Origin of the sequence: Aeromonas sp. L_1B5_3 (assembly GCF_963866575.1) — a bacterium.
GTDB lineage: Bacteria > Pseudomonadota > Gammaproteobacteria > Enterobacterales > Aeromonadaceae > Aeromonas > Aeromonas jandaei.
In genome coordinates this window covers 57,672-171,565 of sequence record NZ_CAWMDN010000079.1, presented here as the reverse complement: position 1 = coordinate 171,565, position 113,894 = coordinate 57,672, and the positions used below count along the sequence as shown (strand labels likewise).

The following is a 113,894-nucleotide window of genomic DNA, read 5'->3' as shown; positions in this document are numbered from 1 at the left end:
CCACTCGGTCAATAGCCACTGGTCAGGGGCAAACAGCAGCGACTGTTGGGCCGAGGCATCCGCCCCTTGCGTTGGCGCCAGTGTGAGAGCGATCTGCCAGCCAACCTCTTTGCAGGAGAAGGGTTGGTTGAGGGCAACCGGCTGGTTGTCTGCAAGGCAGACCAGCGCGAGAGTCGGCTCGGCACTGCCCGGCAACTGACGGGCGGGGAGCAGGGTAAAAGGGGGCTCGCCCTGCATGGTGAGGCGCACTTGCAGCACATTGGCGCTGGCGCCCTGCTCGACAAGGTAGCGGGGGCCGCTCGCGTTATCGCTGGCGCAGGCCCACAGCGGCAGCAGCCACAGGGCAAACAGGGTGATATGACGACTCATAAGGGATTAGCGCTCCTGTTCGTAGCCCAGCAGATCGCCGGGCTGGCACTGGAGTTCACGGCAGATGGCCTCCAGAGTGGAGAAGCGCACCGCCTTGGCGTGGCCATTCTTGAGGATCGAGAGGTTGGCTTCGGTGATGTCGATGCGCTGGGCCAGTTCACGGGCGGTCATTTTGCGTTCGGCAAGCAGGGCATCGAGCCGGATGATGATGGGCATGGGATCCTCACACCGTCAGTTGCTGTTCATCGGCCAGCAGTTTGGCCTCGCGCATGACCAGTGCCAGCGCCAGCACGATGAGTCCCGCCAGCAGTACCCGGAAATCGGAGGTACTCAGCGCTATGGTACCGAGTACTTCCGGACCTCTCATGGTGAGCACCGTATCCAGCAGGGGCAGGTGGATCAACTCGACCACGAAGGTTGCACAGAGCAGCAGCCCGATCTGCCGGTAGCGGCGGATCTGCTCGAAGGTGAAGAGCAGGCCGTGGCGGTAGCCGCGAAACAGCTGGCGCAGTTGCCAGAGCATCATCATAAAGACCAGATCCGGCAACAGTTGTACCAGAGTGCCGAGCAGCCGGGTGGAGAAGTGCAGCGGATAGTCAGCCGGGTTGATGCCGGGACGGCTCAGAATGGTGTTGAGCTTCTCCTGCAGCAAATCGGCGCCCCCGAAGGGGGTCCACACCTCCAGCAAGGTGATCAAAGGGGTCGCCAGCAGAGCCAGTAGCAGCAGCCATTCGATCAGCATGCTCGAGCGTTCGAGTTTGTTGGATATCATCTCATTCCTCACCGTGATGGGTTTTGTCTGAAAGGTAAAGTTTATCGTTTATCAATATTCATGGCGGCAATGTTTATTGTTTTGCGATATACAGTCAAGGCAAAATTTATTGAAAAACGATAATTTCTATCTGTCTGAAGGTGATGACTTTTAGCGGCCACCTCTCTAGACTGGCCGAACCTGCATACAAATTCTCAACATGGACAAGGGGTTGCAGATGCACCAGGGATGGTTGCTGATCGGATTGTCGCTCTCCTATCTGGGGCTGCTGTTTCTGATTGCCTTCGTGGCGGACAAGCACAAGCGGCATCGCATGAAGGGGCAGCCGCTGCTCTACAGCCTGTCGCTGGCGGTCTACTGTACCTCCTGGACCTTCTTCGGCACCGTGGGGCAGGCGAGTGAATCGCCCTGGTCGCCGGTGCCCATCTACCTCGGCCCCATGCTGGTCTTTCTGTTTGGCTGGCGGCTGCTGGCGCGCCTCATTCTGGTGGCCAAGCGGGAACACATCACCTCCATCGCCGACTTCATCGCCGCCCGTTACGGCAAATCCCAGCGCCTCGCCATGCTCATCGCCCTTATCGCCATCATGGGGATCCTTCCCTACCTGGTGCTGCAGCTCAAAGCGATCGTGACTGGGCTCGATCTGCTGATGGCCAACAGCGCTGGGACGGGGCACGCCAGCGCCATATCGGGCAATACCGCCGAACTGGCGCTCGGGGTCGCCATGCTGCTGGCGCTGTTCAGCATCCTGTTTGGCACCCGCCATCTCGATGCCACCGAGCACCACAGAGGAATGGTGGTAGCCATCGCTTTCGAGTCGGTGGTGAAGCTGCTCGCCTTTATCTCGGTGGGGGGCTTTGCCCTCTGGCTCATTCTGAGCAAGCCGAGCCCGGCACGCAGCGAGGTGGCGGGGCACTTCTTCGATGCGGTGATGGCGGTGACGCCCGGCAGTCTGCTGGAGCTGGCCATCTACACGGTACTGGCGATGTGCGCGGTCATCTGCCTGCCGCGTCAGTTCCATGTGACTGTGGTGGAGAACAATCAGGGGCAGGATCTACACTGGGCGCGCTGGATCTTCCCGCTCTACCTGTTCGTGATGGGGCTCTTTATCTGGCCGCTGGCGCTGGCGGGTAAGCAGTGGGTGGGGGCGGACATGGCCTCCGACACCTATGTGATCAGTCTGCCGATGGCCCTTGGCTTTGACGGGGTCGCCATGCTCGCCTTCCTTGGCGGTACCTCGGCAGCGACCGGCATGGTAATCGTCTGCACCATCGCGCTGGCCATCATGGTGAGCAACGATCTGGTGCTGCCGGTGCTGCTGCGCCGTTTCTGGCAGCAGGGGCGCGATGAGCGGCTGGTGCGGTTGCTGCTGCAGGTACGTCGTGGCGCCATCCTGTTGATCCTGCTGGCGGCCTGGTTGCTCTACCTCTGGCTTGGCGATCTCACCAGCTTGTCGCGCATCGGTTACCTCTCCTTTGGCGCCGTGGCCCAGTTTGCGCCCGCCCTGCTGCTCGGTCTCTATTGGCGACACGGCAATCGCAAGGGGGTTTATCTCGGCCTGATCCTCGGCGTGAGCCTCTGGTTCATCACCCTGCTGGCGGAGAGCGGTCTGTTGGCCGGCTCGCCGCTGGAGGCGTTGCTGGCGCCGCCCGACTGGCCCGCTTTTCGCGATCTCAGCCTCGGGGCCTGGTGCATCTTCCTGAGCCTGCTGTTCAACCTGCTTGGCTATGTGGCGGGCTCGCTGCTCTCCCGTCCGGCGGTGAGCGAGCGGCTGCAGGCGGCCAACTTCGTCGGCAAGCCGAGTCGCGATACCACGGCGCTCTATCAGGCGCGGGTCTCGGTGAAGGAGCTGGAGATGCTGGCCGCCCGCTTCGTCGGGTCGAGCCGGGTCAAGCGTGCCTTTGGCCGCTTTGCCGGTGAGCATGGCGGCACGCTGGCACCGCAGATGCAGGCGTCGGCCGAGCTGATTGCTCACACCGAGCGGTTGCTGGCCGGGGTGTTTGGCACTTCGTCGGCGCGGCTGGTGCTCGCCTCTGCCCTGCAGGGGCGCAACATGCAGCTCGAGGAGATCGCCACCATAGTGGACGAGGCCTCCGACGTATTCCGCTTCAACCGTGGTCTGCTGCAAGGGGCGATCGAGCATATCGGGCAGGGGATCTCGGTGGTGGACCGAGAGCTCAAGCTGGTGGCGTGGAACCGGCGCTACATCGAGCTGTTCCACTATCCGCCCGGGCTTATCCAGGCGGGCCGCCCCATTGAGGAGATCATCCGCTACAACGCACTGCAGGGGCTGTGCGGCCCCGGCGATATCGAGGAGCATGTGGCACGCCGGGTCGCGTTTATGAAACGGGGCAGTGCCCACATCTCGGCGCGGGAGCGCCCCGATGGGCGGGTGATCGAGATGCAGGGCAATCCCATGCCGGCAGGCGGTTTCGTCATGACCTTTACCGATATCACCCCGTTTCGTGATGCCGAACGGGTGCTGCGCGAAGCCAACGAACATCTGGAGGCGCGGGTGGCCGAGCGTACCCGCGAGCTCTCCGAACTCAACCGCCAGCTGCTGCTGGTCAACCAGCAGGTGGAGCGGGCCAATCAATCCAAGAGCCGTTTTCTGGCGGCGGTCAGCCACGATCTGACCCAGCCCCTCAACGCGGCCAAGCTCTTTACCTCCTCCCTGCTGGAGATGCTGCCGGCCGAAGAGGAGCCTGCCCGCATCGCCCGTCATATCGACGATGCGCTGGGGGCGACCGAGGATCTCATCAGCGATCTGCTCGATATCTCGCGCCTTGAGGCGGGCAAGTTCAAAGCCAAGAAACTCGACTTCGCCCTGCACGATCTGTTCGACAACCTGAAGGCGGAGTTCGGGGTGCTGGCGCAGGCGGGGGGGATCCACTTCTCGGTGGTGGAGAGCAAGCGGGCGGTGCACAGCGATGTGCGCCTGCTGCGGCGGGTGCTGCAAAACTTCCTCACCAACGCGTTTCGCTACAACCCGGGCGGTAGGGTGCTACTTGGCTGTCGCAGGTTGGGGAGCAAGATCCGCATCGAGGTGTGGGACAACGGCCCCGGCATTCCGCCAGACAAGCAGGAGGCGATCTTCGACGAGTTCTCCCGTCTCGATCACTCCCGTACCGCCAGGGAGCAGGGGCTGGGTCTGGGGCTTGCCATTGCCCGCGGCATCTCGCTGGTGCTGGGCCATCAGCTCACATTGCAGAGCTGGCCGGGCAAGGGATCGGTCTTTGCGGTGACCCTCAATCTGGCCACCCGGCCGGTGGCTGCCCATCCGGTCGCCGCGCCTGCTCTGCGTGACAGCCAGCTGGAGGGGGTCAGGGTGCTCTGCATCGACAACGAGCGGGATATTCTGGCGGCGATGAGTTCGTTGCTTGGCCGCTGGGGCTGCGAGGTGCGTTGCGCCGTCGATCTGGCCGAGGCCGAGGCGCTGTTGGCAGAGGGGTTTGTGCCGAGACTTGTGCTCTCTGACTATCACCTCGACGACGGCAAGACCGGGCTGGAGGCCATTGCCGCGCTGCAGCAGGCTTGTGGTGACGAGCCGGGGGGGATCATCATCAGCGCCGATCGCAAGAGCGAGCTGCAGGCGCAGATCCGCGAGCGAGGATACGGCTACATCAGCAAGCCGGTCAAACCGCTCAAACTGCGCGCCCTGATGAACAGCTTGTTGTTGCCGGTGCAGTGAGCCAGCTCACAAAATTAATCAAATGATGGAGGGAGGGGTGCAGCGCGAAAGGGGGAAGGATAGAGGCTGATGTCGGAATAATCCTCACCATATCGAGCCAGTTCCCCTGAAATGAGTCCCATCACCTGTCATTTTTACTAGGTAGCACTTCGCAAATCGCCCCCCTATAGTCGGGGGGCGATTTTTCTTGTCGCGAATGAAGTGTGTTAAGGGCAAACCGGTCGAAAGGCCGGGACGCAAAGCTTCCGGTCTAAGGGTCAGCAGTACCTAAGATAGCGGGGCCACCACAGGTTGTTGCGCTCCTTTTGCCAAGGAGGAGCACTGCTGTCTGCGTTACCTGTCAGGCGCGTCGCCCTTTTCGTTGCAAACAATAACGAAATAGGGAAATACAACAAATGCCAAGTCCAAAACCTACCTTGCTGGCCCTTGCGGTCGGTCTTTTCTGTACCTCCGCCGCTTACGCGGCTGCGCCCGGCAAACCCACCATCGGCTGGGGCCCCACCAAGTTCGCCATTGTCGAAGTCGATCAGGCGGCAACCTCCTACAACAATCTGGTCAAGGTGAAAGATGCCGCCGATGTGGAGGTGAGCTGGAACCTCTGGAGCGGTGACGTTGGCCAGACTGCCAAAGTGCTGCTCGATGGCAAGGAGGTGTGGTCAGGCCCCTCCGCCGCCGCAGGCACCGCCAAATTCAAGGTGAACAAGGGGGGCCGCTACCAGATGCAGGTGGCCCTCTGCAATGCCGACGGCTGCACCCTCTCCGACAAGAAGGAGATAGTGGTCGCCGATACCGACGGCAGCCACCTGGCGCCGCTCAAGGCTGCGCTGCAGGAGAACAACAAGCCCTACGCCAACAAGTCCGGCAAGGTGGTCGGCACCTACTACGTGGAGTGGGGCGTCTACGGGCGCAAGTTCACCGTGGACAAGATCCCGGCCCAGAACCTGACCCACATCCTCTACGGTTTTACCCCCATCTGCGGCGGGGATGGTATCAATGACAGTCTCAAGGAGATCGAGAACGGCAACAGCTTCCAGGCCCTGCAGCGTGCCTGTGCCGGCCGGGCTGACTTCAAGGTGGCGATCCACGATCCCTGGGCTGCCGTCCAGATGCCACAAAGCGGCCTGACCGCCTATGACGAGCCCTACAAGGGTAACTTCGGCGCCCTGATGGCGCTCAAGCAGGCCTACCCCGATCTCAAGATCCTCCCCTCCGTCGGCGGCTGGACCCTCTCCGACCCCTTCTACTTCCTCGGCGACAAGAGCAAGCGCGATACCTTCGTCGCCTCGGTCAAAGAGTTCCTGCAGACCTGGAAATTCTTCGATGGCGTGGATATCGACTGGGAATATCCGGGTGGACAGGGCGCCAACCCGAAACTGGGCAGCCCGAGCGATGGCGCAACCTATGTGACCCTGATGAAGGAGCTGCGCGCCATGCTCGATGAGCTGGAGTCGCAGACTGGTCGCAAGTATGAGCTCACCTCCGCTGTCGGCGCCGGTTACGACAAGATTGAAGATGTCGATTACCGCGCGGCCCAGCAGTACATGAGCCACATCTTCATGATGACCTATGACTACAACGGCGCCTGGAGCAACACCGAGCTGGGTCACCAGACCAACCTTTACGCGGCGAGCTGGGATCCCAACACCAAGTACACCACCGACAAGGCGGTCAACCTGATGCTGGCGCAGGGGGTTGACCCCGGCAAGCTGGTGGTCGGTGCCGCCATGTATGGCCGTGGCTGGACTGGCGTGAGTGGCTATCAGGGAAACAACCCCTTCACCGGCAAGGCGACCGGCAAGGTGAAAGGTACCTGGGAAGATGGCGTGGTCGATTACCGTGACATCGTCAACAACCGCATGGGCAGTGGCTGGGAGAAGAGCTACGACGAGGTGGCCGAGGCTCCCTATCTGTTCAAGGCGTCGACCGGCGATCTCATCACCTATGACAACGACCGCTCGGTCAAGGCCAAGGGGCAGTATGTGCTGGCCAACAAGCTGGGTGGCCTCTTCTCCTGGGAGATTGATGCCGACAACGGCGACATCCTCAATGCCATGCACGAGGGGCTGGGTCATGGCGAGGGAACCACTCCGCCAGCCAACAAGCCGCCGGTGGCCAACGCGGGCAGCGATCTGAGTGTCACCGGCCCGACCGAGGTGACGCTGAACGGCTCCGCGTCCCACGACCCGGAAAATGGCGCCCTCACCTATAGCTGGAAGCAGGTCTCCGGCCCGCAGGCAGCCCTGCTGGATGCCACTCAGGCCAAGGCCCGGGTTGTACTAGATGCTGTGTCTGCCGACATCAATCTGGTGTTCGAGCTGGCCGTGACTGACGACCATAACCTCACCGCCCGCGATCAGGTGGTGGTCACCAACAAGGCGCCGCAGCCCAACCTGCCGCCACTGGTGAGCCTGCCGGCTATCGCCTCCGTGGAATCCGGCAAGCAGGTGACCCTCAAGGCGACCGCGTCTGACCCGAATGGTGATCCGCTCACCTATCAGTGGACGGTACCTGCCGGCCTCACCGCCAGCGGTCAGAACAGTGCCACTCTGGTGGTCACCGGCCCGAACGTTACCAGCGATACCGCCTATGACCTGAGCCTCACCGTCTCCGACGGCGCGCTGGATGCCAGTGCAGCCACCCGTCTGACGGTCAAGCCGGTCAGTGGTGGTGGCGGTTGCTCGGCCACCGATCCGGATGCCGCCAACTGGCCTGCCTGGCAGGCGAGCAAGGTCTACAACGGTGGTGACAAGGTGAGCAACAACCAGCTGGTGTGGCAGGCCAAGTACTGGACTCAGGGCAACGAACCGAGCCGTACTGCCGATCAGTGGACGCTGGTGAGCAAGGTGCAACTGGGGTGGGATGCCAATGTCGCCTACAACAGCGGTGACCTGACCAACCACAATGGTCGCCAGTGGAAGGCCCAGTACTGGACTCGCGGTGATGAGCCCGGCAAGGCTGCGGTCTGGCAGGATGTCGGCGCCGCCAGCTGCAAGTAATACCTCCCGATTGATGACAGGGGCATGGCGACATGCCCCTCCTTCCCGGTAGCCATCAACACGAGAAAATAAATGACTACATACATGACCCCGATAGCCGGCCTCATTATGGCAACGCTGGCGGCAGCCCCTTTGTCTGCTGGCAGCGCGCCCCTGATATTCAATGACACGACCCCGCAAAGCGATCTGGCGGGCAGCTTGGCTGCCAGAGTACAGTTTGCCCAGAGCCAGATCCTGCCATCCCATCCCAAGGAGGGGGATCGCCAACCCATCCTGACCAGCCTGCGCAAGAGCTTGCTGCTGGTGCAACCGCTCCAGGCCGACGGGGTGACCCCGATGATGGTGGAGGCCCGTGACGGCAGCGGCACGCTGCTTGGCACCCTGACCTTGTCGCCGCCATCGGCGCAGCCAGAGACGGTCTACCATCTCGCGGGGGTTCCCGAAGGTGGAGTGAGCTTCGTCCCGGAGAGCGGCAGCACTGCCGTCATCAGCAGCAGTGCTGATTTGGCCAAACTGAGCGACAAGAGCGGCGCCTTCCTCAAGGATCGGCTGACTGGTCGTGCGCTGGTGGAGATCCAGACCGCCGACGGCCGCTGGGTTCGGGATATCTACCTGCCCGTGAGCCCGGAGCTGGAGGGCAAGATGGTGCGGATCCGCTCCAGTGCAGGCTACAACTCGACGATTTTCTATGGCGAGCGACAGGTGACGATCTCCCGTGGCCAGACCTTGCAGTTCAAGTTTGCCAAGGGGCAGTGGTTCCGTGAGGGGGAGCTGGAGAACAACCGCATCACCTATGCCCCGGATACCTGGAGCGGTGAGCTGCCCGCAGAGTGGATCCAGCCCGGACTGAGCCTCTCCGTTCGACAGGGCAATCTCAGTGGTGAACTGCGTGATATCAAAGTCGGCGCCCCCGGTGAGCTGCTGCTGCACACCATCGACATCGGCATGCTCACCACGCCACGGGATCGCTTTGCCTTTGCCAATGACAAGGAGGCTCATCGCGAATACTTCCAGACCATCCCGGCCAGCCGGTTGATCGTCAGTCAGTATGCGCCGCTCTCCCTGCCTGAGGTGATGCTGCCCAATGGCACCTTGCTGACCGATTTTGACCCGAGCGAGGGGGGTTGGCATGGCGGCACCATGCGACAGCGTATCGGCAAGGAGCTTATCTCCCACGGTATCGACAATGCCAACTACGGCATCAATAGCAGTGCCGGTGAAGGGGAGGGGAGCCATCCCTTTGTGGTGGCCCAGCTGACGGCGCACAACAGCCGCGGCAAATATGCCAATGGGGTTCAGGTGCACGGTGGCTCCGGTGGCGGTGGTATCGTCACGCTGGATGATTCGCTGGGCAACGAGTTCAGCCACGAAGTGGGCCATAACTTCGGCCTTGGCCACTATGTGGATGGCTTCCGTGGCTCGGTTCACCGCAGTGCCGATCAGCTCAACTCCAGCTGGGGCTGGGACAGTGACAAACACCGTTTCATCCCCAACTTCTCGCCGACCCGCACCAATGAGGATGCCTGTCTGGATGGCCAGTGCCAGCCGCCGTTCGATGGCCGCAAGTTTGGCTACGATGCGATGGCGGGCGGCAGCCCTCTCTCCGGCGCCAACCGTTTCACCCTCTATACCCCCAATTCCGCCGCCATCATCCAGCGTTTTCTGGAGAGCAAGGCGGTGTTCGATGCCAACTCGGCCACCGGCTTTAGCAAGTGGAACAGTGCGACGGCCAGGATGGAGCCCTATCAGCACACAATCGAGGGGATCGAGAAGGTCGATGCCCCCATGGATGCCCTGAGCGAGGCCGGACTGAGTGCCCTGCTGGCGGATTACGGCTTGGTCAGGGTCGCCATGTGGGATGGACGCTGGACTCGTGATATCCGGGTGCCGGTTGCCTCTGCGGAGAACCGGGGGCGCAGCCTGACCATCGATCACGGGGCCGGTTACAACAGTCGCCTCTTTATCAACGGCAAGGAAATTGTGGTGAACCGGGGCTTCAAGAAGAGCTTCACCTCGGATGGCCAGAGCTGGGTGGAGGTCTCCCTCATCGATACCAAGGTTGCGCGCAAGCCCGAGCAATTCGGCGTGCCGGTGACCACTCTGGTGGGCTATTACGACCCGCAGGGGAGTCTGCCCAGCTACATCTATCCGGCGCTGCACGGCGCCTACGGCTTCACCTATCCGGATGACAGCAACACCCTGTCCGGCAGTGACTGCCAGTTGCAGGTGGAGACCCGCGATGGTCTGCAGCGCTTCAGGCTGGCCAATCACCGAGCGGCCAGCAGCGTCATGAACAAGTTCCACATCAACCTGCCCACCGCCAGCGAGCCCGGCCGCGCCACCATCCAGTGCCGTGGTCAGACACTGGTACAGCAGAGCTTGCTGCCACCGCAGCAGTCACTCTCCTTTACCGTCAACGGGCGGCCGCTGGAGCAGGGCGTGGTTGAGAACCAGCCTCCGGTGGTGACCGTACCGGCGCAGCTCGGTGGCATCGGCGGTGAGTGGCTGACCATCACTGCCGAGGCGAGGGATCCCGAGGGCGATGCGCTCAGCTACCGCTGGCTCTTCCCGGCGGGCTGGCAGGCGGAAGGTGAGACCAGCGCCAACCTGCGTCTGCTGCCGCCGGCAGTCACTACCAGCGAGCAGCATGAGCTGAGTGTGAGCGTCTCGGACGGGGTGCATCAGAGCGAAGGGCGCGTCGTGCTGACGCTGGAGCCCGTGGTCGACGGCTCTTGCAACACCACAGATCCGGAAGCGGCCAACGTTCCCGCATGGCAGGCCAGCAAGGTCTACAACGGCGGTGACAAGGTGAGCCACAACCAGCTGGTATGGCGTGCCAAGTACTGGACTCAGGGCAATGCGCCGAGCAGCAGTGCCGATCAGTGGGCGCTGGCGAGTCAGGTTGATCTGGGGTGGAGCGCCGCCGTTGCCTACAACGGCGGGGAGCTGACCAACCACAACGGCCGTCGGTGGCAGGCCAGGTGGTGGACTCAGGGTAACGAGCCGGGCAAGCACGGCGTCTGGCTGGATGTCGGGGCGGCAAGCTGCCGTTAAGCCGGGATCCCTATGATGGTGGCGGGGTCTTATGAGGCCCCACTTTTTCTGCTGAAAACCTAGACAGAGAGCAACAATAATGAAAAAAAATCGCATATCCCTTCTGCTTGCCGGCTTGATGCTGAGCGGCCACCTGTGGGCGGCCGAGGCATACGACATCAACAAATCCTACCCGGGCGGCAGCCAGGTCAATTACAACGGCCAGGTTTTCGAGGCCAAGTGGTGGGTCAACCCGGGTCAGACTCCGGGCATGACGGCCGCCAATGAGTGGGATACCCCGTGGAAGCTTGTCGGCGAAGGGGAAGTGACCCCGCCGGATACCGGCGGCGATGACAAGCCCAATCCGCCGACGCCAACCCCGCCGGATGGCAGCACCACCCCCGTCTATATGAGCCAGGCCGAGCTGGATGCCAAAGAGAAGGCGCTGACCGACTTCCCGGCGATGGAAGCGGTCAAGGCTTCCATCGCTACCCGGGACAATCTGGTGGTCGAGGCGGTGCAGCCGGGTCGTGCCGACAACCCGGGCAACGTCAAGCGGGTCGAAAGCCTGCTGAGCGAGGGTCAGTTCAACTACCTCTTCCCGCTGCGCGCCCCCGAGTACACCTATCGCGGCCTGCTGCAGGCGGCGGCCAAGTTCCCGGCCCTGTGCAGCGACTACAGCGACGGCCGCGATGCCGATGCCATCTGCCGCAAGACCCTGGCGACCATGTTCGCCCACTTCGCCCAAGAGACCGGCGGCCATGAAAACTGGCGCCCGGAAGCCGAGTGGCGTCAGGCGCTGGTCTACGTGCGCGAGATGGGATGGAATGAGACCATGCGCGGCGGTTACAACGCCGAGTGCCGTCCCGATGTGTGGCAGGGTCAGCAGTGGCCGTGCGGTACGTTCGACAATGGCGAGTTCAAGAGCTACTTTGGCCGTGGCGCCAAACAGCTCTCCTATAACTACAACTACGGCCCCTTCTCCGAGGCGATGTTCGGTACGGTACGCACCCTGCTCGACCGTCCCGATCTGGTGGCCGACACCTGGCTGAACCTGGCCAGCGCGGTGTTCTTCTATACCTATCCGCAGCCGCCCAAGCCCTCCATGCTCCATGTCATCGATGGCACCTGGCAGCCGAATGACCATGACAAGCAGAACGGTCTGGTGCCGGGCTTCGGGGTCACCACCCAGATCATCAACGGTGGGGTGGAGTGCGGTGGCCCGGTCGAGCACGCCCAGTCCCAGAACCGCATCAACTACTACCGCGAGTTTGCCAACTACCTCGGGGTGGCGGTGCCATCCGACGAGGTACTGGGTTGCAAGAACATGAAGGTGTTTGACGACAAGGGCGCCGGTGCCCTGCCCATCTACTGGGAGCAGGACTGGAGCTATGTGGCAGAGAACCCCAACGGCGGCAAGAGTTACGCGTGCAAGCTGGTGGGTTACCAGACCCGTTTCAGCGCCTTCAAGGAGGGGGATTACAGCCGCTGCGTTCAGCACTTCTATCCCGAAGTGGTGATCGAGGATAACGGCGGTGGCACCAACCTGCCGCCGGTGGCCAATATCACCGGCCCGGCGCAGGCGGAAGGTGGCAGCAAGGTGACCCTCTCCGGCCAGCACTCCAGCGATCCGGAAGGCAAGCCGCTCACTTATACCTGGACTATTCCGGCAGGTGCCTCTGCGCCTGCGCTGGATCAGGTGACGCTGGAGTTGACTCTGCCAAAGCCAGCCAGTGATACCAAGATGGAGATCAAACTGACGGTCACAGATGAAGGTAATCTGAGCCGCAGCACCACCCATAGCCTGCTGGTGAAAGGAGAGGAGGGGGGCGTAACGCCGCCTGACTATCCGGCCTATAAAGAGGGGACTCCCTACAAGGTGGGCGAGCGGGTCAGCAACGGCGGTGCCAGCTACGAGTGCAAACCGCACCCCTACACCGGCTGGTGCGCCGGTGCGGCCTGGGCTTACGAGCCGGGCAAGGGAACCGCGTGGAGTGATGCCTGGATCAAGCTGTGATCCGGCATTAAGCCGAAGCAATAAAAGATGGGGCCTGCGGGCCCCATTCTTGTTTGGTGGAGTTCAGGTTTGGCCGTGGAACATCTGGCCCGGACAGGACAGCGCCTCGAGAGGGCTGTGTGATGATGTGTGTATTGTAGTTTTATTACGTTTTCCGTGAAAGGCTTTCAGCAATTACTTGCCGTAGCGGAAGTAGTATTCACGGGTGGACGGAGCGTAGGTATCTTTCTCGACTACGCCGCTTTTTCTGGTTGCACCGCGCAGGTGGAACAGAACTGCCAGATTCTCGAACATGGTTTCACCTCATATCTCTGTTGGTTTGTTGCTTTGTGTGACCTGGGTCACGGTTTGATCCTATGGCCATTTGTGAGCCAGATCAACTTTGTGTGTTGTAAATTTACATAAATCATGGAAAGGGTTTTCAAATTCAATCCTCTTTATGGAAAGGCTTTCGTGAACCGCCTCCTGCTGGGCGCTTCGCCCTTGCCTATCTCGTAGAGCGCCCTCTCCTGCTCCTGCAGTGATGACTGGGTGAGTGGTGGCAGAGGCTGTGGTGTTGCGACCAGCACGCCAAAGTGCCGGTTAAACGGCCGGATTGTGACATTTAGTCGATAAAAACAACGACTTGCTGCAATTTTGATTAAACGCGCCAATCGGGGTGATTTTAGGGTTGACACTGAAGCGGGTGATGCCTATCATGCGCCTCCGTTGCCGGAGATAACTTCGTCAGCGCCGAGGTGAGTTGGGGTTATAGCTCAGCTGGGAGAGCGCTTGCATGGCATGCAAGAGGTCCGCGGTTCGATCCCGCGTAGCTCCACCAAATTCTCCTCGAACAATCTGGAATCAAAGGGGTTATAGCTCAGCTGGGAGAGCGCTTGCATGGCATGCAAGAGGTCCGCGGTTCGATCCCGCGTAGCTCCACCAGGTTCCTGATTGAAATGAAGTACCCAGGGCAGTGCGGTGTGTATCACCCAGGCCGACCTTTGTGGGGTTATAGCTCAGCTGGGAGAGCGCTTGCATGGCATGCAAGAGGTCCGCGGTTCGATCCCGCGTAGCTCCACCATTATTGAGGATGAATGGCCGCCAGAACCATTCATTCAGTGCCGAATTTGGGGTTATAGCTCAGCTGGGAGAGCGCTTGCATGGCATGCAAGAGGTCCGCGGTTCGATCCCGCGTAGCTCCACCAAATTCAGAGTGACGTCAGTCATTCACACACATCGGGGTTATAGCTCAGCTGGGAGAGCGCTTGCATGGCATGCAAGAGGTCCGCGGTTCGATCCCGCGTAGCTCCACCATATTTCGTAAAGAAAGTAGAAAAGGCCACCGCATTGCGGTGGCCTTTTTGTTTTCTCAGGTATTTATTTTCCCCATACTTTCCAGCCTTTCATTTGCAAATCAAATGGCCAAAACTGAAAAGCCCGCGGGTATCGCGGGCTTTTGGCTACTTTCAAGCGGGTTGCCGGTTAGCGCCGACGGCGCCAGGCCAGCGGCAGCAGGGCCAGCAGGCCGAGTCCCAGCGCACCACCGCCACTTGAGCCGTGGTCCGGTTTGACGGCATCACCCTTCATTTTCAGATCGACGATGATGGGGTCGTGGTCGGAGGCGCTGAACGGATTATCCGATTTCAGCAGGGTGCCGGTGTACTGGTTGCCGTACTCGAACAGGCTGCTCTCGAAGGAGTTGATGTGCCAGTCGGCCACGTTCGCCACCTTGCTGGCCAGCGCCGGATTGGCAAGGGCATAGTCGAGGGTACCGAGTTCGCTGTCATAGCTGTAGGAGATGGCTTTTTCCTTGTTGAACTTGACGTTGAGATCGATCAGGCCATAGCTGCGAGTCACCTCGCGACCGAGCTGTTCATAGGACTGGTCACCGATAAAGGTATGGGAGGCCGAAACGATCTTGCGTTCGCTGGTGGCTGGATTGTAATCGGTCAGCACCCGGATCGGGTCCTCCTTGGCGTAGGAGTTGAAGTCGCCCACCAGCAGCACCTGGCCCGGCAGCTTGCTGACGGCTTCACCCAGCACCTTGGCCGCGCTCACCCGGAACTCGGTACACTTGCCCTGCAGGTCGGCCGGTTCTGTCTTGCCATCGCCATTTTCATAGCAGCCAGAGCCCTTGGACTTGAGGTGGTTGACCACCAGCGTCAGCGGATCCTTGCTGCCCGCGACGGTAAAGCTCTGCACCAGCGAATCGCGTTGGCCGGCGGTTTTGGCCACGCCCCCCGTGGTATAGCGCTGCTCCGGCATGCGGATGACGTTTGCCTCGCTGGCCGGGGTAAGCAGGGCAGGGCGATAGATCATGGCTACCATGATGGCGTCGCCACCGAAGAATTTCTCGCTGGTGAGCAGGCTGGCTGGCAGGCGGACATAGGCGTAGCGCTTGCTCGCATCCTTCTGTTGCTCGTTGAGGCGGGTCACCAGATTGTTGATGGCGGAGTTGTCGCCAAAGCCATTGTTCTCCATCTCCATCAGGCCGAGCAGGTCGGCATCCATCTCGGTGATGGCGTTGACGATCTTGGTGCGCTGCTTCTCGAAGTCGGCCTGACTCTTGGCGCCGCGGTTGCACCCTTTGGCGTTGTCGGCATCCGCCTGATCTTTGCACAGCACGTTGAGTGCGCCGCCAATGCTGGAGTGGCTGGTGAAGTAGTTGAGCACGTTGAAGCTGCCAATCCGCAGATCGCTGCCAGTGGCCCGGGCGGGGGCCGGCTGGCGGTCATCTTCCGGTGTACGCAGCAGGGCGCCGGCGCTCAGGGTGACATCGCTGGGCACTACCAGACGGAAGGCATCCTTGTTGTAGACAATGACCCCCTCCAGCCCGGTCAGTTGATCACCGATACGCAGATAGCCCTGATCGGCATCCCAGCCCGGGAACCAGGGCAGTACGCCATCCGGTGCCTTGTAATCAGACTCGACCACCAGCCGGTTGCTGCCATTTTTGGCGGCCAGAGCGACCGCTTCCGGGCTGCTGGCAACATGGAGCTGGGTTGGCTTGAGCAGCGGCGCCTTGTGGGAGAGCTCGACGTTGTTGCGATAAACCTTGTAGTCGAAGCTGAAGTTGCGGGTCAGGCGGAGATCGCTGCTGCTGTCGAGCCGTACCCGCATCCCTTCGTGGCGATTGAGCGCCTGCGCCAGCGTCTCCCCTTCATTGACCTGCAATACGCTGGTTGGCACTGTCAGCCCCTGCGCTGTGACCTGCAGGCGGGCTTTGTTGGCCTCGAAGGTGGGTTTGAGCTGGGTGCCGCCGTAGTACTCCTCGACCCTGGCCTCGAGGCAGACCTCTGCCCCCGGTTTGAGAGCCGGGTAGTTGGTCGCAAGTTTGCTGTCATTGAGATAGACGAAGATGCCATCCGAAGTGGCCGGGTTGCCATCTCCCGCCGGATCAGTCAGATAGAAGCCTTTGGTCAGGCTCTGGCCGAGGGTGGTGACGACACCGCGCACCATGAAGGTACCCGGACTGATTTTTCCCGTGATGTTGCCGTTTTTATCGGTCACGGTGTCGGTCGCGAACTGGCTCCCTGAGCCTGTTCCCTGAATGGTCGGAATGGGGGTGAGTTGCGCCGGATCGGAGGGGCAGACGAAGGCGGCGTGGGCGCCGGGGGCAGCGAGGGCCAGCCCCACGGCCAGCGACAGTAGGGTGCGAGTACCTTTCATAAGTGTTCCTTTTTTATTTTTGCCAGTGTTTCCATAGCCTTGGTCGTTGACCAGGGGCGCGCATTGTCACATTTCCGGCATGTCGTACCAGTGAGCCAACGCACATTACCGGGATGCAAATGAGCGCAGGTTGGCGTTTTTTGATCTGGCTAACACTCTGAAATTACTGATAAAGAACTTATCAAATGGTGGGCGGGAAAGTGTGATCCCGCTGGCAACCACATATTTTTCTTCGAGAATGAAGATTGAGACTCGGGTGTCTGCTTCCTATACTCGACTTGTTCCTCACGGAACCCAGGTAAAGGGCAAACCGGTTGAAATGCCGGGACGCAATACCTCCGGTCTTCCGATCAGACGATGATCCAGATAGCGGGGTTTCCCCGGGTGAAGAGGCAGTGTGCGGCGAGTCCATGGCCGGTAGTCTCCCTCCCTTCACGCAGGTTGCGCTTGTGCTTTGCCTTGGTCACCAATGCCAAGACAAAACAAGGAAGATAACAATATGCAACAGTTCCTGAGGCCCAGCCGGCTTGCCGTGCTGGTGGCCATCGCTGCCATGCCCGCCTGGGCGCAGGCAGCCTATCCCGCCTACAAGGCCGGTACTGCCTACAAAGCCGGTGACATCGTCAGCAATGCCGGTGCCCTCTATGAATGCAAAGAGTTCCCCTACTCGGGTTGGTGCGGGGCATCACCCTATCACTATGAACCCGGTGTCGGGGTGGTCTGGGCGGATGCCTGGAAGCTCTACGGCGGCGAAGTGCCGCCACCGGCGCTCGGCGTGGCCGTCAGCTCTCCGGCTGCCGGTGCCAGCTTCAACGAAGGTGCCAGCGTGGCGCTGGCGGTGACCCTGAGTGGTCCGGTGACGGCGCTGGTTCGGGTGGAATACCTTATCGACGGCAAGCTTGCTGCCACGGCCAGCGCCTCGCCCTGGGGCGCCAGCTGGAGTGCTGCGGGCGTTGGGGCGCACGCCCTGAAAGCGCGGGCGCTGGATAAGGATGGCAAGGTACTGAGCGAGGCGGATTCGAGCTTCAACGTTGCTGCCGTGGTGGCGCCAGAGGCGCCCAAGGTGAGCATCAGCAGCCCGGCCAGCGGTGCCAAGGTGACGCTGGGTCGTAGCGTGGCGGTGAACGGCAACGTCACCGATGCCAACAACGATGTGGCCAAAGTCGAGCTGTTTGTCGATGGCAAGAAGGTAGGGGAAGACAATGCCGCCCCCTGGCAGGTCAACTGGACGCCGGATGCCAAGGGCAGTGCCGCCCTCAAGCTGGTGGCCACTGACAAGACCAATCTGGTTGGCGAGTCGGCGGCAGTGAACGTCACTGTCGAGGAGGCCGCGCTGCCACCGTCCGGTGGCAACCTCTCCTGCGATATCCGCCAGATCTATCGTCCTGATGGCTACGAGTGCATGGGGGATGACCATGCCCGCCGGGTCATCGGCTACTTCACCTCCTGGCGCACCGGCAAGAATGGCCTGCCCGCCTATCTGGTGAGCGACATTCCGTGGAGCAAGATCACCCACATCAACTACGCCTTCGCGGCGGTGGACGAGCAGAGTCACACCATCAAGGTGGATGACTCGGCGACCAAGATGACCTGGGATGGCGTGCCGGGTGCCGAGATGGATCCGGAGTTCGCCTACAAGGGGCACTTCAACCTGCTGTCGAAGTTCAAGAAGCAGTATCCGGACGTGAAAACCCTGATCTCGGTCGGGGGCTGGGCCGATACGCGCGGTTTCTACACCGCTACCACCAAGGGCGACTGCTCGGTCAACACCGATGGCATCAATGCGCTTGCCACGTCGGCGGTGAGTTTTATCCGTCAGTACGGTTTTGACGGGGTCGATATCGACTATGAATATCCCACCTCCATGAAGGATGCGGGCAACCCCAACGACTTCCCGCTCTCCAACCAGTGCCGCAGCAAGCTCTTTGCCAACTACAAGGTGATGATGCAGACCCTGCGCAGCAAGCTGGATACGGCGGGCAGCGAGGATGGCCGCATGTACATGCTGACCATCGCCTCGCCAGCTTCCGCATATCTGCTGCGCGGCATGGAGAACTTCCAGGTCACCCAGTACCTCGACTATGTCAACCTGATGACCTACGACTTCCACGGTGCCTGGAACCACTTTGTCGGCCACAACGCCGCCCTGTTTGACAACAAGGCTGACGCCGAGCTGGCGCAGTGGGGCGTCTACACCCAGAAAGAGTTTGGTGGCATCGGTTACCTCAACGCCGCCTGGTCTGCTCACTACTTCCGTGGTGCGCTGGCTGCCGGCAAGATCAACGTGGGTGTGCCCTATTACACCCGCGGTTGGCAGGGTGTCAGCGGTGGCACGCACGGTCTGGGCGGCAAGGCAGCACTGCCGAGCCAGAGCAATTGTCAGCCGGGTACCGGTGGCGGCACCATTCCGTGCGGCAACGGTGCGGTCGGCATCGACAACATCTGGCACGATCTGGACAAGAACGGCAAGGAGATTGGCGGGGGCGCCGTCCCCATGTGGCATGCCAAGAACTTGGAGCACGCAGCCGATTTGGGGATCACCACCATGCCGAGCTACGGTCAGGCCTGGGGTCTGGATCCCAACAACCCGGCCCATGTGATGCAGGGCAAGTATGTCCGTTACTACGACGACAAGGCTCATGCACCTTGGCTGTGGAACGAGGAGAAAAAGGTGTTCCTCTCCACCGAGGATGAGGAGTCCATGGGTCACAAGCTCGACTACATCGTCAATCGTGGTCTGGGTGGCGTGATGTTCTGGGAGATGGCGGGTGACTACGCCTACGATCCGGTGAAAAAAGAGTACGGCATGGGGGATACCCTGACCACGCTCGCCTACGACAAGTTTGCCAAGGCGACCAAGTACAACACCAAGCAGAACGATCTGGCAGCTCCGGCGGCCCAGCTCGACATCGCGGTGAGCCTCTCCGGCTTCAAGGAGGGTGATTCCAACTATCCGATCAACCCGACCCTGAAGCTCACCAACAACTCGACCCAGACCATTCCGGGCGGTGCCCGCATCGAGTTCCTGGTGCCCACCTCTACCTCTGACACCATCACCGACCAGAGCGGGATGGGGCTAAAAGTGGTGGAGAGCGGCGGCAACCAGAACTCCGACGGGATTGCCAACGAGAAGGACTTCCACAAGGTGGCTCTGACGCTGCCGACCTGGAAAGCCTGGACGCCGGGCAGCGATGTGGAAGTGGCGATGACCTACTATCTGCCGGCCGCTGGCGTGCCGAGTGGAATCCGCATCATCAGCGGCAGCCAGACCGCGGGTCTCAAGGCCGAGTTCCCGACCTTGCCGGAGGCCGTACTGGGCTCGGGCGGTGGTGAGGGCGGTGCGACCTGCAGCAGCCAGAATATCAACCCGGCAGCCTACAAGGCTTACCCGACCTGGCCGCAAGGGGATCATGCCAATGCGGGCGATCGCATCACCCACAACAAGGTGGTGTGGCAGGCCAACTGGTGGACCAGCAGTGAACCCAAGACCACCGATGGCAGCTGGAAGTCTGTCTGTAGTTATTGATTTTTAAATCAAGGAGATAAGTGAGGCTTAGGCCTCACTTTTTTTATCTGCATGGTCGATCTGGTTGAAAATGCGTCTGCCTTTCCTGGCAGGCAGCCTCTATAATAGAAGTCGATTAATAATCAGATGGATGTCAGCATATGGCGAGTATATTGGATTCAGTTGATCAACGAACCCAGCTGGTAGGGGAAAACCGCCTGGAGTTGTTGATGTTCCGTCTCGGCACCCGCCAGATGTTTGCCATCAACGTCTTCAAGGTGCGAGAGGTGGTCAAGCTGCCGCACCTCAACAAGATGCCGGGCTCTCACCACAATATCAGCGGGGTGGCCAATATCCGCGGCACCTCGATCCCGGTGATCAATCTGCGCAGCGCCATCGGCATGCGTCCCATGCCGGTCGACAGCGAATCCAACCTCATCATCACCGAATACAACCGCACCATTCAGGGCTTTCTGGTGGGGCAGGTAGCCAACATCGTCAACATGACCTGGAAGGATATTCTGCCGCCGCCGCGCTCGGCCGGGCGTGCCAACTACCTCACCGCCATTACCCGCATCCCGGAAGACGGGGTGGATCAGATTGTCGAGATCATCGACGTGGAGAAGGTGCTGGCGGAGATCATCACCTACGACATCAGCATCTCCGAAGAGGTGCTGGATCGGGATATTCTGCCCGAGATGCACGGCCGCAAGGTGCTTATCGTCGATGACTCCAGCACTGCCCGCAATCAGGTGCGCGAGACGCTGGGGCAGCTGGGGCTCGAGGTTATCGAGTGTCAGGACGGCTTGCAGGCGCTGACCCTGCTCAAGGGATGGTGCGATGCCGGCAAGAAGGTGACCAACGAAATCCTGTTGATGATTACCGATGCGGAGATGCCTGAAATGGATGGCTACCGCCTGACCCACGAAGTGCGCAGCGATCCGCGCATGGCCGATCTCTTCATCACCCTCAACACCTCCCTGAGCGGCAACTTCAACGAAGCCATGGTCAAGAAGGTGGGGTGTGACCGTTTTATCTCCAAATTCCAGCCCGACCTGCTGGTTGGCGTGGCGCAGGAGCGGCTGCGTCAGGTACTGGAAAAGTAACCCGCCATACAGTCTGCAATAAAAAACATCCCGCCTTGGCGGGATGTTTGCTTATCTGCTGTCGTATAGACAGAGCCCGTTACCAAGGCGTTAGCGGCTCATCAGTGGTTCCATGAAGCGGGCCACCTTGTCGCGGATCTGCGGCTGCGCCGCCGGGGCAGGGTGAATGCCATCGTTCATCATAAGTTCAGGGCGCAGCGCAATATCATCCATGAAGAAGGGGAGCAGGGGCAGCTTGTTGGTCTCGGCGAGTTCCGGGAAGATCTGCTCGAACTGGCGCAGATAGCGGGCTCCGTAGTTGCGGGGTAGCTGGATCTGGGTCAGCGCGACCTGAATCTGCTTCTCCTTGGCAAGGGCAATCATGCTGGCCAGATTCTGGCGGGTAATGGCAGGGGCAAAGCCGCGCAGGCCATCGTTGCCCCCCAGTTCAATCAGCAGCCAGTCTGGCTGATGCTGCTCCAGCAGGGCGGGCAGGCGAGCCAGCCCTCCCTGGGTGGTCTCACCGCTGACGCTGGCATTGATGAGGGTGTGCTCGCCCCCCTCGTTCTGCCATTTTTGTTCAAGCAGGGCTGGCCAGCTCTGCTTCTCCTGCATCTGATAGCCGGCACTCAGGCTGTCACCGAGCACCAGCAGGGTTTGCGCCTGAGCGGATGAGAGCAGGCTGCCGAGGCCAACCAGCAAGGCAAACAGAATACGCACCATCAATTCAACTCCCGCTATGGATTGCCATCAAGGGATTGGGACAAAGGATATCGAGCATGAGTTCAACCCCCATTATTGTCGTCAAGGGCCTCGGCAAATCGGTCAGCCTCGGCCAGGAAAGCCTCACCATCCTTGAAGGGATCGATCTGCAAGTCAATAGTGGCGAGACGGTGGCACTGGTCGGCGCCTCCGGGTCAGGCAAGTCTACTTTGCTCGGATTACTGGCCGGGCTCGATCTGCCAAGTCTTGGCTCCATCGAAATTCTCGGCAAGTCACTCGGCGAGCTGGATGAGGAGGGGCGGGCCAGATTGCGCGCCGAGCAGATCGGCTTTGTCTTCCAGTCATTCCTGCTGCTCCCGACCATGACGGCGCTCGAGAACGTGATGCTCCCCGCCGAGCTGCGCGGTGAGCGGGATTGTGAGCCAAGAGCCCGTGAACTGCTGGCGGCAGTAGGGCTTGGCGAACGTCTGCACCATATGCCGCCACGGCTCTCCGGTGGCGAGCAGCAGCGGGTGGCCATTGCCCGCGCCTTCATGACCCGGCCCAGCCTGCTGCTGGCAGACGAGCCGACCGGCAACCTCGACAGCAAGACCGGAGACAAGGTGATTGAGCTGCTGTTTGAGCTCAACCGCAAGCACGGCACCACTCTGGTGGTGGTGACCCATGACCAAGAGCTGGCCAGCCGGTGCCAGCGTCAGCTGGTGATGGCGGCAGGCAGGCTGGAGCGCGAGGTGAGTCATGCAGTGGTGTAACGCAGGGGGCAGGCGAGTGAGCGGAGGTGGTCAGGGATGATGCAGTGGCGATTGGGATGGCGACTGCTGCGCCGGGAAGGATGGAGCGGCGAGCTGCGCTGGTTTGTGTTGGCGCTGGCCCTGAGTGTGGCCTGTGTGCTCAGCGTGGCGCTGGTGGCAGATCGGCTGGAGGCGGGACTCAAGGCATCGGGCCGCGACTTTATCGGGGCGGATCGGGTGCTGCGCACTGCCACTGCGGTTCCGGATGGCTGGTTGCTGCAGGCACAAAAAGATGGTCTGGCGTTGCAGACCACGGTCAGTTTCAACAGCATGCTGTTTCACGGCGATGCGCTGCAGCTCGCCTCCATCCGGGCGGTGCCCGACGGTTTTCCCTTCTACGGCAAGCTGGAACTGACCCCGGCCCGGACTCCTGCCCCCGGTGAAATCTGGCTCTCCGCCCGGGTAATGCAGTTGCTGACGGCCAAGGTGGGGGATGAGCTGGAGGTGGGCAATACGGTGCTCAAGGTGGCAGGTCTGCTTGGCGAGGAGCCCGATCAGGGCTTCAGCCCCTTCCTGCTGGCGCCGCGGGCGCTCATCCACAGCGCCGACATCGAGGCGACCGGCGCCCTGCTGCCGGGCAGTCGTCAGCAGTGGCGCTATCTCTTCAAAGGGTCGCGAGAGGCGCTGGCCCGCTATGAGCGCTGGCTGGTTCCTCAGCTGCAGGCCGGGCAGAAGTGGATCACGCCCGATGACAGCGAATCCCAGGTGGGCCGCTCGCTGGTCAATGCCGAGCGCTTCTTCCGGCTGGCGTCCCTTTGCGGCGTGCTGCTGGGAGCGCTGGCAATGGGCATAGCGGTACGTCACTTTGCCGAACGCCAGACCAATATGGTGGCCCTGCTCAAGACGCTGGGGGCATCGCGCACCAGTCTGTGGCAACTGATGAGCGGACTGTTGCTGTCGCTGACTCTGCTCGGCGCCCTGCTGGGGCTGGTGGCGGGTACCGTCATGCAGTGGTTCACCCTGCAACTGCTGGGGGAGTTGCTGCCACCGGATCTGCCGCCCCCCTCCTGGCGCCCCTTTGCGCTGGGTGTGGCGGTAGCCCTCTTCATCACCCTGCTGCTCGCCTTTATCCCCTTCTTGCGGCTGCTGAAAGTGCCGCCGCTGCGGGTGTTGCGTCGCGAGCTGGAGGCGGGGATCCCCCCCTGGCTGGCGCTGCCGGTCGGTCTGCTCGGCCTGTTTGCGCTGGTGTGGGGCTTCACCGCCGATGTTCGATTGGCCTTTGGTCTGGTGGGTGGCATGGGCCTGCTGATGGGGCTGCTGGCTCTGCTGGCCTCCCTGATGTTGAGGCTGGGAGCGCGGGTGAGCGGTCCGCACGCCTTGCGGCTGGCGCTGGCCCATCTGTCGCGCGAGCGGCGCAGCGGTCTGTTCCAGCTGGCCGGTTTTGCGCTGGCGCTGATGTTGTTTGGCTTGCTCTGGGCGGTTCGCATCGATCTGCTGGAGGAGTTCTCCGCCCGTTTGCCCGCCGATGCCCCCAACCGTTTTCTGGTCAATGTGGCCGAGAACGAGCGGGAAGGGATCCTGAGCGAACTGGCGGGAGCTGGCGCCGTTACCTCCGACTTCTATCCCATGGTGCGCGGGCGCCTGACTCATATCGCCGGTGATGCGGTGGGGGAAGGGGCTCGCAGTGGTCGCGAGGGGGTCGATCGGGAGCTCAACTTTACTACCACGACGACCCTGCCAGCCGACAACAAGCTGGTGGCAGGGAAATGGCTCTCCGGCCCCGGCGAGGTATCGGTCGACAGCGAACTGGCCAAGCGGCTCGATATCAAGCTGGGGGACATGCTCGCCTTTACCATCGAGGGGCGCAGCTTCGGGGCTCGGGTCACCAGTCTGCGCAGTATCAAGTGGGACAACATGCGGCCCAATTTCTACATGATCTTCTCACCCGACCTGCTGGCCCCCTTCTCCCGCACCTGGATCGGCAGCTACAGGCTGCCGCCAGAGGGGCGTACCGCCGAGGTGGGGCTGATCCGCCACCATCCCACGGTGAGCCTGATTGATGTGGATGATCTCATCGTGCGGCTGACCCGGGTTTCGGAGCAGGTGAGCCGGGCGCTGGCCCTGATGCTGGGGCTGGTGACGGTGGCGGCGCTGCTGGTGCTGCTGACCCAGACTCAGGCCAGCATGGCCCAGCGGCGGCGCGAACTGCTGTTGATGCGCACCTTGGGGGCCGGCAGTGCGCTGCTTGGCAAGATGCTGCGCTGGGAGCTGGTGGCGAGTGGCTTGCTGGCCGGACTCTGTGCCGCCATGGTGGTGGAGTTGTGTGCCTTTGCTCTGCAGTTCTGGTGGTTTGATGGTCAGTGGCAGTTCCACTGGCGCATCTGGCTCGGATTGCCAACCCTGGGGGCGTTGCTGGTCACCCTGGCCGGTCAGGGAATGCGGCGCCAGCTGCTGGCGGGCACTCTCAGTGATCGGCTGCGTGGTTTGGGTCAGGGATTATTGTAATCAGGCCCTCGAGAGCGCAGGTGCTGGAGAGAATCAGCCCGACCAGTGGTCGGGCTGATTGCTGTGCGAGTTTTGGCTGTTCGGAAAGTGTTAGCGAGTCTCTCGCAACAGATCGGTCAGTGCCTGCGGCAGCTGCGGGTAGGCAAAGTGGAAGCCGGCCTGTTGCAGATGTGCGGGCAGTACGTTTTGCCCGGTCAGCAGCAGATCGGCAGCCTCTCCCATCACCAGTTGCAGCAGCGGTGCCGGGACGAAGAAGAGGTGCGGGCGATGGAGGGTGCGAGCCAGGGTCTGGCTGAACTCCCGGTTGCTGACCGGATGAGGTGCCGTGCCGTTGAAGATACCGTTGCACTCCTCGTGCTCCAGCAGAAAAAGCATGGCGCGCACCAGATCCTGCACATGGATCCAGCTCATCATCTGATTGCCACTGCCCATGGGGCCGCCAAGGCCGAGCCGATAGGGGGGCAGCATTTTTGGCAGGGCGCCGCCATCCATGCCGAGCACCAGCCCGATCCGCACGATGCATACCCGGGTCTGTTTGCTGCCGGCTTCCTGCGCCAGGGTTTCCCACTGCTGACAGAGCTGGTGGGTGAACTCCTGATGGGGTGAGCGGCACTGCTCGTCGAGGGGCTCAGCCCCCTGCCTGCCATACCAGCCGATGGCGGATGCGTTGATCAGCACACAGGGGGGCGTTGTGGAGAGCTTGATAAGGTCGACCAGCTGCTCGGTCAGCAGCCAGCGGCTGTCGCAGAGCAGCTGTTTGCGTTGCTCGCTCCAGCGGCCTGCGGCTATGGGTTCCCCTGCCAGATTGATCACTGCATCCACATCGTTGAGGTCATCGAGGCTGTCGAGGCTATCGATGATCTGGACATCGTGGCCAAGCAGGGAGTAGGCGCGACTGCCTTGTCGGCTCAGGACGACCACGTCGTGATTGACCTTGAGATGGGCCACCAGCCGGCGGCCAATAAAACCGGTTCCTCCGGTAATCAGAATCTTCATCGTTGCGCGCTCCTGCGGTCGTTTGCTCAACTTTAATGGTGCGGCTTCCCTTCAACAAGTGAGACGTGCTTCGGGAGTTTTTTGTTTGACGGGTGTTAACTCTATCCTCTTCTTACAAGATATTGTTGAACAACAGCTTGAATTGATTGATTTTTGTTGGGTGGACATATGTTGAACAATCGCTATTATGGCGACCCTTTTCGCCTGTCCACCGAGGCTGTCACCCATTATCCGAGCATCAAAGAGGCCTCCATGCCATTTCGTCGTTTAAAACTTCGCCAGCTTTACTCGAGGATTCTGGTGGCGCTGCTGATGGGGGGCGGGATCCTGCTGCTGGGGGTTGTTGCCGTTATCTGGCAGACCGTGACGGAGATAGAGCGTGATGCCGAGTCACGGTTGCAGCATGCCCGTATGATGTTTGATCGCTCCATCGGCCATGCCCTGCAAGCGGCCATCAATGTGGAGGGGATGCTTGGCCACCCCTGCAAGGATGCGGCACAACTGCTACGCGAACAGGTGGCAACGGTGCCCGATGTTCGTTCCGCCAATCTGGCTGTCGGCGGCCACATCTACTGCACCTCGCTTTATGGTGACTATGATGGCCCCTTCAATTCTGACAGCTATGTAGAAGGCAGACTGCAACTGATGCCTGGCAATGAGGTCACGCCGGATCGTCCCTTGATCGTGCTGCGTCATGAAACGGACAGGGGGAGTGTGCTGATTGGTATAGATGGCTACTACCTGCTCAATACTCTGGAGATCTCCAGCAAGAACTCCCCGATGGCTCTGGTGGTGGGGCAGAGGGCACTGTTTGGCTCAGGCCAGTTCGGGGCGGCACCCTCTCCGACAGAAGAGGGCTATATTGCCCTCGCTTCGGCCAATTTCCCCTATCAGGTCGTCACACGGGTCACGGTGCATGACTACTTGAGCCACGCATGGCGCTACTCCAGATATACCTTGCTTCTCTCTCCGTTACTGGCGCTGCTGATTGGATTCGGCACCTTCAGACTGATGGGGCGTAGCAGCTCACCATCGGAGGAGCTCAAGCGGGCGTTGATCGACGAGGAGTTTATTCCCTACCTGCAGCCGGTGGTCTCCGGCGATGACGAGCAGTGGCGTGGCTGTGAGGTGCTGATGCGCTGGCAGCACCCCAAACAGGGGATGATTCCGCCGGATCGCTTTATCCCGCTGGCGGAAGATAGCGGGCTGATTGTTCCTATGACCAGCCTGTTGATGGCCGAGGTGCGCGACCACTTCTCCCCTCATGCCGGCAAGCTGCCAGCAAAGTTTCATTTTTGCTTCAATATCAGTGCCAAACACTTTCAGGATCTCGACCTGTTGGCTGACTGCAAGGCGTTTCTCGACGCCTTCAAGGAGAATCCTGTTGATTTGGGGTTGGAGCTGACGGAGCGGGAGTTGCTGGTGGCCGATGAGACAACTGCCCAGATGTTTGCCGAATTGCGCAAACTGGGCGTGTTGATCTCTATCGATGACTTTGGCACCGGCCACTCCAGTCTGACCTATCTGCAACAGTTTCAGGTCGATGCCATCAAGATTGACCGGAGCTTTGTGGAGATGATTGGCACGGATGCACTCTCCAGCCATATCGTCGAGAACGTGATTGATCTGGCGAAACGGCTTGAATTGATCCTGATCGCTGAGGGGGTCGAGAAGCAGTCGCAGGCTGACTACCTGCGGGATCGCCATGTCGACTATCTGCAAGGGTATCTCTATGGTCGCCCCATGCCGATGGCGCAGTTCTGCAAGAGCCTGTTTGGCTGATTGTGGTTAAGTGAAGGCATAAAAAAACCAGCGAACTGTTCGCTGGTTTTTTTGTTTCAGTGCGGTGGCTTGGGTCAGAGCATCCGCTGGAGGGCGCGAGCCAGCCGCTTGACCCCCTCCTCAATGGTTGCTTCATCGACGCAGGAGAAGCTCAGGCGCAGGGTGTTCTGAATTTCGGGGCGCACATAGAAAGGGGCGCCCGGCACGAAGGCTACCTTCTCCTTGATCGCCTCGTCAAACAGGGCCATGGCGCTGATATGAGCCGGCAGGGTCAACCAAAGGAACATGCCCCCTTCCGGTCTGGTGTAGCTGACACCGGGCGGACAGTGACGAGTCAGAGCGGCTTCCATGGCGGCGCGCTGACGGCCATAGACCTCCTTGATCTTCTCCAGATGGGCATCGAGGGAGTTATCCATCAGGAAGCGGTGCAGCACCTGCTGGCTGAAGGCGTTGCTGTGCAGGTCGGTCGCCTGCTTGGCGATGGTCACCTTCTTGCGCAGCCACTCCGGTACCAGCATCCAGCCCAGACGGAAGGCGGGCACCACGGTTTTGGAGAAGGATCCGAGCAGCACGGTATTGTTCGGCGCCAGCTTGGCAATCGGGGGCAGATGTTCACCTTCGAAGCGCAGCTCGCCGTAGGGATCATCTTCTACCATCAGGAGCTCGTGGCGCACCAGTCGCTCGGCCAGCGCCTCGCGGTTGGCACGGCTGTAGGAGACGCCACTCGGGTTCTGGAAATTGGGTACGCCGTAGAGCAGCTTGGCATTGGAGCCGCTAGCCAGCAGCGCATCCAGCGCCGCCAGATCCAGCCCGGCTTCGCCGAGGGTGATTGGCTTGAAATTCGGTTGATAGACAGAGAAGGCCTGAATGGCGCCCAGATAGCCCGGCTCTTCGATGATGAGATCCTGCCCCTCGTCGATCAGCACCTTGCCCAGCAGATCCAGCGCCTGCTGGGAGCCGCTGGTGATCAGGATGTTGTCCGGATTGACCTGCATGCCGTGGCGGGCCAGATAGCGGTCGGCAATGTACTGGCGCAGCGGCGCATACCCTTCGGTCGCCGCATATTGCAGGGCGGCAGCCCCCTGTTCGCGCAGCACATCCTGACAAGCCTGATCGATCGCCTTGACCGGAAACAGGTGAGGATTGGGCAGGCCGCCGGCGAAGGATATGATCTCCGGATTGGCGGCAACTTTGAGGATTTCACGGATAAAGGAAGGCTCGACCTTCTCGAAGCGCTGGGCAAAAAACGGCTGCATAGGCAATTCTCTCGGCATGTGGGCGGTCGCTCCATTCGACCGCCAGGTTATCCGTTTGTATCAGATTTCAGAAATGAGGCAATGATTGTCACAAAAATCGCTAAAAAAGGGCTGGATTGACTCTACTGCGGATTATATTGGGCGGTTAGTCGGAGTAGTGATGCCAGTGAGGGGGCAGGGGAGTGGCTGGCTGGAATATTTGTTGCTCGAAACACTTGCGCCTTGGGCCCATCTTGGGATAATTCGCTCCCCTGTTTTTGCGGTGCGATGAAATAGCGGGCCGCAAGCGATCCCCCGGCGGGATCGGACACCAGATGTATTACCCGGATTGATGAAATAACGAGACCATTATGCCTGTGACCCAAGATGTATTTAACGAAGACGGCAAGTTCATGCGCAAGATCCGCAGCTTTGTCCGTCGCGAAGGCCGCCTGACCAAAGGGCAGGAGAAGGCCCTGGAAGAGCTCTGGCCGGTCATGGGCATCGATTTCGAGCCAAAGCAACTCGATCTGGTCGCACTGTTTGGCCGTGAAGCACCTGTGGTGCTGGAGATCGGCTTTGGCATGGGCGCCTCTCTGGTCGAGATGGCCAAGAATGCCCCCGAGAAGAACTTCATCGGCATCGAAGTGCACTCCCCGGGCGTGGGCGCCTGTCTGGGTACCGCTCAGGAAGCGGGTGTCACCAATCTGAAGGTGATTTGCCACGATGCGGTCGAGGTGCTGGAGCACATGATCCCGAACGGTTCACTCTCCTGCCTGCAGCTCTTCTTCCCGGATCCCTGGCACAAGAGCCGTCACCACAAGCGTCGTATCGTCCAGCCGGCTTTTGCGCAGGATATTCGCCAGAAGCTGGCCATCGGTGGTGTATTCCACATGGCCACCGACTGGGAAAACTATGCCGAGCATATGCTGGAAGTGATGAGCGCCGCCGAGGGGTATGAAAACACCTCCGCGACCGGCAACTGGGTGCCGCGCCCTGACTGGCGTCCGCTGACCAAATTCGAACAACGTGGCCATCGTCTGGGGCACGGGGTTTGGGATCTGATTTTCAAGCGTGTCAGCTAAGCTGGCACGTCAACACACCTAGCGTATCAACTAACTTGAGGAGCTATCATGGCCAATCGTAGCCGCCGCCTGCGCAAGAAACTGCGCGTCGATGAATTCCAGGAAATGGGTTTCGACATCAGTTTCAACTTCCCGGTCGGCACTGCCGAAGAGACCATCGATGCCGTAGTCGATGCGATGATCGATGAAGTGATCGAGCCCCGCAAACTGGCTTTCGCCGGTTCCGGCCACCTGGCCTGGGAAGGGATGATCTGCACCCAGCAGCTGGGCAAGTGCAGCGAAGAAGACCGTGCCGCCGTTAAATCCTGGCTGGAAGGCAAGGGGATGGAAGCTGTCGTGGTCACCGAACTGTTCGACCTCTGGTACGGCGAACCCGCCTGATACCAGACTCGCTGTGGCAGGCGAGCCGGTGTCGACTGCCTGCCGCAGTCAGATAGACAAATCCCGCCACTGGCGGGATTTTTGTCAGTGGGGATGGGATCTCCACACCCGCATTAGTCATGGAATTGCTTATGGTGTTGTCATCCGAATTACTGACCAGCATTCTGGAAGAGGTGCGCCCGCTGCTGGGACACGGCAAGGTGGCCGACTATATTCCTGCGCTGGCGCAGGTGCCGGCCGACCGGCTCGGCATTGCGGTCTGTACCGTGGAGGGGGAGCTGTTCACTGCCGGTGACGCCTTCGAACCCTTCTCCATCCAGAGTATCTCCAAGGCCCTGAGCCTGACGCTGGCACTCACCCTCTATCAGGAGGAGGAGATCTGGGCCCGGGTCGGCAAAGAGCCCTCCGGCCAACCTTTCAACTCGCTGGTTCAGCTCGAGTTCGAGCAGGGGATACCCCGCAACCCCTTTATCAACGCCGGCGCTCTGGTGGTCAATGATCTGCTGGAGACCCGCCTCACAGCACCGCGCCAGCGCACCCTGGAGCTGGCTCGCCGCCTCTCCGGCAATCCGGCCATCATGGCGGATCAGGTCGTCGCCCGCTCCGAATATCAGCACTCGGCCCGCAACGCCGCCATCGCCTATCTGATGAAGGCGTATGGCAACTTCGAAAACGAAGTGGACAAGGTGCTGCAGAGCTATTTCAATGCCTGCGCCATCCGCATGAGTTGTGTCGATCTGGCGCGAACCTTTATCTATCTGGCCAACCGCGGCTTGCCGCTTGGCGAAGCAACCCCGCTGCTGCCGGCGCGCACTACCAAGCAGGTCAATGCCCTGCTCGCGACCTGCGGCCTCTATGACGAGGCGGGAGATTTTGCCTACCGGGTTGGCATGCCGGGCAAGTCCGGGGTCGGCGGTGGTATCGTGGCCCTGATCCCGGGAGAATTGTGCGTCTGTGTCTGGTCGCCCGAGCTTAACAAAGCGGGCAATTCGCTGGCAGGGACGGCAGCGCTGGAGTTATTGGCCGAGCGTCTGGGCCGCTCCATTTTTTAACCTTGTTCACTATGAATCGAGAAATCACCATGAAACGACATCTTCGCTTCTTGCAGGCCGCGCTGGCGACCTTGCTGCTCTGGTGTGCCCTGCCCACCTTTGCAGCCGAGTTGCCACCGCTTTCGCTGGCTGATGCCAAGGCCAAACAGGCGGTCATCCTGGATACTCGCGCCAGCTACTTCTATCAGGGGTGGCCCATGGAGGGCGAGAAGCAGGGGGGCCATGTGGCTGGCGCCGAGAACCTCTCTGCCGAGTGGAAATACCGCGATGCGGATTGGCCTGCCGCCCTTGCCACCAAGGGGCTGAAAGCCGATCGCCCGGTTGCACTCTATGGTGCGCCGCGCGAAGTGGCTGAAGTGGCGCGCATGCTGCGCATGCAGGGCATCAAGCAGCTGTTCGAGCTGCAGGGCTGGCAAAGCTCCCCGCGCGAACACCTGGCTCGCTGGCAACAGCTGGTCTATCCGCGCTGGTTGCTCGACCTGCAGGAAGGCCGGCCGGTAGCTGCAGCGCCCAAGGGGGACTGGAAACTGTTTGAAGTGGATTGGGGTTCACCCAAGGCCTATCTGCTGAGCCATATTCCGGGGGCGGGTTATATCGATACCAACCGTCTGGAAGAGGAGCCGCTGTGGAACAAGGTCTCTGACGAGGCGCTTAAACAGCTGCTGCTGGAGAATGGCATCCGCCACGACACCACCGTGATCCTCTACGGTCGCAACACCATGGCGGCTGCCCGCGCTGCGCATCTGATGATGTATGCCGGCGTGGAAGACGTCCGCTTGCTGGACGGCGGCCTTGATGCCTGGTTTATCCAGCACCTGCGCACCGAAACCGGCCTGCCCAACAAATATGAGCCGGTGAAGGATTTTGGCGTGGCCATTCCGGCTCACCCCGAGTACTACACCACTTTGGATCAGGCCAAGACCCTGCTCAAGCAGCCCGATAGCGCGCTGGTCAGCGTACGTACCTGGGACGAGTTTGTCGGCAACACCTCTGGCTACAGCTACATCAAGCCGAAGGGCGATATCCCGGGGGCCAAGTGGGGTCATGGTGGTGTCGATGCCAACAGCATGAGCGACTTCCACAACCCGGACGGTACCATGAAGCCGGCCCGCGAGATCCTCGCCATGTGGGATGAGTGGAACATCGAGCCGACTCAGCAGGCCGCCTTCTACTGCGGTACCGGCTGGCGTGCCTCCGAAGCCTTCTTCTACGCCTGGCTGATGGACTGGAAGCGGATCAGCGTCTACGACGGTGGCTGGTACGAGTGGAGTTCCGATCCCAAGAACCCGACCGTGACCGGCGAGCGCAAACCTGCCAAGTAACGGATAGAGATCGCATAAAAGGCCGGACAGTTGTCCGGCCTTTTTTATTCCGGCGCCTGACTCATCACCGTCATAAAGGCTAACTCACTGATTTTTGACGCAGATCCCGTTCCCGAAATCGATGCAAACGGGGCCATGATGTTGAGCTAGGCTTCACTCATCATCCTCGTGGTGAGGGTGCAGAGGGAGGCAAAAGCGGCGATGAAACAACTGATGATGATCCTGATCTGTGCGCTGGGGCTGGTGGCATGCAGCTCCCAATACATCATGAGCACCAAAGACGGCAAGATGATCACCACCGATAGCAAACCCAAGCTGGACGAGAGCACCGGCATGTATCGCTACTACGATACCGAAGGGCGCGAAGTGATGATCAAGAAGGATGATGTCACCCAGATCATGGAGCGTTGAGCCAGCCATGAGATTACAAGGGCTGCCAGTGGCAGCCCTTGTTGTTTTTAAACCCGTGCAAATTGCCGACATTCGCAGCAAATTACCATCAATTCGCTGCTTTTGGCCGCGGGGTACAGCTTCCATTATGGTTGTTTCACTATCATGACGCTCCATTTTTTATTGGAGGTGTTATGTCCCTGCTCGCTCTCTGGCGTTCCCGTTTTTCCGTTCGTGCCCTGCTGGGAACTCTTCTGCTGGTTGTCGCTACTGCCAGCCATGCCGGTGAAGATCAATTCACCCTCGGCCGCACCATTCTGTTGGGCGCTGGTGATCATGGTGCCACCATTCCCATGGTGATTTGCCGCCAGACCAAATATATCAAGGTGAAGGCTGAGCGTGATTTGACCCTGGATCGAGTCGTCGTCACATATGGCGGTGATCGCACCAAGACGATCTATTTCGATCAGGATATGCGTGGTGATACCGAGACCGGCTGGAAATCCCTTGGCTCGCGCCGCTGTGTAAAAAAAATCGAAGTGTACGGTAATTCCGAGCGCAGCAAGGCCGGCGTGAAAGTATTTGGCCGTAAATAAGCGAAGCGATTTGTCGGTGTGAAAAACCGGATAAAAATAGTGGTGAGCAATGCTCGCCACTATTTTTTTATGGCCTGTTCGGGAGTGAGTTATTTCTTCGGCCGAAATGGCTTGATGACGGTTTCGTCGCACTCCAGATAGGGCCCTTCCATCAGGTCGATGCAGTAGGGAATGGCGGGGAAGACCGCATCCAGACACTCGCGGATCGACTTGGGTTTGCCTGGCAGGTTGACGATCAGGGTATCGTCGCGCAGGCCCGCAGTCTGGCGTGACAGAATGGCGGTCGGTACAAACTTGAGGGATTCGGCCCGCATCAGCTCGCCAAAGCCCGGCATCATGCGATCGCATACCGCTTCGGTCGCTTCCGGGGTGACGTCCCGTTTGGCCGGGCCGGTGCCGCCGGTGGTGACGATGAGGCAGCACTGCTCCTCGTCCGCCAGCCGGATCAGGGTCGCTTCAATCTGATCCTGCTCATCGGGGATCACCTCATAGACGGGCTCCCACTCCGAGGTCAGATAGGCGTTCAGGGTGTCGATGATGGCCTTGCCGGAGAGGTCTTCGTAGATGCCGGCACTGGCGCGATCGCTGACGGTAACGATACCGATTTTTGCCTTGCTCATGGTCTGCTCTTGGATATCCGAAAAAGTGGTAATTAAAATAACATAATCAGTGAGATAAGTTAAATCGCCAGAAAAGCTGAACCTTCCGGACTACGATTATCCAGCGTCGAATGAAGCAAAATATCCAGCAACAATTCATGAATCGGCAATAAAAAACAAATTACATCAGACAAAATTTTATAAGTGGCAGGTGGGCCGGATTATAAAAATAATCGTTTGATCCTTAACAGAATTAAAATAGAGAGAAGCGGCCAATACCAATAATACCCCGAAGGTCGTCATCAGGCAGATTGAACCCTTTATATTGGCATTGTATACAGAGAAAGAGATGCGCGGGGAATGAGTGCGAGATAGAGATGCAGCACAGGCTGTGCTGCCCGTTGGCGTTGCCTGGGAGGGCATATGGAGTTGCCTGATTTTGACACCCTGAAAGAACTGGCTGCGAGTGAACCCTCCCGGCTGGATGCCATTCTGGAGCAGCAGATTGAACAGCTGATGGCTCGGGCCAACCCCGAGCAGCAGCGCCGTTTGCGCGGGCTCCAGTTCAAGATTGACGGTCAGCGCAGGTTGGCAAAAAACAACCTCGACAGTTGTATACGGATTGCCAATATGATGCGGGACTCCTTTTATCTGATGGGCAGTGAAATGCGACAATTTCGCGAGGAGGAGATACCTCCGCCTGAAAACGATGGCAGTGGTAAAATAATCCGGTTGATCGACTATAAACGGCCCAAATAATCTATCGCAATATTTAATATTGAAACTTGATTTGATGGAGAGTGGCAAAATAAGAACCTGCCACTCTCTTTTTATTTGTTATGGATTTTTATGTTGCTGGTGATGAAATTGTGATGAGGTTTTATTTTATTGGACCCAAATAGATTATTCAGGGAGTTGTGATAAGGGTGGATGAATAGCGATAAAAGTTAAGCTAATATGGCCAAAATTTATTGCTACGACTCGAAGGGATTATGAGAAGTATCACACCAAGACGGGTGCTGTCGCGGGAGCAACAGACAGAAATCACCCGCATTATCGTCAAGGTGGGGCAGATGCTGGCCCAGTTTGGTGCCGAGAGCCGGATCATCGAGCAGACCACAGTACGCCTTGGCATGGCGCTGGGTCTGGAGAGCGTCGAGATGGCCATCTCCTCCAGTGCCATCGTGCTCACCAGCCTCTATCAGGGCAGTTGCGTCACTACCACCCGGCGGGTGCGCGAACACGGCATCAACATGCAGGTGGTGTGCGAGATCCAGCGCATCTGCATCATGGCGGAAAAAGAGCTGATCGGTGCCCGTGAAGTGCGCCTGCGACTCGAAGCTATCGTCCCTTTTCATTACCACCCCTGGCTGGTGGTGCCCATGGTGGGGCTTTCCTGCGGTGCTTTCAGCCTGCTGTTTGGCGGTGACTGGCCCATCTTCGTGGTGACCTGTCTCTCTGCTGCGATCGCGATGCGGGTGCGCCAGCTGATGGCCCGCCATCACCACAGTCCGCTTATCAACTTTGCCGTGACCGGCTTTATCGCCACCCTGCTTGCCTCCAGCGCCACCTTTTTTGGCTGGGGCAGTCAGCCCTATCTCGCCATGGCGGCCAGCGTGCTGCTGCTGGTGCCGGGTTTTCCGCTCATCAATGCCGTCTCCGACATGGTGAAGGGCTACTTCAACATGGGGCTGGCACGCTGGGGCACTGCGACCCTGCTCACCATCAGCGCTGCCATTGGCATTATTCTCGCCATGTCGGTGACCGGGATCTGGGGGTGGAAGGTATGATGGATCTGCTCTGGCTACTGGCCAAGGATGCCTTCTGGTCGGCCATTCCGGCAGTCGGGTTCGCCATGTTGTTCAACGTGCCGCCACGAATGCTGAAGTACTGCGCCATGGGTGGTGCGCTGGCCCATAGTCTGCGTACCCTGCTTATCCACTACGGCATGCCTATCGAGTGGGCGACCCTGACCGCATCCACCACCGTGGGCTTTGTCTGCGTCTACTGGTCGCGCCGTTTGCTGGCGCCGCGTCCGGTGTTCAGCGTCGCCTCCATTATCCCGATGATCCCGGGCAGCTACGCCTTCAAGACCATGATCGCGGTGGTGGAGCTCAACATCAACGGCGTGACCATGAACCTGCTCCAGAGCGCGGTGGAGAACGGCCTCAAGGCGCTTTTTATCGTGGGAGCCCTCAGTTTCGGTTTGGCGATCCCCTCTCTGGTCGTGTACCGTAACCGCCCCATAATCTGACGGATGGTGAGAAGCCCAATGAAGATTTCCATGATTGCCGCCATGGCCCACGATCGGGTGATCGGCAAGGACAACCAGATGCCCTGGCACATGCCGGCCGATCTGGCCCACTTCAAGCGGGTCACCCTTGGCAAGCCGGTATTGATGGGGCGCAAAACCTTCGAATCCATCGGTCGTCCGCTACCCGGACGGCGTAATCTGGTGATCAGCCGCAATCCTGGCTATCAGGCCGATGGTATCGAGGTGGTGGGTTCCGTCGAGGTGGCGCTGGCGCTGCTGGCCGACAACGAAGTGGCGGAAGTGATGGTGATCGGGGGCGGGCACCTCTATGCCGAGTTGCTGCCCAAGGCCGATTGCCTCTATCTGACTCGCATTGAGCTAGAGGTGGAAGGGGATACCCGTTTCCCTGCCTTTGCGGATGAGCAGTGGCAGTGTGTCGAGCGTGAAGTTCACCAGGCCGATGAGAAGAACCCGCACCCCTATCGTTTCGAAACCTGGCTGCGCAAGTAACGTCTTATGGCACAAACAACAAGGGCACCTTCGGGTGCCCTTGTTGTTATGGGGTCAGATACCCGACCCGCCATTTTCAGCGCTCTCTTCGTGCAGGCCGCACTCGCGCTTGAGGCCGAAGAATCGGGTCTGCTCCTCGCTCATGCCGGGCTCCCACCTGGTGGTGGTGTGCACGTCGCCCACCGAGAGGTAACCCTGCTCCCACAAGGGGTGGTAGGGGAGGTCGAACTCTTTGAGGTAGTAGTGCACATCCTTGTTGCTCCAGTCGATCACCGGCAGGAACTTGAAGCGGCCGCGCTGGATGGCCAGTACCGGCAATCCTTGGCGGCTGCCCGATTGCTCGCGGCGTAGCCCCGAGAACCAGGTGCGGGCACCCAGCTCCTGCAGGGCGCGCTCCATGGGTTCGACCTTGTTGAGCTGGTTGTAGCGGGTGATCCCCTCCACTCCCTGCTCCCACAGCTTGCCATAACGCGCTTCCTGCCAGGCGGGGGTGAGCACCGCCCGGTAGGTTTGCAGGTTGAGCCCAAGACGCTCGGTCAGTTCATCGATAAAGCGGTAAGTCTCGGGGAAGAGATAACCGGTATCGGTCAGCACCACCGGAATCTGCGGTTGCTCGCGGCTCACCAGATGCAGCATCAGCGCCGCCTGAATGCCAAAGCTTGACGACAGGATATGGCCACCCGGCAGGTTGGCCAGCGCCCAGCGCACCCGCTCGGCAGCACTCATCTGCTCCAGCTCCCGGTTATGGGGAGCCAGTGCCTCAACCTGTTCGTCCCGGGTCAGGGTCAGCAGGTGGTCGAGATCGAGAGTCATGATATCCCCCTCAGGCGGCGTAGAAGTCGATGGCCGAGTTGACCACTGGTGCGACGATACCGACGCGGATGACGAAGTCGCCAAACCCTTCGCCCGGTTCGCGCTCTCTGGCCCAGCGGCCGATCAGGGCGTCCAGCTCAGCCAGGATCTGCGGCTCTGTGATGTTCTCCCGGTACATGCGCGGAATGCGCGTACCTTCGAGGTTGCCGCCCAGATGGAGGTTGTAGCGGCCGGGCGCCTTGCCCACCAGACCCACCTCCGCCAGCATGGCGCGGCCGCAGCCGTTGGGGCAGCCGGTGACCCGGAATACGATGGCATCGTTCGCCAGCTCGTGCCTGGCCAGCAGTCCTTCAAGTTCGGTGACGAAGGCGGGCAGCATGCGCTCCGCCTCGGCCATCGCCAGCGGGCAGGTAGGCAGGGCCACGCAGGCCATCGACTGCTTGCGCTGCTCGCTAACGCCGTCATCCAGCAGGCCGTACTGGCGTGCCAGCCCTTCGATACGGGCCTTCTCGGCAGCCGGGACGCCCGCGATGATCAGGTTCTGGTTGGCGGTCAGGCGAAAATCCCCCTGATGTACCTTGGCGATCTCCAGCATGCCGGTCTTGAGCGGCTTGCCCGGGAAGTCCAGCAGGCGGCCATTCTCGATAAACAGGGTGAGGTGGTGCTTGCCGTCGATCCCCTCGACCCAACCGAAGCGATCGCCACGGCTGGTGAATTCGTAGGGACGCACCTCGCCAAACTGGATGCCGGCGCGGCTCTCCACCTCGGCCTTGAAGGCTTCGACGCCAACACGTTCGAGGGTGTACTTGGTCTTGGCGTTCTTGCGATTGACCCGGTTGCCCCAGTCGCGCTGGGTGCTGACCACAGCGGCCGCCACCTCCAGCACGTGGGAGAGCGGAATAAAGCCAAAGTCGCTCGCCTTGCGCGGGTAGGTGCTGGTGTCGCCGTGGGTCATGGCCAGCCCGCCGCCCACCAGCACGTTGAAGCCTACCAGCTTGCCGTGTTCGGCAATCGCCACGAAGTTGAGATCGTTGGCATGGATATCCACGTCGTTATGAGGCGGGATCACCACAGTGGTCTTGAACTTGCGCGGCAGGTAGTTGGAGCCCAGGATCGGCTCCTCATCCTGCCCCAGTTTTTCACCGTCCAGCCAGATCTCCACGTAGGCACGGGTTTTGGGCAGCAGGTGCTCGGAGATCTTCTTGGCCCACTCGTAGGCCTCCTGATGCAACTCGGACTCCACCGGGTTACTGGTGCAGAGCACGTTGCGGTTCACGTCGCCCGCAGTGGCGATGGAATCGATGTCGGTGCTGTTGAGAGTCTGGTGCATCAGCTTGATGTCGCGCTTCAATACGCCGTGAAACTGGAAGGTCTGCCGGGTGGTGAGACGGATGCTGCCGTAGAGGGTGTTCTCTTCGGCGAACTTGTCGATCACCTGCCACTGAGCCGGAGTAATGATGCCGCCGGGCAGACGGGCACGCAGCATGACGTTGTGCAGTGGCTCCAGCTTTTGCGCCGCGCGCTCCGGGCGGATATCGCGGTCATCCTGCTGGTACATGCCGTGGAAGCGGATCAGCTGGAAGTTGTCTCCATTGAAGCCGCCGGTGAGCGGATCCTGCAGATCCTGCTCTATGGTGCCGCGCAGAAAGTTGCTTTCGCGTTTCAGACGTTCGTTGTCGGCCAGCGGTCCTTCGACCGACCCCGCTTTTGGGTGAGAAAGAGGTTGTTTGCTCATCAATAGACATCCCTTTGATAACGTTTGGCACGACGCAATTCGCTCAAATACTCTTCTGCTTCCTCACGGCTCTTGTGGCCATGTTCGGCAATCACATCCAGCAGGGCCTCCTGCACATCCTTGGCCATCCTGTTGGCGTCACCACACACATAGAAGTGAGCGCCTGCTTCCAGCCACTGATAGAGCTCCAGGCCCGCTTCGCGCAGGCGGTCCTGCACATAGATCTTGTGGGCCTGATCCCGGCTGAAGGCCAGCGAGATCTTCGAACGCAAGCCCGATTTCACATAACGCTGCCACTCCACCTGATAGAGGAAATCCTGGGTAAAGTGCGGATTGCCGAAGAAGAGCCAGTTCTTGCCTGAGGCACCGATGGCTTCCCGCTCCTGCATAAAGGCGCGGAACGGGGCGATGCCGGTACCCGGGCCCACCATGATGACGGGGGTGTCGGGATTGGCGGGCAGGCGGAAGTTGTCGTTGTGCTCGACAAACACCCGTACCTCGGCGCCCTCTTCAAGGCGATCAGCGAGGAACGAAGAGGCGCCGCCACTGCGCACCGTGCCGTCCTCTTGCGGATAGCGCACCACCCCGACGGTCAGGTGCACCTCCTCTTCCACTTCGTGCTGGCTTGATGCGATGGAGTAGAGGCGCGGGGTGAGGGGGCGCAGCAGGCCGATGAGCTGCTCGGCCGTGAGGTCGGTCGGGAAGCGCTTCAGTACATCCACAATCTGGGCTGAAGCGACCAGCCCATTGACCTGAACCTTGTCGCCGGCCAGATCTTTCAGCGCTGCATTGCCTGCTATCTCGGCAAGGCCTGTGATAAAGCCGCCGTGCAACCGGGTCAGTTCGAAGTGACCGGTCAGGGCTGCACGCAAGGTGCCGTGGGCCGTGGCTTCATCGCCGGAGAGGCCGGTCAGGGCCTGCACTTCACTAACCAGTTCGGCATCGTTGTCGAACCAGACGCCGAGGGCATCCCCCGGTTGGTAGCTGAGGCCAGACTCTTCAAGGTTGATCTCGATGTGGCGGATATCCTTGGTGGAATCCCGGCCGGTGATCTTCTGATTGACCGACAGGCGGGCAGGGAAGGGGTTCTCCTTGCTGTAGTGGCTCAGGCCAACCGCCTGCTGCACCGCGTTGGCCACGCTGCTGCTTGCCGCTCCGGTGGAGAGGGTCGCGGCAATGGCATTGATGGCCTGCTCGCCCCACGCCTTGGCTGCATCCTGATAATCCACATCGAGGCTGGCGAGTTCGTGAATGCGCTCGGCCCCCGCTTTGGCGAGGAAGTCGTCAAAATCTTTGCCGGTCTGGCAGAAAAATTCGTAGGAGCTGTCACCCAGCCCCAGCACGGCGAACTTGAGGCCCTCGAGTTTGCCTATCTTGCCTTTCTTCAGCTGGTCGTGGAGGTCGACGGCGCTCTCCGGCGGTTCACCCTCCCCGTAAGTGCTCACTACCACCAGCAGGTGGCTCTCTTTCTTGAGCTGCTTGGGTTTGTAGTCTGCCATCGACGTGAAGGTAACGGGTAGGCCACGGGCCTCTGCCTGCACCTTGATGGCACTGGCGACACCTTTGGCGTTGCCGGTCTGCGAGCCGTAGAGAATGGTCAGGCTGCCACTGGGCGCAGACACAGCCGCGCCGGTCACGGCAGGCTGCAAGCCGCTCTGGGAGAGCCCGTAGAGATAACCGCTCACCCAGGCAAGCTGCTGGGTATTGAGGGTGGCGAGCGCCTGGCTTAGCTGGCGTTGCTGCTCGTCGGAGAGGGGCGTCAGGTTGATCAGGGAGTCCTTCAATTGCATCACACACGTCTTCCATGGTCTGAGTTGTGGTCAGGTTAAGGGGTGTGATGGATAGCAACAAAGAATAAAAATATAACCTTTATTTCATTATTGCATTTAGAAAGGTATGCAGTGGCAAACGGGATAAAAAACGCCCCGCAGTTGCAGGGCGTTTTCAAGCTATCGCGCTCGGGATGGATCCCGGTGGGCATAAACCTTACTTCTGCGGACGCAGAGCCGGGAACAGGATGACGTCGCGGATGGTGTGGCTGTTGGTGAACAGCATTACCAGACGGTCGATACCGATACCCTGACCGGCAGTCGGCGGCAGGCCGTGTTCCAGCGCGGTCACGAAGTCGGCGTCGTAGAACATGGCTTCGTCATCGCCAGCGGCTTTCTGGTCAACCTGAGCCTGGAAGCGCTCGGCCTGATCTTCTGCATCGTTCAGCTCGGAGAAGCCGTTGGCCAGCTCGCGGCCACCGATGAAGAATTCGAAGCGGTCGGTCACGTCCGGGTTCACGTCGTTGCGGCGGGCCAGCGGAGAGACGGCAGCCGGGTACTCGGTGATGAAGGTCGGTTGCAGCAGCATGTGTTCAACGGTCTCTTCGAAGATCGCGGTGATCACGTGGCCCAATTCCCAGCTCTTCATCAGCTCGATCTTCAGGCGCTTGGCGACGGCAGTCGCCTTCTCCAGAGTGGCCAGATCGTCACGGGTGACATCCGGGTTGTACTTCAGGATGGAGTCAACCATGGAGAGGCGCTGGAACGGCTGACCGAAATCGATGGTCAGACCCTCTTCACCCTCTTTGGCGTAACGGATCTTGGTGTCGCCCAGAATGTCCTGTGCCAGAGTGCGCAGCATCTCTTCGGTCAGGTCCATCAGGTCGATGTAGTCGGCGTAGGCCATATAGAACTCGAGCATGGTGAACTCGGGGTTATGGCGAACGGAGATACCTTCGTTACGGAAGTTGCGGTTGATCTCGTAGACACGCTCGAAACCACCAACCACCAGACGCTTCAGATAGAGTTCCGGAGCGATACGCAGGTACATGTCGATGTCCAGCGCATTGTGGTGAGTGATGAACGGACGGGCAGAAGCACCACCCGGGATGACCTGCATCATCGGGGTTTCCACTTCCATGAAACGCTTGTCGTTCAGGAACTTGCGGATACCTGCAACCACTTTGGTACGGGTTACGAAGGTCTTGCGGGACTCTTCGTTGGCGATCAGGTCCAGATAACGCTGACGGCAGCGAGCTTCCTGGTCGGTCAGACCCTTGTGCTTCTCGGGCAGCGGACGCAGCGCCTTGGTCAGCAGACGGATGTCGGAGACATGGATGGAGAGTTCACCGGTCTGGGTCTTGAACAGAGTACCTTCGACACCCACGATGTCGCCCAGATCCCACTTCTTGAACTGCTCGTTGTAGAAACCTTCCGGCAGGTCGTCGCGAGTGACGTAGACCTGGATCTTGCCGGCCATGTCCTGCAGGGTGGCGAAAGAAGCCTTGCCCATGATCCGGCGGGTCATGATACGACCGGCAATCTTCACCCGTTTACCCAGGCTCGTCAGCTCCTCGGCGCTCTTGTCGCCAAACTCTGCCTGCAGATCGCCGGAGAGGCTGTCACGACGGAAGTCGTTGGGGAAAGGATTGCCCTGGGCGCGCAGGGCGGCCAGCTTGGAACGACGCTCAGTCATCTCGTTGTTGAGTTCGAGTGTTTGATCGACTTCCGGAGTGATGGTTTGTTCAGACATGGTGATTCCTGCTTGTTTACAGACCTGATTTCAGGCTGGCTTCGATAAACTTGTCCAAGTCACCGTCGAGCACCGATTGGGTATTACGGGTTTCGACGCCGGTGCGCAGATCCTTGATACGGGAGTCATCCAGCACATAGGAACGGATCTGGCTGCCCCATCCGATATCGGACTTGGTCTCTTCCAGGGCTTGTTTTTCGGCATTCTGCTTCTGAATTTCCAGCTCGTAGAGCTTGGCTTTCAGCTGCTTCATACACTGGTCTTTGTTTTTGTGCTGGGATCGGTCGTTCTGGCACTGTACCACGACACCGGTCGGAACGTGGGTAATACGCACCGCGGATTCGGTACGGTTAACGTGCTGACCACCGGCACCGGAGGCGCGGTAGACGTCGATACGCAGGTCGGCGGGGTTGATATCGATTTCGATATCGTCGTCGATTTCCGGGTAAACGAACACAGAACAGAAAGAGGTGTGACGGCGGCCGCCCGAGTCGAACGGGGACTTGCGTACCAGACGGTGCACGCCGGTTTCAGTACGCAGCCAGCCGAAGGCATATTCGCCGGTGAACTTGATGGTGGCGGACTTGATGCCGGCCACGTCGCCCTCGGAGCATTCAATCAGCTCGGGCTTGTAACCGTGGGCATCGCCCCAGCGCAGGTACATGCGCAGCACCATGTTGGCCCAATCCTGCGCTTCGGTACCACCGGAGCCGGATTGAATATCGATATAGCAGTCGGAGCCGTCGTGCAGGCCGGAGAACATGCGGCGGAACTCGAGATCCACCAGCTTGGCTTCCAGTTGCTCGGATTCGGCGATGGCTTCGTTGAAGGTCTCTTCGTCTTCCCCTTCCACGGCCAGGCTGACCAGCATCTCGACGTCATCCACGCCCTGGGTCAGGGTGTCGATGGTGCCGACTACGTTTTCCAGCGCTACGCGCTCTTTGCCCAGCGCCTGTGCGCGCTCGGGTTCATTCCATACATCCGGCTGTTCCAGCTCGGCATTGACCTCTTCCAGACGCTCTTTCTTGGCGTCATAGTCAAAGGTACCCCCTAAGAAGCTCGGTCCGCTCAGACAGCTCCTTAAGTTTATTTAAAACGGGATTAACTTCGAACATCGTGAAAACTCTCAGGATCGATGTGATTTGAAAACGGGTCATTCTAGCCAATTGTGGAAGGAATAAACAGGGTTGCCTGAGTTTACGCGCGCCAGGTGAGCAATTTCTGATGCAGTTTTCCGCGCATCGGGAGAAAATATCGCCCGTCGATCCATTTTCCTGTTCAGTTTTGGAGCAGGGGGTCGCTAATGACTACTAGCGTTCGGTGTACATACGACATAACTGCTTCCTAACCTCAAATAAGAAGAACAGATGATGAAAAACCTATCACTCAAACAGAAGATACTGTTGTCGGTGGTGATTGCCCTTTCGTTGGTGATCCTGATGCTCTCCTGGCAGAGCTATAGCAGCCAGAAAAACCTGTTGCTGCAGGGCAGCCAGGAGCAGGTTCAGCGCCTTGGCAGCCAGCAGGCCACCAGCGTCAGCGACTGGCTCGCAGCCCGTCGCGACGTCATTCAGGCGCTGGGCAGCAAGGCGGGAGCCGAGCCCCTCAACGCCCTGCAACAGGCACAGGTTTCCGGCCGCTTCCAGCTCACCTATTTTGGCGAGAGCAGCGGCAAGATGAACGACTCCGACCCCTCCATCAACCGCAGTGGCTATGACCCGCGCTCCCGTGGCTGGTATCAGGAAGCCATGGCCAAGGGTGGTCTCATCGTGACCAAACCCTATCTGGATGTAGCCTACAACATCATGGTAGTGACTCTGGCCCAGCCGGTTTCTGGCGGCGTAGTGGGGGGCGACCTTTCCATCGCCTCGCTGGTGGAAGACGTCACCAAGATGAAACTGCCAGCTGACGGTTTTGCCATCATGATGCACAAGGATGGTACCGTCATCGCCTACAAGGATGCCGCCAAGGCGATGAAGCCGGCCACCGAGATCGACAATGATCTGACCAATGCCCTGATCGATCAGAGCAAGGCGAGCCAGGGGCTGGTGCCTGCCTACTTCGAAAACGAAGGGCGTGACAAGCTGCTTTGGGCGACCGACATCCCCGATACCGACTGGGAGCTGGTTCTGGTGCTGGACAAGGATACCCTTGAGGCGCCGCTCTCCTCCCTGCTGATGACCCAGCTCGGTCTGGCGCTGCTGGTGCTGGTGGGCAGCATCCTCGCCATCTCCTGGCTGGTCAGCATGCTGCTTGGCCCGCTCAGCAAGGTATCCCAGGCTCTGGCTCGCATCGCCGATGGTAACGGCGATCTGACCCAGCGCATCAAGATCGACGCCAACGATGAAGTGGGTCAGCTGGCCAACAGCTTCAACCGCTTCGTCGGCAGCCAGCACCAGCTGATCGCCAATATCCGCCAGCTCGCCAATGAGCTGAACGCCGATGCCGAGCGCAGTCTGGTGACCAACCAGGCCGCCGTGGACGAGCTGCAGCGTCAACAGCAGGAGGTGACCATGGTCGCCACTGCGGTCACCGAGATGGCGAGCGCCACCATGGAGATCGCCGGTAACGCCGAAAACACCGCCGCCGCCGCCCAGCAATCGACCATGAGCAGCGAGCAGGGCAAGAAGCTGGTGCACAAGACTCGTGCCTCCATCAACAATCTGGCGCAAGAGGTGGGGCAGGCCACCGAGGTTATCGGCGAGCTGAGCCGTCATGCTCAGGCCATCTCCGGTATTCTCTCCACCATTCAGGGCATTGCCGAGCAGACCAACCTGCTGGCACTGAACGCCGCCATCGAAGCGGCTCGCGCCGGTGAGCAGGGCCGCGGCTTTGCCGTGGTGGCCGATGAGGTGCGGGTGCTCTCCAAGCGTACCCAGGACTCCACCCAGGAGATCCACGCCACCATCGAGACCCTGCAGCAGACCACTGCCCGTGCGGTAAGCCTGATGCAGACCAGTCAGGGGCTGGCGGACAACAGCGTACAGGATGCAGATGCCGCCGCCGCTGCGCTGGAGGAGATCACCCAGGCCGTATCGCTCATCTCCGACATGGCTGGCCAGATCGCCACCGCTGCCGAGGAGCAGACTCAGGTGACCGGCGAGATCACCCAGAACACCACCGCCATCAAGGATGTGAGTGACGAGATCACCGCCGCCGCGATGCGCGATCTGGATCAGGCAGAGAGCCTCAAGGGGCGGGCGACCGACCTCAACAAGCAGGTCTCGACCTTTATCCTGTAAGTTCTGAAGCGCGGCGAGCACGGCCGCCCGAGAAAGCCCCGCACTCTGCCGAGTGCGGGGCTTTTTATTTATCTATCTCGCAGGAATGACCGAACTAGTGAGGTGCAGAAAGAGTGACGAGTTGAGGTCGCCCGCATGTAGAAATGGCAGAGCCCACCAAAGGTGGGCTCTGTTCTTATACGTCTGACAGGAAGGGGGATTAGAGGAATGGCATCGCCATAAACAGCTTGATCACCATGGCGTTGATGATGTCGATAAAGAAGGCGCCCACCATGGGCACCACCAGAAACGCCAGGTGGGAGGGGCCGAAGCGCTGGGTGATGGCCTGCATGTTGGCTATCGCGGTCGGGGTGGCACCGAGGCCAAAGCCGCAGTGACCCGCCGCCAGCACGGCTGCATCGTAATTTTTGCCCATGACCCGGAAGGTGACGAAGATGGCGTAGAGCGCCATCGCCACGGTTTGGGCGGCCAGCAGGATGAAGATGGGCAGCGCCAGGCTGGCCAGATCCCACAGTTTCAGGCTCATCAGTGCCATCGCCAGGAACAGCGACAGACTGACGTTGCCCAGCAGCGATACTTCGCGATCGCTTACTTCATGCCAGTTGAAGAGGGTGAGCAGGTTGCGCAGCAATACGCCGACAAACAGCACGCAGACGAAGATGGGCAGCTCCAGCGCACTCCCCTTGAGGTAGGCGGAGAGCAGCTCGCCCCCTTTCAGGCTGATGGCGATGAGGGCCAGGGTCTCGATCAGGCTGAAGGTGGTCAGCGGGCGCTCCATATCGGGCATCTCGAAGCCTTGCGGCGCGTCGTCGCGGTTGTGCTCCTCGCCGGGCACTTCCACTTTTTTGACCAGATAGCGGGCTACCGGGCCACCGATCAGACCACCCAGCACCAGACCAAAGGTAGCGCAGGCGATGGCCAGCTCGGCGGCGGACTGCACCCCGTACTTCTCGGAGAAGGTGGCACTCCAGGCCGCGCCGGTACCGTGACCGCCGGAGAGGGTGATGGAGCCGGCCAGCAGCCCCATGTGGGGATCAAGGCCCAGCATGGTGGCCAGCGTAACCCCCAGACTGTTCTGCACCAGCAGCAGGCCGGTGACCACCATCAGGAAGGTGACCACCGCCTTGCCGCCGCGTTTCAGGCTGGCGAGATCGGCAGAGAGACCGATGGAGGCGAAAAATGCCAGCATCAGCGGGGTTTGCAGGCTGGTATCAAATTGCAGCTCCAGCTGCATGGTAGAGCGCAGCAGCAGCAGGATCAGGGCAACGACCAGACCGCCTGCGACCGGTTTGGGGATGTTGAAGGTGCGCAGCAGTCCGACACGGGTGACCAGCATGCGGCCAAGCAGCAGGACCAGAGTGGCAGCGACCAGGGTGGCGTAGGAATCAAGTTGTAACATTCAATACTCCCATGTTGATTGGCTGTGCCTTCGGGGTGAAGACTCACAGATTCAGCCGGGATAAAAACAGTGTGGCTTATGTGCCAGCAAAGAAGGGGAAACATCTCCCCGCCCCAGCAAATATGGGGCATGTGCGGGCCTGAAATGCTCAGGCATCCAGATGAGATTTTAGTAAAATCCGGCGGATTGTAGCAAAAAGCATCGTTTAATTCCATCTTTGTCGTATTAATGCTCGTTTTAGTGTCTTATTGTGAAATTTAACACCATTGAGGTATGGCAACTAAACGCCGAAAAGGCGCAGAGAACGGCTGTCATTTGAGGCGTCAGTCTCTATAATTCGCCGGTTTCCAGCCCGCGGCGGAAACGGACGGGATCCGAGCAGTTGGTTCGCCCCGCATGGTTTATCATTCGCGGGTTTTCGGCCCACAGAGAGGAGAGGGTGTGAAGAAGTCCATCTACATCGCCTACACAGGCGGCACCATAGGGATGCAGCGTTCCGACCACGGTTATGTGCCGATGGCGGGCTTTATGGAAGACTGTCTGGCGCGGATGCCCGAGTTCCATCGTCCCGAGATGCCGGATTACCATATCCACGAATATGCCCCTCTCATCGACTCCTCCGACATGACCCCGGCGGACTGGCAGCGCATCGCCGAGGATATTCGCGACAACTACGACAAGTACGACGGTTTCGTCATTTTGCACGGCACCGACACCATGTCGTTCACCGCCTCGGCGCTCTCCTTCATGCTGGAAGATCTGCACAAACCGGTCATCATCACCGGCTCCCAGATCCCGCTGGCCGAGCTGCGCTCCGACGGTCAGCAGAACCTGCTCAACGCCCTCTATATCGCGGCCAACTACCCGATCCACGAGGTGACGCTGTTCTTCAACAATCAGCTCTATCGCGGCAACCGCAGCAAGAAGGTGCACGCCGATGGTTTCCACGCCTTCGATTCGCCCAACTATCCGCCGCTGCTCAACGCCGGGATCGCCATCTCGCTGGAAGCGGGCGAGCTGGGCGTGCCCTCCGAGCGGCCGCTGGTGCTGCACGACATCACCCCACAGCCCATCGGCGTGGTGACCCTCTATCCGGGGATCTCCAGCGAGGTGATCGCCAACATCCTGCAACAGCCGGTGAAGGCGCTGATCCTGCTCTCGTTCGGGGTCGGCAATGCGCCGCAGAACCCGGCCATGCTGGCGCTGCTCTCCGAGGCATCGGCCCGCGGCGTTATCATCGTCAACCTGAGCCAGTGCCTGCACGGCAAGGTCAATATGGGGGGCTATGCCACTGGCAACGCCCTGTCGCGGGCCGGGGTGATCTCGGGCTTTGACATGACCGCCGAAGCGGCGCTCACCAAGCTCCACTTCCTGCTGAGTCAGGACTTGCCATCCCACCGCATTCGCGAGTTGATGCAGCAGTCCCTGCGCGGGGAGCTGACACCCTGAGCGTTGCGGCCCTCACCCTAACCCTCTCCCGGCGGGAGAGGGGATAGATCGAGGTGCTGTTGGCCACGAGGCTGCCATAAAGATCGCCGACAGGTGGCCAGTTCACTGTGCGCAGGTGCGAGCCTGCACCCTTCTCCCCTGGCGGGAGAAGGGCTGGGGATGAGGGGGATGAGTCATCCGGCATCGATAGGAAAAAGAGGGGAGCCATGATGGCTCCCCTCTCTGTTCTGGCCGCCGCGAGCGGCCTGCCGGGTCAGGCTCAGTGGTTGAGGTCGACCCGAACTATCTCTTCCTCATCGCGATACTGACGCTTGAGCTCGCTCTTGCTCTTCATCACGATCTCGCCGTCGCGGCCGATGTTCATGTGCTCCGGGTTGTCGAGGTGCATCGCCTGCCAGGCCATCACGGCTTGCAGCGACGTGGCCTTCTGCTCGTCGGTGAGGGGCTTGCCATCGGGCCACTTGCCCAGCTCGACTGCGGTCTTGAGCCGCTCGTACACCTCTGCGGGCATCTGCCTGATTGCTTGCAAAAACTCACCCTGTTGAAACGACATCCGGCCTTCTCCTTGCACATTGAGCCATGACGAATCGGGATCAGGCAGGCAGATCCTGGCGGACTACGCCAGCCATCTGCTCCATCACCCGCACTACCTGACAACTGTACCCGAACTCGTTGTCATACCATACGTAGAGCACACAGTGATCCCCCTCGGCGATGGTCGCCTGGGAGTCGACGATGCCCGCATAACGGGAACCCACCATGTCGGAGGAGACCAGCTCGGTGCTGGCGCTGAAGTCGATCTGGCGATGCAGGGCCGAGCTTAGCGCCATCTGTTGCAGATAGGCGTTGAGGCTCTCCCGATCGGTGGCCTGCTCCAGCGACAGATTGATGATGGCCAGCGAGACGTTGGGGGTCGGCACCCGGATGGCGTTGCCGGTCAGCTTGCCCTTGAGTTCCGGCAGCGCCTTGGCCACGGCCTTGGCGGCGCCGGTGCTGGTCATCACCATGTTGAGGGCGGCGCTGCGACCGCGGCGCTCGCCTTTGTGATAGTTGTCGATGAGGTTCTGATCGTTGGTGTAGGAGTGGACCGTCTCCACGTGGCCGTGGCGGATGCCGTACCGCTCCTGCATCACCTTGAGCACCGGGGTGATGGCGTTGGTGGTGCAGGAGGCGGCGGAGATGATCCTGTCATCCGGCCCGATCACCTCGTGATTGACGCCGAACACCACGTTCTTCATCTCGCCCTTGCCGGGAGCGGTCAGCAGCACCTTGCCGGCACCGCGCGCTTTCAGGTGCTCGGAGAGGCCCGCCTCGTCACGCCAGACCCCGGTGTTGTCGACGATCAGCGCATCGTGAATGCCGTAGGCGGTGTAGTCGATGTCGGCCGGGCTGTTGGCGTAGATCACCTGAATGAAGGTGCCGTTGGCTATGATGGCGCTGCGCTCCGCATCCACCTCGATGGAACCGTTGAAGGGGCCGTGCACCGAGTCGCGGCGCAGCAGGCTGGCACGTTTCTCCAGATCCCCGTCGCGACCGCCACGTACCACGATGGCGCGCAGCCGCAGCGGATTGGCGGCGCCGGTGCGCTCGATGAGCAATCGGGCCAGCAGGCGGCCGATGCGGCCAAAGCCGTAGAGCACCACGTCGGTCGGCTGCGGCATCTGGCTGCGGCCAAGGGCTGGTGCCAGTCGCGCTTGCAGATAGTCCTCGATCCCCGCCTCATCCTGATGATCCTGCCAGTAACCGACCGCCAGCTTGCCAAGGTCTACCTCGGCGGCGGTGGGTTTGAGGGCAACGATAGCCTGGAGCAGGGGGAAGCTTTGCTGGATGGGGAGGGGAGCGCCCTGGTGGCGGCGAACGACCCGGTGGGCCTTGAGGATATCGATGGTGGAGGCGTTTTGCAGCGGGCGGCCGTAGAGGGTGATCTCGACCCCTTGTTGTCGGTAGAGGCGACCAATCAAGGGCTGCATGGCTTCGGCGAGCTCCTGGCTCTCCTGCCACGTTTGCAGATAGTGCTCGTGGGTCATTGACCAGATCCTTTATTTCACGTTGTTGGTGCAAATAGAAAATTCGTCGAATGCAGATCAGTGTAGGGGTGTCGATTTCGTTATAGTATTCTGCAATCGCGGCCTTATACGGCGCGCGCATTGTAATGGATATGTAACCGGTTTGCTAGCCGAAGGTGGCCACATAAGAATCCAGTTGTTGCCAGTCACTGTTATCAACCAGATGTGAGCCATGATCCCCACAGCCCTGCGACAACCGCTCTTTATCCTCTCGGCCGGCCTTGCCGTCGCCGGTTGCGATAACGATCGGCTCCACACCATCTGCAGCAATCACCCCGAGCTCTGTCAGGATCTGGTGGACGACGGCTGGTGCCGCTACGAGCGCACCGATGTCATCCGCAGCCGCTTCTATCTGCAAGAGGAGCAGAGCGATCGCCGCAGCTACGAGCTGATGCGCAGTCTGGAGCGTTACATCAAGTGCGCCGAGCACTCCACCAACATCGAGTACAAGCGGGCCCGCGAGCAGAAGAGTCCGCGGGTAGAGGGGATGCTGGCCGCCGGCGATCAGCTGGCCCGGCTCGATGCGGCGACCCGCAACTCGCAGGATCCCTACCTGCTGCTCTGGCACTGGACCAACAACAGTGACGAGCGGGCTCGCCAGCAGTTTCTGGCGCAGGAGGGGAACAAGGGGCTGGAAGAGCCCGACCTGCAGCTGGTGCTGGCCGGTATCTATGCCAAGAGCGAGCCGGACAAGGCCATTGCCATCCTGCACCATGGCCTCTCCCTCTATCGCGAGGGGGAGCAGATCAACAGCCGTCTGCTCACCTCCCTCAGCACCCTCTACCTGGGCCAGAAGCAGTATGAGCAGGCCTATCTGTGGGGCAAGGTGAGCGAAGCCTTCCCGAACAACCCCGAGGTCTCCGCCAAGCGTTTTGGCCTCTACTACAGCCTGAGCAAGCCCCGTCAGGATGCCCTCGATGCCCAGGCGGCCGAGATCGTCCGGCAACTGCAAGGCGGCAGCTACCGACCCTGAGGAGATGATGAGCAACCCATCCGGGGCCAGCGTCTGGCCCGAGCCCTTCGACCTCTCGTTTGTGCATGGCGAGATAACCACCGATGGCCGCACCCTGGAGCGCCTCACGGTGCGCGCCGTGGTGCTGCGCGGCGACGAGCTGCTGCTGGTTCACTCCCGGGTCAACGGCGATCTGATGTTCCCCGGTGGCGGCATCGAGGCGGGGGAGAGCCACCATGTGGCCCTGGCCCGCGAGCTGCTGGAGGAGTGTGGTGCCGAGCTGCTGGACGTTGGCACCCTGCTTGGCGAGACCCGCGAGTATCGCGCCGCCCGTGAGCTGGGGTTCGATGCCTACTGCATCCGCTCGCTCTACTATCTGTGCCGGATTGGCGAGCAGCTGGTGGCGCCGCAGCCGCAACCCTACGAGATCCGGCTTGGCTTTGTGCCGGGCTGGTTTGCGATCGATGAGGCGCTGCAGACCAACAAGACCCAGCTGGCGGGGCCATGCCCCCAGTGGACGGCGCGGGAGACCCGGGTGCTGGCCCAGTTGCAGCGCTGGCATCAGCAGGGGCGCTTCGAGGAGGAGTGACCATCAGGAGTGACAAGGGGGCGCTATGCCTCTCTTTGTCGTTTATATCGGGGGTGGCATCGCGCCTCGCCTGCTCGTATAGCGGACGGTTTCACGGCTCAGATTGTTGCAAATAAATCGGTTTGAATTTTCTATTTGTTGCACTGGCGAGACAATTTGCCTTGCCGATGCGTCCGGCTTGCCGACCATGCTGGCCAGCAGAGGCGTCCGATCTGCCGCCGTAATCAGCATAAACAGATGAATGCGGGGGAGGGGCGTCGGCGGTCTTGATAGTGCAGCATCAGCCAGCCCAGAGATGAACCATAAAAAGAGCTGAGCCATAAAAAAGAGCGCCTCGGGGCGCTCTTTTTGTTGCTGCTGGCGAAAGGAGGGGTTGTTTGGCCCCTCTACGCTGCGAGGTTATTTGACCTCTTCGCCCTTGGCTTGCAGATCCGCGTGGTAGGAGGAGCGCACGAAGGGGCCGCAGGCGGCGTGGGTAAAGCCCAGCTCCATGGCGACATCTTTCAGCTCGTCGAACTCTGCGGGCGGCACGTAGCGCTTCACCGGCAGGTGGTGGCGGCTCGGCTGCAGATACTGGCCCAGAGTCAGCATGTTGACGCCATGGGCGCGCAGATCTTTAAGCACCTCGACGATCTCTTCGTTGGTCTCGCCAAGGCCCATCATCAGACCGGACTTGGTCGGTACGTGGGGGTGCATCTCCTTGATGCGGCGCAGCAGCTCCAGCGACCACTTGTAGTCGGCACCCGGGCGGGCAACGCGGTACATGCGCGGCGCGGTTTCCAGGTTGTGGTTGAAGACATCCGGCGGGGTCTCGCGGAACACCTCAAGGGCCTGCTCCATCCGGCCGCGGAAGTCCGGGGTCAGGATCTCGATGCGGGTCTGCGGGCTGTGCTCGCGGATCTCGCGGATGCAGTCGGCGAAGTGCTGGGCACCGCCGTCGCGCAGATCGTCGCGGTCCACCGAGGTGATCACCACGTACTTGAGGTTCATCTCCTTGATGGTCAGCGCCAGCTTCTTCGGCTCTTCCGGATCGAGGGGGAGTGGACGGCCGTGGGCCACGTCGCAGAAGGGGCAGCGACGGGTGCAGATGGCACCCATGATCATGAAGGTGGCGGTGCCATGGTTGAAGCACTCCGCCAGATTGGGACAGGAGGCCTCTTCACATACCGAGTGCAGCTTGTTCTTGCGCAGGGTGCTCTTGATGTGCTCGATCTTCTGGCTGGAGGGAGGCAGCTTGATCCGCATCCAGTCCGGCTTGCGAAGAAGTTCCTCGTTGGGATCCGGCATGAATTTCACCGGGATCAGGGCCATCTTGTCGCCATCGCGCAGCTTGACGCCCGGCTCCATACGAACGGGTTTGCTCATGATTCACTCTCGGTGTTTGTTATTGTTTGATAGCCAATCAGGCGGGCCAGCTCGGCCACCAGAATGGATTGCGCCTCGGCCACGCTTTGCGGGCCGCCCAGGGCGCTGGTCTGGGTCATGGCCATGCCCGCATAGCCGCACGGATTGATGTGCAGGAAGGGGGTCATGTCCATGTTGACGTTGAGGGCCAGCCCGTGGAACGAGCACCCCTTGCGGATGCGCAGGCCGAGCGAGGCCAGCTTGGCCTCCATGCCGAGGTCGTTTTTCACATAGACCCCAGGGGCATCGGCCTTGGCGTAGGCCGCGATATCGCTTTTTGCCAGGGTGTTGATGATGGCCGTCTCCAGCGCAGTCACCAGCTCGCGCACCGAAAACTTGCAGCGGCGTACATCCACCAGCACGTAGAGCACCAGCTGGCCCGGGCCGTGATAGGTCACCTGACCGCCGCGATCGCTCTGCACCACCGGGATATTGCCCGGGTTGAGCAGGTGTTCGGCCTTGCCGGCCTGACCCTGGGTGTAGACGGGGTCGTGTTCGACCACCCAGAACTCGTCCGGGGTGTCGCCGGTGCGGTTGTCGGTGAAGGCTTTCATGGCGTCCCATACCGGCTGGTAGGGGCGGCGACCCAGATGTCTGACGATAAGCGTGTTCTGGGCGGGGATCCCGGATGACATGGCTTCCTCACGGCGGCTCAATGGCCAAAAACAGTCGCCCCGCAGAACGGGGCGAGAGAGACATTACAGTACGTACTTCACCAGCTCGATCTTGCCAAGGGCGGTGTACATCGCTTCGATGTGCTCCTTGCTCTGGGCGGTCACGGTCACGCGAACCGAGTGGTAGTTGCCCTTGGAGCTGGGCTGGACGGTCGGGCTGTAGGTGCCGGGGGCGTGCTGCTGCAGCACTTCAACCACCATGTCCGGCAGCGCCGGGTCGGCAATGCCGAGTACCTTGAACGGGAATTTGCAGGGAAACTCCAGCAGTTCGTCAAACTTGGTATTCATTTACTCACCTTTGGGTGTCTTCATGGCGTCGTCACGGGATGACGCACTCTTGTTTGGCGCTTGGCCGATGGCCCGCGAGGGCCGCCATCTCAAGTCTATATGGGCATGGCCCGTGCCGGGATCAAGGCCCGGATCGTCAGACATGAGTGGGGGTGGTGCTTTTTACCACAAATCGGCATGGGGCGGAACCTGCAGTTTACAGGGTTATTCACTGGCTGGAGCCACCAGAAACAGCAGCGGCGCCTGTTGGCGCCGCTGTATGGTGAGGATTGTGCGTCCCGATTACTTGAACCAGCTGGAAACCAGCATCACCAGGTAGTCCCACAGACGGCTCATCAGGCCACCCTCTTGTACATCTTCCAGGGCAACCAGCGGAACCTGCTTGATCTCTTTGTCACCCTGTTTCAGGAACACGGTACCGACGCGCTGACCCTTGGCCAGCGGCGCTTTCAGTTCGCTCTCAAGCTGGAAGTCCGCTTTGAGGTTGTTGCCCTGACCGCGGGTGACCAGCACGGAGATATCCTTGTCGACACCCAGTTTCACTTCCGGCTTGTCGCCCATCCAGATCTTCTGGGTGACCAGTACGGTGCCCGCCTTGTAGGGGGTCAGGCTCTGGAAGAAACGGAAGCCGTAGGTGAGCAGCTTCTTGCTCTCGGCGGCGCGGGAGGCTTCGCTGTTGGCACCCAGCACCACGGCGATCAGGCGCATGCCTTCGTTGTTGGTGGCGGAGGAGACCAGGTTGTAGCCGACCTGGCTGACGTGGCCGGTCTTGATGCCGTCAACTTGCAGGGACTGGTCCCACAGCAGACGGTTGCGGTTGTGCTGGGTGATGCCGTTGAAGACGAAAGACTTCTGGGAGTAGATCTTGTACTCCTCCGGCAGGTCGCGGATCAGCGCCTGACCCAGACGGGCCATGTCGTGAGCGGTACTGTAGTGACCTTCCGCATCCAGACCGTGCGGGTTCATGAAGTGGCTGTCTTTCATGCCGAGCTTGGCGGCCCAGCTGTTCATCAGACTGGCGAAGGAGTCGGTGCTGCCAGCCAGGAATTCGGCCATGGCGACGCAGGCGTCGTTGCCGGACTGGATGATGATGCCCTTGTTCAGGTCATCGACGGAGACCTGCTTGCCCACCTCGATAAACATCTTGGAGGAGTCGGAGTAGTTCTTGGACCAGGCGTTCTGGCTGATGGTCACCATGTCGGTGCGCTTGATGTTCCCCTTCAGCAGCTCCTGGCCGATGATGTAGGAGGTCATCATCTTGGTCAGACTGGCGGGCGGCAGGCGCTCTTCGGCGTTCTGCTCGGCCAGCACCTGACCGGAGTAGTAGTCGATCAGAATATGGGCCTTGGCGGAGATCTCGGGTGCGGCGGGAACAACAACCGGGTTGCTGTTCGGAGTAGGAGCCGGCATCGGGGTATTGGCCTGAGCGGTGGCGCTGATCAGTGAGGCCAGAAGAACTGAACGGGCAAATTTGGACATCTTGAAATTCCTGCGATCCAGATGGGGATAAAATGCGGGCCTAACTATACCAGATGCGCCCGCAGGTTATAGCCCGACATGGCGATCAGAACTGGTTTTTTATCCATCACTTGACGCCAGCACGCCATAAAACGACGTGATGGCGGTAAGTAAGCGGTTAGTCACACCCGCAGCAAAAGGGTAACGATCAGGGAACGATAAAGGCCTGTTCGAGGCCACCCTGACGCACTTTTTCCAATGTTGCGGCTTGCTGGTCGGCCGCAACAGGGCCAATCAGCACCCGGAAAATGGCACCATGGCTATCGATCCGGTAGGGGAGGCCATAACGCTGGGTCATCACCTTGCCCATCGCCTCGGCCCGCTGCTGGGAGCCGCTGGCCAGCACCTGGATCATCTTGCCGTCACCGCTGCTGGCAGGCGCTGCCGCCTTGGCCGGAGCCGCTTTGGCTGGCTTGGCGGCGGGAGCCTTGACGGGCGCCGCTTCTGCGGCCGGCGCAGCCATGGCGAGCTCGGTCGGTTGACCGATGAAGCCATCCTGTGACATCGCCTGAGGTGCAGCGGCGGCAGCCGGGGCGGTCGGCGTCATCTCGATGGGCTTCATCGGCTCCATGATCACCATCTGATCCGGGGTGTCGTTGATGAGTTCGAGTCGCACCCGCGCCTCGCCCCCCTCGATCATTTCGAGCTGTTTGGCGGCGGCGGGGGAGAGGTCGATGAGGCGGCTGCTGTCAAACGGGCCGCGATCGTTGACCCGCACTATGGTCTCCAGCCCGTTATCCAGATTGGTGACCCGCACGTAGCTTGGCAGCGGCAGGTTGCGATGGGCGGCGCTGAACAGCTTGCTGTCCTGTACATCGCCATTGGCGGTCTTCTGGCCATCGAGGGCGGGGGAGAGCCAGCTGGCAGTGCCCTCTTCGCTGTAGTGCTTGATATCGCGCCACACCTCGAATTTCTCCTGGCCGCGCCAGTAGTCCCGGTTGCCGCTGGTGCTCAGGGGCTCGGGGCGCGGGATGGCGCCGGTGGCTTGCGGGATCTCGATAACGGGCGGTTTGCTGGCGGGCGGCAGATCGACCGGGGCGGACTGTTCCGGCTGGCTGCTACTGCAGGCGGCCAGCAACAAGCTCAGGCTGAGCGGGAGGAGTTTGTGACGAAGATGCATACGCTTCCTGAATGGCTTGGCTAAGTTGATACACCGCCATCGCGTAGAGCGGGCTGCGATTGTAGCGGGTGATCACATAAAAGTTATGCCGTGCGACCCAGTATTCCGGTCCATCGGCTTGATCAAATGCCAGTAACTTGACCGGCGTCTGTGGGGCCAGCGGCGTGGCGAGCTCAATCCCTGCCGCCGCCAGTTCTGACCACTGTTGTGTCAGCTCGGGCTCTCGCCTGAGCAGGGGAGCCACGGCCATCAGCCCGATCTGGGCCGGCTCGACCACCGCTTCGCCCCAGCGCCACTGGTGGCTGGCGAAGTAGTTGGCCACGCTGCCGATGGCATCGGCCGGATTGGCGAAGAGATCCCGTTTGCCATCGCCGTCAAAATCGACGGCGTAGTGGCGATAGCTGGAGGGCATGAACTGCCCCATCCCCATGGCCCCGGCATAGGAGCCCTTGAGGGTATCGAGTTGCCACCCCTCCTCTTTGGCCAGCAACACCAGCTGGGCAAACTCCTTGGCAAAGAAGTCGCTGCGCTCGGGGTAGTGAAACCCCAGGGTGTAGAGGCTGTCCAGCACCGGATGACGGCCCATCTGGCGACCGTAGAAGGTCTCGATGCCGATGATGGCCACGATAAGCGAGGCCGGTACCCGATAGGTCTGCTCGGCTCGCGCCAGCGTGGCGGCATGCTGCTGCCAGAACTGCAGGCCATCCCGGATGCGATCCGGGGTGACGAACAGCAGCCGGTAGCGGTGCCAGGGCTTGGCCTCCCACGGCCGGTTGATGGTGTCGAGCACCTCCTGCCGTAGCCGGGCACTGGCCACTGCCGCCTGCAACTCGGCTAACGGCACTTGCTGCTGTTCGGCAAGCCGAGCGAGCCCGGCAGGTTCGACGGCCGCCTCTGCCGTAAGGGCAACGAGCGAGAGCAACAACCCAGCCAGACGCATCAGGCAAGCAGTCTTCTATGAGTCTGGATGGACATCAGTATGCCAAAACCGGCCATCAGGGTCACCATGGCGGTGCCGCCATAGCTCACCAGCGGCAGGGGGGCCCTACCACCGGCAGAATATGTCCGTCTCATCATGCCAGCAGCCTTCTGTGGGTCTGAATGGACATCAGTATTCCGAAGCCGGCCATCAGGGTCACCATGGAGGTGCCGCCATAGCTCACCAGCGGCAGGGGCACCCCTACCACCGGCAGGATGCCGCTTACCATGCCCATGTTGACGAACACATAGACGAAGAAGGTGAGGGTGATGGCGCCACCCAGCAGCCGTTCAAAGCTGTTCTGGGCCTGCATCGAGATAAAGAGGCAGCGGCTGATGACGTAGAGATAGAGCACCAGCAGCAGCGCTACACCCACCAGACCAAACTCCTCGCTGAATACCGCGAAGATAAAGTCGGTGTGGCGCTCGGGTAGAAACTCAAGCTGGGACTGGGTGCCCTGCAGCCACCCCTTGCCAAAGACGCCACCGGAGCCGATGGCAATCTTGGACTGGATGATGTGATAGCCGCGGCCGAGCGGGTCTTTCTCCGGGTCGATCAGCATCATGACCCGCTGGCGCTGATAGTCGTGCATCAGGAAGAACCAGAGCACCGGCATAAAGGCCGCGATCAGCAGCACCGCCAGTCCGATCAGCCACCAGCTGAGCCCCGCCAGAAAGATGACGAAGAAGCCGGAGGCCGCTACCAGAATGGAGGTGCCAAGGTCGGGCTGGGCGGCAATCAGCAGGGTCGGCAGCAGCACCATGATGAGGGCTATCACCACGTGGCTGAGTTTGGGGGGCAGCGAGTGACGGCTGAGCCAGGCGGCGACCATGATGGGCATGGAGAGCTTCATCACCTCGGAGGGCTGGAACTTCATAAAGCCCAAGTCGAGCCAGCGCTGGGCCCCCTTGCCGATATGGCCGAATACGTCCACTGCGATGAGCAGCAGCACTACCCCGACAAACAGCGGCACCGACCAGCGGGCGTAGAGGGAGGGCGGCAGCTGGGCCATGCCGATCATCAGGGCAAAGGCGAGTCCGCCGCGCACCAGCTGGCGCACGATGGAGTCCATATCCTGGCCGGAGGCGGAGTAGAGCACCACCATGGAGAGGGCGATGACGGCCAGCAACCCCAGCAGCAGGGGCAGGTCGATGTGTAGCTTGTACCAGATACTCTGCTGGCGGGCTGAATTACTCATTGGTAGCAACCTCACTCGGTTTGGACGGCTTTTCCGGTGCCGGTGGCAGTTGTGGTTCGGGCGGCAGCAGGAAGGCATCCATCATCTGGCGTGCGATGGGGGATGCGGCACGGCCACCACCACCACCAATGGAGTTCTCCAGCACCAGCGCAACGACCGCCTTGGGGGCTTCAAAGGGGGCGTAAGCGACGAATAGCGCATTGTCGCGATGCTCCGCCTTGACGGTTTTGATGTTGTAGACCTGGTTCTCTTTCAGGCCGACCACCTGAGCGGTGCCCGACTTGCCACCCGAGGAGTAGGGGGCCTTGGCAAACGACAGGCGACCACTGCCTTCGCTGCCATGGTTGACGCGCCACATCCCCTCTTGCGCCACTTTCCAGAAGCTGTCGTTCTTGAGCTTGAGGGCGATGTTGGGGTTGACCGGGGCATCGACCACACCCGCCTGCGAGGCGGTGCTCTTGAGCAGGTGCGGGGTGACGTCGTGACCGTTCTGGGTCAGGATGCTGATCGCCTTGGCCAGCTGCAGCGGGGTGGCGCTCCAGTAGCCCTGACCGATACCGATGGAGATGGTGTCACCCTGATACCAGGGCTGACGCCAGCGAGCCATCTTCCAGTCGCGGGACGGCATGACCCCCTTGCTCTCCTCATAGAGGTCGACACCGGTGTACTGACCGAAGCCGAACTTGGTCATGTAGCTGTGGATCTTGTCGATGCCGACCCGGTAGGCGAGATCGTAGAAGTAGGTGTCGGCCGATACCTCGATGGCGCGATAGACATCGAGCCAGCCATGACCCCAGCGGCGCCAGTCGCGGAACTTCTTGGTGGTGCCGGGAATGGAGAAGCTGGGGCCACCGAAGTAGCGATAGCCCGGGGTAATGGCCCCTTCGTTGAGGCCCATGATGGACATCATGGGTTTGACGGTGGAGGCGGGAGCATAGATGCCCTGGGTGGTGCGGTTGACCAGCGGCCGCGCCGGATCGTTGAGCAGCGCCGAGTAGTTGGGGCCCGATATACCGGTCACGAACAGGTTGGGGTCGTAGCTCGGGCTCGACTCCATGGCCAGAATGGCGCCGGTTTTGGGATCCATCATCACGATGGCACCGCGCTGGCCGGCCAGCAACTGCTGGGCCTTGAGCTGCAGCCGCACATCGATGTTGAGGTAGATATCCTTGCCGGGAACTGGGGGCTGGAACTTGAGGGTGCGGACAATCCGGCCGCGGTTGTTGACCTCGACCTCCTGATAGCCCGCCACGCCGTGCAGCTCATCCTCGTAATACTTCTCCACCCCCTGCTTGCCGATATCCTTGGTGGCTGCGTAGTTGGCGAGCTTGTCTTCCTTGTCGAGGCGCTCCACGTCGCGGGTGTTGATCTTGGCCACGTAGCCCAGCGCATGGGTGAGGGTGTCGCCAAACGGGTAGTAGCGCTTGAGGTAAGCCTCGATGCTGGCACCCGGGTAGTTGTGCTGGTTGACCGAAAAGAGTGCCACCTGATACTCGGTCAGCTTCTCGTAGAGGGCGACCGGCTTGAAACGGCGCTGGCGCTTCACTTCGGCCAGAAACTTCTCTTTTGTCCCCTCCGGCAGACCCAGCAGGGCGACCAGCTCATCGGCGGTTTTGGCCAGATCCGGCGTCTCTTCAGGGACAATCTCCAGACTGTAGACGGGGCGGTTTTCCGCCAGCAGCACGCCGTTGGTGTCATAGATGAGGCCGCGCGGCGGCGCCACCGGCACCACCCGGATGCGGTTGGAGTTGGAGCGGGTCTGGTAGGTGTCGTAAGACTCGACCTGCAGGTAATAGAGATTGCCCAGCAGCACCAGCATCAGCACGACGATGCCGATGTAGGCTACCAGAGTGCGCCGGAAGAACAGATTGCCCTCGGCACTGTGATCGCGCATCTCGATGCGTTGTTTCAGCATGCCTTTACCTCAGAACCATTGGGGCAATAACAGCAGGAGCGGCATTGTTCACTCTCTGTGATTCGCATGTGTGTCGGGGAGGGTGAGCCACATCCTGGCTCACTCCCTGTGATACGGGTGATTGGTGGTAATGCTCCAGGCACGGTAGAGGCTCTCGGCGACCAGTACCCGCACCAGCGGGTGGGGCAGGGTCAGCGGCGAGAGCGACCAGCTCTGCTCGGCTGCTGCCTTGCATTCCGGTGACAAGCCTTCCGGCCCGCCTACCAGCAGGGCGACATCGCGGCCATCGAGCTTCCACGCCTCCAGCTGGGTAGCCAGCTGCTCCGTGGTCCATGGCTTGCCCGGAATGTCGAGGGTGACGATGCGCGAGCGGCCAGCGGCAGCCAGCATGGCTTCCCCCTCTTTTTGCAGAATGCGGGGAATATCGGCATTTTTGCCCCGTTTACCGGCGCCAATCTCCACCAGCTCAAACGGCATGTCTTTCGGGAAGCGGCGGCGATACTCTTCAAAGCCATGCTCTACCCAGGCGGGCATCTTGGTGCCCACCGCGATCAACTGAATCTTCATGTCGGTACTTTGCTGCTCTCGTTATTGCGTGTTCACTTGAGCGGCACCGCCCCACAGTTTTTCCAGCTGGTAGAAGTCACGATGTTCATCCTGCATCACATGCACGATCACCGATCCCATATCTACCAGTACCCACTCTCCGCTCAGCTCGCCTTCCACGCTCAGCAGGTCGAGCCCGGCATGACGGGCTTCACTGGCCAGATGGTGGGCAATGGCGCAGACGTGACGGTTGGAGTTGCCGGAGCAGACGATCATGGTGTCAGTGATGCTGGATTTGCCGCGTACATCGAGGGTGATGATATCGCGGCCTTTCATGTCATCAATCTTGTCGATGATAAAGGCGTGAAGTTCTTGGCCTTGCAATGAGTCTCTCCTGTATTCCGGCGCCTGACAGTGTGAGGGCGGCGGATTATATCATGGTCACTCCCGTTTCCTACCGGAACGGGACAGCTGGGGAGTCTTACCGGCAGATGGCGCGGTAGAGCCCCTGTTGATCAATATAGTGCGCAACCGGCTCGGGTAAGAGGTAGCGGGGATCTTCTCCCGCCGCCAGCAGCTCGCGCAGCCGGGTAGCAGACAATTCAATGGGTTGATTGCTGGCCAACCAGATATGGCCTGCCCGTTGCCGGTGCAGTGCGGCTACCTCTTTGACCTGATGACGGGCCAGCAGTTCAGCCAGTTCGGCCGGATAATCGGGTTGCCAGCCGGGGCGGGTGCTCACCACCAGATGGGCGTAGTCGAGCAGCTCCCGCCAGCGGTGCCAGCCGGGCAGGCCAAGCAGCGAGTCCATCCCCATCAAAAAGCAGAGCGGCGTATCGGGCAGCTCCTGACGCAGCTCGATCAGGGTATCGATGGTGTAGGAGGGCTTGTCACGCCAAAGTTCCCGCTCATCCACCACGAAGTGGCGGTTCTCTGCCGCCGCCAGCCTGACCATGGCCAGACGCTGCTCGCTGGAGCAGTGTGGGTTGGCGCGGTGGGGCGGTATATGGTTCGGGATCAGCCGCACTTCGGCCAGACCAATGGCATCGCGCGCCTCGATGGCGGGGCGCAGATGGCCGATATGGATAGGGTCGAACGTGCCCCCCAGCAGGCCAATGGGCGCCTTTAGCATGGCGTACTCTCCATCGCCATCGGCAGGGGCGTACCATCGCGAAAGCCGAGGGCTATGGTCTGCAGCATCAGCCAGGCCTGCTCGGTATCAAAGCGGCGCTGGGCGTCATCCAGTTGTGCCATCAGCTGCCACAGCTGCTGCAGCTTGGCGAAGGGAAGCCGGGTCAGCGCCTGTTGAATGAGCTGCTGGCGGCTCTGCCAGATGCGCAGGCGACTGAAGTGCTCCCCCAGTGGCTGGCCGTTGCGCATCGCCAGCGACAGCTCGGTCAGCTGCTCCAGCTCGCGGCAGAGGGTCCATGCCAGCATCCCCGGCTCGGTGCCTTCGGCCCGAAGTGCCGCCAGAATGCGCTGGGCCCGGTTCACTTTTCCCTCCAGCAGGGTATCGACCAGCTGGAACGGGGTGAAGTGGGCGTGGCGGATGATGGTCTCCTGCAGATAGGTGACGCTGATGGGTTGTGGCGGCGAGAGCAGGGTCAGCTTCTCGATCTCCTGACTGGCGGCCAGCAGGTTACCCTCGTAGGAGTGGCACATGAAGTTGATGGCATCGGGCAGCGCCTTGAGGCCAAAGCGCTGGAAGCGGGCGCTCATCCAGCGTGGAAAGAACTTGGGCTCCGGGTGGTTGACCGGCACATAGGTGCCGATCTGGTAGAGCTTGTCGAACCAGGCTGCCTTCATCTGGGTCTGGTTGAGACGACCGCCGCTCAGTACCAGCAGCAGGTCGGGGTGGAGCTGCTTGCCAATGTCGCTGATACGGGCAGCGAGATCCTTGTCGACCTTGGCGGGCAGTTCCAGTTCAATGATTTGGCGGGCAGAAAAAAGGCTCATTGCCTGACAGGCGTCGTAGACCTGATTCCAGTCCAGCCCCTGTTCCACCACGAAGGTGTGGCGTTCATCGAATCCCTGTTTGCGGGCGACCTGACGGATGGCGTCGATGGCTTCCAGTCGCAGCAGGGGTTCGTCACCCAAAACGAGATAGCAGGGCCGAAGCCCTGCTTTGAGGTGGTCACCAAATTGTTCAGGATAAATTCGCATCAGAAGCTTGCCTGACTGAAATGAAGGCGCACAAGATTCGCGGCCTGCTTTGGCTGCTTGAACTGCGACTCGTCACCAAATTGTTCAGGATAAATCCGCATCAGAAGCTGACCTGACTCAACTGGCGGATCACCTGATTGGCCGCCTGCTCCTGCATCTCGCGGTTGAGCTGCTCCTGCTCACGGGAGGAGGCTAGGGCTGCATCGGGCTTGTTGAGGAAGCTGCGGTTGAAGTTGATGGGGAAAACCTGAGTCGGTTTGCCCGGCACCGAGACGGTGAACTGGGTGCTGAAGCCCATTACATACTCGGTATCGACACCCTGTGCGTTGACCGAGGCGACCTGATTGCTGGCTCCGATACCACCCAGGGTCAGTACCGGGATCCCCTCCTTGTCGGCCAGGGTAACCCCTGATGCCTTGAGGCGGGTGGTGACCATCCGGTAGAAGTCGCTCTTGTTGTCGCCCACGACCTTCATGGTCTTCAGCTCGGCCGGAATGCCGGTGCCACGCATGTGAAAACCGCAGCCTTGCAGCAGCAGGGCTGCCAGCATGATAGCCATCCAGCGGGTGAAGATGGTGCCCATAGAAAATCCTCTTTGCATTAAGGGAAAGCGGCGGGCGCAGGGCCCGCCGTTATCATCCGTTTGCTGTTACAGATTGGCAACGCTCGTTGGCGACCGATCAGTTGGCGACAATGTTGAGCAGCTTGCCCGGTACATAGATCACCTTGCGCACGGTCAGACCGTCGGTGAACTTCTGCACGGATGCATCGGCCATAGCCAGCCTCTCGACATCAGCTTGGCTGATCTCGGCCGGAACGGTCAGCTTGCCGCGCATCTTGCCGTTGATCTGCACCACGACCAGCTTCTCGGTCTCGACCATGGCCGCTTCATCGGCCACCGGCCATGCAGCGTGATCCACGTCGTCGCCCTTGCCCAGCATCTTCCACAGCTCGAAGCCGATGTGCGGGGTGATGGGGTAGAGCATGACCACGACCGCTTCCAGCGCTTCCTGCATCAGGGCGCGATCCTGCTCGTCGCTGCCCAGCTTGGAGAGATTGTTCATCAGTTCCATGATGGCGGCGATGGCGGTGTTGAAGGTCTGACGGCGACCCACGTCGTCGCTCACCTTGGCAATGGTCTTGTGCAGTTCGCGGCGAATGGCCTTCTGCTCGCTGGTAAGGGCAGCAACATCCAGCGCGGCAACGGCGCCACCGGAGACGTGCTCGAAGGTAGTGCGCCACAGGCGACGCAGGAAGCGCTGGGCACCCTCTACGCCGGAGTCGGACCACTCCAGGGTCATCTCGGCCGGAGAGGCGAACATCATAAACAGACGGACGGTATCGGCGCCGTAACGCTCGACCATCAGTTGCGGGTCGATGCCGTTGTTCTTGGACTTGGACATCTTGGTCATGCCGGAGTGGATCACTTCGCGGCCCTCGTTATCGATGGCCTTGGTGATGCGACCCTTCTCGTCACGCTCTACCTTGACGTCGGTCGGGCTGACCCAGACGTTGCCGCCCTTCTCGTCTTTGTAGTAGAAGGCGTCGGCCAGCACCATGCCCTGACAGAGCAGACGCTTGAACGGCTCGTCGCTGTTCACGAGACCTGCGTCACGCAGCAGCTTGTGGAAGAAGCGGGCGTAGAGCAGGTGCATACAGGCGTGCTCGATGCCGCCGATGTACTGATCCACCGGCAGCCAGTGGTTGGCAGCCGCCGGATCCAGCATGCCCTTGTCGTAGTCCGGAGAGCAGTAGCGCGCGTAGTACCAGGAGGACTCCATAAAGGTGTCGAAGGTATCGGTTTCGCGGAACGCTTCCTGACCGTTGTAGGTGGTCTTGGCCCACTCGGCGTCGGCCTTGATCGGGCTCTGAATACCGTCCATCACCACATCTTCCGGCAGCAGTACCGGCAGCTGATCTTCCGGAGTCGGCACTACGGTACCGTCAGCCAGAGTCAGCATCGGGATGGGGGCACCCCAGTAGCGCTGACGGGAGACACCCCAGTCGCGCAGACGGAAGTTGACGGTGCGCTTGCCCTTGCCCAGCGTTTCCAGCTTGTTGGCGATGGCATCAAAGGCGCCCTGGAAGTCGAGACCGTCAAACTCGCCGGAGTTGAACAGCACGCCCTTCTCGGTGTAAGCGGCTTCGCTCACGTCGACGTCACCATCAACCGGCTTGATGACCGCCTTGATGTCGAGGCCATATTTGGTGGCGAATTCGAAGTCACGCTGATCGTGGGCCGGAACCGCCATCACGGCGCCGGTGCCATAGTTCATCAGCACGAAGTTGGCGACCCAGACCGGTACCTTGCGGCCACCCAGCGGGTGAATGGCGTAGAGGCCGGTGGCCATGCCCTTCTTCTCCATGGTGGCCAGTTCGGCTTCGGCTACCTTGGTGTTCTTGCACTCTTCGATAAAGGCGGCCAGTTCCGGATTGTTTTCGGCGGCCTGCAGGGCCAGCGGGTGGCCAGCGGCGATACCAACATAGGTGACGCCCATGAAGGTGTCCGGACGGGTGGTGTAGACCTCCAGCTGATCAGCCTGACCCTCAATGGCGAAGCTGATGTTGACCCCTTCGGAGCGGCCAATCCAGTTGCGCTGCATGGTCTTGACCATCTCCGGCCAGCCTTCCAGATTGTCGATGTCGTTCAGCAGCTCTTCGGCGTAGTCGGTGATCTTGATGAACCACTGGGGGATCTCTTTCTGCTCCACCGGGGTGTCACAGCGCCAGCAGCAGTTGTCGACAACCTGCTCGTTGGCTAGTACGGTCATGTCGTTCGGGCACCAGTTGACGGAGGAGGTCTTCTTGTAGACCAGACCCTTCTCGTAGAGCTTGGTGAAGAACCACTGCTCCCAGCGGTAGTAGTCCGGCTTGCAGGTGGCGACTTCACGATCCCAGTCATAACCCAGACCCAGCATCTTCAGCTGGTTCTTCATGTATTCGATGTTTTCGTAGGTCCAGGGGGCCGGCGCTGTGTTGTTCTTGATGGCGGCGTTTTCCGCCGGCAGACCGAAGGCATCCCAACCGATGGGTTGCAGCACGTTCTTGCCATTGAGGCGTTGATAACGGGAGATCACATCACCTATGGTGTAGTTGCGAACGTGCCCCATGTGTAGACGACCAGACGGATAGGGGAACATGGAGAGGCAGTAGAACTTCTCTTTGTCTACTTTCTCCACGGCCTTGAAGGTTTTCTTGGCATCCCAGTGCTTCTGCACTGCTGGTTCGATTGATTGGGGAACGTATTGCTCTTGCATTGGTGACATCCGGATCTGTGAAATGAATAGATAAATCAGCTGGGAAATCGCAATAGAATACCCATATCCTGCGGCGGCAACAACCGCCAGCATCCGTCAAGCCTGAAGCCGGGCCAGAAAGGGATTTAGCAGAGGAGTAACAGCCATGGACAAACGTCAAAAAGGGTATGAAACCTTCATTGCCGAACTGCAAAAGCAGTGGCAAGAGACAGAGCAGTTCCAGGGGGAGCGCCTCAACCGGATGATTGCCCGCGTTCAGGCCTATCTGGAGGCTGCAAGTGACCTCACTCAGGACGAGCTGGCGCTGATCGCCGAGTATGTGAAGCGGGATCTGGGCAACTATGACGAGGGGCGCAAGGATGAGCAGGTGGAGGAGTCTGCCTTTATGCTGGCGCTCAAAGATACCGCCTGGTCCTGGCTGTCGGATGTGACTGACCGCGCCCAGGTGGAGTGGCGCGAGCTGGCCGACGAGCTGGAGCACAAGGGCGTCTATGAGGCGGGCGACTGGGTGGGGCTGGGGGTCATGGTGTGCGACCAGTGTGGCTGGCGCCATACCGTGCTCCATCCCGAGCAGCTCGATACCTGCCCCGAATGCGGCTGCGCCGAATATCACCGCGAACCGCTCTCGCCCTGATCCCGTCGTTTTAGTAAAGCAGCTTGCAAGAGGCACCTCCGGGTGCCTCTTCTCATGCGTCATGCGGCCGAGGGGGCTGCTTTCCCGAGCGGATCACAGTAGCCTTGTGGCCCGGCGGGGTTGGCTCGCCTTCAGGGCGTTTATCAGGTGCAAGGAGTCATCCCCATGTTGAGCGAGATCTGGATCCGGGGCTATCGGTCGGTGCGCAAGCTATCCATGCCCCTTGGCAGGATCAATCTGGTGCAGGGGGCAAATGGCTGCGGCAAGAGCAACCTCTACAACGCCATTCATCTGTTGGCGAGCGCAGCCAGCGGAGAACTGGCGCGAGCCATCTGCGCCGAAGGGGGCATCAGCCAGACCATGTGGGCAGGAGGCCTGCGTCCTGGCGATCGGGCCGATGCCCCCAAACGCATTATTCTCGGGATGCAGGCAGATCTGTTCGGTTATGAGCTGCAGATAGGTTTGCCCCCACCGCCGGTCAGCCCCTATTTCGCCTTCGATCCCGAGATCAAGCAGGAGGAGGCGTGGCTGGGGGATCGCCGCTCCCCCTCCAACCGGTTGCTGATGCGGCGCAATCAGGCGGTCAAGGTGCTCGGCATCGACGGCGACAAGGTGGACTATGCCCCCGGCATGCTGCCCCACGAGTCGATCTTTGGCCATCTGGCCGAGCCGGAGCGCTATCCCGAACTCGCCAGATTGCGCCACTTGCTGAATCAGTGGCGCTTTTATCACCACTTCGATATCGCTCCCGGCTCCCCCCTGCGCAGTCCGCAACCGGCGATCCGCACTCCGGTGCTGAGTCATGACGGGCGGGATCTGGCTGCGGCCTTTGCCACCATCGTCGAAATTGGCGATGCCCGATTGCTGCACGATATTCTCGCCCGTGCTTTCCCCGACGCCAGCTTCCATGTGGGGAACAGCGAAGCGGGGCTCGAGATGATGATGACGCGGGAGGGGCTGCGTCGTCCGCTGCGGGCGCGCGAGTTATCCGATGGTACCCTGCGCCTGCTCTGCCTGACGGTGGCCCTGCTCAGCCCGCGCCCGGCGCCGCTGGTGGTACTGAACGAGCCGGAGAGCAGCCTGCATCCCGATATGCTGCCCGCACTGGGCCGGCTGATTGGCGAAGCGTCGCGCCACTCCCAGCTCTGGGTGACTACCCATAGCCCGGTGCTGGCACAGGCGATCGAAGCCCATGCGCCGTGTCGCCACATCCCTTTGCAGATGATTAACGGGGAGACCTGCCTGCATGATCCGGCTCGTCGCGAGTGGCGATTTGACGAGGATTAAAGGGTCAGAAATTGCGGGGCAAGAGATGAAAAAACGGCGCCCCGGGCTATGCGTTGACCCGGGGCGCCGTTAGTCAGGCAGGATTATTTGCCAGCGACGGAGAGTCCGCCAAAACGGATAAGCGGGGTGTAGAAGCCCTTGCCATCGTTGTGGTGCAGGACATCCCCGACCGCTTCCAGCTCACCCAGCAGGCGGTAGAAGTTGCCCGCCACCGTGATGCCGCGTACCGGCTGCAGGCGAACCCCATCGCGGCAGAGGAATCCTGATGCGCCAAAGGAGAAGTCGCCGCTTACCGCATCGGCCCCCGAGTGCAGACCGTCCAGCTTGACCAGCTCCAGATAGTCACCGCTCTGTACCTCAGTTTCGCTGTGAGGGCCGGCGCCAAACACCAGATGGCGAGCGGTCACATCGAGGGCGCTGCGGGCGCCGCGGGCGGCCGAGCCGTTGCTGGCCACACCAAAGTGACGGGCGGTGGCGCTGTTGTGGAGCAGGGTTTGCAGCTCACCGTCGCCAATCAGCAGCAGATCCGAGGTGGCCGCCCCCTCGCCATCAAACGCCTTGATGTTCATGCCGCCCGGCATATAGACCCGGCTCTCCAGAGTGAGCCAGCGCGAGGCAACGCTCTGCCCCACCTTTTCCCGCCAGGGGTTGATCCCCTGCTGGGCCCACTTGCCCGACAGTACCCCCTGAAAGCAGCCAAACAGGCTGGCGAAGCAGTTGGTACTGAAGATGACGCTGTAACGACTGCTTGGTACCGCTTCACCGGGCAGCAGACCATCGGCGATGGCGTAGATTTGCTCGATCAGGGCCTGACTGTCCAGCTCGTCGAAGCGACGGCCATACTGCCCCTGCGAGTGCATCGACTGGCGGCCATCCCGTTCGACCAGAGCCGAGGTGTAGCAGCCGACGCTGAACTCGCCGTGCTGGCAGAGGGTGCCCTGACTGTTGGCGAGCCAGAGCTGGCTCTCCCCTTCGAAGAAGCTGTTGTAGGGCGCGCCGCTCACATCGGGCATGGCCAGCATGTCTGACTCCAGGCGCAGGGCCAGGGCGATCTTCTCCTCAACCGGCGTGGTATCGGGCTGATTGATCTCGGCGCAATCTGTGGTGAGCCGGCTATTAGCCACCGAGATGCGCTGATCCGGATCCACCTTGGCAAAGCGGCTGGCATCGAGCGCATCCTGCAGCATGGCATCGAGCGCTGACTCATCGAGCGCTTCCGAGTAGGCGATGCCGACCCGGCCCTCTTTTATCAGGCGAATGCCGATCTGCTGACTGCTGGTGACCTTGTATTCGCCCAGCTCGCCCTTGTCGGCCTTGAGGGAGAAGGCTCTATCCTGATTGGCGATGATGTCCGCTTCGGCGTTGAGATCGGCCACCTTGTCCAGCAGGCGGGTGAGCAGTTGATTCATGTCGATGGTGCTCATCAGGCGTTCCCTCCCACCAGAATATTGTCCACTTTGAGGGCCGGCTGGCCCACCGAGGTGGGGACCGAGCCCGAGACCGAGCCGCACATACCGGCGGCCAGCGCCAGATTGCTGCCCACCATGGAGATCTCTTTCAGCACCTGCGGGCCGGTGCCGATCAGGGTGGCCGACTTGAGCGGTCTGGTGATCTTGCCGTGCTCGATGAGGTAGGCCTCCTGCACGTTGAAGTTGAACTCGCCAGTGCCGGGCTGTACCGAGCCGCCCCCCATCTTTTTGGCGTAGATGCCGTGCTCCACCGTGGCCAGCATGTCGTCGAGGCTGTGGTTGCCCGGCTCGATATAGGTGTTACGCATGCGCGAGGTGGGGGCGTACTTGTAGGATTCGCGCCGACCCGAGCCGGTGCGGGCATAACCTGTCTTGATGGCGCCCATTCTGTCCACCAGAAAACCGGTCAGCACACCGTCCTTGATGAGCTGGGTATGCTGGGTCGCCATCCCTTCGTCATCGACGTTGATGGAGCCCCAGACGTTGCCTTGCAGCCCTTCGTCCACCGCATTGACCACCGGATTGGCGATGAGCTGGCCCATCTTGTCGTGGAATACCGAGGCCTTCTTGGCCACCGAGGTGGTCTCCAGCAGATGGCCGCACGCCTCGTGGAAGATGACGCCGCCAAAGCCGTTCTCCATGATGACCGGCAGGGTGCCGCTCGGGCAGGGGGCAGCCCCCAATTTCACCAGTGCCTGACGGGTGGCGGTGAGGGCCAGCTCGCGCGGATCGATGCGTTCGGCATGCTCCCACCCCATCAGGGCGCCGGGGGCCTCGTAACCGACGCTCTGCTCGCTCCCTTCGCGGGCGATGGTCTGGGCCATGATGCGGTTGTAGTGGCGGCGATCGGCGACTTGCAGCCCTTCGCTGTTGAAGATCTCCACCTCCTGCTCCCAGCCCAGCACGTTGCCGGAGAACTGGCTCACCTTGCTGCTCTCGGCGCGGGCCACCGCATCCATGGCGTGCAGGTAGGCAATCTTCTGCTCCAGCAGCTTGTCGGCCGAGAGCGGCAGGGCGATTGGGTTGCGATCGGTCAGGCGGGTAAAATCGAAGGCGGTGGAGGTCACCACGGGGTCGCAGCGGTCTTTGGCCGCCAGCAGGGTGACGATACGCAGCAGCTCGTCGCGGCTGGCCAGATTGGTGTAGCCGTAGAGCACCTTGTGGCCATAGCAGAGGCGCACGCCGATGCCGAAATCGAGGCCACCGCTGATGTTCTCTATCTGGCTGGAGAGCAGGCTGAGCTGGCTGCGGCGCTTGCGCTCGACAAACAGCTCGGCGAAATCGGCCCCGAGTGCCAGTGCGTGATCGAGCACGTCGCGGGCGATGGCGGGGGCCAACAGGGAGAGTGGCGTCATAGGATCTCCTTTTCTGGGCGGGTCTCAGCCTTCGCGACCCGGATTCGAGCGTGATGGTGTAGTTGCCCCATTGTTGCAGAGCGTTACTCAAATGTCGCTATGGCGTCAGCGGATGATACCGATTGAAAAAATCGATGCGATAACTGCGACCGCATTGGCGGCAAACGAGGATTTAAGAGAGTGGAAAGAAGGGGGGGAGGAAGCCGGCATCCGCACAGGCTGGGATGCCGGACAGGCAGCTCGGGTCAGAGCAGCTCGTGAATTTCAGTCAGGATCTGGTCGACCCACTGCTCGATGCGGGAGTCGGTCTGGTCATACTGGTTGGCATCGTCGAGGGCCAGGCCGACGAAGTGGCGGCCATCATCGATCAGCGCCTTGGAGGCATCGAACTCGTAGCCCTCATTGGGCCAGTAACCGACCAGCTTGACCCCTCTGGGCACCAGCTGATCGTGCAGCATGCCGAGGGCATCCTGGAACCATTCGCCATAACCCTGCTGGTCGCCGAGGCCAAACAGGGCGACGATACGCCCCTCCAGATGGAGGTCGCCAATATCTTCCCAGCGGGACTCCCAATCCTCCTGCAGCTCGCCGAAATCCCAGGTAGAGATGCCGAGGATCAACACCTCGTAATCCTCCATCAGGCGCAGGGAGACATCCTTGATGTTGTGGATATCCACCAGCTCGGGGCCGATAAGGGCGCGGATCTTCTCGGCAGCCATCTCGGTGTAGCAGGTGGTAGAACCGTAAAACAGACCAATCTTCATCGCTCTTTTCTCTGTTGGCGCTTTCTCGCTTGCTTTTGGCGCGTTCTCGCTTGCTCGTGTGGGCTGCACCTGTTGGCAACACGATGGGCAACATAAGGGGAGGGCGCCAGTCTAGCAGATTGGCTGCGTCCCTTCACCGCCCGATATCACGGGCAGATCAGGTCGCGGCAAGCGGCTTGCACATCCGCCAAGCAGAGGCGTTACAATGGGCCACTGTTCTTCTGACTGCGACCGACCATGAGCAAGCCCGAGCCACATCCCCTGATTGAACCCTTTCTCGATGCCCTCTGGCTGGAGCGGGGCCTCTCCGACAACACGGTCAGCTCCTATCGCACCGATCTGGAAAAATTCTCCCTCTGGCTCGACGAGCAGGGCTGCTCCCTGCTGCTGGCGGGGATGGACGAGATCCAGCACTACCTCGCATGGCGGGTCGATCATCAGTTTGCCGCGAGTAGTACCGCTCGCTTTCTGTCGGCCCTGCGCCGTTTCTATCAGTACCTCAATCGCGAGAAGCTGCGCAGCGACGACCCCACCGTACTGCTGGAGGGGCCCAAGCTGCCCAAGAAGCTCCCCTCCGATCTGAGCGAAGCGGAAGTGGAAGCGCTGTTGACGGCGCCGCTGGTGGATGATCCGCTGGAGCTGCGGGACAAGGCGATGCTGGAGCTGCTCTACGCCACCGGCTTGCGGGTTTCCGAACTGGTGGGATTGACTGCCGAGCATGTCAGCCTGCGACAGGGGCTGGTGCGGGTGGTGGGCAAGGGCAACAAGGAGCGGTTGGTGCCCATGGGGGAGGAGGCGATGTACTGGCTGGAGCGCTACTACCGAGAGGGAAGAACCCTGTTGCTCGGCGGTACCAGCTCGGATGTGGTCTTCCCCTCCAAACTGGCCCGGATGATGACCCGCCAGACCTTCTGGCACCGCATCAAGCTCTATGCCCAGCGGGCCGGGATCAACGGCGAGTTATCCCCCCATACCCTGCGCCACGCCTTTGCCACCCACCTGCTCAACCACGGCGCCGATCTGCGGGTGGTGCAGATGCTGCTGGGCCACGCAGATCTCTCCACTACCCAGATCTACACCCATGTCGCCAACGAGCGGCTCAAGGCGCTGCACGGCGAGCATCACCCGCGGGCCTGAGCGGGTTGGGTGGCCAACAAAACAAAAAACCGCCTGCGGGCGGTTTTTTTATGAATACACGACGGGAAGTGACGCTTATTTGCCCTGCTGGGCTTTCAGCAGGTCGCGGATCTCGGTCAGCAGCTCCTGATCCTTGGTCGGTGCTGCGGGGGCGGCTGCTTCCTCCTCCTGCTTTTTCTTCAGGGTATTGATGGCCTTCAGCCCCATAAAGATGGCGAAGGAGATGATCAGAAAATCGATGATGGTCTGGATGAACTTGCCGTAGGCAATGACCACGGCAGGAGCGCTGCCTTCGGCAGCCTTCAGGGTGACTGCCAGGTCGCTGAAGTCCACGCCGCCCAGGATCAGGCCGATAGGCGGCATGATCACGTCACCGACGAAGGAGGAGACAATCTTGCCGAAGGCGGCACCAATAATGATACCGACCGCCATATCGATCACGTTGCCTCTGGATGCAAAGGCCTTGAACTCTTGTATCAGACTCATTCTTTCCTCCGAAATTAAGCACGCTAGCGTAGCGGCCGCGCCTTGTTCTGGCGGCGATCCGCTATCGGGAGCAGGGTAGCAAGAGCACATGCCTCCTGTTCTCCCTGACTAGCTTGCTGAGGTTGGCTCTGCTTGGCAATCAGGGGGGCGTGATTTTTTGGTTCAACCTGATATTAATTTTTCGATAAATAGCAGGTTGAATGCTGAACTGTGCTGCTGTACTTTGTTGAGTCCATTCATTCATGCCGCGTGAGTAAAAGAGTGAAGTATTTACTACTGGGAATGATGCTTTTGTGCACATTTACTGCCAAAGCGGGGATGGATCCCCAGGCCTTGAAAACAGCCATATCCACCAGGCTGGGGATATCCGTATATACGGTGGATCAGACGCCTATTGCGGGCCTGTATATGCTGGGCACCTCCAAGGGGGTGCTCTATAGCGATGCCAAAGGGGATTATCTGGTACAGGGGGTCATGCTGGACATGACTCGGGACATGAAGAACCTGACCATCTCCGGCATGCGCACTCAGCGTCGACTGGGATTGGCGCAGGCAGCCCATGATCCCATTGTGCTCAAGGCCCGGGATGAGCGTCACCGGGTCGCGTTGTTTCTTGGCGAGAAGGATGCGGCACGACGTCAGCTACCCGGGACTCTGCAGCATCTGCAGGCATCCGGGGTGAGCATCGCGATCTATCCGGTCATTGACCATGCCGAGCGAGCCACCGACTGGTGCCGCGATCCCCTGCTGCAAAATTCGCCCTTCAAAGCTTATTTGCCTCAAAAGGAATGTAGTGAGACCCTTATCCAAAATATTGGCCTGAGCCAATGGTTGGGGGTAAAGGTGCTGCCGGCCTGGATCTCCTCTGAAGGAGATCTGGTGCGGGGTTACCAGAGCCCTGAACAACTGCTCAAGATACTGGATAATTTTGATGCCTCTGCACATTCGTCGTCGTCCGCGAGTTGATGATTCCCATCTGCCCGCCAACCTGCATCCGCTGCTTCGCCAAATCTTCGCCAGCCGTGGCGTAGACGATCCCGTCCTGCTCGAACGCAGTGCCAGCTCGCTGCTGCCACCCCGCCGCCTGTTTGGCATGGAGCAGGCGGTGCCGCTGCTGGCCGATGCGCTGGCCGCCCAGAAGCGGATCCTCATCGTCGGTGACTTTGACTGCGACGGCGCCACCAGCTCGGCGCTGTGCGTGCTGGCCCTGCGCGCCATGGGCGGCCGCCATATCGATTTTCTGGTGCCCAACCGCTTCGAGTTCGGGTACGGCCTTACCCCCGAGATCGTCGAGCTGGCGGTGGCCCGCGGTGCCGAGTTCCTGATCACGGTGGATAACGGCATCTCCAGCATCGCCGGGGTGGCGGCGGCCAAGGCGGCCGGCATGCAGGTACTGGTTACCGATCACCATTTGCCGGGTCAGGAGTTGCCTGACGCCGATGCCATCGTCAATCCCAACCAGCATGGTTGCAACTTCCCCTCCAAGTCGCTGGCCGGGGTCGGGGTCGCCTTCTACCTGATGGCGGCGCTCAACACTCACCTCAAGCAGTCCGGCTGGTATGAGCGGCTCGGCATCGTGGCACCCAATGTGGCGGATTACCTCGATCTGGTGGCCCTCGGTACCGTGGCCGACGTGGTGGCGCTCGACGGCAACAACCGCATTCTGGTGCATCAGGGCTTGCAGCGGATCCGGGCGGGCCGCTGCCGCCCCGGCATTCAGGCGCTGGTGGATGTGTCTGGCCGCGATGGCCGCCGCCTCACCGCCGCCGACCTCGGTTTTGCGCTGGGGCCGCGCCTCAACGCGGTGGGGCGCCTCGATGACATGTCCCTCGGGGTCGCCTGCCTGCTCTGCGATGATCTCAATCTGGCGCGCCAGCTCGCCTCCGAGATGGACAGCCTCAATCAGGAGCGCAAGGAGATCGAGCAGGGGATGCAGCAGGAGGCGCTTGCCACCCTGGAGCAGATCCGGTTTCGCGATGGCGAGGTGCCGTCGGGCATAGTGCTGCACCGCAACGAGTGGCATCAGGGAGTAGTGGGGCTGGTGGCCTCCAAGGTGAAGGAGAAGTACTACCGCCCGGTCATCGCCTTTGCCGAGAGCAGCGAGACCGAGCTCAAGGGCTCCGGCCGCTCCATCCCCGGGGTACATCTACGCGATGCACTTGAACTGCTCGATACCCGCCACCCGGGGCTGATGGGCAAGTTTGGCGGCCACGCCATGGCGGCAGGGTTGACCCTGCCCAAGGCCAATATCGAGGCGTTCGGGCGGGCTTTTGAGGCGGTCATCAGCGAGCTGGTGACCCCCGAGCTCTTGACCGGGGTGTTGCTCACCGATGGTGAGCTGCTGCCGGATGAGCTCAATATCGAGCTGGCGGAGCTTATTCGCGCCTCTGGCCCCTGGGGTCAGGCCTTCCCCGAGCCACTGTTCGACGGCGAATTTGTGCTAGTACAACAGCGTCTGGTGGGGGAGAAGCACCTCAAGATGATGCTGACCACCGATTCCGGTCACGCGGTGGATGCCATCGCCTTCGGCGTCGATCTCAAGCGCTGGCCCGATGCTTCGGTGAAACGGGTGCGGCTGGTCTACCGGCTCGATGTCAACGAGTGGCGCGGCAACCGCAGCGTGCAGCTGCTGGTGGAGCATCTGGAGGCCGCCGGTCTCTGAGCTGATAACTTTGCTGGCTGTAGATAGCGGTAGGTAAGCAGAAGCTGGTAAGAAAAAGAGGCGCCCATGGGCGCCTCGTTTGTTATTCAGAGCGGATGGCTCAGAGCTCGCGGGCCCAGGGGTGCGCCTTGGGGCGCAGCGCCAGTGCCAGACCCAGCAGCAGCACGGTCAGGCCGTAGAGAGGCCAGTTGCCAAAGCGCATATAGGGGGTGGCACCGTGGGCCGGGCGCACTTCGCTGCGCAGCACACCCGCTTCGAACTGCGGGATCTGGCCAATGATGCTGCCATCGATTTCGGTAACGATAGTGATGCCGGTGTTGGTGTCGCGCAGCAGCGGACGAGCCAGCTCCAGCGCACGCATCCGGGCGATCTCCATATGCTGCCAGGGACCGATGCTGGTGCCGAACCAGGCGTCGTTGGAGACGGTCAGCAGGAAGTCGGTATCCGGGTTGACGTTACGGCGCACCTCTTCCGGGAAGATGATCTCGTAGCAGATGGCGGCGGCAAACTTGAGCCCCTTGGCGATCAGGTTCGGCTGCACCTCGTCACCCCGGCTGAAGGAGGACATCGGTAGGTTGAAGAAGGGGGCGATGGGGCGCAGCAGATCTTCAAACGGCACGAACTCGCCGATGGGCAGCAGGTGGTACTTGTTGTAGCGGTTGGGGTGGCCGTAGAAGTAGGACTCCTTGCCATCCGCATCCTGCACTCCCATGCCGAGCACGGTGTTGTAGAAGCGTTGCTTATCCTCGTCGTAGTGGATGATCCCCGCCAGCAGGCCGGTCTCGTTCACCTTCATCGCTTTGTCGAGGTTCTCCAGATAGGGGCCCATAGTCTTTTCGAGGGCCGGGATCGCCGATTCCGGCCAGACGATGATGTCGGCATCCTGATTGTCGCGGCTCAAATCCTGATAGGTACGCACCGTGGGGGCCAGCGCCTCCGGATCCCACTTGAGGGTCTGGGCGATATTGCCCTGCACCAGTGCCACCTTGACCGGCTCGCCACGGGTTACCCAGTTGAGCTGCATCAGGCCGTGAGCGCCGGCAGTCAGCAGGGCGGGCACCGCCAGCCACAGTGGCGAGCGGGACTTCCACACCAGCCAGATGGCGGAGGCGGAGAATAGCAGTGCCAGGGTGATGCCCTGTACCCCGAGAACGGGAGCGAAACCCTTGAGTGGGCCATCGATCTGGGTGTAGCCAAACCAGAGCCATGGGAAGCCGGTCATCACCCAGCCGCGCAGCCAGTCGGCCAGCAGCCAGAGTGCCGGGAAGGCGAGCAGCCAGCGGCTCCAGTGACGACCGCTGAAGAAGCGGGCAAAGGCCCAGCAGGCCAGCGTCGGATAGAGCGCCAGATAGGCTGACAGACCGGCCAGCAGCACGAAAGCGACCGGCAGCGGTATGCCGCCAAATTCGGTCATGCTGACGTGGATCCACCACAGACCCGGCAAGAACAGCCCCATGGCGTAGCCAAAGCCACGCCAGGACGCCTGTTTGGGGCTGGCCTTGTCCAGCAGGGCGTAGAGGCCGAGCAGGGAAGGAATAACCAGCGGCCAGTAGCCGAAGGGGGAGAAGGCCAGCACAGCGATGGCACCAGAGGCCAATGCACTGAGGCTTAACAGAATTTTTGAAGTAACAGGGGATAATCTCACGGGCGATGGTGCTCGTCTTGGTCTGCAACTGGGTCGAATGGCCGGTATCTTACCCTGTACGGTTGCCAACGGCGAGCCTCCTGCCGTCCGGATAGCACAACGCCCCGAGGTCGGGGCGTTGTTCAATGCACTCAGGCGACTTACTGGGGTTCAGATTGCGCCACTGCATGGTTCTCGGGGATCTTCACCTGCAACTGCTGCAGGCGGCGCTTGTCGGCGTGCATCACCTTGAACAGGTAGCCGTCCAGCTCGATCTCCTCGCCCTTCTTGGGCAGGTGGCTGAAGGCGTGCATCACCAGACCACCGACCGTATCCACCTCTTCATCGCTGAACTTGGTGCCGAAGAAGTCGTTGAAATCCTCGATCTCGGTCAGGGCGCTGATGGAGAAGACCCGCTTGCTGAGGCGGCGGATCTCGTCCGGCTCATCCTCGATGTCGTCAAACTCGTCGTCGATCTCGCCAACGATAAGTTCCAGAATGTCTTCAATGGTCACCAGACCGGAGACGCCACCAAACTCGTCGACCACGATGGCCATGTGGTAGCGCTCTTCGCGAAACTCCTTGAGCAGGCGATCAACGCGTTTGCTCTCGGGGACGATCACCGTGGGGCGCAGGATCTTCTCCAGCTGCAGCGGCTCGCTGGCATGGTGGCCACCGAAACCGAAGGGGAGCAGATCCTTGGCGAGCAGAATACCCTCGACATGATCCTTGTCCTCATTGATCACCGGGAAGCGGGAGTGGCCCGACTCGATGATCACCGGCAGGATCTCGTCGATCGGCTGGGACTTCTCGATGGTGACCATCTGGGAGCGGGGGATCATGATGTCGCGTACCCGGAGATCGGCGATCTCCAGCACCCCTTCGATCATGTCCTTGGTGTCCTGATCGATAAGGTCACGCTCTTCGGCATCGGCTATCACTTCCACCAAATCATTGCGGTCTTTTGGCTCGCCCTGGAAGAGTTGGCTGAGCTTGTCGAGCCAGGTTTTCTTCGGCGAGCCGGTACTAGGGTGATCGTCGGTCATTTTTTCTCTTGGTTACTCATTGAATATACGGGGATTTCACTTCAGCTATATGAGGATGGCAGCCATCTGTTTCAAGCCGATGAACCGCCATGCTGCACATTACTCTTCGTCGCTCTGATAAGGGTCGGCAAAGCCCAGCTCCTGCATGATGTCGCGCTCGAGCGCTTCCATCTCTTCGGCTTCCTCATCCTCGATATGGTCATAACCTAGCAGATGCAGACTGCCGTGCACAACCATGTGGGCCCAGTGGGCCATGAGGGGTTTGCCCTGCTCCTGTGCCTCGCGCTCCACCACCTGACGGCAGATCACCAGATCGCCCAGCAGCGGCAGCTCCAGACCGGGTGGCGCCTCGAACGGGAAGGAGAGCACGTTGGTGGGCTTGTCCTTGCCGCGATAGGTGAGGTTGAGTTCGTTGCTCTCCGCCTCGTCGACGATGCGCACCGTCACTTCGGCCTCCTGCTGGAAGCCGAGAATGGTGCCGTCGAGCCAGCCCTGCAGCTGGGCCTCGCTTGGCAGGCCGTCGGTGCTGGCACTGGCCAGTTGCAGATCCAGGGTTACGCTCATTGCTCGCTCTCTTTGCTGGTGTTTGCTTGGCTGGCCACCTTCTCGGCTGCCTGCTTGGCGTCGAAGGCCTCATAGGCCTGCACGATGCGGGCCACCACCGGATGGCGTACCACGTCGGTGGACTGGAAGAAGTTGAACGACAGACCATCAACGCCCTGCAGCACTTCCAGCGCGTGGCGCAGGCCGGACTTGGCATTGCGCGGCAGGTCGATCTGGGTGATGTCGCCGGTGACCACCGCCTTGGAGTTGAAGCCGATCCGGGTCAGGAACATCTTCATCTGCTCTGTGGTGGTGTTTTGGGCCTCATCGAGAATGATGAAGGCATCGTTGAGGGTACGGCCGCGCATATAGGCGAGCGGCGCCACCTCGATGATGTTGCGCTCCATCAGCTTCTCGACCCGCTCAAAGCCCAGCATCTCGAACAGGGCGTCGTAGAGCGGGCGCAGGTAAGGGTCGACCTTCTGGGAGAGATCGCCGGGCAGGAAGCCGAGCTTCTCGCCCGCTTCCACCGCCGGACGGGTCAGCAGAATACGGCGGATCTCCTGACGCTCCAGCGCATCCACCGCCGCCGCCACCGCCAGATAGGTCTTGCCGGTACCGGCCGGGCCGATGCCGAAGCAGATGTCGTGGCGTACGATATTGGCGATGTACTGGGCCTGATTGGGGCTACGTGGCTTGATGAGACCGCGCTTGGTCTTGACCGTCACCTCCTTGCCATAAGGGATGGAGGGGGCCGGTTCGTCATCCTGCTCCAGCACCCGCGACTCCAGAATGGCCAGATGAACCATGTCGGGGGTGATGTCGGTTACCTTGCCACCCTTGAGGGGCTGGGTTTCCACATAGAGGTGCTTGATGATGACGGCGGCGGCATCCACCTGGGCCTGCTTGCCCAGCAGCTGGAAGTGGTTGTCACGGTAGCTGATCTCGATGCCGAGGCGGCGCTCCAGCTGCTTGATGTTGTCATCGAAGGGGCCGCAGAGACTGGCAAGACGCTGGTTGTCGGCGGGTTCGAGATGCAGGTTCAGGGTCGAGAGGTGTCGGCTCACAATATCCTCGTATCAGGGCGCTCCCCATCCGCCGGGCGGATGGGGAGGGGGAGATTAATGGGGAGTGAAGGCGGCCACGCCCAGCTCGTCCGGCACGTTGTCGGGACGACGGGCCAGAATGTCGCTCGGGGCGGTGGCGATGCGCAGGTTCATCTCGCTCTCGCCGCGGATGAATTTGCCGCGCAGGGAGTTGGGCAGCACTTCGGTGATTTCCACGTCGGCAAAGCCGCCAATCAGGGTATGGGCCCCTTCAAAGTTGACCACCCGGTTGTTCTCGGTGCGGCCGCACAGCTGCATCGGGTCGAGCTTGGATGGCCCTTCCACTAGAATGCGCTGGGTGGTGCCCAGCATGGAGCGACCAATCTGCATCGCCTGATTGTTGATGACGTGCTGCAGGCGGGCCAGACGGGCTTTCTTCACTTCCATGTCGACATCGTCGGGCATGTCGGCGGCCGGCGTACCGGGGCGCGGACTGAAGATGAAGCTGAAGCTCATGTCAAAGCCCACATCCTCGATCAGCTTCATGGTGGCCTCGAAATCCTCATCGGTTTCGTTCGGGAAGCCAACGATGAAGTCGGAGCTGATGGTGATGTCGGGACGGGCGGCGCGCAGACGACGGAGCTTGGATTTGTACTCCAGAATGGTGTGCGGGCGCTTCATCATGGTCAGGATACGGTCGGAGCCGCTCTGCACCGGCAGGTGCAGGAAGCTGACCACTTCCGGCGTGTCCTTGTAGACCTCGATGATGTCGTCGGTGAACTCGATGGGATGGCTGGTGGTGTAGCGAATACGGTCGATGCCGTCGATGGCGGCCACCAGACGCAGCAGCTCGGCGAAGGTGCAGATGCCGTCGTCATGGGTCGGGCCACGGTAGGCGTTGACGTTCTGGCCGAGCAGGTTCACTTCGCGCACCCCTTGCTGGGCGAGCTGGGCGATCTCATAGAGCACGTCGTCGAGCGGACGGCTCACCTCTTCACCGCGGGTGTAGGGCACCACGCAGTAAGTACAGTATTTGGAGCACCCTTCCATGATGGAGACGAAGGCGGTCGCCCCTTCGGCGCGCGGCTCAGGCAGGCGGTCAAACTTCTCGATCTCGGGGAAGCTGACGTCCACCTGGGCGCCACGTCCCTCCTGAGCCTGTTTGATCATGGTGGGCAGGCGGTGCAGGGTCTGCGGGCCGAACACGATATCGACATAGGGAGCGCGTTGGCGAATGGCATCGCCCTCCTGGGAGGCCACGCAACCACCGACACCGATCACCAGACCGGGCTTGTTTGCCTTGAGCTTTTTCCAGCGGCCCAGCTGGTGGAACACCTTCTCCTGCGCCTTTTCGCGGATGGAACAGGTGTTGAGCAGCAGCACATCTGCCTCTTCCGGCTCCTCGGTAAGCGTGTAGCCATTGCTGGCATCCAGCAGGTCGGCCATCTTGGACGAGTCGTACTCGTTCATCTGGCAGCCCCAGGTTTTAATGTGAAGTTTCTTGCTCATTGCTACTCTTGACTGGTTTTGAATTTGGCATGGTCAAAGGACCGGGCATTTTACTCCGCAATCGTGAGACTGCCTAGCGAATATCCAGTCCGGCCCCTTTGCCAGCGGGGGCGCCGCGTGAAGGAGAAAATCGGCTTTCCCCTTGATTTGACGCAGCAATTCTCCACCCCCTTCACTGTTTATCCCGCCCCCTTGCGGTATCATGGCGCCATTCGGTTTGGCCCCGGCCACCCATGAACGGGGCGCCCCTTTTGCAGGAATAAAGTTATGGAACAGTGTGATATCGCCATCGTCGGCGCCGGCATGGTGGGGGCGGCTACCGCCTGTCTGCTGGCGGCCCAGGGCCTCTCGGTGCGGGTCATCGAAACCCAGCTGCCGGAGCAATACGCGCCGGAGCAGCCGCTGGATCTGCGGGTCTCCGCCATCAGTCAGGCCTCGGTGGCGCTGCTGGAGCAGGCTGGCGCCTGGCACCATCTGCAGCAGATGCGGATCTGCCCCTATCGCCGGCTGGAGACCTGGGAGCTGGATGGCTTTGCTACCCGCTTCAACGCCGCCGATCTCGGCCTGCCCCAGCTCGGTTACATCATCGAGAACCGGCTGGTGCAGCTCGCCCTGCTCAAGCGGATGGAAGATTTCCCCAATATCCAGACCCACACCCCCGCGGCGGTGACCAGCCTGCGCCAGAGTGCGGATGAAGCTGTGCTGACTCTGGACGACGGCACTGAACTGGCCGCCCGCTGGGTGCTGGCCTGCGACGGCGCCGAATCCCACACCCGCAAGCTGGCTGGTATCGGCGTATCGCGCTTCGAGTACCGCCAGCACTGCATGCTGATCAATATCGACACTGACTTTGCGCAGGAAGATATCACCTGGCAGCAGTTCACCCCGAGTGGCCCGCGCGCCTTCCTGCCGCTGCCCGGTCAGCACGGCTCCCTGGTGTGGTATGACAGCCCGGCCCGGATCCGGGCGCTGGCGGCCATGAGCAACGAGGCCCTCGCCACCGAAGTGCGCCGCCACTTCCCGAGTCGGCTCGGCGGCTTTACCGTCACCGGCAAGGGGAGCTTTCCGCTGGTGCGCCGCCACGCCAACGACTACCACGCCGGTCGGGTGGTGCTGCTCGGCGATGCCGCCCACACCATCAACCCGCTGGCGGGGCAGGGGGTCAACCTCGGCTTCAAGGATGTCGCCTGCTGGATCGACTTGCTGCAAGGTGCTGGCGCCGACTGGCATCAACTTGTGCTGGCCGAGCGCTACGAGCGGCGCCGTCGTCCCGACAACCTGCTGATGCAGTCGGGGATGGATCTCTTCTACGGGGTATTCAGCAACGAGATTGGCCCCCTCAAGCTGGCTCGCAATCTGGCCCTCAATCTGGCTGATAAAGCTGGCCCCCTGAAGGAGATGGCCCTGCGCTACGCGCTTGGACTGGTGTAAGCGGGGAGGATGCAGAAGGCCAATTGCCGTTGCCTGTGCTGTTCATGTCTGCAAGGTTGGCAGAATGGGCTGTGCAGGCGCGAAAAAGCGAGTATAACGGGTCGGCTATCAACCACGATTTGGGAGAGAAGGGATGAACAAGGCACTACTGGTGATCGATTTTATCAACGACATCGCCCATCCTGACGGTCGCATTGCAACCACGGCCGACCATGTGATGGAGCAAAACGCCATCGCGCATGCCAATGAGGCGATGGCTTATGCCCGCGACCACGACTGGCTGGTGGTGCTGATCAAGGTCGGTTTCGACAGCCGTTATCAACTGCAACCCAAGGGTTCCCCCATGTTTGGCCGGGCCCATCAGCTTGGCGCCCTCTCACTTTGTGACAGCGGCACCGATTTTCATGCAGACCTCGATGTGCAGCCCGGTGATCTGGTGCTGGCCAAACCCAGAGTGAGTCCATTCTATGGCACTGCGCTGGAACCCGCCCTGCGGGCCAACCACATCGACCACCTCTATCTGTGCGGCGTAAGCACCAGCTGGGCCATTCAGGCGGCAGCGCGAGATGGTCACGATCGTGATTACGCCATCACCATTCTGGAGGATGCCTGCGCGGCGGCGGATGCCACCGAGCACCACACCTCGCTGCGGATGCTGAGCCGTATCGCCGAGGTCATCAAGGTGTCCCAGCTCGACTGACCCTTTGGCAGCAGGCTGCGCTTGCTCACTGTTTTGACATTTATGTCTGCGGCCCTCTGTTGGGCCGCAGACGTTCCCGCTTCTCGGCCGAGTCGGTGACGTCCGCGCAGGCTATTCCTGTCAGTAGTGGTGAGAGCAGTATGGGATTGTTTTCCGACACAAACGCATCGCTGCCAACCCACAGCTATCAATGCGATGGTCGTCAATATTGTTCCCAGATGACCTCTTGCGAGGAGGCGACCTGGTTTTTACAAAACTGCCCTGATACCAAAATGGATGGAGAGGGAGATGGCATCCCCTGCGAAAATCAGTGGTGCGGGAATTAAATACTATTTCTAAATAAAAAATGGATGATTTGTTCTTTTTTTATCCGGTTCGGGAGCTGGCCTGAAACCTTGCCGGATGGTGTGACATGGTGACATTTGGTCTCAGTTGGCTAAGTGAAAATTGGGTGCTTTACTCTACTTGCTGACCTAATTGTTAATAGTTGGCGAGGCGCCACTTTTGCCACAGGATGGCCACCATGATTGATAACATGCCGGGGGGGATGCGTCGCTTTGCCGAGCGAGCTCAGGATCTGGTTGCATTGCTGGATTCACTGGATGACCAGTTTGCAGTAATAGACGGCAACGGGGTGATCCATTATACCAACCTCGCCTGGAATCGATTCGCCGAGCAAAATGGCATGGCAAAGGGGTATAACTGGCGTGGCGTCAATTATTTAAGCGCTTGCGATGGCTCTGCTGAACCTTCGGCGCTGAGCGCTATTGAGGGCTTGCGACGGGTCATGCTGCGCCAGCAGGAGAGCTTCTATCTGGAATATCCCTGCCACAGCCCGGATACCCAGCGCTGGTTCATGATGCGCATTGTTCCGGTCAAAGGGATAGATGCCGAGTTTTATGTCATCACCCATTCCAATATTACCGAGCGAAAATTGCTGGAGCTCGAGGTCGCCAACCTTTCCCTCCATGATCCCCTGACCGGACTGGCCAACCGGCGGCTCTTCAACAACTTCCTGCACAACGAGTGGCGCCGCAGCGTGCGCGAGCATACCCCCCTCTCCCTTATCATGCTCGATCTCGATAACTTCAAGGCGTGCAATGACCATCTTGGCCACCAGATGGGGGATGGCTCCCTCCAGCTGGTGGGCCATCTGTTGCAATCCTTTTGCCAGCGACCGGCGGATCTGCCCTGCCGCTTTGGCGGTGACGAGTTTGCTCTGATCCTCGGTAATACCAACAGAGAGGCTGCACAACGGATTGGCGAGGAGATCCGCCAGGCCATCCACGATCTCGACATCGTGGTGGCGGACAATATCCAGCTCAGCGCCAGTATTGGCATTGCCACCTACACGGCAGAGCAACCGCTGGAGGGGGAAGGGGAGTTGCTGGCTGCGGCCGATGCGGCGCTCTATAGCGCCAAGGGGGCGGGTAAGAACCGTAGTTATTGCACCAACTGTTGAGCCTGACCGCCGCTTTTGTTGTTAATGCGCCCCCTTCCGGGGGCGTACTGTTTTGGCTGGGTATTGAACAAACCCATAGCCGCTGCCATCAGCGCTCGGGCGTGGCCGAGATTGGCGTAGGGTGCGCGGCGATCACCAGCTTGACGAAGCTGTCGCGGATGGGGTCGGCAAAGAGGGGATTCCATACCAGACTGACCTCCCACTCGGAATTGGGGCCAGAGAGAGGATAGAGGGTGACGTCAGGGCCGGCGATAAAGCTGACGCTGCGCGGCAGGATGGCGTTGCCGATCCCGGCGGCGACCAGCGCTACCAGGGTCTGGATATCTTCGGCCTCCTGGATCATCCCGGTCAGCCGGTTGGCGCCGAGAAAACCGGCGATCTGCTGGCTGAGGCCGGGGCAGCGGTGGCCCACCATCTGCAGCAGCGGCTGGCTGGTCAAGGCCTGCTGGAGATCAAACGCAGCCGGATCTGGCAAGGTCATCCGGGTTGGCACTGCCAGCACCAGCCGGTCGATCAGCAACCTGTGCTCGCGTAACTGCGGCAACTGCGGGCGGCGCATAAAGCCAAGCTGGAGTTGACCGGAGAGCAGTTGCTCCTGCTGGATAGCGGAGGGCATATCCTGCAGATGCACCATCACATCGGGCACCTGCTGCTTGAAGCGGGCGACCAGCGAGGGGGCCAGTGCAAAGCTCGACAGACCAAAACCAATCTTGAGCCGACCGGCTATCCCGCTCGCTACCGCCAGCGCATGGCTCTCGAACTCCCGCCCGTGCTCGACCAGCGCACTCGCCTGGGTCAGCAGCTGGGCGCCGACGGCAGTCAGTTCTGCGCCGTGACGACCGCGATTGAACAGGGTGCTGCCGAGGGTCTGCTCCAGTCCCTGGATCTGCTTGGTGAGGGCGGGCTGGGTAATGAAGAGGCGATTGGCCGCTTCCCGGTAGTTGGCGGTCTCGGCCAGCATCACGAACGCCTGCAGTTGTTTAAGGTCGAATTTCATTCCGTTTGATTATCGAAAGTGGTCATTTACTCATTATAAATTATCTAAACGCCCTGTTCTAATGGGGCTGAAAGGGGAGCCGAGTCCCCTCCGACCTGGAACAAGGAGTCATATCATGTCTACCCAACGCTATCTCTTTTTGATCAAAGGCTCTCTGGTGCTGGCCCAGCCGCTGGCCGCGCCTGAAACGGGGGAGCTGCTCGCCAGCCTGCTGCAACAGGGGTTTGTGGTCGGCCCGCTGCAGGTGTGGGCTGGCAGCGCCGAACAGGCGCTCGCCTGTTATGAACGTGCCGCCCAGCAGCAGGCTTTTGCCGATGCGCTGCAGGGGGCTGAGCCTGAGCTTACGGGAGTATCGGCATGATTACCGGCATGAGTCGCGAACCGGCCGTTTGTACAGGCGGTACAAAAACCATGGCGGTCGCCGCCCTGCTGCTCGATATGGATGGCACCCTGGTCTGCTCGACCGACGATGTGGAGCAGGTATGGCGGATCTGGTGTCGTGAACATCAACTCGATCCCGAGCCGGTGCTGGCGATGTGCCACGGTATGCGCTCGCGGGAGGTGATCCGGGCGCTGGCCCTGCAACTGGATGTGGAACGGGAGGCGGCGCGGCTCGACGAGCTGGAGATGCTGCATACCGGCGGCGATGCCATCGCCGGGGCTGGTGAGTTGCTGCGCCGCTTGCCGCCAGAGCGCTGGGCCATCGTGACCTCCGCCAGTGAGCGGGTTGCCCGTCACCGCCTGCACTGTGCCGGTTTGCCGCTGCCCAACCTGCTGGTGGGGGCCGAAGCTGTGGTCAATGGCAAACCCGATCCCGAGCCCTATCTGCTGGGGGCTGAACGGCTTGGTGTCTCGCCCGCTGGTTGTCTGGTGTTCGAGGATGCCCCTGCCGGTATCGAGAGCGCCCTGAACGCAGGCTGCACCGTGGTACAGGTGGGGGGCGATGTGCCGCTTAATCCGGCAGTGGTGGCGGTGATCCGCGACTGGCGCGAGGTGAAGGTGGAGGTCGGAGAGACATCTCTGCTGGTGACGCTGCCTGCTTGATCGATGGAGAGAGCACGTTGCAGCCACAGCCTGCCGCAATAAAAACGCCCCCGATCTGCGGGGGCGTTTTGCTATCTGGGCGTTATTTGAAAACGCGGAAACGGGTGGCGTCGTCGATAAAGGTCTTCTCTCCGGCCGGTTGCTTGATGCTGCCAAAAGGCATCTGGGCGCGCAGCAGCCAGCTGGCGGGCAGGTTCCACTCCTTGCGTACCGCCTCGTCGATCAGCGGATTGTAGTGCTGCAGGGAGGCGCCGACTTTCTCCTGCGCCAGCGTCGTCCAGACCGCAAACTGGGCGATGCCGGTGGCATGTTCCGACCAGATGGGGAAGTTGTCGGCATAGAGGGCGAATTTTTGCTGCAGATCCTTGATGACGTCGGTGTCCTCAAAGAACAGCACTGTGCCAAAGCCTGCTCGGAAGCTGCCATCCACCTTGGCCTCACTCTGGGCGTAGGCCTCCGGCGGCACGATCTTTTTCAGCTCGGCTTTGACGATATCCCACAGCTTGTGGTGCTGGGCACCAAACAGGATGACGGCGCGGGAGCTCTGGGAGTTGAAAGAGGAGGGGCTGTGCCTGATGGCATCCTGGATCAGGGCCGTCAGCTGCTCCGGCGTATGGGAGACCTGGTCACCCAGGGCATAGATGGTACGACGTGCTTTGATCTGCTCGATAAACGGACTGCTCATAACATCTCCTTTGCTTGATAGTCACCGGGCGCCAGCCTTGTGGCCAGCCATCCCCTGTTGTTCAAGCTATAGACTATACCACCCGATTATCTTCCGGGCGTTTACATGCAGTGGGTTCACTTTCAACCGGGGGTAAAAAACCGTCTGCAGGCGACCGGATTGATCGCCTGCAGATGGAGCTGGTTTAGCTGAACAGCAGGTAGGAGAGGGTCATGCAGCAGATGATGCCCGAGATGATGGGCACCGAGGTGCGCTTGATGATCTCGATGGGGTTGCTGCCGGTGATCGAGGCGATGACGATGATCACCGCGGCGACCGGCGACATGGAGCGGATCAGGTTGGCGGTGAGCTGCATCGGCAGGGCCACCGAGACACTGTTGACCCCGACCTTCTCGGTGATTTCGGGAATGATGTTGATAAAGGAGTAGAAGACAGCCAGACCGCTGCCGCTGATAAAGCCGATCAGCGCCGCCGTGCCGGAGAAGAAGAACATCAGGATGGAGCCGACACCGTCGATGTGTTTCACGCTATCGACCAGGGTATCTATGATGCCGATGGCTTTCAGTCCCTCCACCAGCATGCTGGCCGCCACGATGAGCGAGACCACCTGAGCGAGCCCTGTGCCCATGCCGGTAAAGAAGATGGCGAACTCCTTGCTGGTCTCCTTGATATTGCCCTTGCGCAGCAGCTCCACCCCTATGGTGAGCAGCAGGCAGACGAAGGTGATCTCCACCAGCCCGAGGGAGATATGGGTGAAGCAGATGCCGAACAGCAGTACCAGCACCAGTGGCAGTACCGGAAAGAGGCCGTAGTAGGCGGGCGGCAAGCCGGTGGGCACGGCGAGCGACTCCTCTTTTTCCTCCAGTCCGCCGCGCGCCTGCTGGCGCTTGTCCATCGCCTTTTGCCAGAAGTAGTGCACCACTGCCATCAACGCCAGCGTCGGCAGCGAGATGGGGGCGTGGTAGGAGACGATGTACTCCACCAACGGGATCCCCAGCTTCTGGGCGGCCAGCACGTTATCGGCCCCCAGCGGGCTGGGCATGATAGTTGCGGTTGTGGCAATGACGGCCCCGGCGGTGAGGGAGGACATGTTCGATGCCTTGAGCACCGGATAGAGGGTCGCCATCAGCAACACCGCCAGACTGGCAGCGCTCGGCACCACCAGCGAGAGCAGGTTGCCCAAGAGGAAGATCACAGGCACCAGCAGGTAGGGGGAGCGGATACGGCTCAAGGGGCGGGTCAGCAGCATGACGGTGACGTCGTTGGCGCCGATGTGGCTCATGTAGCTGGAGAAGCCGAACAGCACCATGATGGTGAGACCGACATTGCCCATCTGGCTGATGAAGATCTGCTTGATCTGGACGAAGGGATCGAGCCAGCTGAGGCCGCTGCTCTGCGCCGCAGGCAGCAGGGGGTGGCCCAGTCCGACGGCGGCAAACATCAGCAGCAATCCGGCGCCAAACAGCACTATCTTGGCATCGTAGTTTTTGGCGATGAGATAGCCGCAGATGACCAGGATCAGGGTGCTGACAATTATTTCCAGCATGTTTCCAACACTCTCTTCTTGATGTGAATGGGCCAGCGAGCTGGCGGTTCGGGATCAGATGGCGCGGGCAAGGGTCTCCATGCACCAGGCCCTGAATCCGGGCACGTCGATATCGAGACACACCTCGGCATTGGGCGCTCGCTTGAGCCGGTTGTTGATATCCACCGAGGTGGTGCCGAGGGTGTGTTCACCCCGGGTCTCGATGGCCACATGGCAGGCCCGGGTGATAAAGAGGTCGGGGCGCACCAGATAGGCGATGGCGCAGAGATCGTGCATCTTGAGCCCGGTCTGCATGCTGCCGCCGCGATAGTGGCCGAACAGGGCGTGGAGCATGGCGCCGGTGCGGTTGAGGGCGGGCAGCGCTGCAATCATCTCGCCGGTCAGGGTGGCCCGGCTGGTGACATCGAGTCCGCACATCACGATGGGCAGGCCGCTGCTGAAGACGATGTGGGCCGCCTCGGGATCCACGTAGATATTGAACTCGGCATTGGGGGTGTGGTTGCCCCGACCGGCCGAGCCACCCATCAACACGATCCGCGCGATCTTCTCCCGACACTCGGGGTGCAGGGTGAGCAGCAGGGCGATATTGGTCAGCGGCCCGATGGGCACCAGCGTCATGGGTTGTTCGCTGGCGAGCAGGGTGGCCTTCATGGCTTCGATGGCATGCTCCGGCATCGGCTGTTGCCCGGGCTCGGCAAACTCGTAACCATCGAGACCGGAGTGGCCGTGGATGTGGCTGGCGTTGTCGAGGGGGCGCACGAGGGGCTGGCTGGCACCCTGTGCCACCGGCACCTCTTGGCCGAAAAAGTGCAGCAGGCGCAGGGCGTTGCGGGTGGTCTTGCCGACATCGACATTGCCAGCGACCGTGGTGATGAGCGCCAGCTCGATCCCGGGATGAAACAGGGCGGCGGCGATGGCAACGGCATCGTCGATGCCGGGGTCGGTATCCAGAATAATGGCGACAGGGTTCACGCTGTTCTCCTCGGTGTTAATCGGCTTGGCGGGCATCGGCTTGGCTGGCATCGTGGGGCCAGCAGCAGATGAAGGGGTCGACAATCTCGCGGGTCAGGCCATCGGTGAGGCCGAGATCGGTCAGATGGGGCCCCGCATTGCAGGCAAGACAGGTTCCTTCGATGGCCTTGAAGACCCGGTAGGGGGGCTCCCACTCCACCACCTTGCCGCTCACTTCGCGCAGGGCGTGGAAGCTGGCGGCCAGCTCGCTGGCTGGCAGGTCGGAGAGCATGCCGGCGATGGGCATGGCAACGTGGGCCAGCACCTTACCCTGCTGAACGACCGCCATGCCGCCCCCGCTGGCGATCAGGGTATTGGCGGCCAGCATCATCTCTTGCGGGTCGCGCCCCAGCACCACCAGATTGTGGGAGTCGTGGGAGTAGCTGGTGGCGATGGCCCCCTGCAGTTCGCCCCACCCCTCCAGCAGCGCCAGCCGAGTGCCCCCCTGATGGCGACCATGGCGGTGTTGCACCGAGATGAGGCTAAATCCCGCTGGCACGATGACCTGACCATCCCGAACCTCAACTTCGGTTTCACTCCACTGGGTGAAGCGAGCCCCCTTGATGGTCTTGAAGCGGGCACGCCCCGCAGCCAGCCCGGGTACCGGGATGATGAACTCCTCCAGCGTGCGCAGGGGGATCTGCATGGTTTCGCGCGGCGCCTGACAACCAGCGACAGGCTCGGAGGGTTTGAGAATGGCGCCATGGTGGGCGACCCGCTGGCCGCCGCTGTAGACCCAGAGCGGGTTGAGATCGGTGAGGTTGTCGAACACCACCAGGTCGGCGCAGCGGCCGGCGGCAACCAGCCCCAGATCGTTGCGCTGCAGCCGGATGGCGGCATTGAGGGTGGCCATCCGCAGCACGTCGGGTACCGCCAGCCCCAGCTCTGCCAGCAGTTTGACCAGCGCAATCATGCCACCCTTCTCCAGCAGCATGTCGGGCGGCACATCGTCGGTACAGAGGGTGATTTGGGAGGAGAGGTGGGGCAGCTGTTTCAGCGCTGCGACGATCTCCGGCAGCAGGTAGGGGTGGGAGCCGCGCAGCTGCAGGGTGAGCCCGGCCCGCAGCTTCTCCAGCGCATCGGCAGCCGAGGTGAGTTCGTGATCCGAGCTGACCCCGGCGGCAAGATAGGCTTGTAGCCGGTGACCACACAAGCCCCGGGCGTGTCCCTCAATCAGGGCATTGCGCTGCAAACCGGCGTGCAGGATGCCGGTCATCCGCTCGCTGCCGCCCAGCACCCCCTGCATGTCCATCACCTCGGCGATCCCCGCCACCTCCGGCCACTCCAGCATGGTCGCCATCTCGGGGCCATGGAAGTCGGCGCCCGACATCTCGAGACCCGGTGTCGAGGGAACGCTGGAGGGGGCGGCGCAGATGACCCGCAGCGGCAGGTTGCGGCTGGCGTCGATGGCGTAGCGCACCCCCGCCAGCCCGAGCACATTGGCCAGCTCGTGGGGATCCCAGAAGATGGTGGTGGTGCCCTGCGCGACCACCACATCGGCGTAGCGCTCCGGCGTCAGGTGGGAGCTCTCCACATGAACATGGCTGTCGATAAGACCGGGCGAGAGATAGGCGCCGGCCAGATCGTGGGTCTCGCGTGCCTGCTGGAAGGTGCCGACCGGATGGACGCTGGCGATCAGCGGGCCGACCAGCCCCACGTCGACGGGGCGGATCTCGCCGGTCACCATGTCGATCAGGTTGGCGTTGGTCAGCAGCAGATCGAAGGGGGCTTCGCCGAGGGCTGCCTGCACGGCGCGGCGGCGCAAGTTGAGGGATGCATCTTGTTCACACATGAAGGAGATGGCCTGACAAGGGGAATAATGGGCCCACTTTAGGGAGGGGATTGGCCCGTGCATAGCGCAAAGAATTTATAACTGGATAAGAAAGGGTTATGCTGCTGCAAACGTTTTTCTCCGGTTGTCGATTTCATGTCCGAACCCTGGCGCCGTCTGCCTGCGCTCTCTCTCAAGCAGATCCAGTATTTTGTCACGCTGGCCCAGCTGCGCCACTTCACCGAAACGGCCAATCAGATGGCCATCAGCCAGCCCGCCCTGAGCAGTGCCCTGCGCCAGATTGAATCTGTGCTTGGCGGTAAACTGTTTCACCGTACCGCGCAGGCGGTCACCCTGACCGAACAGGGGGAGGCGATCCTGCCCCACGCCAAGGGGCTGCTCAATGTGGCCCACGCCGCTTTTGCCGATATGCAGCAGGTGATGGCAGAAGGGGGCGATGGCACCCTGCGCATCGGTCTGATCCCGTCGGCCTGCACCCTGATGTTTCCGCTGGCGGCCGCCCGTCTGCAGCAGCAGTTTCCGGGCTTGCGGGTCGAGTTTCAGGATCACACCAACGACGGTCTGTTGCAGGCGCTGGCCGAGGGGTCTCTGGATGCGGGGATTGGCGTGCTGGATGGCGAGTTGCCCGGTTCGCTGGAGGTGACGCTGCTGCTGGACGATGCGCTGGTGGCGGTGATCAACCGGCAGGATCCGCTGGCAGCGGCGGAGGCCATCAGCTGGCAGGCGCTGATCCGCCGCGACATCGCCCTCTTTGCCAGAGGCAACGTCAGCCGGCAGGTCAACGGGCTGGCCCAGAGCCAGCTGCCCGGGCTCAAACCCAGATACACAACAGATTATGTCGAGACGCTTTACGGCCTGGTGCGCTCCGGGCTGGCGGTTGCCATTCTGCCCGGGCTCTATGCCGCGAACCAGTGCGATCCCCAGCTCAAGGTCGTGGCGTTGCGCGAACCGGTGCTGAGCCGCACCCTGGCCCTGATGTGGGCGAAGGGGCTCTCTCGTTCAACCCGCATCGATGAGGGGCGCGCGTTGCTGCGTCAGGTCATCATGGCGCAGTACGCCGCATCCTCCTCTCGCTAACCGGCTGTCGGGCTGGTGACAGGAGCTGTCCGATGGCCGCTTGACCCTGACGGGAGCAGGTTGTGGCAACTGCCTTTGGTTGCTCGCCTCCACTTCTGATATTTCACCGGTTTCCCCTTCTGATTCAATTCGTTGCATCGATGGCTCCGCCCGCATTCCTGATTTGGCGCGACTTGAGCAGCATGGGTGGCGATTGTCCCCCATCTGGCGCTGGCCCCGCTGCTTTGTATAGTGCCGGTGGAATTAATCAGGTTTGACAGGAGTACCGATGGAGATGAATTCGCGCGCGCTTCGCGCACTGGCCCTGTTGGGCGCCTTGCTCGCTGGCAGTACGACCGTGCATGCCTCCGAGACCCTCAATACCATTCTTGGTGGCGGCGCAGGTGGGGTTGCGGGCACCATGATCGGCAAGGAGCTGGGGGGCGATACCGGTGCGCTGGTTGGTGCGGCCATTGGTGGCGCAGCTGGTGGTGCGGCGACGGCCAACAAGGGCAACAAGAATGAAGCGGCCCTTGGCGGCGCGGTGGGGGCGCTGGGTGGTGCCGCCATCGGCAAGAGTGTCGGTGGTGATACCGGCCAGCTGATCGGCGCCGGCGTTGGCGGGGCGAGCGGCTCGGCCATCGGTGCCAAGACCGGCGATGGCCACCAGAGTCAGGATCGCTATTACGATGATGACCACCATCACAAACACCACAAAAAGCACAAGAAGCATAAAAAGCACAGATGGCATGACGACGATTGATCGCCATCTGTCGTGAATGGTGGGAATGAAACAACGGGGCCAGTGGGCCCCGTTTTGCATGTTTGCTCAGACCAGCCGGTGCTGGCGGCGACCGGCGGCAAAGGCGTTGATGTTGTCGATCAGCTGGTCGGCCAGCCGCTGCATCGACTCCTCGCTGGCCCACGCCACATGTGGGGTGAGGATGAAGTGGGGGTATTGCAGCGCCTTCATCAGGGGATGGTCGGGGGGCGGCGGTTCGACGCTTGCCACATCGAAACCGGCACCGCCGAGGCGGCCGTTGGCCAGCGCCCGCAGCAGCGCCTCTTCATCCACCAGACCGCCACGGCCGACGTTGATCAGCAGGGCGCCCGGTTTCATCAAGCCTAGCTCCCGCTCGCCAATCAGGTTGCGGGTATAGGGGGTGAGCGGGCAGTGCAGGCTGATCACATCCGAGCTTTGCAGCAGCTCGTCGAGGGGCAGGCGATCTTCGTCGTGGCTGCCACCGATCTGGCTCTGGGCGTAACGTACCGTCATCCCCATTCCCTTGGCCCGCTCGCCGAGCGCCTGACCCAGGGTTCCCTTGCCGATGATGCCAAGCTGTTTGCCGTGCAGATCCATGATGTTGTGGTCGAAGAAGCAGAACTGACCGCTCTGTTGCCAGCGCCCCTCCAGCAGCGACTGGCGCCAGCAGAAGAGGTTGCGCGACAGGGCCAGCATCAACGCAATGGCGTGTTCCGGCACAGAGGGGCCCGAGTAGTTGCGGATGTTGCATACCCCGACGTTGGCGGCGCGGCACGCCTCCAGATCCACGTTGTCGCTGCCGGTGGCTGCGAGCGCGATGAGTTTGAGTTCCGGCAGTTGGGCCAGCTCGGCGGCGCCGATGCGCACCTTGTTGATGATGGCGATGCTGGCATCTTTCAGCCGTTCGACCACCTGTTCCGGGGCAGTGCTGGGATAACTCTGCCAGTGGTGGGGAAAGTCGGGATGATGCAGGGTGATGCCCGCATCCAGGGTATCGCTGTCGAGAAACACAATCTGCTGCATGTACCTTCCTGCCATATTCGGGTTTGAACCGTCATGATGCCAAAAAGGGCGCCATCAGAGCCAGTATGCCGCGCCATGGCGGGTGGGCTTTCTCCGGCAGATGTGATGTTGCGCGTGCTTTGTGGCCCTGGTCAGAGCCAGCCCAGATGGTTGAGCCACCCCTGAATGCGGGTGGGGGTTTCGCCCAGTTCCATCAGGGCGTAGGGGCGATAGTTGAGCTTGTGGCTGCGACGGCTCTCGGTCTGGCGTGCCTCGGCCGCCAGCAGCGGCCAGCGGCCGCCATCCTCCTGATAGAGATCCAGAGTAGGGATGGTGCCCTGCGCTATCTCTTTTGCGAGGATCTGGTTGCTCTGCTGGTCGGGGAAGAAGCCATCGAGCAGCACCAGCGCATCGGGGGCGGGCAGTTGTTCGCTGGCGATAAGGTTGGCTGTCCAGGCGGCGCCGGTGCCTTGCGCCAGGATCAGCTTGAAGCCCCCCTCCTGCAGCTTGGCATCGGCCAGCTTGCTGATCCGCTCTGCTAGTTGCTTGCGAAAGGCGTCACTCTCCTTGGCTTTTTTCTCGGCGGCGGGGTCGAGCTCGGTTTGCTGGGGAGAGGGGAGCAGCAGCAGGGTATCAAAGCCCAGCTGGCTGAGGGCACGGGTCAGTTGCCAGAGCTGACCGCTGCGCTGCCAGTCGGGCAGCAGGATGGCGAGACCCACATAGTTGTCGCTGTCATGCTTGGCAAACAGCACCGTCTGCTTGTCGATCTGGGTAGCCTCGGGTTGCCCTTTCCAGTCGCTCGCTTGCCAGTGATCGAGGGGGAGTGGCTCTGCGATGGGCGGCGCAACGTCGCTCGCCTGCGCGACATGGCCAGCCAGCATGGTCAATAACAGCAGTGATAAGGATAATCTGGCCATAGTGTGCTCCCCCGGTTATCTGGGTTAGCGGCGGCGGTGGGATTTTCTGAAGGGGGAGGCGGCGTTATGGCCGCGAACAGGCAATAAAAAAGCGAGCCGGAGGCTCGCTTTTTTGCAATCAATTCAACGTGGTCAATTAGTTGACGCGACGCTTGAATTCACCGGTGCGGGTATCGATTTCGATCTTGTCACCGATTTCTACGAAAGCGGCAACAGCCAGCTCGTAGGTAGTGCCTTTCAGACGGGCAGGCTTGGTCACTTTACCGGAGGTGTCGCCACGGGCAGCCGGTTCGGTGTACTCAACTTCGCGCACGATGGTGGTCGGCAGTTCTACGGAGATGGCTTTCTCGTTGTAGAAAGTCACTTCACACAGATCTTCCATGCCGTCTACCAGGTAGTTCAGCACGTCACCCAGGTTGTCTTTCTCTACGTCGTACTGGTTGTACTCGGTGTCCATAAAGACATACAGGGGGTCGGAGAAGTAGGAGTAGGTGCACTCTTTACGCTCCAGCTGAACAACGTCCAGCTTGTCGTCGGCCTTGAAGACAGTCTCGGTGGCGCTGCCGTTCAGCAGGCCTTTCAGCTTCATTTTGACCACGGCGGAGTTACGGCCGGATTTGTTGAATTCAGCCTTCTGGACCACCATCGGCTCGGTGCCGATCATGACTACGTTACCAGCGCGGATTTCCTGAGCGGTTTTCATGTAAAAAATTCCTGTTCGTGAAACGGACGGATAAAAACTGCCAGATTATATACGGCTTTCCAGAAATTTCACCAACCTCGTGACGAGATCCCCATCCCGGAGCAGCTTCTGTGACCAGAGTCGCCCATGTTGCTGCCAAATCGCGCTGTATTGCGGCCATTGGGCCCAGAGTGCGCGGCAATCTTCCCCACGGTTGAGAGCCAGATTGAAGCGGCGCAGCCATTGGCCGCAATCGGCAGGCAGATCAGCAAGATAGTGGTCGAGGAACTGCTCCAGTTTGATCAGATGGGCCTCCTCCTCCTGTTGGTAGATATGCCAGAGGAAAGGACGTGCTGCCCACTGGGCCCGCACGAAGGAGTCCTCCCCGCGCACCAGATTGAGATCGCAGCTCCACAGCAATCGATCGTAACCGGCCTGATCGGTCATCGGCAGCAGCTTGATGCTGAGGTTGCCCGAGTGGAGCAGCTCTCCCGCTTTGGCCGCAGGGATGGCATCTGCCAGACCGGCGCCGGTGAGCACATCGTTGAGAGAGCGCCCCAGCGGCAGCAGCAGGGTGACGGGCGTGGCGCTCTGGCACCAGCTCTCGACCAAGCTTTGCAGTGCATCGCTCTCGTAGGTAAAGAGGCTTACCCGCTGCTCGTGCTCTTGCTTGGGTGGCAAACCGAGGCTGGCCCAGTAGGCTGCCAGTCCCGCATCATCTTGCTGCCACTGTTCCCGTTCGGCGATGAGGTCGTGCTCGCACAGGAGACCGCCGGTTTTAGCGGTAAAGCCCGGGAAGAAGAAGTATTTGTTGAGGCTCTGGTTGCCAACTCGTTGTGGCGAGGCGAGGCCGTGGCAATCCTCGACCCAGCTCTCCGCCGAGAGGTACTCCAGATTGATCCAGCAGGGGGGCTTGGGTTGGCTCGCCATCTGCTCGGCCATTCGTTCAATGAAGGGGGCGGGCAGCTCGCAGGCAAAGGCCTCGATCACCACTCTGGCCGGGGTCATGTCGGTCGGCAGGGACTCATGCCAGTGCTGGATATAGATGCCATCGACCCACTGACCATCCTGTGCCGGGTCGAGCCCGGGGCAGATGCGGGCGAAACTTGCCAGATCGTCCACCCAAAGCCGCACCTGAACCTCATCGCCATGTGCCGCTATATTCCCCTCCCGCTTTAGCTGGCGGGCAAGTCGCCAGGTGACACCGATGTCGCCGAAGTTGTCGACGACGCAGCAGAAGATATCCCAGTCAAACGGGGGCAGGGGAGTTGTCATGGCTCGGGGTTCCAAATGCAAAAAAACCGGTGCGCAGGGTAGCACACCGGTTGACTGGCTTCTAACCGTCAGCGTGTGACGGCGGTCTGTGGCAGGTTACTCCTTGCCGTAGACGTTGTTCTCTTGCTCGCGTACCCGGATGAAGGTGGTGCGCTTGGTGAGCTCTTTCAGCTGGCTGGCGCCCACGTAGGTACAGGTGGAGCGCACGCCGCCCAGAATATCGCGCACGGCGTTCTCGACCGGGCCGCGGTAGGGCAGCAGCACGGTTTTACCCTCGGAGGCGCGGTATTCGGCGACGCCACCGGCGTGCTTGTCCATGGCGCTGGAGGAGCTCATGCCGTAGAACTTCATGAAGGGTTCGCCGTCTACATCGACGATCTCGCCACCGCACTCTTCGTGGGCTGCCAGCATGCCACCCAGCATCACGAAGTCGGCGCCGCCGCCGAACGCTTTGGCGACGTCGCCCGGGCAGGTACAGCCGCCGTCACCGACGATCTGGCCGCCGAGGCCGTGGGCCGCATCAGCACACTCGATGATGGCGGAGAGCTGCGGATAACCGACGCCGGTCTTGACGCGAGTGGTACAGACTGAGCCCGGGCCGATGCCGACCTTGACGATGTCGGCGCCGGAGAGGATCAGCTCTTCGACCATCTCGCCGGTCACCACGTTGCCCGCCAGAATGACGTGGTTGGGGCAGGCTTCACGAATCTTGCGCACGAACTCGACGAAGTGCTCGGAGTAGCCGTTGGCCACATCGACACAGATGAAGCGCAGCGCTTCGGACATGGCGAGGATCTGGCGGGTCTTGGCGAAATCTTCAGCCGAGGTGCCGGTGGAGACCATCACATGGCCCAGCAGCGCCGGATCGGTCTCGTTGACGAAAGCTTGCCACTGCTCAAGGCTGTAGTGCTTGTGTACCGCGGTCATCATCTCGAAACCGGCCAGCGTGCGCGCCATGGCAAAGCTGCCGACGGTATCCATGTTGGCGGCGATAACGGGTACGCCTTGCCATTGGGTTTGAGTGTGTTTGAAGGTGAACTGACGGGTCAGGCTTACTTGGGAACGGCTCTTGAGAGTAGAGCGCTTGGGGCGGAACAGGACATCCTTGAAACCGAGCTTCAAGTCTTCTTCGATACGCATTACAAATTCCTTATTGAGCCTTGTTGAAAGTCACTTTTGCAGTGGCAAATTTTCGGCAGGCGCAAAAAAACCGGTGGTTTTCAGGCCCTCCGGTTTACAACAGTGTAGGCAAAAATCCCTTCAGAACAAGACTGATAATTCGCTCATTGTTGTGGTAGCCTTTGGCGTCACAACCTGAGGTTGGCCACAAGCTTCATCCAGCACCTTGTCTTGCCTCCCGTTTACCTCTTTTCCCCCTGTTTTCAACCCTATGCAATCGGCGTCGTTGCTGCCACCGACTGTCGCCTGCCGTTGCGGTTTGCCGGGCTGGTTGCGGCTGGTCACTACAAATCGGGTTGACCCCCGGGTTGGCTGTGATAGATCTGGGCGCAATATCGACAATGCGAGAAATCGTGATGGGCAAAAGATTGTTGAGTGCCGCCATCCTGTGGGGGCTTTGTGGCAGCGCACTGGCGGCAACACCGACCAGCTATGGCTGGGTCGAGAAGGGACTCATCATGCCGATCGGTGTGGCGGTGAAGATGAAGCTCGATACCGGTGCGCTCACCTCCTCTCTTGATGCGCGCTCCCTCGTCCACTTCAAACGGGATGGTAAACCCTGGGTGCGCTTCATGCTGGATGTGACCGACGCCGACAGCGGTGAGCGGGTCAAACAGCAGTTCGAGCGTCCGGTGGAGCAGAGCGTGACCATTCGCGGCGCCGGGGGCATCGAGCAGCGGCCGACCGTCACCATGTCCATCTGTCTGGGGGACAAGGTGTACGAGGAGTGGTTCACCCTGCGGGATCGCAGCGACATGATCTATCCGGTGCTGCTTGGCCGTCGCCTACTGGCGGATCTCGGCCCGGTGGATGCCGGTCGAACCTTTACCGTGCAGCCAAATTGTCATTGATAGCAAACAGCCCGCATCGCGGGCTGTTTGCTTATCGCTCATCTTGCCAGCGGAAGCGGGAGGAACACACTCACTTCCAGCCCTCCCTCCGGCCGGTTGTGGACATCAAGCTCGGCGCCGTGCAGCTGGGCGATACGCGAGACAATCGCCATGCCAAGGCCAACGCCGTCACCCTGCTGGGGATTGACCCGAAAGAAGCGCTCGCACAGCCGTGACAGTGCCGCGGTCGGAATGCCGGGGCCGTTGTCGCGGATATCGACCCTGACCCTGTGCCCCTCCTGTTGCACATTGACGGTGATCTCGCCCCCGGCCTGGGTGTAGCGCAACGCGTTGTCGATGAGGTTGCTGAAGAGCAGATCGAGCAGGGTGCCCTGACCCATCACCATCAGATTCTCATCCCCTTCCAGCGAGAGCTGTTGATCCTTTTTCAGGGCAATGGGGGCCAGCGTTGCCAGCGCGGTTTGCAGCAGCTGGCTCAGGTTGAGCTCGCTCTGCACCACCCCTTGCTGGTTGTCGATGCGGGCCTGGGTCAGCAGCTGGCGGATCAGCCGGTCGCTGCGATCGAGGGCCTGTAGCATCTTGTGCATCGATTGCTGGCGGCTCTCCTCATCCTCGGCACTCAGGGCGTTTTCACTGTGGATCCGCAGCACTGCCAGCGGGGTGCGCAGTTCGTGGGCTGCCTCGTTGGTGAACTGTTTCTCCCGTTCGATGGTTTCGGCCAGCGCATGCATCAGGCGGTTGATCTCGTTGGTGAGCGGAGTCAGTTCGTGGGCGCTGGTCTTGAGGTTGAGCGGGCTCAGGTTGGCGGGGTGGCGCTCGCTGATCGCTTGCGCCAGCAGGCGCAGGGGCGCCAGACCGCGGGTGATGAGCCACCAGAGCAGCACCAGCAGAAAGGGGAGGGTCAGCAACAGTGGCAGCATGGTAAGGGCCGCCATCTTGCTGGCCAGTTCACTGCGCTCGTCATCCCGTTCGGCCACCACCAGCCAGGTGCGGCCATCCTCGTTGTAGAGGGTGAAGGTGCGCCACTGATGGTGATCCTTTTTCACCGTACTGAAACCGCGGGTGAGCTCGACCAGTGGCTGATCCGGGGCACTGGGGGAGCGCAGCAGCATTACCCCCTTGTCGTTGAGCAGCTGGAAGTAGAGGTTGCGCTCGAACTCGTGACCATAGGGGGTGAGTTCCCGATCCTCGCCGCTCAGATTGAAGCTGGGATCCTTGGTCCACTCGTCGGGGTTTTGCACCTCCCAATCCTGATAGATGGTGCCATTGGCCGGCAGCGCACCTTGCTGGGCCAGATAGCGCTCCAGCAGCTGGTCGGTGATGCGGGCGGACTGGGCCAGCCGCGCATCGAACAGCTCCTCCATCTCGTGGCTCGCCTCCAGATAGCCGATGACGGCGCTAATGGTGAGGCTGAGCCCCACCAGCGTGAGAATGCCGGTGAGCAGAAAGCGGCGGATGGAGCGCGGTTTTTTCATCGGGGGGCACTCCGGCTGGCCTGATCAAGCTGGGGAATGATGTAACCGACGCCGCGAATATTGCGGATAAGGTCGCTGTAGAACTTCTTGCGCAAATGGTGGATATGTACCTCCACCGCGTTGCTTTCGGCCCCCTCGTCCCAGCCGTAGAGGCTCTGCTGTAGTTGCTCCTTGCTGAGCACCCGGCCGCTCTGGCTGATGAGCTCTTGCAGCAGCTTGTATTCGTGGGGGGTGAGCTTGACCGGGTCGCCCCGATAGGTGACCTGCTGCGCCTCGGGGTAGATAAGGATCTCCCCATACTCCAGCACAGCCTGCACCTGACCCTTGCTGCGGCGCACCAGCGCGCGCAGGCGGGCGTTGAGCTCCTGCAGGGCGAAGGGTTTGACCATGTAGTCGTCGGAGCCGGCATCCAGTCCGATGACCCGATCGTCGAGGGCATCGCGGGCGGTGAGGATCAGCACCGGCAGCTGGTGCCCCTCGCGGCGCAGCTTGCGCAGCAGGCTGAGGCCGTCGATATCGGGCAGGTTGAGATCCAGAATTAGGGCGGCAAACTCGTCGCTCTTGAGTGCCGTCAGGGCGGGCAACCCCTGTTGCAACCAGTCCACCGTATAACCGCTGTGGCGCAAGGCATCCTGCATGCCATCACCCAGCATCACATCATCTTCAACCAGCAGGATCCGCATTGTTATTCCCCTTGAAACGACTCTGCCCACCAGTATGCAAGCTGGTGGGCAGAGTTTAAATAGATCTCTGATACGGCAGAACTTTACAGCTTGGCGAGCCGCTCGCGGATCTCCATTTTGCGGCCCTCGTCCGCCACTTCCCGACCCGGGCGCGCTGGAGCTGCCATCGCCTTGTCCAGATAGGTTTTGGCCTCAGCCTTGCGCCCCTGATCCAGCAGGAAGTCGCCGTAGAAGAAGTTGGGGTCGATGCCGGTCGGGTTGATGGCCAGCGCCTGCTTGAGCAGCTGCTCCGCCTTCTCGTCATCGCCAAAACCGACCGGCCAGCCGGGCACCTGATAGTAGAGCGAACCCAGGCTGGTATAGGCGGAGCCCTCCAGCGCCTTGGGATCCTGCTTGATGGCCAGCTCCAGCTTGGCCTTGGCCTCTTTCACCAGCCCCAGCGCCCCCAGTCCGCCCTTGGCGCCAGCCCAGGTACTCTTGACGATGGCCGACCAGATGAGCAGGTCGGTGCGAAATGGCTCCTTGGCACTGGCCGCTTCGGCCTGGGTGCTCAGGGTTTCGAGGCAGCTCTCTTTCGCTTTGCCGCTCTGCTGGTACTGGCAGACGGCCCACTGTTGCTGAATAGGGGCGAGGGCGTCTGTGGCTGCCTGGGCGCAGGTCGAGCCAAGCAGGAGGGCGATGACGCAGGAGGTGGCGGATTTTAGCGCAACGTTCATATCAAAGTTCCTTTTTGGTCGGGATGGGGCGTGAGAGATCGGGCTGCAGCGCCGCGCCGCTCTCGGCCATACCCGGTTGTTGGCGGGCATAGCGTTTAATGATGGGCAGTTGTTTGGCCAGCGCCTTGTCGACGATGCCGGGCAGCAGGGCATTGAGTCGCACGAACAGCTTCTCCGGCCAGCCGAGCCAGCTGCGGCGGGTCTCGTTGCACAGGGCGATGATGGCCGCTTCGGCTACCTCCTGCGGGCTGTCGGTCTGGGTGCCGAGCGCCGCATTCATCTCGTAGGCAGCTTCGGAGTTGAGTTTGGTGCGGGTGGCTCGGGGGGCGAAGTGCAGCACCTTGATGCCGCTGCCCTCCAGCTCCCGCCCCAGCGCCTCGCTAAAGCCGCGCAGGGCGAACTTGGTGGCGCAGTAGACGCTGTAGCCCGGGTAGCCGATGCCGCCAAACCCTGACCCCATGTTCATGATGATCCCCGGTTTGCGCAGACGGGGCAGCAGGGCGCGGGTCAGCTGGACCGGCGCCTCGATATTGAGCAGCAGCTGGCGCTCGACCTGCTCGCTGCTCTGATCTTCCAGCCAGGCAAACTGGTTGCAGCCGGCGTTATTGATCAGGATGTCGAGCCCCTGCTCCAGTGCCGGGTGTTGCAGCAGCTTGGCCCGCTCATGGGGCACGCCAAGGTCGGCGATCACCACCTGATGGCGCTCGGGGTACGGCAGCGACTTGCACAGGCGCTCCAGCGCCGGAGCGCGGCGGCCGTGCAGCAGCAGATGGGCCCCCTGGGCGGCCAGCTCCTGAGCCAGCTCCTCGCCAATCCCGCCGCTGGCGCCGGTGAGCAGCACCGTTTTTCCTTCAAGTTTCATGATGCGGATTCCTTCTGGTCACGGCGTGGCGGTGAGGTTGTAGAGCATCTCGCCGTAGAGGCGATAGACCACCTTGGTGGAGTGGATGATGGCGGCCTGATCTGCCGGGCTCTCGACCTTATCCATCAAGGATTCAAAGAACTTGAGGTGCTCCTGATCCAGGGTGCCGTGGGAGCTGAGATAGCTCATCGCCTGCGGGGGCAGCCCGAGGCCGCTTTTCAGCTGGTCGGCCACAGTGAGGGCGATGGCGACGCTGGTGCCTTCCAGCACCTGGACCATGCCGAAGAAGCCCATGGGGTTGCCGCGCTGGATCTGGTCGTAGAGGAAGGCGACCATCAGCTCGATGGGCAGGCCGGGCTGGCCATGACGCACCGCCTCGGCATCGCCGCCACAGGCGCGGATGTCATTGAGGATCCACTCCTGATGGCCGTACTCCTCGTCGATGTACTCGGCAATGGCGCCGCGTACCCACTCGTACTCCTGACCCAGCTTGCCGCCGGTTGCCATCAGCAGCGGGACTGTGTGGCGCACGTGGTAGTAGGCCTGCGCCAGAAAGGCGAGATAGGTGTCGCGACTGATGTCACCACGGCGGCAAGCTTCAATGATGGGGGCCTTGAAAAGGTGCTCGCGCTCAGTGGCAGTGGCTTGTTGCAGAGTCTGATAGAAGCTCATGAGGATTCTCCTGTGGTGCCGGTTGCAAGGCACTGGCTGATCTGTTGGGCAAACTGGCGATAGGTCTCTTCCCGGCGCACCCGTCCGTTGGCGGTGAGCAGCCCGGGATGCTGGTCGAGTGCTACCGGCAGCCAGTGGTGCAGGCGGGCGTAGTCGGGGAGACGACGATTCAATACTTCGATCTGTTGTGGCAGCTCTGCCTCTTTGCCCGGCAGGGGCTGGATCAACGCCACGTTGGCGGGCTGGCCATCGCCGAACACCACGATACGGGCGATGGCGGGGCAGAGCTGGGCTTCAGCCTCGACCCACTCGGGGGAGAAGTTGCGGCCAAAGGCGGTGATCTGGACATTCTTCTTGCGCCCGGTGATGTGGAGGTAGCCCTCTTCATCGAGGCGGCCCAGATCTCCCGTGGCAATCAGCTCGGGGATTGACTCATCGCTACCCAGATATCCCAGCATGGCGCTGCCGCGTACCAGGATCTCGCCATCGTCACCGATGGTGACCCGGGTGTGGGGCAGGGGGCGGCCAACGCTGCCCGGCTTGTCAGTACCCATGGTGTTGAGGGCCACCACCGAGCAGCACTCCGAGAGGCCATACCCCTCGTAGACCGGCAGACCAAGCTGGCGGGCATGGGCGATAAGATCGGGGGCAACCTTGCCACCGCCGACGGCGATAAAGCGCAGACCGCGCAGCTGCTGGGCCAGCACCGGGGTACTGGTGCAGAGCGCCAGCAACAGGCGCAGCAGCTCGGGCACCAGCACCAGACTGTGAGTTGACCAGCGCAGCAGCGCCTCCCCCAGCATGGCTGGATTGAGCGAGCTGGAGCCGGTAAAGCCGAGTTCGCCGAGCGATGGAATGCGGCTGCAGGCACCGGTCAGCAGCGGCACATAGAGGCCGGTGAGGTTCTCAAGCAGGGTGGCCAGCGGCAGCAGGGTGAGGTGTTTTTCCACCTTGGCTGGCGCGACACGCTCGGCCAGCGATTCGCACACCGCCATCATGCTGGCCAGCGAGAGGCAGACCCCTTTGGGTTGGCCCGTGGTGCCGGAGGTGTAGGTGATCTTGGCGGTACCCTGTGGCAATGCCGGGAGGTTTGCCGGTTTGCGGCGCCAGAGCGGCAGTTCGCCGCTGACCAGCAAGAGCGGCTCGGCGGCGTGCCACCCCTGATGAGCCGGGCCAACCAGCGCATCGGCGCCGCTGCTCTCCAGCAGCCACTCTTGCTGCTCAAGGCTGAAGAAGTGAGGCACCGGTATGACCACGATCCCGGCTTTGGTGCAGGCCAGATCCATCAGCGCCCATGGCAAGCCGTTGTCGAGTTGCAGGGCAAGGCGCTTGATGCCGGCTTGCTGCAGCTTGCCAGCCAGATGCTGGATCTGCTGCCAGAGGCTGTGGTAGTCGAGCCGCTGCTGGCTGCTTAGCAGCGCAGGTGATTGCGGATTCTCGCGGGCATGTTTGGCGATGGCGTCGAACAGGCTCATTGGGCGCACCTTTTCTCACTGGTCAGGGTTGCATCGGTAAAGAGCACTGGCATGGGGGCCAGCAGGTTGAGCAGCAGGCTGCTCTGGGCGAGCACAGCCCGCCCCTGATTGATATCTCCCACCATCACCTTGGGCTGGCAGCGGTAGTACTCGCCCCAGGCAGCGGCGTCGGCACCGACCTGATGGGCCTGGGCGGGGGCCAGTTCGACCGGATTGAGGCGCAGGCGGGTGAAGCTGTTGCGCAGCTTGGCGGTGCCGGTAAAGACCACATAGTCGAGGGCGTTGTCACATAGCATGCGGCAGAGGGCGGCAAACATCAGGCGGGCATTGCCCGGCTCGCGACAGGCGAGATTGCCCACCTCGATGATGCGCTGGCGGTCGGGACGAACACCAAGGCGAGTCTCGATGGAGGCTTCGATAGGTTGCTCCAGATACTGCTCCAGATAGAGGCGATGCTCGCCGGCCTGGCTGCTGGCACGGTTGAGGCCACAGGCACCCACCAGCGTCCCGTCGGCGCGATAGAGTCCGATCAGGCAGGGCAGAAAATGGGGAATGCGGGCATTGAACTCCAGGGTGTAGGCATCCTGGATATAGGCTTGCAGCGCCATGACCTGCTGCTCTGATTCGGCCAGGATCAACCGGTAGGGGGCTTGGATCTCGGTGGTCATGGGGAGGCTCCTTCTCTTGCGATGGATTCAGAGTAAAAGCCCAAACTTAAGAAACCCTTAAGCGGCAAAAAAAAGTTGTCAGCATCCGGTACGGCAGGCAAGCTGCCCCCCTGTCGCCATCCCGAGGTATTCCATGTCATCGACTGCCTGCTGCCCCCTGTGTGCCAGCCATCACTCCTATCCCCTGCCGGTGGCAGGCAAGCGCTATCACCGCTGTCGCCAATGCGAGCTGGTCTGGCTGGATGCGGGTGATCATCTGGATGAGGCGGCGGAGAAGGCGGTCTACGACGGTCACGACAACCGGGTGGATGATCCCCGTTATCGCACGTTTCTGATGCGGGCTTTTGGCGAGGTGCTGGCGCGGGTGCCGCTACCTGCCAGCGGCCTTGATTTTGGCTGCGGTCCCGGCCCTGCGCTGGTGGCGATGGGGCGTGAGGCGGGTTACGACATGGCTGGGTATGACAAGTTCTATGCCGACTTTCCCGAGTTGCTGACGCGTCAGTATGACTTCATCACCAGTACCGAGGTGATAGAGCACATTGCCGAACCGCGCGCTGTGCTTGACCGGTTGTGGGCCTGCCTCAAGCCCGGCGGCATGCTGGTGCTGCAAACCCAGCGGGTGCTCGGTGACGAGCGGTTCAAGAACTGGCGTTACCGCCACGATCCTACCCATATCGTCTTCTTTGCCGAGGCGTCGTTTCGGGTGCTGGCTGCTCGCTGGCAGGCCGAGCTTGAGTTACCTCATGCCGATGTGGCGGTATTGCACAAAGGCACGCCCTGAGGCGTGCCTTGTTCTGTTGCTCGTTGGTGGGTTACTGGTCGTAGCCCTTGTCTTGCCACTGGTAGTACATCAGAGCCGACTTGACGCCGATTGACTTGAACGGCTCCGGCGGCAGCCACATCGGCAGCGTCTGCTCGGCGTGGTTGAACCAGGGGTGCTCTTTGCCCTGATAGAGGCTGGCCACAATGTCGCCAAACAGGAAGGAGAGGTTGATGCCGTGGCCGTTGTAGCCGAGGGCGTAGTAGATGTTCTTGTGATCCCCCATCACCCCCACCGCTTCGGTGCTGTCGCCGGTCATGCCGAGTACCCCGTCCCACACCTGTTCAAACTTGATCCCCTTGAGGGCCGGATAGAGTGTCACCAGCTCCTTCATCATCATGGCGCTGACCCGGTTGAGGTCTCCCTTGTAGTTGAGGCCGTCGTTGAAGACGTACTCGGCATTGCCACCGCCGATGACGATCCGGTTGTCCGGGGTCAATACCAGATGAAACAGGATGTTGCGGGTGTCATAAAAGGGCATCCGGCTCTGCCACTGGATGGCGTTGAGCTGATCCCGGGTAAGCGGTTCGGTCACGGCGCTCTGGGCGTGTACCGGAAAGACCCGGCCGCTGAAGTAGCCAAGTTTTGAGGTGTAGCCGTTGGTCGCCAGCACTATGCTGTCGGCGGTCACCTTGTACTTGTCGGCCACGTTCAGTTCGATCTGCTTCCCCTCCTTGATCCCGAGAACCGGGCTCTGTTCATAGATGGTGACGCCCGCCTGCTCCACCGCCTTGTGCAGGGCGTTGACCAGCTTCATGGCGTGTACCTGACCGCCATTGGGGTCGTAGACGGCGCCTGCGTAGCGGTCGGTGCCGAGTTTCTCTTCGGTGGTGTCGGCGTTCCAGTATTGCAGCGGGATGCCGAGGCGATTGGCGGTTTTTACATAGTCGCGGTACTCGGGAATATCCTCCTCATCGAGGATCGCCTCCACATAACCATCGAGCCTCATATCGGCATCGATGCCGGTCGATTCAACCAGTGCCTGCAGCTTGTGCATGCTGGCGACCGTCAGATCATAGTGGCGCTTGCTCGCTTCCCCCTCTTCATAGAGGTCCATCACCTCGGAGCCCGGCAGCACCATGCCGCCGTTGCGCCCCGAGGCGCCGCTGCCGACCTGTTTGGCCTCGAAGATGGCAATCTTGAGCGACGGATTGGCCTTTGCCAGATGCCAGGCGCTGGAGAGACCGCTGTAGCCGCCACCTATGATGGCGATATCCACCTTCAGATCTTGTGCCAGCGGGGCACTCTCCTCTGCCGGTTTCTCCTTGAACCAGTAGCTGGTGTTGGGCTCAAAGTCGCTCATTTTGGGGCCGCAGGCGGCGAGGAAAAAACAGCTGATACACATGGTCAACGCTCGTTGGCAGAGGGGGGTCGGGTTCATGGTTTGCTCCGGGTTCAGATTGCTTGTTCGGTGTTGCTGGCTGGTTGCGCCGTATTGACCCGGCGTCCGATATCCCGCAGCCGGGCGAGCTGGTCGGCAAGACCGGGCCCTTCATCCAGGCTGCTGACAAAATTCCACAGGTAGGTCATCACAGCATAGACATGGCCTGCGGAGACCTGGGGTTGGGCCATCAACATGGTGATGGCGAGCAAAAAGAGCAGGGCCGCGCTGACGCCGACCGCCAGAAAGGCGAGCGCCTCCCGATCCGATACCCGGATACGGATCCATGCGAGGGTGCGGTAGTGACGGGCCAGCCTGATTTGCTCGGCGTGCGTCACCAGCTTGACCTCGTGCTCCAGCCGGTCGTTGAGGCGCTCATGCAGCAGCTGGTTCTTGCGTGAAAAACCGGGCAGCAACAGACCGAACAGCAGCAGAACCCCCATACAGGCGATACCGACCCAGAACTCGATCACCGTCAGCATGATGGCGGCACCCATGATGGAGACCAGGCTGGTGGCCAGGATCGGGATATGTTTTTCGAAGAAGTCGACAAACTCCCGTGCCAAGGTGACCCGCGCCACTATGGTGGATTGCCCCTCCTGCTGCTGACGCTGGGCCAGGATCACCGGTACCGCCAGCGCTGCATAGATATGGGTGAAGGTGCGGGTATCGACCGCCCGGCGCAGGGCGCCAATGAGCCAGAACAGCAGCACGATGAGGGCATAGCTCGAGGCTTGCCACCACTGTCCCTTGACGATGGCGTCGATGGCAAAGCCGGCGAACAGGGGATAAGCCACCAGCAGGATGTTTTCGAGGGCGACCAGTGAGAAGGTACCAGCCAGCTTGAGGGGGTTGGCCCGTGCAATCGCCCCCAGCGAACGACCGGCCGAGTGTGGCAACGGCGTGGCCTGCTCGTTGCAACTGGCTGCCGAAGTGGTTGGTGTTGTCATGGGTTATCTCCTAAGATGTCGGAAATGCTAACTTTGAGCAAGTGCTCAAAGTTTGTTTGAGCGGTCGCTCAAAGTCAAGCAGAACGATTGATATCGCAGGAGGTAAGATGGCACGCCCATCAGCAGAACAGCGCAAAGAGATGATCATCGAGGCCGTACTGGCCCTGTTTCGGGAGAAGGGGATGGCCGCCTCTTCTACCCGTGACGTGGCCGAGCGCACCGGTCTGGCGCGCAGCCACGTCTACCACTACTTCAAGGATTGGAAAGAGCTCTGTCTCTGCGCCGTGGAGCGCTTCACCAGTCAGGAGATAGCCGAGCAGCGGGAGTGGCTGTTGCCGCTGCCGGCCCGCGAAGCGCTGCCGCTGTTCGTGCGGGACAACCTGCCGGCCAGTCAGGATGCCTCCTGGGCCATCTATCTCGATGCATGGAACGAGTCGCTACGCGACCCGGTATTTGCCGAGAGTTACCGCAAGACCATTCAGGCATGGCGCGAGGTGCTGGAGCAGATCCTGCAAAAGGGGATCGACAACGGCGACTTCATGGCCGCTGATACCGGACGACTGGCGCGCCAGATCACCTCCCTCATCAACGGCTATGCCGATGACCTCATTCTGGAGCCAACCCCCGAGACGGTAGAAGCCACCTATCAGGAGATCATGGCGGTGGTGAACCGGCTGGTACTGCCAAATAACCCGGCATAAAGCTGGGGGAGGGGTCATCAACTCTTCCCCATGTTTATTTGGCCGCTGTTCGGGCATGCTGGAGGTCGGTTACCAAGGAGTGGTTTGATGTCTATCCCCCATTTATCGCTACAGGATGCCCGTCATTTACAGCTGGCGGCGCAGGGGCTGCTGGTGCCGCGCCGCGGCAAGGCTGCCCCGGCCGATCTGCTAGTGACCATCCGCCGTATGGCGCTGCTGCAGATAGACACCATCTCGGTGGTAGCGCGCAGCCCCTATCTGGTGCTCTTTAGCCGTCTCGGCCAGTATGAACCTCGCTGGCTGGAGCAGTTGCTGGCCGACGGCGAGATCTTCGAATATTGGGCTCACGAGGCCTGCTTCGTGCCCCGCGAGGATTACCGGCTGCTGCGCCACCGGATGCTCGACCCTACCGCCATGGGCTGGAAGTTTTCGGCCAACTGGCTCGCTACCCATCAGCAAGAGATTGGCCGCCTTATCGAGCGCATTCGCCACCATGGCCCGGTACGGGCGGCTGACTTTGAACGCACAACCGGCAAGGGGAACGGCTGGTGGGACTGGAAGCCGGAGAAACGTCATCTGGAGGTGCTCTTTACCACCGGTCAGCTGATGGTGCGGGAGCGGCGCAACTTTCAGCGGGTCTATGATCTCGCCGAGCGGGTGCTTCCCGAGTGGAGCGACCAGCGGGATCTGCCGAGCATCGAGCAGGCGCAGCGGGATATGGTGCGCGCCAGTTGCCGGGCACTGGGGCTGGTCAAAACTGGCTGGGTGGCTGATTACTACCGGCTGCGGCGTGGCAAATATGACGCCTTGCTCCATCAACTGGCGGACGAGGGGGAGCTGTTGTCGGTACGTGTTGAGGGATGGCAGCACGGCGCTTTCGTGCACGCATCTCTGGCCGATGAGCTGGCAAGGGCGCAGGCGGGTTGTCTCAAGGCAACCCATACCACCGCCCTGTCGCCGTTCGATCCGCTGGTATGGGATCGCAAGCGTGCCAGTGAGTTGTTCAACTTCGACTATCGCATCGAGTGCTATACCCCGGCGCCCAAGCGTCAGTACGGCTACTTCGTGTTGCCGCTGCTGCATCGTGGCAAGCTGGTGGGCAGAATGGATGCCAAGGCCCATCGCCAGCAGGGGATCTTCGAGATCAAGAGCCTCTATCTGGAAGCCGGGGTGAGAGTGACCCGCCAGCTTGCGCAGGATCTGGCGAAGGCTCTGCAAAAGTTGGCCGAGTGGCACCAGACGCCGGCGCTGCACTATGGCGCCATTCCGGCGCCCTTGCTGGCCATGTGGCAATCTGGTGTTGCGCAAGGTGGTGAGGTAGCGGCAGTGGACTAATCTGCACGGTAACGTGTCGCAAGATGATGGCATGAGTGGGGAGAGAGGGATGAGACGAACCCGATTGCTGCTGGCAGGGCTGGGCCTTGCCA

99 protein-coding genes, 5 tRNA genes, 1 pseudogene and 2 riboswitches (2 of these 107 cut by a window edge) are annotated in these 113,894 nt (G+C 61.0%); of the genes and pseudogenes, 46 read left to right on the top strand and 59 right to left on the bottom strand.

Annotated features, from left to right (window positions below):
- The 3 genes in view from AACR93_RS05400 to AACR93_RS05390 are tightly spaced (at most 7 nt apart) and all read right to left on the bottom strand, a layout consistent with a single transcriptional unit that may run on beyond the window.
- On the bottom strand, positions 1–369 hold the start of the coding sequence (locus AACR93_RS05400; protein ID WP_043850207.1) for a hypothetical protein. Its footprint begins 846 nt before the window's first position; 369 of the gene's 1,215 nt are visible here — the first part of the coding sequence; it begins with the start codon at positions 367–369; its stop codon lies off the left edge, out of view.
- Positions 370–375: 6 nt separating this feature from the next.
- Complete coding sequence (locus tag AACR93_RS05395) at positions 376–585, bottom strand: helix-turn-helix domain-containing protein (protein ID WP_033112641.1); 210 nt, start codon at positions 583–585, stop codon at positions 376–378.
- 7 nt (positions 586–592) lie between these two features.
- Positions 593–1,141: a DUF2975 domain-containing protein gene (locus tag AACR93_RS05390; RefSeq protein ID WP_041210868.1), complete on the bottom strand. Its 549-nt coding sequence runs from the start codon at positions 1,139–1,141 to the stop codon at positions 593–595.
- Positions 1,142–1,358: 217 nt separating this feature from the next.
- Here AACR93_RS05390 and AACR93_RS05385 point away from each other — a divergent pair, with 217 nt between their 5' ends.
- The 9 genes from AACR93_RS05385 to AACR93_RS05345 all read left to right on the top strand — a co-directional run bounded on the left by AACR93_RS05385 (position 1,359) and on the right by AACR93_RS05345 (position 14,174).
- Positions 1,359–4,832, top strand: a complete 3,474-nt coding sequence (locus AACR93_RS05385; protein WP_043850206.1) for a hybrid sensor histidine kinase/response regulator — start codon at positions 1,359–1,361, stop codon at positions 4,830–4,832.
- A gap of 201 nt (positions 4,833–5,033) precedes the next feature.
- Positions 5,034–5,121, top strand: a riboswitch (cyclic di-GMP riboswitch).
- Positions 5,122–5,227: 106 nt separating this feature from the next.
- Positions 5,228–7,828, top strand: a complete 2,601-nt coding sequence (locus AACR93_RS05380; RefSeq protein ID WP_043850205.1) for a glycosyl hydrolase family 18 protein — start codon at positions 5,228–5,230, stop codon at positions 7,826–7,828.
- 72 nt (positions 7,829–7,900) lie between these two features.
- Entirely contained in the window at positions 7,901–10,882 is a 2,982-nt protein-coding gene (locus AACR93_RS05375; RefSeq protein WP_156152908.1) for a M66 family metalloprotease, read from the top strand.
- Between the two features lie 79 nt (positions 10,883–10,961).
- On the top strand, positions 10,962–12,878 hold the full coding sequence (locus AACR93_RS05370; protein WP_043850204.1) for a glycoside hydrolase family 19 protein: 1,917 nt from the start codon (positions 10,962–10,964) through the stop codon (positions 12,876–12,878).
- Positions 12,879–13,622: 744 nt separating this feature from the next.
- A tRNA-Ala gene (locus AACR93_RS05365) sits at positions 13,623–13,698 on the top strand.
- A 28-nt stretch (positions 13,699–13,726) separates the two neighbouring features.
- Positions 13,727–13,802: transfer RNA gene (locus tag AACR93_RS05360), tRNA-Ala, on the top strand.
- A 63-nt stretch (positions 13,803–13,865) separates the two neighbouring features.
- Positions 13,866–13,941: transfer RNA gene (locus AACR93_RS05355), tRNA-Ala, on the top strand.
- 48 nt (positions 13,942–13,989) lie between these two features.
- Positions 13,990–14,065, top strand: a tRNA-Ala gene (locus AACR93_RS05350).
- A gap of 33 nt (positions 14,066–14,098) precedes the next feature.
- A tRNA-Ala gene (locus tag AACR93_RS05345) sits at positions 14,099–14,174 on the top strand.
- A 168-nt stretch (positions 14,175–14,342) separates the two neighbouring features.
- Here the strand turns inward: AACR93_RS05345 and AACR93_RS05340 are convergent.
- Entirely contained in the window at positions 14,343–16,529 is a 2,187-nt protein-coding gene (locus AACR93_RS05340) for an ExeM/NucH family extracellular endonuclease (RefSeq protein ID WP_043850203.1), read from the bottom strand.
- A gap of 294 nt (positions 16,530–16,823) precedes the next feature.
- Positions 16,824–16,912: riboswitch (cyclic di-GMP riboswitch) on the top strand.
- Between the two features lie 116 nt (positions 16,913–17,028).
- On the opposite strand from AACR93_RS05340, the gene AACR93_RS05335 reads away from it, so the two are divergent.
- Together AACR93_RS05335 and AACR93_RS05330 are read left to right on the top strand one after the other, a co-directional pair.
- On the top strand, positions 17,029–20,055 hold the full coding sequence (locus AACR93_RS05335) for a glycosyl hydrolase family 18 protein (protein WP_052497048.1): 3,027 nt from the start codon (positions 17,029–17,031) through the stop codon (positions 20,053–20,055).
- Positions 20,056–20,195: 140 nt separating this feature from the next.
- On the top strand, positions 20,196–21,140 hold the full coding sequence (locus tag AACR93_RS05330) for a chemotaxis protein CheV (protein WP_033112748.1): 945 nt from the start codon (positions 20,196–20,198) through the stop codon (positions 21,138–21,140).
- A gap of 90 nt (positions 21,141–21,230) precedes the next feature.
- Here the strand turns inward: AACR93_RS05330 and AACR93_RS05325 are convergent, their stop codons facing one another.
- A complete protein-coding gene (locus AACR93_RS05325) occupies positions 21,231–21,842 on the bottom strand; it encodes an arylesterase (protein WP_043850202.1) in 612 nt (203 codons plus the stop codon).
- A gap of 56 nt (positions 21,843–21,898) precedes the next feature.
- Between AACR93_RS05325 and AACR93_RS05320 the strand changes: the two genes are divergently transcribed.
- Together AACR93_RS05320 and AACR93_RS05315 are read left to right on the top strand one after the other, a co-directional pair.
- Entirely contained in the window at positions 21,899–22,594 is a 696-nt protein-coding gene (locus AACR93_RS05320; RefSeq protein ID WP_043850201.1) for an ABC transporter ATP-binding protein, read from the top strand.
- A 36-nt stretch (positions 22,595–22,630) separates the two neighbouring features.
- Entirely contained in the window at positions 22,631–25,078 is a 2,448-nt protein-coding gene (locus AACR93_RS05315; protein WP_043850200.1) for an ABC transporter permease, read from the top strand.
- Positions 25,079–25,168: 90 nt separating this feature from the next.
- On the opposite strand, the gene AACR93_RS05310 is transcribed toward AACR93_RS05315, so the two are convergent.
- A complete protein-coding gene (locus tag AACR93_RS05310; RefSeq protein ID WP_043850199.1) occupies positions 25,169–26,074 on the bottom strand; it encodes a TIGR01777 family oxidoreductase in 906 nt (301 codons plus the stop codon).
- A 252-nt stretch (positions 26,075–26,326) separates the two neighbouring features.
- Here AACR93_RS05310 and AACR93_RS05305 point away from each other — a divergent pair, with 252 nt between their 5' ends.
- Entirely contained in the window at positions 26,327–27,856 is a 1,530-nt protein-coding gene (locus AACR93_RS05305) for an EAL domain-containing protein (protein ID WP_043850214.1), read from the top strand.
- Between the two features lie 74 nt (positions 27,857–27,930).
- Here AACR93_RS05305 and AACR93_RS05300 read toward each other — a convergent pair whose 3' ends face one another.
- Positions 27,931–29,112, bottom strand: coding sequence for an aminotransferase-like domain-containing protein (locus AACR93_RS05300; RefSeq protein ID WP_041209939.1), 1,182 nt, complete (start codon positions 29,110–29,112; stop codon positions 27,931–27,933).
- 350 nt (positions 29,113–29,462) lie between these two features.
- On the opposite strand from AACR93_RS05300, the gene trmB reads away from it, so the two are divergent.
- From trmB to AACR93_RS05270, 6 genes are all read left to right on the top strand, one after another.
- Complete coding sequence (gene trmB / locus AACR93_RS05295) at positions 29,463–30,176, top strand: tRNA (guanosine(46)-N7)-methyltransferase TrmB (protein ID WP_005335228.1); 714 nt, start codon at positions 29,463–29,465, stop codon at positions 30,174–30,176.
- Between the two features lie 48 nt (positions 30,177–30,224).
- Positions 30,225–30,557: a YggL family protein gene (locus AACR93_RS05290; protein ID WP_033112740.1), complete on the top strand. Its 333-nt coding sequence runs from the start codon at positions 30,225–30,227 to the stop codon at positions 30,555–30,557.
- Between the two features lie 131 nt (positions 30,558–30,688).
- Positions 30,689–31,609 carry a glutaminase B gene (gene glsB, locus AACR93_RS05285; RefSeq protein WP_043850198.1) on the top strand — a complete coding sequence of 307 codons (921 nt, stop codon included), beginning with the start codon at positions 30,689–30,691 and terminating at the stop codon, positions 31,607–31,609.
- Positions 31,610–31,638: 29 nt separating this feature from the next.
- A complete protein-coding gene (locus tag AACR93_RS05280; RefSeq protein ID WP_043850197.1) occupies positions 31,639–32,931 on the top strand; it encodes a sulfurtransferase in 1,293 nt (430 codons plus the stop codon).
- A gap of 201 nt (positions 32,932–33,132) precedes the next feature.
- Positions 33,133–33,342: a YgdI/YgdR family lipoprotein gene (locus AACR93_RS05275; RefSeq protein WP_033112737.1), complete on the top strand. Its 210-nt coding sequence runs from the start codon at positions 33,133–33,135 to the stop codon at positions 33,340–33,342.
- 173 nt (positions 33,343–33,515) lie between these two features.
- Positions 33,516–33,917, top strand: coding sequence for a DUF2541 family protein (locus AACR93_RS05270; protein ID WP_041209941.1), 402 nt, complete (start codon positions 33,516–33,518; stop codon positions 33,915–33,917).
- Between the two features lie 89 nt (positions 33,918–34,006).
- Here the strand turns inward: AACR93_RS05270 and mog are convergent, their stop codons facing one another.
- The gene (gene mog, locus AACR93_RS05265) at positions 34,007–34,537 is read right to left on the bottom strand and encodes a molybdopterin adenylyltransferase (protein ID WP_043850196.1); all 531 of its coding nucleotides are present in this window, start codon (positions 34,535–34,537) and stop codon (positions 34,007–34,009) included.
- A 402-nt stretch (positions 34,538–34,939) separates the two neighbouring features.
- On the opposite strand from mog, the gene AACR93_RS05260 reads away from it, so the two are divergent.
- The 4 genes from AACR93_RS05260 (at position 34,940) to folA (ending at position 37,280) form a co-directional block, all read left to right on the top strand.
- Positions 34,940–35,275: a DUF3135 domain-containing protein gene (locus AACR93_RS05260; protein ID WP_041209943.1), complete on the top strand. Its 336-nt coding sequence runs from the start codon at positions 34,940–34,942 to the stop codon at positions 35,273–35,275.
- Between the two features lie 233 nt (positions 35,276–35,508).
- Positions 35,509–36,306 (top strand): threonine/serine exporter family protein, encoded by a 798-nt coding sequence (locus AACR93_RS05255; protein ID WP_042029862.1) that lies wholly within the window; start codon positions 35,509–35,511, stop codon positions 36,304–36,306.
- Positions 36,303–36,770 carry a threonine/serine exporter family protein gene (locus tag AACR93_RS05250; protein ID WP_042029861.1) on the top strand — a complete coding sequence of 156 codons (468 nt, stop codon included), beginning with the start codon at positions 36,303–36,305 and terminating at the stop codon, positions 36,768–36,770. Before AACR93_RS05255 ends, AACR93_RS05250 begins: the two co-directional genes overlap by 4 nt.
- An 18-nt stretch (positions 36,771–36,788) precedes the next feature.
- Positions 36,789–37,280: a type 3 dihydrofolate reductase gene (folA, locus tag AACR93_RS05245; protein ID WP_043850195.1), complete on the top strand. Its 492-nt coding sequence runs from the start codon at positions 36,789–36,791 to the stop codon at positions 37,278–37,280.
- A 54-nt stretch (positions 37,281–37,334) separates the two neighbouring features.
- Here folA and AACR93_RS05240 read toward each other — a convergent pair whose 3' ends face one another.
- The 5 genes from AACR93_RS05240 to prfB all read right to left on the bottom strand — a co-directional run bounded on the left by AACR93_RS05240 (position 37,335) and on the right by prfB (position 44,465).
- Positions 37,335–38,093 carry a phosphoadenylyl-sulfate reductase gene (locus AACR93_RS05240; protein WP_043850194.1) on the bottom strand — a complete coding sequence of 253 codons (759 nt, stop codon included), beginning with the start codon at positions 38,091–38,093 and terminating at the stop codon, positions 37,335–37,337.
- Positions 38,094–38,103: 10 nt separating this feature from the next.
- Positions 38,104–39,828 carry an assimilatory sulfite reductase (NADPH) hemoprotein subunit gene (gene cysI / locus AACR93_RS05235; protein ID WP_043850193.1) on the bottom strand — a complete coding sequence of 575 codons (1,725 nt, stop codon included), beginning with the start codon at positions 39,826–39,828 and terminating at the stop codon, positions 38,104–38,106.
- Positions 39,828–41,618 carry an assimilatory sulfite reductase (NADPH) flavoprotein subunit gene (locus AACR93_RS05230; protein ID WP_043850192.1) on the bottom strand — a complete coding sequence of 597 codons (1,791 nt, stop codon included), beginning with the start codon at positions 41,616–41,618 and terminating at the stop codon, positions 39,828–39,830. The genes cysI and AACR93_RS05230 overlap by 1 nt, the downstream gene beginning before the upstream one ends.
- Before the next feature lie 196 nt (positions 41,619–41,814).
- Complete coding sequence (gene lysS / locus AACR93_RS05225) at positions 41,815–43,350, bottom strand: lysine--tRNA ligase (protein ID WP_033112728.1); 1,536 nt, start codon at positions 43,348–43,350, stop codon at positions 41,815–41,817.
- A gap of 16 nt (positions 43,351–43,366) precedes the next feature.
- A protein-coding gene (gene prfB, locus AACR93_RS05220) for a peptide chain release factor 2 (protein ID WP_156152905.1) occupies positions 43,367–44,465 on the bottom strand; the annotation gives its coding sequence in 2 pieces (ribosomal slippage) (positions 43,367–44,389 and positions 44,391–44,465; 1,098 coding nt in all).
- A gap of 255 nt (positions 44,466–44,720) precedes the next feature.
- On the opposite strand from prfB, the gene AACR93_RS05215 reads away from it, so the two are divergent.
- Complete coding sequence (locus AACR93_RS05215; RefSeq protein WP_043850190.1) at positions 44,721–46,592, top strand: methyl-accepting chemotaxis protein; 1,872 nt, start codon at positions 44,721–44,723, stop codon at positions 46,590–46,592.
- Positions 46,593–46,791: 199 nt separating this feature from the next.
- Here AACR93_RS05215 and gltS read toward each other — a convergent pair whose 3' ends face one another.
- Positions 46,792–47,991 (bottom strand): sodium/glutamate symporter, encoded by a 1,200-nt coding sequence (gene gltS / locus AACR93_RS05210; protein ID WP_042029850.1) that lies wholly within the window; start codon positions 47,989–47,991, stop codon positions 46,792–46,794.
- A gap of 441 nt (positions 47,992–48,432) precedes the next feature.
- Here gltS and ansA point away from each other — a divergent pair, with 441 nt between their 5' ends.
- Positions 48,433–49,440, top strand: coding sequence for an asparaginase (ansA, locus tag AACR93_RS05205; RefSeq protein WP_005354141.1), 1,008 nt, complete (start codon positions 48,433–48,435; stop codon positions 49,438–49,440).
- Positions 49,441–49,699: 259 nt separating this feature from the next.
- On the opposite strand, the gene AACR93_RS05200 is transcribed toward ansA, so the two are convergent.
- Together AACR93_RS05200 and AACR93_RS05195 are read right to left on the bottom strand one after the other, a co-directional pair.
- The gene (locus AACR93_RS05200; RefSeq protein WP_011707127.1) at positions 49,700–49,993 is read right to left on the bottom strand and encodes a YeaC family protein; all 294 of its coding nucleotides are present in this window, start codon (positions 49,991–49,993) and stop codon (positions 49,700–49,702) included.
- Positions 49,994–50,033: 40 nt separating this feature from the next.
- Complete coding sequence (locus AACR93_RS05195) at positions 50,034–51,467, bottom strand: glyceraldehyde-3-phosphate dehydrogenase (RefSeq protein WP_043850189.1); 1,434 nt, start codon at positions 51,465–51,467, stop codon at positions 50,034–50,036.
- Positions 51,468–51,678: 211 nt separating this feature from the next.
- On the opposite strand from AACR93_RS05195, the gene AACR93_RS05190 reads away from it, so the two are divergent.
- Positions 51,679–52,479 (top strand): DUF2989 domain-containing protein, encoded by an 801-nt coding sequence (locus AACR93_RS05190; protein WP_043850188.1) that lies wholly within the window; start codon positions 51,679–51,681, stop codon positions 52,477–52,479.
- 7 nt (positions 52,480–52,486) lie between these two features.
- Positions 52,487–53,047, top strand: a complete 561-nt coding sequence (locus tag AACR93_RS05185) for an NUDIX domain-containing protein (RefSeq protein ID WP_156152904.1) — start codon at positions 52,487–52,489, stop codon at positions 53,045–53,047.
- Between the two features lie 399 nt (positions 53,048–53,446).
- Here the strand turns inward: AACR93_RS05185 and lipA are convergent, their stop codons facing one another.
- The 15 genes from lipA to leuS all read right to left on the bottom strand — a co-directional run bounded on the left by lipA (position 53,447) and on the right by leuS (position 68,109).
- Complete coding sequence (gene lipA, locus AACR93_RS05180; RefSeq protein WP_041209955.1) at positions 53,447–54,412, bottom strand: lipoyl synthase; 966 nt, start codon at positions 54,410–54,412, stop codon at positions 53,447–53,449.
- Complete coding sequence (lipB, locus tag AACR93_RS05175) at positions 54,409–55,086, bottom strand: lipoyl(octanoyl) transferase LipB (RefSeq protein WP_033112719.1); 678 nt, start codon at positions 55,084–55,086, stop codon at positions 54,409–54,411. Before lipB ends, lipA begins: the two co-directional genes overlap by 4 nt.
- A gap of 63 nt (positions 55,087–55,149) precedes the next feature.
- Positions 55,150–55,413, bottom strand: coding sequence for a DUF493 family protein YbeD (ybeD, locus tag AACR93_RS05170; protein WP_005348100.1), 264 nt, complete (start codon positions 55,411–55,413; stop codon positions 55,150–55,152).
- Positions 55,414–55,695: 282 nt separating this feature from the next.
- Entirely contained in the window at positions 55,696–56,892 is a 1,197-nt protein-coding gene (locus AACR93_RS05165; RefSeq protein WP_033112718.1) for a D-alanyl-D-alanine carboxypeptidase family protein, read from the bottom strand.
- Between the two features lie 187 nt (positions 56,893–57,079).
- Positions 57,080–58,051 carry a septal ring lytic transglycosylase RlpA family protein gene (locus tag AACR93_RS05160; RefSeq protein ID WP_043850186.1) on the bottom strand — a complete coding sequence of 324 codons (972 nt, stop codon included), beginning with the start codon at positions 58,049–58,051 and terminating at the stop codon, positions 57,080–57,082.
- The gene (mltB, locus tag AACR93_RS05155) at positions 57,990–58,991 is read right to left on the bottom strand and encodes a lytic murein transglycosylase B (protein ID WP_043850185.1); all 1,002 of its coding nucleotides are present in this window, start codon (positions 58,989–58,991) and stop codon (positions 57,990–57,992) included. Before mltB ends, AACR93_RS05160 begins: the two co-directional genes overlap by 62 nt.
- Positions 58,991–59,128: an FtsW/RodA/SpoVE family cell cycle protein gene (locus tag AACR93_RS05150; protein ID WP_082044063.1), complete on the bottom strand. Its 138-nt coding sequence runs from the start codon at positions 59,126–59,128 to the stop codon at positions 58,991–58,993. The genes mltB and AACR93_RS05150 overlap by 1 nt, the downstream gene beginning before the upstream one ends.
- Positions 59,125–60,228 (bottom strand): rod shape-determining protein RodA, encoded by a 1,104-nt coding sequence (gene rodA / locus AACR93_RS05145; RefSeq protein ID WP_041209958.1) that lies wholly within the window; start codon positions 60,226–60,228, stop codon positions 59,125–59,127. Before rodA ends, AACR93_RS05150 begins: the two co-directional genes overlap by 4 nt.
- Positions 60,221–62,143, bottom strand: coding sequence for a penicillin-binding protein 2 (gene mrdA / locus AACR93_RS05140; protein WP_041209959.1), 1,923 nt, complete (start codon positions 62,141–62,143; stop codon positions 60,221–60,223). The genes rodA and mrdA overlap by 8 nt, the downstream gene beginning before the upstream one ends.
- A gap of 99 nt (positions 62,144–62,242) precedes the next feature.
- Positions 62,243–62,710 carry a 23S rRNA (pseudouridine(1915)-N(3))-methyltransferase RlmH gene (rlmH, locus tag AACR93_RS05135; RefSeq protein WP_005335166.1) on the bottom strand — a complete coding sequence of 156 codons (468 nt, stop codon included), beginning with the start codon at positions 62,708–62,710 and terminating at the stop codon, positions 62,243–62,245.
- 21 nt (positions 62,711–62,731) lie between these two features.
- The gene (gene rsfS / locus AACR93_RS05130) at positions 62,732–63,073 is read right to left on the bottom strand and encodes a ribosome silencing factor (RefSeq protein ID WP_043850184.1); all 342 of its coding nucleotides are present in this window, start codon (positions 63,071–63,073) and stop codon (positions 62,732–62,734) included.
- Between the two features lie 97 nt (positions 63,074–63,170).
- Complete coding sequence (gene nadD / locus AACR93_RS05125; protein ID WP_041209960.1) at positions 63,171–63,821, bottom strand: nicotinate-nucleotide adenylyltransferase; 651 nt, start codon at positions 63,819–63,821, stop codon at positions 63,171–63,173.
- On the bottom strand, positions 63,815–64,852 hold the full coding sequence (gene holA, locus AACR93_RS05120; RefSeq protein WP_043850183.1) for a DNA polymerase III subunit delta: 1,038 nt from the start codon (positions 64,850–64,852) through the stop codon (positions 63,815–63,817). The genes nadD and holA overlap by 7 nt, the downstream gene beginning before the upstream one ends.
- A 100-nt stretch (positions 64,853–64,952) precedes the next feature.
- A complete protein-coding gene (locus AACR93_RS05115) occupies positions 64,953–65,435 on the bottom strand; it encodes an LPS-assembly lipoprotein LptE (protein WP_043850182.1) in 483 nt (160 codons plus the stop codon).
- A 97-nt stretch (positions 65,436–65,532) separates the two neighbouring features.
- Positions 65,533–68,109 (bottom strand): leucine--tRNA ligase, encoded by a 2,577-nt coding sequence (gene leuS / locus AACR93_RS05110; RefSeq protein WP_043850181.1) that lies wholly within the window; start codon positions 68,107–68,109, stop codon positions 65,533–65,535.
- A gap of 145 nt (positions 68,110–68,254) precedes the next feature.
- On the opposite strand from leuS, the gene AACR93_RS05105 reads away from it, so the two are divergent.
- Both AACR93_RS05105 and AACR93_RS05100 read left to right on the top strand, forming a co-directional pair.
- On the top strand, positions 68,255–68,743 hold the full coding sequence (locus AACR93_RS05105; RefSeq protein ID WP_043850180.1) for a zinc ribbon-containing protein: 489 nt from the start codon (positions 68,255–68,257) through the stop codon (positions 68,741–68,743).
- Positions 68,744–68,908: 165 nt separating this feature from the next.
- Positions 68,909–70,030 (top strand): AAA family ATPase, encoded by a 1,122-nt coding sequence (locus AACR93_RS05100; RefSeq protein ID WP_043850179.1) that lies wholly within the window; start codon positions 68,909–68,911, stop codon positions 70,028–70,030.
- 83 nt (positions 70,031–70,113) lie between these two features.
- Here the strand turns inward: AACR93_RS05100 and AACR93_RS05095 are convergent, their stop codons facing one another.
- The 3 genes from AACR93_RS05095 to fldB all read right to left on the bottom strand — a co-directional run bounded on the left by AACR93_RS05095 (position 70,114) and on the right by fldB (position 73,618).
- Positions 70,114–71,454 (bottom strand): TldD/PmbA family protein, encoded by a 1,341-nt coding sequence (locus tag AACR93_RS05095; protein WP_043850178.1) that lies wholly within the window; start codon positions 71,452–71,454, stop codon positions 70,114–70,116.
- A complete protein-coding gene (locus AACR93_RS05090) occupies positions 71,454–72,854 on the bottom strand; it encodes a TldD/PmbA family protein (protein WP_043850177.1) in 1,401 nt (466 codons plus the stop codon). Before AACR93_RS05090 ends, AACR93_RS05095 begins: the two co-directional genes overlap by 1 nt.
- A gap of 245 nt (positions 72,855–73,099) precedes the next feature.
- Positions 73,100–73,618 carry a flavodoxin FldB gene (fldB, locus tag AACR93_RS05085; RefSeq protein ID WP_043850176.1) on the bottom strand — a complete coding sequence of 173 codons (519 nt, stop codon included), beginning with the start codon at positions 73,616–73,618 and terminating at the stop codon, positions 73,100–73,102.
- Between the two features lie 237 nt (positions 73,619–73,855).
- Here fldB and xerD point away from each other — a divergent pair, with 237 nt between their 5' ends.
- Entirely contained in the window at positions 73,856–74,755 is a 900-nt protein-coding gene (xerD, locus tag AACR93_RS05080) for a site-specific tyrosine recombinase XerD (protein ID WP_041209968.1), read from the top strand.
- A 75-nt stretch (positions 74,756–74,830) separates the two neighbouring features.
- Here the strand turns inward: xerD and mscL are convergent, their stop codons facing one another.
- On the bottom strand, positions 74,831–75,241 hold the full coding sequence (gene mscL, locus AACR93_RS05075; RefSeq protein WP_041209969.1) for a large-conductance mechanosensitive channel protein MscL: 411 nt from the start codon (positions 75,239–75,241) through the stop codon (positions 74,831–74,833).
- 318 nt (positions 75,242–75,559) lie between these two features.
- Here mscL and AACR93_RS05070 point away from each other — a divergent pair, with 318 nt between their 5' ends.
- On the top strand, positions 75,560–76,207 hold the full coding sequence (locus AACR93_RS05070; RefSeq protein WP_043850213.1) for a disulfide isomerase DsbC N-terminal domain-containing protein: 648 nt from the start codon (positions 75,560–75,562) through the stop codon (positions 76,205–76,207).
- A complete protein-coding gene (gene recJ / locus AACR93_RS05065) occupies positions 76,173–77,903 on the top strand; it encodes a single-stranded-DNA-specific exonuclease RecJ (RefSeq protein ID WP_043850175.1) in 1,731 nt (576 codons plus the stop codon). Before AACR93_RS05070 ends, recJ begins: the two co-directional genes overlap by 35 nt.
- A 100-nt stretch (positions 77,904–78,003) precedes the next feature.
- Here recJ and lnt read toward each other — a convergent pair whose 3' ends face one another.
- From lnt to miaB, 5 genes are all read right to left on the bottom strand, one after another.
- Positions 78,004–79,548, bottom strand: coding sequence for an apolipoprotein N-acyltransferase (lnt, locus tag AACR93_RS05060; protein ID WP_043850174.1), 1,545 nt, complete (start codon positions 79,546–79,548; stop codon positions 78,004–78,006).
- A 140-nt stretch (positions 79,549–79,688) separates the two neighbouring features.
- Entirely contained in the window at positions 79,689–80,573 is an 885-nt protein-coding gene (gene corC, locus AACR93_RS05055; protein ID WP_033112698.1) for a CNNM family magnesium/cobalt transport protein CorC, read from the bottom strand.
- Between the two features lie 99 nt (positions 80,574–80,672).
- The gene (gene ybeY, locus AACR93_RS05050; RefSeq protein ID WP_041209973.1) at positions 80,673–81,137 is read right to left on the bottom strand and encodes an rRNA maturation RNase YbeY; all 465 of its coding nucleotides are present in this window, start codon (positions 81,135–81,137) and stop codon (positions 80,673–80,675) included.
- Positions 81,134–82,183, bottom strand: coding sequence for a PhoH family protein (locus AACR93_RS05045; RefSeq protein ID WP_043850173.1), 1,050 nt, complete (start codon positions 82,181–82,183; stop codon positions 81,134–81,136). The genes ybeY and AACR93_RS05045 overlap by 4 nt, the downstream gene beginning before the upstream one ends.
- 54 nt (positions 82,184–82,237) lie before the next feature.
- Complete coding sequence (miaB, locus tag AACR93_RS05040) at positions 82,238–83,671, bottom strand: tRNA (N6-isopentenyl adenosine(37)-C2)-methylthiotransferase MiaB (protein WP_043850172.1); 1,434 nt, start codon at positions 83,669–83,671, stop codon at positions 82,238–82,240.
- A gap of 267 nt (positions 83,672–83,938) precedes the next feature.
- Between miaB and AACR93_RS05035 the strand changes: the two genes are divergently transcribed.
- From AACR93_RS05035 to AACR93_RS05020, 4 genes and pseudogenes are all read left to right on the top strand, one after another.
- On the top strand, positions 83,939–85,102 hold the full coding sequence (locus tag AACR93_RS05035; RefSeq protein ID WP_043850171.1) for an FAD-dependent oxidoreductase: 1,164 nt from the start codon (positions 83,939–83,941) through the stop codon (positions 85,100–85,102).
- A gap of 133 nt (positions 85,103–85,235) precedes the next feature.
- Positions 85,236–85,802 carry an isochorismatase family cysteine hydrolase gene (locus AACR93_RS05030; RefSeq protein WP_043850170.1) on the top strand — a complete coding sequence of 189 codons (567 nt, stop codon included), beginning with the start codon at positions 85,236–85,238 and terminating at the stop codon, positions 85,800–85,802.
- A gap of 185 nt (positions 85,803–85,987) precedes the next feature.
- Positions 85,988–86,128, top strand: a pseudogene (locus AACR93_RS05025) (excalibur calcium-binding domain-containing protein); the annotation flags it as partial.
- Positions 86,129–86,325: 197 nt separating this feature from the next.
- On the top strand, positions 86,326–87,264 hold the full coding sequence (locus AACR93_RS05020) for a sensor domain-containing diguanylate cyclase (RefSeq protein WP_043850169.1): 939 nt from the start codon (positions 86,326–86,328) through the stop codon (positions 87,262–87,264).
- Positions 87,265–87,352: 88 nt separating this feature from the next.
- Here the strand turns inward: AACR93_RS05020 and AACR93_RS05015 are convergent, their stop codons facing one another.
- Entirely contained in the window at positions 87,353–88,261 is a 909-nt protein-coding gene (locus AACR93_RS05015) for a LysR family transcriptional regulator (RefSeq protein WP_043850168.1), read from the bottom strand.
- Between the two features lie 115 nt (positions 88,262–88,376).
- On the opposite strand from AACR93_RS05015, the gene AACR93_RS05010 reads away from it, so the two are divergent.
- Together AACR93_RS05010 and AACR93_RS05005 are read left to right on the top strand one after the other, a co-directional pair.
- Positions 88,377–88,622: a hypothetical protein gene (locus tag AACR93_RS05010; protein WP_043850167.1), complete on the top strand. Its 246-nt coding sequence runs from the start codon at positions 88,377–88,379 to the stop codon at positions 88,620–88,622.
- On the top strand, positions 88,619–89,305 hold the full coding sequence (locus AACR93_RS05005; RefSeq protein ID WP_442853467.1) for an HAD-IA family hydrolase: 687 nt from the start codon (positions 88,619–88,621) through the stop codon (positions 89,303–89,305). Before AACR93_RS05010 ends, AACR93_RS05005 begins: the two co-directional genes overlap by 4 nt.
- An 82-nt stretch (positions 89,306–89,387) precedes the next feature.
- Here AACR93_RS05005 and AACR93_RS05000 read toward each other — a convergent pair whose 3' ends face one another.
- From AACR93_RS05000 to AACR93_RS04985, 4 genes are all read right to left on the bottom strand, one after another.
- Positions 89,388–89,990 (bottom strand): nitroreductase family protein, encoded by a 603-nt coding sequence (locus tag AACR93_RS05000; RefSeq protein WP_005335120.1) that lies wholly within the window; start codon positions 89,988–89,990, stop codon positions 89,388–89,390.
- Between the two features lie 184 nt (positions 89,991–90,174).
- The gene (gene dcuC, locus AACR93_RS04995) at positions 90,175–91,536 is read right to left on the bottom strand and encodes a C4-dicarboxylate transporter DcuC (protein ID WP_043850166.1); all 1,362 of its coding nucleotides are present in this window, start codon (positions 91,534–91,536) and stop codon (positions 90,175–90,177) included.
- Between the two features lie 54 nt (positions 91,537–91,590).
- Entirely contained in the window at positions 91,591–92,508 is a 918-nt protein-coding gene (rihC, locus tag AACR93_RS04990; RefSeq protein ID WP_231556899.1) for a ribonucleoside hydrolase RihC, read from the bottom strand.
- Between the two features lie 16 nt (positions 92,509–92,524).
- On the bottom strand, positions 92,525–94,339 hold the full coding sequence (locus tag AACR93_RS04985; RefSeq protein WP_043850165.1) for an adenine deaminase: 1,815 nt from the start codon (positions 94,337–94,339) through the stop codon (positions 92,525–92,527).
- A gap of 135 nt (positions 94,340–94,474) precedes the next feature.
- Here AACR93_RS04985 and AACR93_RS04980 point away from each other — a divergent pair, with 135 nt between their 5' ends.
- Both AACR93_RS04980 and AACR93_RS04975 read left to right on the top strand, forming a co-directional pair.
- Positions 94,475–95,416: a LysR family transcriptional regulator gene (locus tag AACR93_RS04980; protein WP_043850164.1), complete on the top strand. Its 942-nt coding sequence runs from the start codon at positions 94,475–94,477 to the stop codon at positions 95,414–95,416.
- Between the two features lie 268 nt (positions 95,417–95,684).
- Positions 95,685–96,158, top strand: coding sequence for a YMGG-like glycine zipper-containing protein (locus AACR93_RS04975; RefSeq protein WP_043850163.1), 474 nt, complete (start codon positions 95,685–95,687; stop codon positions 96,156–96,158).
- 66 nt (positions 96,159–96,224) lie between these two features.
- Here AACR93_RS04975 and AACR93_RS04970 read toward each other — a convergent pair whose 3' ends face one another.
- From AACR93_RS04970 to AACR93_RS04950, 5 genes are all read right to left on the bottom strand, one after another.
- Complete coding sequence (locus AACR93_RS04970) at positions 96,225–97,181, bottom strand: D-2-hydroxyacid dehydrogenase (protein WP_043850162.1); 957 nt, start codon at positions 97,179–97,181, stop codon at positions 96,225–96,227.
- 131 nt (positions 97,182–97,312) lie between these two features.
- A complete protein-coding gene (locus AACR93_RS04965) occupies positions 97,313–98,077 on the bottom strand; it encodes a DUF3530 family protein (protein ID WP_040066845.1) in 765 nt (254 codons plus the stop codon).
- Between the two features lie 136 nt (positions 98,078–98,213).
- Positions 98,214–98,780, bottom strand: coding sequence for an elongation factor P (efp, locus tag AACR93_RS04960; RefSeq protein WP_005335100.1), 567 nt, complete (start codon positions 98,778–98,780; stop codon positions 98,214–98,216).
- A 45-nt stretch (positions 98,781–98,825) separates the two neighbouring features.
- Complete coding sequence (gene earP / locus AACR93_RS04955) at positions 98,826–100,034, bottom strand: elongation factor P maturation arginine rhamnosyltransferase EarP (RefSeq protein WP_043850161.1); 1,209 nt, start codon at positions 100,032–100,034, stop codon at positions 98,826–98,828.
- Positions 100,035–100,130: 96 nt separating this feature from the next.
- Positions 100,131–101,174 (bottom strand): GMP reductase, encoded by a 1,044-nt coding sequence (locus tag AACR93_RS04950; RefSeq protein WP_005348017.1) that lies wholly within the window; start codon positions 101,172–101,174, stop codon positions 100,131–100,133.
- A 395-nt stretch (positions 101,175–101,569) separates the two neighbouring features.
- Between AACR93_RS04950 and rloA3 the strand changes: the two genes are divergently transcribed.
- Positions 101,570–102,064 carry a retropepsin-like aspartic peptidase RloA3 gene (rloA3, locus tag AACR93_RS04945; protein WP_041209987.1) on the top strand — a complete coding sequence of 165 codons (495 nt, stop codon included), beginning with the start codon at positions 101,570–101,572 and terminating at the stop codon, positions 102,062–102,064.
- Positions 102,065–102,102: 38 nt separating this feature from the next.
- Here the strand turns inward: rloA3 and AACR93_RS04940 are convergent, their stop codons facing one another.
- The 7 genes from AACR93_RS04940 to AACR93_RS04910 form a co-directional block, all read right to left on the bottom strand.
- Positions 102,103–103,539 (bottom strand): ATP-binding protein, encoded by a 1,437-nt coding sequence (locus AACR93_RS04940; protein ID WP_043850160.1) that lies wholly within the window; start codon positions 103,537–103,539, stop codon positions 102,103–102,105.
- Positions 103,536–104,222: a response regulator gene (locus AACR93_RS04935; protein WP_043850159.1), complete on the bottom strand. Its 687-nt coding sequence runs from the start codon at positions 104,220–104,222 to the stop codon at positions 103,536–103,538. The genes AACR93_RS04940 and AACR93_RS04935 overlap by 4 nt, the downstream gene beginning before the upstream one ends.
- An 83-nt stretch (positions 104,223–104,305) precedes the next feature.
- Positions 104,306–104,938: a tetratricopeptide repeat protein gene (locus AACR93_RS04930; RefSeq protein WP_043850158.1), complete on the bottom strand. Its 633-nt coding sequence runs from the start codon at positions 104,936–104,938 to the stop codon at positions 104,306–104,308.
- A 1-nt stretch (position 104,939) separates the two neighbouring features.
- A complete protein-coding gene (locus tag AACR93_RS04925) occupies positions 104,940–105,800 on the bottom strand; it encodes an SDR family oxidoreductase (RefSeq protein WP_043850157.1) in 861 nt (286 codons plus the stop codon).
- Between the two features lie 18 nt (positions 105,801–105,818).
- On the bottom strand, positions 105,819–106,472 hold the full coding sequence (locus tag AACR93_RS04920) for a TenA family transcriptional regulator (RefSeq protein WP_043850156.1): 654 nt from the start codon (positions 106,470–106,472) through the stop codon (positions 105,819–105,821).
- On the bottom strand, positions 106,469–107,947 hold the full coding sequence (locus AACR93_RS04915; RefSeq protein ID WP_043850155.1) for an AMP-dependent synthetase/ligase: 1,479 nt from the start codon (positions 107,945–107,947) through the stop codon (positions 106,469–106,471). Before AACR93_RS04915 ends, AACR93_RS04920 begins: the two co-directional genes overlap by 4 nt.
- A complete protein-coding gene (locus AACR93_RS04910; protein ID WP_042029796.1) occupies positions 107,944–108,615 on the bottom strand; it encodes a thermostable hemolysin in 672 nt (223 codons plus the stop codon). The genes AACR93_RS04915 and AACR93_RS04910 overlap by 4 nt, the downstream gene beginning before the upstream one ends.
- 133 nt (positions 108,616–108,748) lie before the next feature.
- Here AACR93_RS04910 and AACR93_RS04905 point away from each other — a divergent pair, with 133 nt between their 5' ends.
- Entirely contained in the window at positions 108,749–109,396 is a 648-nt protein-coding gene (locus AACR93_RS04905) for a class I SAM-dependent methyltransferase (protein WP_043850154.1), read from the top strand.
- Between the two features lie 31 nt (positions 109,397–109,427).
- On the opposite strand, the gene AACR93_RS04900 is transcribed toward AACR93_RS04905, so the two are convergent.
- A complete protein-coding gene (locus tag AACR93_RS04900) occupies positions 109,428–110,816 on the bottom strand; it encodes an NAD(P)/FAD-dependent oxidoreductase (protein WP_043850153.1) in 1,389 nt (462 codons plus the stop codon).
- A gap of 14 nt (positions 110,817–110,830) precedes the next feature.
- A complete protein-coding gene (locus tag AACR93_RS04895) occupies positions 110,831–111,766 on the bottom strand; it encodes an ABC transporter six-transmembrane domain-containing protein (protein ID WP_041209996.1) in 936 nt (311 codons plus the stop codon).
- Positions 111,767–111,873: 107 nt separating this feature from the next.
- Between AACR93_RS04895 and AACR93_RS04890 the strand changes: the two genes are divergently transcribed.
- The 3 genes from AACR93_RS04890 to AACR93_RS04880 form a co-directional block, all read left to right on the top strand.
- Positions 111,874–112,467, top strand: coding sequence for a TetR/AcrR family transcriptional regulator (locus AACR93_RS04890; protein ID WP_043850152.1), 594 nt, complete (start codon positions 111,874–111,876; stop codon positions 112,465–112,467).
- 87 nt (positions 112,468–112,554) lie between these two features.
- Positions 112,555–113,802, top strand: a complete 1,248-nt coding sequence (locus AACR93_RS04885; RefSeq protein ID WP_043850151.1) for a winged helix-turn-helix domain-containing protein — start codon at positions 112,555–112,557, stop codon at positions 113,800–113,802.
- Between the two features lie 49 nt (positions 113,803–113,851).
- On the top strand, positions 113,852–113,894 hold the 5' end (the start) of the coding sequence (locus tag AACR93_RS04880; RefSeq protein WP_043850150.1) for a substrate-binding periplasmic protein. The gene runs 749 nt beyond the window's last position; only the first 43 of its 792 coding nucleotides appear in the window; it begins with the start codon at positions 113,852–113,854; its stop codon lies beyond the right edge, outside the window.

Coding starts and splice junctions, on each gene's coding strand:
- AACR93_RS05395 (WP_033112641.1), bottom strand. CDS start 585: ATGCCCATCATCATCCGGCTCGATGCCCTGCTTGCCGAACGCAAAATG.
- AACR93_RS05390 (WP_041210868.1), bottom strand. CDS start 1,141: ATGATATCCAACAAACTCGAACGCTCGAGCATGCTGATCGAATGGCTG.
- AACR93_RS05385 (WP_043850206.1), top strand. CDS start 1,359: ATGCACCAGGGATGGTTGCTGATCGGATTGTCGCTCTCCTATCTGGGG.
- AACR93_RS05380 (WP_043850205.1), top strand. CDS start 5,228: ATGCCAAGTCCAAAACCTACCTTGCTGGCCCTTGCGGTCGGTCTTTTC.
- AACR93_RS05375 (WP_156152908.1), top strand. CDS start 7,901: ATGACTACATACATGACCCCGATAGCCGGCCTCATTATGGCAACGCTG.
- AACR93_RS05370 (WP_043850204.1), top strand. CDS start 10,962: ATGAAAAAAAATCGCATATCCCTTCTGCTTGCCGGCTTGATGCTGAGC.
- AACR93_RS05340 (WP_043850203.1), bottom strand. CDS start 16,529: ATGAAAGGTACTCGCACCCTACTGTCGCTGGCCGTGGGGCTGGCCCTC.
- AACR93_RS05335 (WP_052497048.1), top strand. CDS start 17,029: ATGCAACAGTTCCTGAGGCCCAGCCGGCTTGCCGTGCTGGTGGCCATC.
- AACR93_RS05330 (WP_033112748.1), top strand. CDS start 20,196: ATGGCGAGTATATTGGATTCAGTTGATCAACGAACCCAGCTGGTAGGG.
- AACR93_RS05325 (WP_043850202.1), bottom strand. CDS start 21,842: ATGGTGCGTATTCTGTTTGCCTTGCTGGTTGGCCTCGGCAGCCTGCTC.
- AACR93_RS05320 (WP_043850201.1), top strand. CDS start 21,899: ATGAGTTCAACCCCCATTATTGTCGTCAAGGGCCTCGGCAAATCGGTC.
- AACR93_RS05315 (WP_043850200.1), top strand. CDS start 22,631: ATGATGCAGTGGCGATTGGGATGGCGACTGCTGCGCCGGGAAGGATGG.
- AACR93_RS05310 (WP_043850199.1), bottom strand. CDS start 26,074: ATGAAGATTCTGATTACCGGAGGAACCGGTTTTATTGGCCGCCGGCTG.
- AACR93_RS05305 (WP_043850214.1), top strand. CDS start 26,327: ATGCCATTTCGTCGTTTAAAACTTCGCCAGCTTTACTCGAGGATTCTG.
- AACR93_RS05300 (WP_041209939.1), bottom strand. CDS start 29,112: ATGCAGCCGTTTTTTGCCCAGCGCTTCGAGAAGGTCGAGCCTTCCTTT.
- trmB (WP_005335228.1), top strand. CDS start 29,463: ATGCCTGTGACCCAAGATGTATTTAACGAAGACGGCAAGTTCATGCGC.
- AACR93_RS05290 (WP_033112740.1), top strand. CDS start 30,225: ATGGCCAATCGTAGCCGCCGCCTGCGCAAGAAACTGCGCGTCGATGAA.
- glsB (WP_043850198.1), top strand. CDS start 30,689: ATGGTGTTGTCATCCGAATTACTGACCAGCATTCTGGAAGAGGTGCGC.
- AACR93_RS05280 (WP_043850197.1), top strand. CDS start 31,639: ATGAAACGACATCTTCGCTTCTTGCAGGCCGCGCTGGCGACCTTGCTG.
- AACR93_RS05275 (WP_033112737.1), top strand. CDS start 33,133: ATGAAACAACTGATGATGATCCTGATCTGTGCGCTGGGGCTGGTGGCA.
- AACR93_RS05270 (WP_041209941.1), top strand. CDS start 33,516: ATGTCCCTGCTCGCTCTCTGGCGTTCCCGTTTTTCCGTTCGTGCCCTG.
- mog (WP_043850196.1), bottom strand. CDS start 34,537: ATGAGCAAGGCAAAAATCGGTATCGTTACCGTCAGCGATCGCGCCAGT.
- AACR93_RS05260 (WP_041209943.1), top strand. CDS start 34,940: ATGGAGTTGCCTGATTTTGACACCCTGAAAGAACTGGCTGCGAGTGAA.
- AACR93_RS05255 (WP_042029862.1), top strand. CDS start 35,509: ATGAGAAGTATCACACCAAGACGGGTGCTGTCGCGGGAGCAACAGACA.
- AACR93_RS05250 (WP_042029861.1), top strand. CDS start 36,303: ATGATGGATCTGCTCTGGCTACTGGCCAAGGATGCCTTCTGGTCGGCC.
- folA (WP_043850195.1), top strand. CDS start 36,789: ATGAAGATTTCCATGATTGCCGCCATGGCCCACGATCGGGTGATCGGC.
- AACR93_RS05240 (WP_043850194.1), bottom strand. CDS start 38,093: ATGACTCTCGATCTCGACCACCTGCTGACCCTGACCCGGGACGAACAG.
- cysI (WP_043850193.1), bottom strand. CDS start 39,828: ATGAGCAAACAACCTCTTTCTCACCCAAAAGCGGGGTCGGTCGAAGGA.
- AACR93_RS05230 (WP_043850192.1), bottom strand. CDS start 41,618: ATGCAATTGAAGGACTCCCTGATCAACCTGACGCCCCTCTCCGACGAG.
- lysS (WP_033112728.1), bottom strand. CDS start 43,350: ATGTCTGAACAAACCATCACTCCGGAAGTCGATCAAACACTCGAACTC.
- AACR93_RS05215 (WP_043850190.1), top strand. CDS start 44,721: ATGAAAAACCTATCACTCAAACAGAAGATACTGTTGTCGGTGGTGATT.
- gltS (WP_042029850.1), bottom strand. CDS start 47,991: ATGTTACAACTTGATTCCTACGCCACCCTGGTCGCTGCCACTCTGGTC.
- AACR93_RS05200 (WP_011707127.1), bottom strand. CDS start 49,993: ATGTCGTTTCAACAGGGTGAGTTTTTGCAAGCAATCAGGCAGATGCCC.
- AACR93_RS05195 (WP_043850189.1), bottom strand. CDS start 51,467: ATGACCCACGAGCACTATCTGCAAACGTGGCAGGAGAGCCAGGAGCTC.
- AACR93_RS05190 (WP_043850188.1), top strand. CDS start 51,679: ATGATCCCCACAGCCCTGCGACAACCGCTCTTTATCCTCTCGGCCGGC.
- AACR93_RS05185 (WP_156152904.1), top strand. CDS start 52,487: ATGAGCAACCCATCCGGGGCCAGCGTCTGGCCCGAGCCCTTCGACCTC.
- lipA (WP_041209955.1), bottom strand. CDS start 54,412: ATGAGCAAACCCGTTCGTATGGAGCCGGGCGTCAAGCTGCGCGATGGC.
- lipB (WP_033112719.1), bottom strand. CDS start 55,086: ATGTCATCCGGGATCCCCGCCCAGAACACGCTTATCGTCAGACATCTG.
- ybeD (WP_005348100.1), bottom strand. CDS start 55,413: ATGAATACCAAGTTTGACGAACTGCTGGAGTTTCCCTGCAAATTCCCG.
- AACR93_RS05165 (WP_033112718.1), bottom strand. CDS start 56,892: ATGTCCAAATTTGCCCGTTCAGTTCTTCTGGCCTCACTGATCAGCGCC.
- AACR93_RS05160 (WP_043850186.1), bottom strand. CDS start 58,051: ATGCATCTTCGTCACAAACTCCTCCCGCTCAGCCTGAGCTTGTTGCTG.
- mltB (WP_043850185.1), bottom strand. CDS start 58,991: ATGCGTCTGGCTGGGTTGTTGCTCTCGCTCGTTGCCCTTACGGCAGAG.
- AACR93_RS05150 (WP_082044063.1), bottom strand. CDS start 59,128: ATGATGAGACGGACATATTCTGCCGGTGGTAGGGCCCCCCTGCCGCTG.
- rodA (WP_041209958.1), bottom strand. CDS start 60,228: ATGAGTAATTCAGCCCGCCAGCAGAGTATCTGGTACAAGCTACACATC.
- mrdA (WP_041209959.1), bottom strand. CDS start 62,143: ATGCTGAAACAACGCATCGAGATGCGCGATCACAGTGCCGAGGGCAAT.
- rlmH (WP_005335166.1), bottom strand. CDS start 62,710: ATGAAGATTCAGTTGATCGCGGTGGGCACCAAGATGCCCGCCTGGGTA.
- nadD (WP_041209960.1), bottom strand. CDS start 63,821: ATGCTAAAGGCGCCCATTGGCCTGCTGGGGGGCACGTTCGACCCTATC.
- holA (WP_043850183.1), bottom strand. CDS start 64,852: ATGCGAATTTATCCTGAACAATTTGGTGACCACCTCAAAGCAGGGCTT.
- AACR93_RS05115 (WP_043850182.1), bottom strand. CDS start 65,435: ATGGGCACCATCTTCACCCGCTGGATGGCTATCATGCTGGCAGCCCTG.
- leuS (WP_043850181.1), bottom strand. CDS start 68,109: ATGCAAGAGCAATACGTTCCCCAATCAATCGAACCAGCAGTGCAGAAG.
- AACR93_RS05105 (WP_043850180.1), top strand. CDS start 68,255: ATGGACAAACGTCAAAAAGGGTATGAAACCTTCATTGCCGAACTGCAA.
- AACR93_RS05100 (WP_043850179.1), top strand. CDS start 68,909: ATGTTGAGCGAGATCTGGATCCGGGGCTATCGGTCGGTGCGCAAGCTA.
- AACR93_RS05095 (WP_043850178.1), bottom strand. CDS start 71,454: ATGAGCACCATCGACATGAATCAACTGCTCACCCGCCTGCTGGACAAG.
- AACR93_RS05090 (WP_043850177.1), bottom strand. CDS start 72,854: ATGACGCCACTCTCCCTGTTGGCCCCCGCCATCGCCCGCGACGTGCTC.
- fldB (WP_043850176.1), bottom strand. CDS start 73,618: ATGAAGATTGGTCTGTTTTACGGTTCTACCACCTGCTACACCGAGATG.
- xerD (WP_041209968.1), top strand. CDS start 73,856: ATGAGCAAGCCCGAGCCACATCCCCTGATTGAACCCTTTCTCGATGCC.
- mscL (WP_041209969.1), bottom strand. CDS start 75,241: ATGAGTCTGATACAAGAGTTCAAGGCCTTTGCATCCAGAGGCAACGTG.
- AACR93_RS05070 (WP_043850213.1), top strand. CDS start 75,560: ATGGATCCCCAGGCCTTGAAAACAGCCATATCCACCAGGCTGGGGATA.
- recJ (WP_043850175.1), top strand. CDS start 76,173: ATGCCTCTGCACATTCGTCGTCGTCCGCGAGTTGATGATTCCCATCTG.
- corC (WP_033112698.1), bottom strand. CDS start 80,573: ATGACCGACGATCACCCTAGTACCGGCTCGCCGAAGAAAACCTGGCTC.
- ybeY (WP_041209973.1), bottom strand. CDS start 81,137: ATGAGCGTAACCCTGGATCTGCAACTGGCCAGTGCCAGCACCGACGGC.
- miaB (WP_043850172.1), bottom strand. CDS start 83,671: ATGAGCAAGAAACTTCACATTAAAACCTGGGGCTGCCAGATGAACGAG.
- AACR93_RS05035 (WP_043850171.1), top strand. CDS start 83,939: ATGGAACAGTGTGATATCGCCATCGTCGGCGCCGGCATGGTGGGGGCG.
- AACR93_RS05030 (WP_043850170.1), top strand. CDS start 85,236: ATGAACAAGGCACTACTGGTGATCGATTTTATCAACGACATCGCCCAT.
- AACR93_RS05020 (WP_043850169.1), top strand. CDS start 86,326: ATGATTGATAACATGCCGGGGGGGATGCGTCGCTTTGCCGAGCGAGCT.
- AACR93_RS05015 (WP_043850168.1), bottom strand. CDS start 88,261: ATGAAATTCGACCTTAAACAACTGCAGGCGTTCGTGATGCTGGCCGAG.
- AACR93_RS05010 (WP_043850167.1), top strand. CDS start 88,377: ATGTCTACCCAACGCTATCTCTTTTTGATCAAAGGCTCTCTGGTGCTG.
- AACR93_RS05005 (WP_442853467.1), top strand. CDS start 88,619: ATGATTACCGGCATGAGTCGCGAACCGGCCGTTTGTACAGGCGGTACA.
- AACR93_RS05000 (WP_005335120.1), bottom strand. CDS start 89,990: ATGAGCAGTCCGTTTATCGAGCAGATCAAAGCACGTCGTACCATCTAT.
- dcuC (WP_043850166.1), bottom strand. CDS start 91,536: ATGCTGGAAATAATTGTCAGCACCCTGATCCTGGTCATCTGCGGCTAT.
- AACR93_RS04985 (WP_043850165.1), bottom strand. CDS start 94,339: ATGTGTGAACAAGATGCATCCCTCAACTTGCGCCGCCGCGCCGTGCAG.
- AACR93_RS04980 (WP_043850164.1), top strand. CDS start 94,475: ATGTCCGAACCCTGGCGCCGTCTGCCTGCGCTCTCTCTCAAGCAGATC.
- AACR93_RS04975 (WP_043850163.1), top strand. CDS start 95,685: ATGGAGATGAATTCGCGCGCGCTTCGCGCACTGGCCCTGTTGGGCGCC.
- AACR93_RS04970 (WP_043850162.1), bottom strand. CDS start 97,181: ATGCAGCAGATTGTGTTTCTCGACAGCGATACCCTGGATGCGGGCATC.
- AACR93_RS04965 (WP_040066845.1), bottom strand. CDS start 98,077: ATGGCCAGATTATCCTTATCACTGCTGTTATTGACCATGCTGGCTGGC.
- efp (WP_005335100.1), bottom strand. CDS start 98,780: ATGAAAACCGCTCAGGAAATCCGCGCTGGTAACGTAGTCATGATCGGC.
- earP (WP_043850161.1), bottom strand. CDS start 100,034: ATGACAACTCCCCTGCCCCCGTTTGACTGGGATATCTTCTGCTGCGTC.
- AACR93_RS04950 (WP_005348017.1), bottom strand. CDS start 101,174: ATGCGTATCGAAGAAGACTTGAAGCTCGGTTTCAAGGATGTCCTGTTC.
- rloA3 (WP_041209987.1), top strand. CDS start 101,570: ATGGGCAAAAGATTGTTGAGTGCCGCCATCCTGTGGGGGCTTTGTGGC.
- AACR93_RS04940 (WP_043850160.1), bottom strand. CDS start 103,539: ATGAAAAAACCGCGCTCCATCCGCCGCTTTCTGCTCACCGGCATTCTC.
- AACR93_RS04935 (WP_043850159.1), bottom strand. CDS start 104,222: ATGCGGATCCTGCTGGTTGAAGATGATGTGATGCTGGGTGATGGCATG.
- AACR93_RS04930 (WP_043850158.1), bottom strand. CDS start 104,938: ATGAACGTTGCGCTAAAATCCGCCACCTCCTGCGTCATCGCCCTCCTG.
- AACR93_RS04925 (WP_043850157.1), bottom strand. CDS start 105,800: ATGAAACTTGAAGGAAAAACGGTGCTGCTCACCGGCGCCAGCGGCGGG.
- AACR93_RS04920 (WP_043850156.1), bottom strand. CDS start 106,472: ATGAGCTTCTATCAGACTCTGCAACAAGCCACTGCCACTGAGCGCGAG.
- AACR93_RS04915 (WP_043850155.1), bottom strand. CDS start 107,947: ATGAGCCTGTTCGACGCCATCGCCAAACATGCCCGCGAGAATCCGCAA.
- AACR93_RS04910 (WP_042029796.1), bottom strand. CDS start 108,615: ATGACCACCGAGATCCAAGCCCCCTACCGGTTGATCCTGGCCGAATCA.
- AACR93_RS04905 (WP_043850154.1), top strand. CDS start 108,749: ATGTCATCGACTGCCTGCTGCCCCCTGTGTGCCAGCCATCACTCCTAT.
- AACR93_RS04900 (WP_043850153.1), bottom strand. CDS start 110,816: ATGAACCCGACCCCCCTCTGCCAACGAGCGTTGACCATGTGTATCAGC.
- AACR93_RS04895 (WP_041209996.1), bottom strand. CDS start 111,766: ATGACAACACCAACCACTTCGGCAGCCAGTTGCAACGAGCAGGCCACG.
- AACR93_RS04890 (WP_043850152.1), top strand. CDS start 111,874: ATGGCACGCCCATCAGCAGAACAGCGCAAAGAGATGATCATCGAGGCC.
- AACR93_RS04885 (WP_043850151.1), top strand. CDS start 112,555: ATGTCTATCCCCCATTTATCGCTACAGGATGCCCGTCATTTACAGCTG.